Source organism: Bradyrhizobium sp. Leaf396 (assembly GCF_001424605.1).
GTDB lineage: Bacteria > Pseudomonadota > Alphaproteobacteria > Rhizobiales > Xanthobacteraceae > Bradyrhizobium > Bradyrhizobium japonicum_C.
The window spans coordinates 55500-170604 of the sequence record NZ_LMQJ01000012.1; the positions used below are offsets into that span (position 1 = coordinate 55500).

Genomic DNA, 115105 nt, shown 5'->3' on the forward strand with positions numbered 1-115105 from the left:
CGAGTCAATTCCGACCCGATCGTAATGGAAGAACTGCAAGCTCGCCATCGCGACGATCCCAAGTCCTTCATCCACTCGTGGGTCCCCTTCACAAGCGGCGGTCGGGCGGGCCGGAGTGCAAACGGCAGGGACCGGCATGACGCCTGCGCAGGCTATGAGAGGTCTTTCGATCTTGCGCACTCTTCCGGCCTGTCCTACCCAGTTCCCGAAAGTGCCTTTTGAGGGAGCCGACATGACCATCCGCAACGCCCGCACCGGGGGCCAGATCCTGATCGATCAGCTCGTCGCCCAAGGCGTCGAGCGAGTCACCTGTGTGCCGGGCGAGAGCTATCTGGCGGCCCTCGATGCGCTGCACGACAGCCCGATCGACGTGGTGATCTGCCGCGCCGAGGGCGGAGCGGCGATGATGGCGGAGGCTTATGGCAAGCTCACCGGGCGGCCCGGCGTCTGCTTCGTCACCCGCGGCCCCGGTGCCACCAATGCCAGCCATGGCGTCCACATCGCGATGCAGGACTCGACGCCGATGATCCTGTTCGTCGGTCAGGTCGATACCGGCATGCGCGAGCGCGAGGCGTTCCAGGAGCTCAACTACAAGGCCGTGTTCGGCACCATGGCGAAATGGGCGGTCGAGATCGATCGCCCCGACCGCATTCCGGAGCTGGTGGCGCGCGCTTTCCGCGTCGCCATGCAGGGCCGCCCCGGTCCCGTCGTGATTGCGCTGCCGGAGAACATGCTGACCGAGACGGCGGCGGTGGCGGACGCCATGAGGGTCGAGCCCGCAATGAGCTGGCCGGCGCCTGCCGATATCGAGAAGCTCAGCACCATGCTCGCGGGCGCCAAGGCCCCGCTGGTCGTTCTCGGCGGCTCGCGCTGGACCGACGAGGCGACCAAGGGCATCGCGCGGTTTGCCGAGCGCTTCGACCTGCCGGTCGCGACCTCGTTCCGCCGGGCCTCGCTGATCGACGCCGACCATTCGCACTATGCCGGCGATCTCGGCATCGGACCGAGCCCGGGCCTCAAGGCGCGCATCGAGGGCGCCGACGTCATCCTTCTCATCGGCGGCCGCATGTCGGAGATGCCGTCCTCGTCTTACACGCTGCTCGACATTCCGACGCCGCGCCAAAAGCTGATCCATGTGCATCCGGGCTCCGAGGAGCTCGGCCGCGTCTATCAGCCCGCGCTTGCGATCCAGGCGACGCCGGCCGCCTTCGCGGCCGCCGTCGAGACGCTGAAGCCTTCGGGCGCGGTGGCGTGGAAGGGCGAGGCCGCCAAGGCGCACGCCGATTATCTCGCCTGGACCGAGAAGGCGCGCGAGCTGCCGGGCACGTTCCAGTACGGCCAGGTGATGACCTGGTTGCGCGACCGCCTGCCGAAGGATGCGATCGTCTGCAACGGCGCCGGCAATTATGCAGGCTGGATTCATCGCCACCATCGCTTCCACAGCTTTGCCGCGCAGCTGGCGCCAACCTCGGGCTCGATGGGCTATGGCGTGCCGGCGGGTGTGCTGGCAAAACGGCAATATCCGGACCGCGTCGTCGTCGCCTTTGCGGGCGATGGCTGCTTCCTGATGAACGGCCAGGAATTCGCGACGGCCGTGCAATATGACGCGCCGCTGATCGTCGTCATCATCGACAATTCGCAATACGGCACCATCCGCATGCATCAGGAGCGCGACTATCCCGGCCGCGTGGTCGGGACCCAGCTCAAGAACCCGGACTTTGCGATGTATGCGAAAGCGTTCGGCGGTCATGGCGAGCGCGTCGAGCGCACGGAAGAATTCGCGCCGGCCTTCGAGCGTGCGCTTGCCTCGGGCAAGCCGTCGATCCTCCATTGCATCATCGACCCGCGCGCGATCTCGGTCGGCAAGGATTTCACGCCTGCGGTGAAGGCTTAAAGCCATGCCGGCCGGCCGCCACGTCGCCATCATCGGAGCCGGTGCGATCGGCGTGATCAGCGCGATCGAGGCCCTGAGGGAGGGGCATCGCGTCACGCTGATCGATCCGGGCGAGCCCGGCGGCGAGCAGGCGGCGAGCTACGGCAATGCCGGCTGGCTGTCGTCGCATTCGGTCATACCGCCGGCCGAGCCGGGCATCTGGAAGAAGGTGCCGGGATATCTGATGGATCCGCTCGGGCCGCTCGCGATCCGCTGGTCCTACTTGCCGAAGGCGTTGCCCTGGCTGGTCAAGTATCTGCTGTCCGGCTGGACCGAGTCACGTGTGGAGAAGACGGCCTTCGCGTTGCGTGACCTCCTGAAGGACGCGCCGCTGCTGCACCGGAAGCTCGCGGAAGAGGCCGGCGTGCCTGAATTGATCGAGCGCAACGGCGTGATGCATGTGTTCACCTCGCGCGGGAACTTCGATAACGATCTCGGCTGGCGGCTGCGCAAGAAGGTCGGCGTCGAATGGCTCGAGCTCAGCGCCGACGAGATGCGGCAGCGTGAGCCGGATCTGCATCCGCGCTACACGTTTGGCGTGGTGGTGGAGGAGGCCGGGCGCTGCCGCGATCCCGGAGCCTATGTTGCCGCGCTCGCCAATCACGCGCTCGCCAGCGGCGCGGTGCACGTGCGGGACAAGGCGACCGGGCTAAGACTCTCCGGGAACAAGCTCGTCGCCGTCGTCACCGAGAACGGCGAAATCCCTTGCGATGCTGCGGTGGTCGCCGCCGGCGCACGGTCGAAGCAGCTCACCGCCTCGATCGGCGATCCGCTGCCGCTGGAAACCGAACGCGGCTATCACGTCATGATCGAGAATCCGGAATCCGGCCCGCGCAGTTCGATGATGGCATCCGACGCCAAGATGGTGGTGAACTGGACCAACAAGGGCCTGCGTGCCGCCGGCACCGTCGAGATCGCCGGCCTCGAAGCCGCGCCGAACTGGAAGCGTGCCGAGATCCTGCGCAACCACCTGCTCGGCATGTTCCCGAAACTGCCGAAAGACATTCCGGCCTCGCGCATCAAGACCTGGTTCGGCCATCGCCCGAGCATGCCGGACGGACGTCCCTGCATCGGTTATGCGCGGGCCTCCCGCGACGTCGTCTATGCTTTCGGCCACGGCCATGTCGGCCTGGTCGGCTCGGCCCGCACCGGGCGTCTGGTCGCCCAGCTCGTGAGCGGCAAGGCGCCGGAGATTCCGCTCGGCCCCTTCGCCCCCGAGCGATTCCTCTGAGAGGCCAGCCATGAGCACCGCAGCCAATCCGTCTTCCCGCATCGCCCGTGGCGGCAAGTCCATCTACGGCGCGCCGCTCGGCATTCTGATGCTGGAGGCGCGCTTTCCCCGCATTCCCGGCGACATGGGCAACGGCACGACCTGGCCGTTTCCTGTGCTGTATCGCGTGGTGAGCGGGGCCTCGCCGGAGAAGGTCGTGCTGAAGGGCGCAGCCGGCCTGCTGCCCGACTTCATCGACGCGGCCAAGGATCTGGTGCGGCTCGGGGCCGAAGCCATCACCACCAATTGCGGCTTCCTCTCGCTGTTTCAGAAGGAGATCGCGGCGGCCGTCGGCGTTCCCGTCGCGACCTCGTCGCTGATGCAGGTGCCGTGGGTGCAGGCGACCTTGCCGCCGGGCAAACGCGTCGGTCTCGTCACGGTGTCTGGCTCGACGCTCTCGCCCGCACATCTCGAAGGCGCCGGCGTGCCGCTCGACACACCGCTGGTTGGCACGGAGAAGGGCAAGGAGTTTTTCCGCGTCCTGATCAAGGCCGAGAAGGACGACATGGACGTGGCGCAAGCCGAGCGCGACGTGGTCGAGGCCGGCAAGGAGCTCGTCGCAAGGAATCCGGATGTCGGCGCCATCGTGCTCGAGTGCACCAACATGCCGCCTTATGCCGCCGCGCTTCAGGCCGAGGTCGGATTGCCCGTCTACGACATCTATTCCATGATCATCTGGTTTCACGCCGGACTGCGCCCACGAATCTTTGCGTGAATCCGTCCCCTGAGATCGTCACAAGTCCTGGAGCGAGCCCATGAAACTATCCGGCAAGGTCGCGGCTATCACCGGCGCGGCGCGCGGCATCGGCAAGGCCTGCGCGATGAGGTTTTTGGAGGACGGCGTCAAGGTCGTGATCTCGGATATCGATGCCGAGGGCCTCGCTGCGACGGCCACCGAACTCGGACGACCGGATGCCTTGCGCACCGTCGTCGGCAATGTCGCCAAGCGCGCTGATGTGGACCAGCTGGTCGCGACTGCGGTGAAGGAGTTCGGTCGGCTCGACATCATGGTCAACAATGCCGGCGTCGCCCGCAACCAGGGCATTCTCGACATCACCGAGCAGGATTTCGACGAGATCATCGGCATCAATCTGAAAGGTGCGTTCTTCGGCGTGCAGGCGGCCGCCAGGCAGATGATTGCGCAGGGTGGCGGTGGGGTCATCATCAACATGTCCTCTGTGAACGCGCTGCTGGCGATCCCGGCGCTGGCGACCTATGCGATGTCGAAGGGAGGCATGAAGCAGCTGACCTCGGTCGCCGCCGTTGCGCTGGCCCCGCACAACATTCGTGTGGTGGCGGTCGGCCCCGGTACGATCCTGACCGACATGGTGGCCTCGTCAATCTACACCTCGGAGGAGGCGCGCAAGACCGTGATGTCACGCACGCCGGCCGGCCGCGGCGGCGAGCCGAGCGAGGTGGCTTCGGTCGTGGCGTTCCTGGCCAGTGACGATGCGTCGTATATCACCGGACAGACGATCTATCCGGATGGCGGCAGATTGATCCTGAACTACACGGTGCCGGTGAAGGACAAGTAGGGCGTTGTCGCCCCACTCTCGGTGTCATCGCCCGGCTTGACCGGGCGATCCGGTACTCCGAGGCGGTCGTGGTTGAAACGATGGGCCGCGGCGTACTGGATTCCCCGCTTTCGCGGGGAATGACAGTCGTCGTGAGGCGGGCAGTTTGCCCCTCACTCCGCCGCAACCGTCATCCCATGGCCGAGCCGCTTCGAGATGCCGCCGGCACAGTCGCGCAAGGCGAGCGCGATCGGGCTGTCCCAGCGGGCATCGAAGGTGCCTTCCGGTCCCATCGCGGTGATGACCAATGCGACATGGCCGGAATGATCGAACACCGGCGCCGAGAATGCGTTGACGCCGGGCAGGGGATCGCCGAGCGCGCGGGCGAGGCCGTGCTTGCGGACCTCCGCGAGCATCTCGGTGAGCTTGGCGCCCTTCACGGCGCGCTTCGGATTGTAGCCGACGCCATGGCGGTCGAGCCCGCTTTCGAGCGCGGCGCTGATCGTCTTCTCCGGCAGGAACGCCGCAAAGGCGCGGCCCGTCGCGGTCTCCAGCAGTGCCATCACCGAGCCGACGCGCATCACGATGTGCACCGGTTGGGCCGGCTCTTCGAGCTGCACCACGGTCGGACCGTGCGTGCCCCAGACCGCGAGCGAGACCGCGTGACCGATCTGGCTGGCCAGGCCCGCGATCTTGGGACGCGCGATGCGCACGCCGGAGAGGCGGCGCAGGCTGATGAGGCCGAGCTCCAGCGCCAGCGCGCCGATCTCGTAGCGGCCGGTGGTCTCGTCCTGCTCGATCAGGCCGATCCGGGAGAAGCTGGCGAGATAGGGATGCGCCTTGGCCGGCGTCATGCCGGCCTCGCGGGCGAGATCGCGCAGCATCATCGGCTCGCCGCTCCTTGCGAGGGCGCGAAGCAATTCTCCGCCGACCTCGATCGACTGGATGCCGCGGCTTTCCCTCTTCATGCGCCTCCTGGCGTGGCTTACGCCGCGTTGCGCTTGGCAGCGCTGTCGGCAAGATGTCTGCCGGCAATGTAGCCGAACGTCAGCGCCGGCCCAAGCGTGATGCCGGCGCCCGGATAATTGCCGCCCATGATGCTCGCCATGTCGTTGCCTGCGGCATAGAGGCCGGGAATCACGCGGCCCTCGGCATCGAGCGCCCGCGCGTTCTCGTCGGTGACGATGCCGGCATAGGTGCCGAGATCGCCGATCACCATCTTGATGGCGTAAAACGGTCCGTTCTCGATCGGCGCGACGCAGGGATTCGGCCCGTGCAGCGCATCGCCCTGGTAGCGGTTATAGGCCTTCGAGCCCTTGCCGAAGGCGGCATCGTGTCCGAGCGGGGCGGCGGCATTGAATTGCCTGACGGTCTCGGTGAAGGCCTTGGCATCGATGCCGGCCTTCGCCGCCAGCGCCTCGAGCGTATCGCCGCGCATGAGATAGCCCGTCTTCAGGTGATGGCCCAGCGGCATCGGGAAAGGCGGCACGCAGCCGAGGCCGTATTTGCGCAGCGTCTTGTGATCGCAGACCAGGTAGGCCGCGATCTCCTCGCCGGGCTTTGCCGCCTTGATCATGGCCTGGACGAAGTCGTGATAGGAATTGCCCTCATTGGCAAAGCGCCGGCCGTCGCGCATCACCGCGATCACGCCGGGCTTGGCGCGATCGATGAAATGCGGCATCACGCCTTTCGATCCGTCCTTGCGCGTGGTCAGCGACACCGGGACCCACGCTGCAGCGTTGGGCAGGCGATCCTCGATGCGACCGCCGGCGCGCTCGGCCAGACGCAGTCCGTCGCCGGTATTGCCGGTCGGTCCCGGGGAATAGTGCTCATTGCCGGTGGGCGCATGCGGAAACATCTTCTTGCGCCGCTCGACATCATGCGGAAAGCCGCCGCAGGCGAGCACGACGCCCTGGCGCGCGCGGACGCGCACGTCGCGTCCCTCACGTGAAACGATCGCGCCGGTCACCGCGCCGTTCTCGACCGTCAGCTCGTGCACCGGCGCGGACAGCCACATCGGGATCTTGAGGTCGAGCGCGGATTTCGCCAGCCGTCCGGCGAGCGCGTTGCCGTTGGTCAGCGTCATGCCGCGGCCGTAGCGCAGCACGTCCATGAGATGCCGCGACAGGCGCTTGGCGACATAAGCGGCCGAGGTCAGCGACTTCGTCACCCGCATGAAGTGGATGATCTCCTTGCCGGAGCCCAGCATCATGCCGAACACGGTGAGCTCGGGCAGCGGCATGCCGAGCGTCTTGACGAGGTCGCCGAGCTCGCGACCGTCAAACGGGCGCGTCACCATGGAGCGGCCGCCCTGCGCGCCGCCGGGTGCCTCGGCGTGATAATCCGGAAACACCAGCGGCATGTCGAAGCGCAGCGCGGTCTTGGTGGTGAAGAAATCCACCGCCTCGGGGCCGGCGCTCAGGAAGGCATCGACGCGTGCGGCGTCATAATTGTTGCCGGCCTCGTGCCGCAGATAAGTGCGGGCCTGCTCCGGCGTTTCCTCGATGCCGTACGCCTTCGCCAGCGAGGTACCGGGAATCCAGAGCCAACCACCGGAGCGGGCGGTGGTGCCGCCGAAGCGCGGCTCCTTCTCCACGATCAAGACGTCGAGCCCACGATGGCGCGCGGTGATCGCGGCCGACATGCCGGAGCAACCCGATCCGGCAACGAGCACATCGCACTCGTAAGTTTCAGCGCCGCTATGCTCGTTGCCGGTCATGTCTCACCTCATTTCTTCAGGAGCGGGCATTTGGATTCGGAGACCGGGCGGAAGGCGTCCTCGCCCTTCACGGTCTTGACGATCTCCAGATAGTCCCACGGCTCCTTGGACTGCTCGGGCTTCTTCACCTTGGCGAGATACATGTCGCGGATGACGCGGCCGTCCTCGCGCAGTTTGCCGCCATGGACGAAGATATCCTCGATCGGCAGCTCGCGCATCTTGGCCATCACCTTGGCGGAATCGTCGGTGCCGGCCGCCTTGATCGCCTTCAGGTAATGCAGCACCGAGCCGTAGACGCCGGTCTGGATCATGGTCGGCATCACCTTGGTCCGTTCGTAGAATTTCTTCGACCAGGCGCGGGTCGCCTCGTCCATGGCCCAGTAGGACGCCGTAGTCATGTAGGTGCCCTGCGCCGCCTTGAGGCCGATCGCGTGCACGTCGGTGTCGAACATCAGGAGGCCGACCAGCTTCTGGCCGCCCTGGACGAGGCCGAACTCGCCGGACTGCTTGATGGCGTTGTCGGTGTCCTGGCCGGCATTGGCGAAAGCGACCACGTCGGATTTCGAGCTCTGCGCCTGGAGTGCGAAGGAGGAGAAGTCCGCCGTGTTGGTCGGATGCTTGACGCCGCCGAGCACCTTGCCGCCCATCTCGTTGATGAAGCGGGTTGCATCCTTCTCGAGCTGCTGGCCGAAGGCGTAGTCCGCCGTGATGAAGTACCAGGACTTGCCGCCTTCCTTGATCACGGCGGAGGCCGTCACTTTCGACAGCGCGTAGGTGTCGTAGGTGAAGTGCACGGTGTTCGGGCTGCACAGCTCGTCGGTCAGCGAGCTCGCACCGGGGCCGGAGAGCAGGGCGACCTTGCCCCGCTCACGCACCATGTTGTGCACGGCGATCGCAATGCCGGAGTTGGGGATATCGACCACGGCGTCGACTTTGCCGTTGTCGAACCAGCCGCGCACGATCTGCACGCCGACGTCGGTCTTCATCTGGTGGTCGGCGCTGATGATCTCGATCGGCTTGCCGAGTACGGTCGGCCCGAATTCCTCCACTGCCATCTTGGCGGCCTCGACCGAGCCCGGCCCGCTATTGTCGCGACCCCAGCTCGACAGGTCCGTCAGCACGCCGATCCGGACCACGTCGTCGGAGACTTGCGCGGTGGCCGCCGTGGTCATGGCACTCGAAGTCATGGCCGCGATCATGGCACAGGCGAGACGCCCCATCATGGTTGTTTCCTCTCTTTTTGGCCGCTTCGGCGCGGCTGGCTTGCTGTGGAGGTAAATTAGATAATAGCGAATGAGTTTGTCAATTGCGAATAATGGCAGTCGCGAGGGTTCCGCCTTCGACGCGACCACGTCGTGGCGATGGACACGCAGCCGCCTCAACCCCGTCATTGCGAGGAGCCCTTGCGACGAAGCAATCCAGATCGTTTTCGCGGCTGAAGTCTGGATTGCTTCGCTGCGCTCGCAATGACGATCGTGGAGGCAGCGCGCAAAGTCCCGCGCCGTTATCCTGTGAGAGACAACGCCTCCACATTGCGGCCGTCATAACGATTAGCCATGATGCTCCACGGAATCTGTGGGCAGGGCATGACAGCAGCAATTGGGTTCTCCGCTGCGGCGGAGAAATCGAAGACGGCGCATGTGGTGTGGGCGAGCGCGCTCGGCACCGCGATCGAATGGTACGATTTCCTGATCTACGGCACGGCGGCGGCGCTGGTCTTCAACAGGCTGTTCTTCCCGAGCTTCGATCCCTTCGTCGGCACGCTCGTGGCATTCTCGACCTATGCGGTCGGCTTCGTGGCGCGGCCGATCGGCGGGGCCATCATCGGGCATTACGGCGACCGGCTCGGCCGCAAGACCATGCTGGTCGCGACCATGATCGCAATGGGCCTCGGCACCTTCCTGATCGGCTGCCTGCCGACCTATGATCAGATCGGCATCTGGGCGCCGATCCTGCTCGTCTGCCTGCGCTTCGTTCAGGGCATCGGGCTCGGCGGCGAATGGAGCGGCGCGGTGGTGATGGTGATCGAGCATGCCGGCCGCCGACGCGGCTTCTACGGCAGCCTGGTGCAGATCGGCTTTCCCGTCGGCGTTGCCGCCTCCACCGGCATCTTCGCGCTGATGACGAAGCTGCCCGAGGCGGACTTCCTCAGCTGGGGCTGGCGCGTGCCGTTCCTGATCAGCATCCTGCTCGTCGGCGTCGGCTTCATCGTGCGGCTCAAGCTCGCGGAGACGCCGCACTTCAAGGAAGTGGTCGAGCGCAAGGAGGTGCTGGCGCAGCCGGTACTCGAGGTGCTGCGCCGCGACTGGCGCAGCTTTCTGCTGGCCGTCGGCATCACGGTGTCGGAGGTCGGACTCGCCTATCTCCTCACCGTCTTCACCGTGGTCTACGCCACGACGAAGCTCGGCCTGCCCCGGCAGGTGATCCTAGATGCCGTGGTCTATGCCGCCGTCGTGGAATTCGCGACGCTGCCGCTTGCCGGCTGGCTGTCCGATATCTTCGGCCGCAAGGCGCTGTATCTGGCCGGCGGCGTGTTCTCGGTGGCGCTGGCCTTCCCGCTGTTCTGGTTCCTCGACACCGGGGAGCCGGCGCTGATCACGCTCGCGCTCGTCGTCACGATGACCCTGACCCATGCGCTGCTGTTCGGGCCGAAGGCCGCCTTCATGCCGGAACTGTTCCGCACAAAGGTGCGCTACAGCGGCGCCTCGCTCGGCGCCAACGTCGCAGCAGCGCTCAGCGGCGGCTTCTCGCCGCTGATTGCGGCCGGGCTGCTCGCCTGGGCCGGCTCCTATTGGGCGGTGTCCGTCTACATCATCGCCCTGTCGGTCGTCACGATCATCGCAACGCTGCTGGCGCCGGAGACGGCACGGGACGCGCTGAGATCCTGAGGGTCAGCGCGGCCAGCGGGCTGCCCGGCGGCCCAAAAAAATTTTTGGGCGGCCCCTTGAAACCGGTTTCCGGTTTTCTAAGTCGTTTTTCGCCGCGAGAGCGGTGTGCCGGATGCCATGAGGGTTCGGCACGGGCGCCGGGCTGGTCTTTTCGGACCCGTCTGAATTCCCGCCTTGCGCTCCTTCGTATCCATCTTGCTCTTAGGAGGACTTGGTTATGAGGACCAGTTTTGATTTCGCCCCCCTGTGGCGCTCCACCATCGGCTTCGATCACCTGGCCGACCTCGTCGACAGCACGCTGCGCCAGGCGACCGAGGACAATTATCCCCCCTACAACATCGAGCGCTCCGGCGAAGACCATTACCGGATCAGCCTTGCCGTGGCGGGGTTCGGCGTCAACGATATCACCGTGACGGCGGAGCAGAATGCGCTCACCATCGAGGGCCGGAAGCCCGAGACCGCCGCGCGCGAATACCTGTACCAGGGCATCGCCGCGCGTCCGTTCCGGCGCGTGTTCAACCTTGCCGACTACGTCCAGGTCAAGCAGGCCTCGTTCCAGGACGGGCTGCTGATCATCGACCTCGTCCGCGAGGTTCCGGAAGCCATGAAGCCGCGCCGGATTCCGATTGCGGGCGGCGCTTCTGCGGCATCGCAGATCGAGCAGAAGAAGGCAGCCTAACGCTCGATCGATCGAATGGCGGAACGCGGCGCGCGGAGGCGCGGGCCGCGCTCCCGGTGCATGAAGGAGACAACCATGGCTTTTCGTGATCTCATTCCCTGGTCGAGGAACCAGGAGCTCGCGCCGGCGCGCGACAATTTCGATCCGTTCCTGACGCTTCACCGCGAGATGAACCGTCTGTTCGACGACGTCTTCCGCGGCTTCGGCGGGACCGGCCTGTCGCCGCTGATGGAGGGCCGGTTCGGCTGGCCGAAGGTCGAGCTCAGCGAGACCGACAAGACGCTGACCGTCTCGGCCGAGCTTCCAGGCCTCACCGAGAAGGACGTCCAGGTCGAGATGGCCAGCGGCGTCCTGACCATCCGCGGCGAGAAGAAGGCGGAGCGCAACGGCGAAGGCAGGTACTTCACCGAGCGCTATTACGGTGCCTTCGAGCGGCAGATCCCGCTGGAGGGCGTCGAGGAGGACAAGGCCGAGGCGTCGTTCAAGAATGGCGTCCTGACCGTGTCGCTGCCGAAATCGGAGAAGGCGCGCGAGGGCGTCAAGCGCATCGCGATCAACACGCATTAATGTCAAGCGGGACGGGGGCGATTGGCGCCGCCGTCCCGCCGTCAACAACCCCGTCCCTTTGGAAAGGAGCTTGAGGGAGGCACGACCGATGACCAACGTGAATACCAATCCCGGCACTCTCAACCCGCTGTTTCATCCCGCCGCCCATTACGACTCGCCGGCCGAGGTCCTCAATGCGAAGGATCTCTCTGCGCCGGAGAAGCGGATCATCCTGTCGTCATGGGCGTCCGACATGTACGCCGTCGAATCCTGTCCTGCCTTGCGAGAAATTCCCGGTATGAGCCACGCGGTTCGACTGGTCGATATTCTGGCCGCCCTGCGCAAGCTGGACGGCGACAACGACAACGACGACCCGCCGCGCGGCGGCGGCGTGCCGATGCGGCTGCGGCGGCCTTGGGCCGCCGCAGAGAGGCGGGCTGCATGATGGTCACGCCGACCGTTCTCGGCCTCGTGCTGCTCGGCCAGGCCTCGGCGGCCTGGGCCGTTCCGTTCCTGGCCCTGCAGGGCTGGGTCGTCGCACCGCGCGGCGAGGGCTGAAGCCAGGACGATCTCGCATATCCACACAACACAAAGCGGCAGGGTGACGATGATGAATGCTGTGCGTCTGCTGTTCCTGGCCTTGCTGGTGCTGACGCTCACGGCGTCGCAGCCTGCCGCCGGCCAGATTCCGGAGATGAAGACCGGCGGCCCGGTGCCGACGCTGGCGCCTCTGGTGCGCCACGTGACGCCGGCCGTCGTCAACATCTCCGTGCATGGCCGCGTGCGCGAGGACAATCCGCTCTATCGCGATCCGCTGTTCCGCGAATTCTTCGACGTTCCCCGACAGATCGAGAAGGAGGTCAATGCGACCGGCTCAGGGGTCATCGTCGATGCCCAGCGCGGCTACGTGCTGACCAACAATCACGTCGTCGAAGGCACCTCCGCGGTCCAGATCACGACCAAGGACGGCCGGCAGTTTTCAGCCAAGGTGATCGGCCGCGATCCGCCCACCGACGTCGCGGTGCTCCAGGTCCAGAACCCGGTCGGGCTCAAGGCGCTTCCCTTCGGCGACAGCGACGGACTCGAGGTCGGCGACTTCGTGCTTGCGATTGGCAACCCCTTCGGCCTCGGCCAGACCGTGACATCGGGGCTCGTCAGCGCGCTGGGCCGCACCGGCCTCGGCAAGCAGGGCTATGAGGATTTCATTCAGACCGACGCCGCGATCAATCCCGGCAATTCCGGCGGCGCACTGGTGAGCCTGCGCGGCGAACTCGTCGGCATCAACTCGGCAATCATCTCGCCTGCCGGCGGCAACGTCGGCATCGGCTTTGCCATTCCGGTCAACATGGCGCGCAAGGTGATGGAGCAGATCATCGCCAATGGGCGCGTCGAGCGCGGCCGCATCGGCATCTCGCTGAAGGACCTGCATCCGTCGGTCAACAAGGGATTGAATCAAGGCGCCGTCATTGCCGAGATTGCTGCGGGTTCGCCCGCGGAGAAGGCCGGCTTGCGCAAGGGCGATGTCGTCACCGGAGCCGACGACCGCCCGATCCGCACCGCCGCCCAGCTCCGTAACACGATCGGCCTTGCGCGGGTCGGGGAGGATGTGAAGCTCACCCTGTTGCGCAACGGCGCCCCATTCACCGCCAGTGTGAGAGTCGCGCCCGCGGTCCAACCGAGCAGCGCGCTCGCAGGCCCCAATCGCCTCCTCCGCTGAATCGATGCTCTGCGGAGGGACCGCAGGCGCGAGCGGCTGGCTCGTCCCTGCGATCGTCATGGCCGCTTGACTCAGGCCGCGCGGTGATCGAGCTCCCACTGCAGGCTCCGGATCAGCCGACGCTCACGCTCGATGCGCTGAAGATAGAGTTCGCGCTCATGTTCGGTCTTCGCGCTTGCAAGCAGGAGCTCGTAATGGCCGATCACCTTCTCGCTGCCTCGAATGAGCAGGTCTCGCCGGCTGTTCATTGTGCCACCCTCATCGCGTCGGCCTGCGCTGCGGAGGCGTGGAAGCCGACAGGGAAGGTCGTGGCGGCCAAGGCATCGAGCGCCGAGCGTTCTTCTGCGAGACGTCTTTCGATGAAATGGCGCTCCAGCTCGGTCAGCCTGGTCTTCAGCAGCCGCCGGTAGCGGTGGATGTTGTTGCGGTGGGCGCGGATGCGGGCCAGATTCTCATCGAGCATCATCGTCTCTCCAGACGGTCGCGTTGAGTCCTTTGATTTTCGAGGATGAGAAAGTCTCTTCTCGGTGGAAAAAATAGGCAGCGGGTCATCAGTGTCAAGACGTTCAGAGTGACGCTTGTCCTCGTCGCTGGCTGCTGAAGATCGATGATCAGCCAGACCGAAGTGTCCAGCGAACGGCTGGGTTCCGCCGGCGATTGCCATTGGTCGGCCGGCAAGCGAACCTCATGCGGCCATATTTGAGCAGGAGTGATTTCCCATGAGGGAGGCGCTCCGATGACCAAAGCTCTGATCACTGCCGTTGCAATGCTGGCCTGCGTGCCCGCGAGCGCGCTTGCGCAGGAGCGCGCCGGCGATGCGGCGCTCGGCGCCGTATCCGGTGCGGTCGTGCTGGGCCCCGTCGGTGCGGTCGCCGGGGCCTTGATTGGCTACACGGCCGGACCTTCGATCGCCCGCTCCTGGGGGATCAGAGGTTCGCACTCGGCAAGGCATCGGCAGCCGCCGCGCCGTGCGGTCGTGAGGGGCGGTGCACCCCGCACGCGCGAGGCGATGGCCGCCAATGGCCAGATGAGAGCTGCCGGCAATCCGGCGGCGCCGGTTCAGGCCGCGCCTAGCGTGTCGGCGCAACCGTCGGCACCGCCTGTTCAGGCATTCGACTGACGCCGCAGGCATTGAGCCGCCGCGCAGCCGATCGGCTCGGCGGGGCTCGTGTCTTCTTATCTACGGCTGGCCGAGGATCTTCTTCGCGGCCCGAAGGTGCGGCTTGTCGATCATCTGGCCGTCGAGCCGCAGCGTGCCGGAATTGGGATTGCTCGCGAAGGCCGCGATCACCTTCTCCGCCCAGGTGCGCTCCGCGTCGGTCGGCTCGAACGCCGCGTTGACGATGTCGACATGCTTGGGATGGATCAGCGCCTTGGCCGAAAAGCCGTCGCGCCGTGCGGCGTGCGTTTCCTGCTCGAGGCCCGCGAGGTTGTCGATGTCGGTGTACACAGTGTCGATCGGGGCGACCTCGGCCGCGGCCGCGGCCATCAGGCAGAGATCACGCGCCAGGCGATAGGGGCTGTGGAAGACGCCGCCGGAGGCTTTCTCGGTGGCGCCGAGCGAGGCCGAAAGATCCTCAGCGCCCCACATCAGCCCGGCGAGGCGAGGGGAGCAGCCCTTGTAGCTGCCGAGCCCGAAGATCGAGCCGGCGGTTTCGGTCGCGACGCAGACGATGCGGGTCGCGCCGACCTCGGTGCCGGAGGCGGACTCCAGGGCCTCGAGCCAGGTCGCGACCCGCCGCACGTCGTCGCCACCTTGCGATTTCGGCAGCACGATGCCGTCAGGCCTGCCCGGCATCACCGCGGCGAGATCGGCCAGCGTCATGCCGGTGTCGAGCGCATTGACGCGAACATAGAGTTGGTGCGGGCCGCGATTGCCTTTCAGCATGGCAAGCGTCAGCGAACGCGCCTCCGGCTTCTTCTCGGTGACGACGGAGTCCTCGAGATCGATGATCAGCGCGTCGGCCTTGCCTTCGCTCGCCTTCTCGAACTTGCGCGGGGAATCGCCCGGAACGAACAGCATCGAACGCATCAAACCGGCCTCTTGTGCATCATCGCCATGCGGCGGCATTTGCCGACGATCTCGTCGCTTTGATTGTACGCGTGGTGCTCGAACTCGACGATGCCGGCCATTGGCCGCGACCTGGATTCCCGCACCGACAGCACCTTCGTCGTAGCCCGCAACGTGTCGCCATGGAAGACCGGCTTCGGAAACGTGACGTCGGTCATGCCGAGATTGGCGACGGTGGTGCCCAGGGTCGTATCATAGACCGTCATGCCGATCATGATGCCGAGGGTGTAAAGGCTGTTGAAAATGCGCTGGCCGAACTCGGTCTTCTCGGCGAAATGCGCGTCGATGTGCAGCGGTTGCGGGTTGAGCGTCAGCAGGCTGAACATGGTGTTGTCCATCTCCGTGACGGTCCGGGTCAGCGGATGCCTGAACTCCTGGCCCACGGAAAAGTCCTCGAAATAAAGCCCGGCCATCGCGGTTTCCTCCCTGCGAAATAAAGGCGCGCTCTTGCCGTCGCGCCGCATGACCCTATGCATGGTAGACACACTTCCCAGGGAAATTCACGTATCTGTGCGCAGTTTTTCGAGCTAAGAACGCGGGCGAAGCAAGGCTGGGCGCAGCAAGCGGCACGCCCTGGTGTGGGGAACGCGAAGAGACGGGAGATAGCGCGGTCGCGGCTCCCGAGGAGGAGATCAAGGCCATGGATTTCGCGCTCACCGATCAGCAGGAAGCCATTCGCGACGCCATCGCCAAGATCTGCGAAGGCTTTCCCGATGCCTACTGGCTGAAGAAGGATCACGACGGCGGTTTCCCGCACGACTTCCACAAGGCGCTGGCTGACGCCGGCTGGCTCGGCATCTGCGTGCCGGAGGAATATGGCGGCTCGGGTCTCGGCATTACGGAAGCCGCGATCATGATGCGCACCATCGCGGAGTCCGGTGCCGGCATGTCCGGCGCCTCCGCGGTGCACATCAACGTGTTCGGGCTCAATCCGGTGGTCCTGTTCGGCACCGAGGAGCAGCGCAGGCGCATGCTGCCGCCGATGGTCGAGGGCCGCGAAAAGGCGTGCTTTGCGGTCACCGAGCCCAACACCGGCCTGAACACCACGCAGCTCAAGACGCGCGCGGTCGCCAAGAACGACCGCTACATCGTCAACGGCCAGAAGGTCTGGATCTCGACGGCGCAGGTCGCGCACAAGATCCTGCTGCTGGCGCGCACCACGCCGCTGGAAGAGGTGCGCTCGCCGACCCACGGCCTCAGCCTGTTCTACACCGATTTCGACCGCAACAGGATCAAGGTCCACGAGATCGAGAAGATGGGCCGCAAGATCGTCGATTCCAACGAGCTGTTCTTCGAGGATTTCGAGATCCCGATGGAGGATCGGATCGGCGAGGAGGGCAAGGGCTTCGAGTACATCCTCGAAGGCATGAACCCCGAGCGCATCCTGATCGCCGCGGAGGCGGTCGGTCTCGGCAAGCTCGCGCTGTCGCGCGCGACCGAATACGCGAAGACTCGCGTCGTGTTCAATCGTCCGATCGGCAAGAACCAGGGCATCCAGCATCCGCTAGCGGTCAACTGGGTCGAGCTGGAGGCCGCCTGGCTGATGGTGATGTCGGCGGCCTGGCAATACGACAAGGGCATGCCGTGCGGCGCTGCCGCCAATGCCGCGAAATATCTGGCTGGCGAAGCCGGCTTCTCCGCCTGCGAGCAGGCGGTGATGACCCATGGCGGATTCGGCTACGCCAAGGAGTTTCACGTCGAGCGCTATTTGCGCGAAGTCATGATCCCGCGCATCGCGCCGGTCAGCCCGCAGCTCGCGCTCAGCTTCATCGCGGAAAAGGTGCTGGGGCTCGCCAAGTCGTACTGAACGAGTCTTGTGGCGCAATCCGAATGTGGCGCCTATTCGGCGGCGATCCGCTCTATCGCCATGGCACGGAGCCTGGCGCGCTGGATCTTGACTCCGTTGGCGCTGTCCGTGACAGGAAAGGCGTCCACGACATAGATGCGTGCCGGGACCTTGTAGCCGGCGAGCCGCTCGCGCAGGTGCGCGACCAGCATCTCCTGCATTGGCGGCTCCTTCGCCGGGATCACGAACGCAACGCAGCGCGCCTGCCCTTTGAGATCGACTGCGACGATCTGGGCGTCGGCGACCCCGGCACAGGATTTGAGTTCGTCCTCGATTTCGCCGGGCGCGACGAGGAAGCCGCCGAGCCGCATCGCATCACCGGCGCGCGTCTCGTAGACGAACGAGCCATCGCCGCGCAGGTGGCCGATATCGCCGGTGCGGAAGAACCCGTCGGCGGTGATCGCCTCGCGCGTTGCTTCGGGGTTGTTGAAATAGCCGAGGAAGCGTGACGGCGCGCTGATTTCGATTTCGCCGGAGACGCCGCTGGCCGCAAGCTCGCCGGTGTCCGTGTCGCGCACGCGCACCTTCGCATCCGGCGACATCGGCCAGCCGCCACCCTCGATGCGATCCGCGAACGCATCGCTAGCGCGGGCGATGGAGAACAGCGCCTGTACCTCGCTCGAACCGTACAGGCCGTGAAGCGGCAAGCCGCGGGCTTCAGCTTCTGCCGCCAGTTCGCGCCAGCCGGGCTGGAACGCGGCAAAACCGCAGAGCTCGAGATATGGAAAGGGGCGTGGCGCATCGGTGTGCGCAAGGATGCGCCGAAACATCTCGTCGGAGCCGAAGGAATGCGTGATCCTGTGCTCGCGGAGAATCGCCAGGGCCGGCGCCGCCTCGAAGGCGTCGAGCGCGTGGACGGTCGCACCGGCTGCGACGAAGCCGAGCAGGCTCGTCATGCCGAATGTGCCGCAGAACGGCAGCATGGCCAGCAGCGAATGGCGCTGCGGATTGAGCTGGAGTGCGCGGGCGACGGAGACGGCGTGGGTCGCCAGCGTGCGCTGCGAATGCGCGACGAGCTTCGGCCCCTTGGTCGTGCCCGACGTCGTGTAGAGCAGCACGGGCAGGTCGATGTCGTCCTGAGCCGGCGGGGCTGGTGGATAAGGCCGGTCAAAGGCATCGAAACACACGAAGGGCCAATGCGCCGGGATCGCATCCGCACCAACCACAGCCAGCTTTTGCAGCGCCGGCACCTCGTTCTTGGCGATGCCGGCGAGAATGGCGGCAAAGTCGATCGAGCGGAAATTGGCCTCGACCACCATCAGCCTGGCGCCGGACAGCTTGAGCAGATGCGCGACCTCCGCGCTGCGGTAGCGCGTATTGACGGCCGCGACGATGGCCCCGAGCCGTGCCGCGGCGAACAGCAGCGCCAGCCATTCGGCCCGGTTAACCAGCCAGACCGCCACGACGTCGCCCTTGCCGATGCCTTGCGCCGCAAGCCAGGCGGCGGTCTGTTCGACCTTGGCCGAGAACTCCGCGCGCGAGACGGCTGTAGCATCGAATACGAAGGCAGGATCGGCGGCGGTCTCGATCCGAATCAGCGATTGCAGTGAAAAGTCGTTGGCGCTCATGCCACCGAACTAACCCGACCGCGCAAACCTGTCTACTTGGTGCCGAACATCCGGTCACCGGCATCGCCCAGGCCCGGCACGATGTAGCCGTGGTCGTTGAGCCGTTCGTCGATCGCGGCGGTCCAGATCGGCACGTCGGGATGCTCGCTCTGGAATTGGGCGATGCCTTCAGGGGCGGCGAGCAGGCAGACGAAGCGGATGTCGCGGGCGCCGCGCGCCTTGAGCAGGGACGCGCCGGCGCAGGCCGAGTTGCCGGTCGCCAGCATCGGGTCCATCAGGATGACGGTGCGGTCGGACAGGTCCTGCGGGGCCTTGAAGTAATATTCCACGGCCTGCAACGTCTCGGGGTCGCGGTAGAGCCCGATATGGGCGACGCGCGCCGACGGCATCAAGGCGAGCATGCCATCGAGGAAGCCGACGCCCGCGCGCAGGATCGGCGCCAGCGTGAGTTTCTTGCCGGCGATCTTGGGTGCCTGCATCGGCGCGATCGGCGTCTCGATGTCCACCAGCTCCAGCGGCAGGTCGCGCGTCACCTCGTAGCCGAGCAGCATCCCGATCTCGTTCAGGATCTCGCGAAAGCTCTTGGTCGAGCGGTCCTTCTCCCGCATCAGGGAGAGCTTGTGCTGGACCAGGGGATGGTTGACGACGTTGACGCTGCCAGTGCTCATGAAAGCGATCTACACGGTTCCGTGAAACTGCGCCAGATCGCTCCACCTGCCTTTATGAGATTCCTATAACTTCGCCCCAGCGATCTTCTCGAAAACCTATGCCAGTGGTGGCACCTCAGCAGGGTCAAGAGCGCCGGCTGGTGTCGTGGAAGTACACCCTTGATCCGTGCGCTCACCGGAATCCCGGGAAAGCGGTCGCCCCGACAATGAGGGCGCAACGAGGAGTATCGCCATGATGGACTTTCTGATGCTGGTGCTCGCCGTCACCTTCTTCGCCCTCGCGATCGGCTACACCTACGCCTGCGAACGGTTGTGACGGAGCGGGACCATGATCTTCGATTATGCGCTCGCCGGCGCCGTTTCGTTCGGCCTCCTGATCTATCTCACCTACGCGTTGCTGCGGCCCGAGCGGTTCTGAGGCCGTGCTGCTGATCGTCGAATTGCTGCTGGCCGACGCCGCGCTCGTCGCGGGCCTGCTTGCGCTGCTCCTGCCGCTCTTGCGCCGCCGGACCCGAAGCCTGAAGGGTTAATGCCATGACTGTCATCGGTTGGCTCCAGATCATTCTTTACTGTGCGATTGTCGTCGCGCTGACCAAGCCGCTCGGCTGGTACATGACGCGAGTGTTCAACGGCGAGCACACGTTCCTGTCGCCCGCCCTGCGCCCGATCGAGGTGGGCATCTATTGGATCGCCGGGGTCGACGAGAAGCGGGAGCAGCACTGGCTGACCTACACGGTCGCCATGCTGTTGTTCCATGTCGGCGGCTTCCTCATCATCTACGGCCTGATGCGGCTCCAGGCCATGTTGCCCTTCAATCCGGCCGGGCAGTCCGCGGTCGCCGAAGATCTCTCGTTCAACACCGCGGTCTCCTTCATCACCAACACCAACTGGCAGAACTACGGCGGCGAGAGCACGCTTTCCTATCTGACCCAGATGCTCGGCCTGACACATCAGAACTTCCTGTCGGCGGCAACCGGGACTGTTCTGGCGATTGCGCTGATCCGCGGCTTCTCGCGTGCGTCGATGCGCACCGTGGGCAATTTCTGGGTCGATGTGACCCGCTGCACGCTCTATGTTCTGCTGCCCATCTGCGTCGTGCTCACGCTCTTCCTGGTCTGGCAGGGCATGCCGCAGACGCTTGGGCCTTACGTCGAGGCTACCACCCTCGAAGGCGCCAAGCAGACCATCGCGGTCGGCCCGGTCGCCTCGCAGGTCGCCATCAAGATGTTCGGCACCAACGGCGGCGGATTCTTCAACGCGAACGCGTCGCACCCCTTCGAAAACCCGACCGCGCTGTCCAACTTCGTGCAGATGCTGTCGATCTTCGTGCTCGGCGCCGCGCTGACCAACGTATTCGGCCGGATGGTCGGCAACCAGCGCCAGGGCTGGGCGATCCTGGCGGTGATGGGCGTGCTGTTCGTTGCCGGCGTCGCCGCCTGCTATTGGGCGGAGGCCAACGGCACCTCGACCCTGCATGCCCTGGGCCTGACCGGTGGAAACATGGAAGGCAAGGAGGTTCGCTTCGGCATCGTCGCGTCCTCGCTGTTCGCGGTGATCACCACGGCCGCGTCCTGCGGTGCCGTCAACGCCATGCATGACAGCTTCACGGCGCTCGGGGGCATGATCCCGCTGATCAACATGCAGCTCGGAGAGATCATCGTCGGCGGCGTCGGCGCCGGCATGTACGGCATGCTGCTGTTCGTCATCCTCGCCATCTTCGTCGCGGGCCTGATGGTCGGACGCACCCCGGAATATGTCGGCAAGAAAATCGAGGCGCGCGAGGTCAAGATGGCGATGCTCGCCATTCTCGTCCTGCCCTTGATGATTCTCGGTTGGACCGCCATCGGCGTGGTCTATCCGGCGGCAGTCGCCTCCATGGCGAACGCCGGACCGCACGGCTTCACCGAAGTGCTGTACGCCTTCAGCTCGGGGACGGGCAACAACGGCTCGGCCTTCGCGGGCCTCACCGGCAACACCTTCTTCTACAATCTCACGCTCGCCAGCGCGATGTTCGTCGGCCGCTTCTTCATGATCGTTCCGGCCATGGCGATCGCAGGTTCGCTCGCGGCCAAGAAGTCGATCCCGCCCTCGATGGGCACGTTCCCGACCACCGGCGGCCTGTTCATCGGCCTCGTGACCGGCCTCATCCTGATCATGGGCGGCCTGACCTTCTTCCCGGCGCTCGCGCTCGGTCCCATCGTCGAGCATCTTGCGATGACCGCGGGCAACGTCTTCTGATGTCTGGAGTGACCTCCATGAATATGGCAAAATTGCAAAAGCGCGCGCCGATGTCGGCAATGCTCGATCCCGGGATCGTGATGCCCGCGGTCAAGGCGTCCTTCACCAAGCTCGATCCGCGCTGGATGGTGAAGAACCCGGTCATGTTCGTGGTCGAGGTCGTGGCCGCGCTCACCACGGTGATCTTCCTGCGCGATGTCGCTACGGGCGGCGCGGGCCTCGGCTTCACCTTCCAGATCATCCTGTGGCTCTGGTTCACGGTGCTGTTCGCCAATTTCGCCGAAGCGGTGGCGGAAGGCCGCGGCAAGGCGCAGGCCGAGACGCTGCGCAAGACCCGCACCGAGAGCCAGGCCAAGCTCCTGAGCGGTGCAGGCCGAGACTACGAGCTGGTTTCAGGCACCAGTCTGAAGGTCGGCGACGTGGTGCTGGTCGAGGCCGGCGATACAATCCCTTCCGACGGCGAAGTGATCGAGGGTGTCGCCTCCGTCAACGAGGCCGCCATTACCGGTGAGTCCGCGCCCGTGATCCGCGAGTCCGGCGGCGACCGTTCGGCGGTGACAGGCGGCACCCAGGTGCTGTCCGACTGGATCCGAGTGCGCATTACCGCCGCGCAGGGCTCGACCTTCATCGACCGCATGATCAAACTGGTCGAGGGGGCAGAACGCCAGAAGACGCCGAACGAGATCGCGCTCAACATCCTGCTGGCCGGCCTCACCATCGTCTTCGTGTTCGCGACGGTGACGATCCCGAGCTATGCCGCCTATGCGGGCGGCTCGATCTCGGTCATCGTGCTGGTGGCGCTGTTCGTGACGCTGATACCGACCACCATCGGCGCGCTGTTGTCCGCGATCGGCATCGCCGGCATGGACCGCCTGGTGCGCTTCAACGTGCTGGCGATGTCCGGCCGCGCGGTCGAAGCCGCCGGCGATGTCGACACGCTGCTGCTCGACAAGACCGGCACCATCACGCTCGGCAACCGGCAGGCCACAGCGTTCCGTCCCGTCCGTGGCGTCACCGAGCAGGAGCTGGCGGACGCCGCCCAGCTCGCTTCGCTCGCCGACGAGACGCCGGAAGGCCGCTCCATCGTCGTACTGGCCAAGGAGAAATACGGCATCCGCGGCCGCGACATGACCGAGCTGGGCGCGAACTTCGTGCCGTTCACGGCGCAGACCCGCATGAGCGGCGTCGACGCTGCCGGCTCATCAGTGCGCAAGGGCGCCATCGATGCCATCCTCAACTATGTCGGCGGCGGCGCCCCGACCGCGGTCGCGTCGGGCAACACGGCGCGGGTGGTGCAGCCTGCCGCGCTCTCCGAGCTCGGCCGCGAGATCCAGGCCATTGCCGATGACGTGTCGAAGTCCGGCGGCACGCCGCTGGCGGTCGCCAGGGACGGCAGGCTGCTCGGGATCGTCCAGCTCAAGGACATCGTCAAGGGAGGTATTCGCGAGCGTTTCGCGGAGCTGCGCCGCATGGGCATCCGCACCATCATGATCACCGGCGACAATCCGATGACGGCTGCCGCCATCGCCGCGGAAGCCGGCGTCGACGATTTTCTGGCGCAGGCGACTCCCGAGGACAAGCTCAGGCTGATCCGCGACGAGCAGGCCAAGGGCAAGCTGGTCGCCATGTGCGGCGACGGTACCAATGACGCGCCGGCGCTCGCCCAGGCCGACGTCGGTGTCGCCATGAATACCGGCACGCAAGCCGCCCGCGAGGCCGGCAACATGGTCGACCTCGACTCCAACCCGACCAAGCTGATCGAGGTGGTCGAGATCGGCAAGCAGCTCCTGATGACCCGGGGTGCGCTGACGACGTTCTCGATCGCCAACGACGTCGCGAAGTATTTTGCGATCATCCCGGCGATGTTCCTGGCGTTCTACCCGCAGCTGAACGTGCTCAACGTCATGAACCTGTCGAGCCCGCGGAGTGCCATCCTGTCGGCGATCATCTTCAATGCGCTCGTTATCGTCGCGCTGATCCCGCTCGCCCTGAAAGGCGTTGCCTATCGTGCGGTCGGAGCCGGTGCGCTGCTCCGCCGTAACCTCTTGATCTATGGGCTTGGCGGCATCGTCATTCCCTTCATCGGCATCAAGGCGATCGACGTTGTCGTGACCGCCTTGCACTTGGCTTGAGTCCGTTGTCTCGAACGAAGCGAAACCGCATCTCTCGGTCGTCATTCCGGGGCGATGCGTAGCATCGAACCCGGAATCTCGAGATTCCGGGTCTGGTCCTTCGGACCATCCCGGAATGACCGGGGTACGAGAATTGGAGACCCAACATGTTCAGAGAAATCCGCCCCGCCATCGCCCTGTTGCTGGCGCTCACCGCCATCACGGGCCTTGCCTATCCGCTCGCGATGACCGCCATCGCCGGCACGTTGTTTCCCGTACAGGCGCAGGGCAGCCTGATCGAGAAGGACGGCAAGGTGATCGGCTCCGCCCTGATCGGGCAGGAGTTCAGGGACGGAAAATACTTCCATGGCCGCCCCTCGGCGACGCTGGCGCCGGACCCCAATGACTCGGCAAAGACGGTGCCGGCGCCCTACAACGCCGGCAGTTCGGGCGGCTCGAACCTCGGCCCGACCAGCAAGGCGCTGGCCGACCGGCTGAAGCAGGATGTGGACAAGCTCAGGGGCGAGAATCCGAACGCGGCCGTGCCGGTCGACCTGGTGACGACCTCGGCCAGCGGCCTCGACCCGGACATCTCGCCGGAGGCGGCGCAATTCCAGGTGCCGCGCGTGGCGAAGGCGCGGAATCTGCCTGAGGATCAGGTCAAGCAGCTCGTTGCCGCCAATACCCAAGGCCGTCTGCTCGGCCTTCTCGGTGAACCCAGGGTCAACGTTCTGGCGCTGAACCTCGCGCTCGATCGCATGGCCCCGAAGTAGCCGTCTAGGCTCGCGGCGCGCGCATGAATATATTCGCATGATGGTCCGAGAGCGCCGCGATCCCGAACAACGTCCGTCGCCCGAGGCGCTGCTGGAAGCCGCGCGCCGGGAGGAGGGCGCGAGCGGCAAGCTGAAGATCTTCGTCGGCGCCGCCCCTGGCGTCGGCAAGACTTACGAGATGCTGCAGAGCGCCCATGCCAAGCGAAGGGCCGGCGTCGACGTGGTGATCGGATTTGTCGAGACCCACGGCCGCGCCGAGACCGAGGCGCTGGTGCGCGGCCTGGAAGCGGTGCCGCGCAAGCGGCTGGATTACCGCGGCCAGATCGTCGAGGAGATGGACCTCGACGCCGTGATCGCGCGGCGGCCGCAGATCGCCCTGGTCGACGAGCTCGCCCACACCAACGCGCCCCTTTGCCGCCATCCCAAGCGCTATCTCGATGTCGAGGAACTGCTGTCGCACGGCATCGACGTCTACACCGCCGTCAACATCCAGCACATCGAGAGCCTGAACGACGTCGTTGCCCAGATCACCCACGTCCGGGTCCGCGAGACGGTACCCGACTCCGTGTTCGACCGCGCCGATGCGATCGAGCTGATCGACCTGACTCCCGACGACCTGATCCAGCGGTTGAGGGAGGGCAAGGTCTATGTGCCCAAGCAGGCCGAGCGGGCGCTGGAGCATTATTTCTCGCCGGGCAATCTCACCGCGCTCCGCGAGCTCGCACTGCGGCGCACCGCCGAACGGGTCGATGAGCAGCTTCTCAACCACATGCAGGCGAATGCAATTGCCGGGCCCTGGGCCGCGGGCGAGCGCATCCTCGTCTGCGTCAGCGAGGATGCACGCGCGGCCGGCCTCGTGCGCTACACGAAGCGGCTGGCGGACCGGCTGCATGCGCCGTTCACCGCGGTGTCGATCGAGACGCGGCGATCCCTGCAATTGTCCGACGAGGAGCGCGACCGGCTGGCCGATACGCTGCGCCTCGCGGAATCGCTCGGTGGCGAAGCGCTGACGATTCCCGCGGTCGGGCGCCGCATCGCCGACGACGTCGTCAGTTTCGCGCAAGGCAACAACGTCACCCAGATCGTGATCGGCAAGTCGAGCCGCTCGCGCTGGTTCGAGATGACTCGCGGCTCCGTGGTGCACGATTTGGTGCGCCGTGCCGGCAACATCACGGTCCATGTCATCGCGGGCGACGAACTGCCGGGCGAAGCGCCGCCCAAGACGGAGGTGCAGACCGCTGCACGATCGGAGCCCTTCGATCCGCTGCCTTACCTGAAGGCGCTCGGCATCGTGCTGATCGGTCTCGGCGCAGCGAAACTGCTCCAGCCGCGCTTCGGCATCGAGAACGTCGACCTCGTGCTGCTGACGGCTGTGGTCACGGTTGCGGTCCGCTACGGGCTGTGGCCTTCGCTGCTTGCGACGGTCGCCGCCTCGCTGTCCTACAATTTCTTTTTCCTGCCGCCGCTCTACACCTTCACGATCACCGACCCGACCAATGTCGCCGCCTTCCTGCTGTTCCTGGGCGTGGCGATAATCGTCTCCAACGTCGCCGCGCGCGTGCGCATCCAGGCCGATACCGCGATCGGCCGGATCCGGATGACCGAGCAGCTCCATGCCTTCAGCCGCAAGCTCGCCGGCACGGCCACGCTCGACGACGTGCTGTGGGCAACCGCCTACCAGATCGCGTTGATGCTGAAGGTCCGCGTGGTCCTGCTGCTGCCGGACGAAGGCCTGCTCACGGTGAAATCAGGCTATCCGCCCGAAGACGAGCTCGATCAGGCCGATCTCGCCGCGGCCAACTGGGCCTGGAGCAACGATCGCCCCGCCGGTCGGGGCTCGGACACGCTGCCGGGCGCAAGACGGCTGTTCCTGCCGATGCGCACCGGGCGCGGCCCGATCGGGGTGACCGGCATCGACGACGACCGCAGCGGCCCGCTGCTGACGCCGGACCAGCGCCGGCTGCTCGATGCGCTGGTCGATCAGGGCGCTCTCGCGATCGAGCGCGTGCTGCTGGTCGAGGACATGGATCGCGTCAAGCGCACCGTGGAATCCGAGCGGCTGCGGTCGGCACTGTTGACCTCGATCTCGCACGACCTGAAGACGCCGCTCGCCTCGGTGCTGGGCGCGGCCTCCACCATGCGCGATCTCGCCGGCGCGCTCTCCGACACCGAGAAGCGCGACCTGCTCGCCACCGTGATCGACGAATCCGAGCGGCTCAACCGTTTCATCGCCAATCTGCTGGACATGACCAAGCTCGAATCCGGCGCAATCGTGCCCAACGCGGCGCTGCACGATCTCAGCGAGATCGTCGGCAGTGCGCTGCGGCGCGCCAGCAAGATTCTCAACCGCCACAAGGTCGAGCTGGCGCTGGCCGCCGATCTGCCGATGCTCCAGCTCGATGCCGTGCTGTTCGAGCAGGTGCTGTTCAATCTGCTCGACAATGCCGCCAAATATTCGCCGCCCGAGACCACGATTTCGATCCGCGGCCGGCGCGACCGCGCCCATGTCGTGCTCGAGATCGCCGACGAGGGAGCCGGCATTCCGCCTGACGAACTCGAGAACGTGTTCGACAAGTTCTACCGCGTGCAGAAGGGCGATCACGTCCGCCCCGGCACCGGGCTCGGACTCGCCATCTCCCGCGGCTTCGTCGAGGCGATGGGCGGGACGATCTCCGCGGCCAATCGCAGCGGGAGGAGCGGCGCGGTCCTCACCATTCGCCTGCCCGTTCCAGCAGAAAGCCACGCATTGGATACCGCCGCATGAGCGCTGCTCCGATCAAGGTCCTGGTCATCGACGACGAGCCGCCGATCCGCAAATTGCTGCGGATGGGGCTGACGACGCAAGGATACGAGATCCTCGAGGCGTCGAACGGCAAGGCCGCGCTGGAGAAGCTGGCCGAAGAGCCGGCACTGATCATCCTCGATCTCGGCCTGCCCGACGTTCAGGGACATGAGCTGCTTCGCACCATCCGCACCCGCAACGAAGGCGTACCGATCGTGGTGCTGTCGAGCCGCGGCGACGAAGCCGGGAAGGTCCAGGCGCTCGATCTCGGCGCAGACGACTATCTCACCAAGCCGTTCGGCATGGAGGAGCTGCTGGCGCGCCTGCGCGCTGCGCTGCGCCATCAACTTCAGGTCAAGGGCGAGCGCCCGGTGTTTCGCGCCGGCGATCTGTCGGTCGATCTCGTCCGCCGTATCGTCAAGGTCGGGGATCGCGACGTGAAGCTCTCGCCGAAGGAATACGACCTGTTGCGCGTGCTGGTGCAGCATGCCGGCAAGGTGCTCACCCACCGCTTCCTGCTCAGGGAGCTCTGGGACGAGCTGACGGACGCGCAGTACTTGCGCGTCTATGTCCGCCAGCTGCGCCAGAAGATCGAGGCCGATCCGGAGAGGCCGCAATACGTGCTGACCGAGACGGGGATCGGGTACCGGCTGAAGGCGGGGGATTGAGTCCCGCTGTCATTCCGCGGCGTGGCGCGCGTCAGCGCGAGCCCGGAATCCATTTCTCCGCCCGTCGCGCTCGGCATGGATTCCGGGCTCGACGCTTCGCATCGCCCCGGAATGACGGCGAGCCTGCTGGTCTAACCCGCCTTGCGATGCCGCGCCGTAGACCGGTGCGCCTTCTTCGCAGTTTTCCGGCGCCCGGTCGCCCGGCGTGCATGCGACTTCGCCGCCTTCTTCCCTCCGCCGCGTCCTTTCAGGCTCTGCTTCAGCGCGTCCATCAGGTTGATGACATTGCTCGGTCGCTCCTCGGGCTCCGGCAGCTCGATCGTCTTGCCGCTGGCCTTGCGCTTCACCAGTGCCTTCAGCGCATTCTCGTACTCGTCCTTGAATTTGCTGGGGTCGAAATGCGCCGCCTTGGATTGCAGGATGTGACCGGCCAGTTCGACCATGTCCTTGGTTATCTTCGGGCTCTTGATGTCATCGAAGAACTGGTCCTCGTCGCGCAGCTCGTAAGGGAAGCGCAGCGTGGTGCCGAGCAGGCCCTTGCCGCGCGGCTCGATCGCCATGACGTGCTCGCGGTTGGTCAACACGATCTTCGCAAGCGCCACGCGATCCTGGTCTTTCATGGCGTCGCGGATGACGGCGAAGGCATCGACCGCGGCCTTGCCGTCGGGAGCGATGTAGTAGGGATGGTTGAGGAAGCGCTGATCGACCTCCTCGCTCGGCACAAAGCTCTCGATGTCGATGGTGTGATTGCTCTCGATCTGGACCGCCTCGAGTTCTTCCGGCTCGATCTCGACATACTTGCCCTTGCGGAGCTCGTAGCCGCGGCCCTTCTGGTCGCTCTCGACGATGTCGCCGGTCTCGGAATCGATCATCTGCTGCTTGAGCCGGTTGCCCGTCTCGCGGTTGATCAGGTGAAACCGCGTCTTCTCCGCCGCCGTGGTCGCGGGATAGAGCACGACGGGGCAGCTGACCAGCGACAGCTTCAACGTTCCCTTCCAATAGGCGCGCGGGGCCATTCCATTCTCCAGCGTTTTCAAGGCGTTTTGGAACCCCAACCGTCCCACAGGGTTTTGGTTCCGGGCGGGAGTCTGGCCGTGATAGGCTTGAACCCCGAAAGAGAAGCGGGACAGGTCGTGCTGCAGAAACTCTCCACTTACCGGCAGAAACGTGATTTCGAGAAGACGCCCGAGCCGTCGGGCAAGACCGCGGTGGCGCCCTCGAAGCAGCGGCGCTTCGTGATCCAGAAGCACGATGCGACCCGGCTGCACTACGATCTCAGGCTCGAGTTCGACGGGGTCTTCAAGTCCTGGGCCGTGACGAAGGGGCCATCGCTCGATCCGCACGACAAGCGCCTTGCAGTCGAGGTCGAGGATCATCCGCTCGATTATGGCGATTTCGAAGGCACGATTCCGGAAGGGCAATATGGCGGCGGCACGGTGATGCTGTGGGATCGCGGCACCTGGGAAGCGGACGATCCCGAAGCCGGCTTCAAGAAGGGCGATCTGAAGTTCACCTTGCACGGCGAGAAGCTGCATGGAAGCTGGGTGCTGGTGCGCATGCGCAACCGGGGCGGCGAGAAGCGCACCAACTGGCTCCTGATCAAGCATCGCGACGGATACGCCCGCGAAGGCGCCGACAACGACATTCTCGAACAGGACAAGTCGGTCGCCTCCGGCCGCGCCATGGAGCAGATTGCGGAGGGGAGGGGCCGCGCGCCGAAGCCGTTCATGCTGGCGAAGGGCACTAAGGGCAAGGCCGACGCGGTCTGGCAGTCCAACCGTGCCGAGGAGACGAAAGGGCGCACGGTGAAGCCGGCGCCGCGCACCGCGTTGAAACGCGGCAAGACGGCCAAGACGAGCGCCACGACCGCGACCAAGGCCAAAAAGGTCTCTGCGATGCCGGACTTCGTTGCGCCGCAGCTCTGCACGCTGGTCGAGCGGCCGCCGGCCGACGAGGGCTGGTGCCATGAGATCAAGTTCGACGGATACCGGGTGCAGCTTCGGGTCGAGGACGGCGAGGCGACCCTGAAGACACGCAAGGGCCTCGACTGGACCGCCAAGTTCGGCTCCATTGCCAAGGAAGCATCCACGCTGCCGGACCTGATGATCGACGGCGAGATCGTCGCGCTTGATCATAACGGCGCGCCGAACTTCTCCTCGCTTCAGGCTGCGCTGTCCGATGGCAAGACCGACGAGCTGATCTTCTTTGCGTTCGACCTCCTGTTCGCCGAGGGCGAGGATTACCGTCGTCTTCCGCTCGGCGAACGCAAGGTGCGGCTCAAGGAGCTGCTTGAGTCACGCAAGCGGAAATTGGGCCAGATCCGCTATGTCGAGCATTTCGAGAGCGGAGGCGATGCCGTGCTGCGATCGGCCTGCAAGCTCGAGCTCGAAGGCGTGGTGTCCAAGAAGCTGAACGCGCCGTATCGCTCGGGCCGCACCGAGAGCTGGGTCAAGTCGAAATGTCGCGCCGGCCACGAGGTGGTGATCGGCGGCTACAAGACCACCAACGGCAAATTCCGCTCGCTGATGGCGGGCGTTCAGCGCGGCGATCATCTCGCCTTCGTCGGCATGGTCGGCACCGGCTTCGGTGCGGACAAGGTCAAGCGCATCATGCCTGCCCTGAAGGCGATGGAAGCCAAGGAAAGCCCGTTCGGCGGCAAGAATGCGCCGAAGAAGACGCGCGAGGTGCACTGGCTGAAGCCGGAGCTGGTCGCGGAGATCGAATTCGCCGGCTTCACCGCCGACGGCAATATTCGCCAGGCCGCGTTCAAGGGACTGCGGCAGGACAAGCCGGCCGAGGAGGTCGAGGCCGAGACGCCTGTCGATACCGAGTTGGCCGAGCCCCGGGCCAAGAAGCCGGCGCGCGCGAGAACAGGCCGGCAGCCGAAGCAGGCCGCCCCGAATGCCGAGGTCATGGGCGTCATCATCTCGAAGCCGGACAAGCCGCTCTGGCCAGATGATGGTGACGGCACTCCCGTCACCAAGCTGGATCTTGCCCGCTATCTCGAAGCCGTCGGCGAATGGATGATCGTGCACCTCAAGGGCCGGCCGTGCTCGCTGATCCGAGCGCCTGATGGCATCAAGGGCGAATGCTTCTTCCAACGCCACGCCATGCAGGGCACGTCGAACCTTCTCGAACTCGCGCGAGTCTCCGGCGATCGCAAACCATACTTGCAGATCGACCGAATCGAAGGGCTTGCCGCCGTGGCGCAGATCGGCGGGGTCGAGCTGCATCCTTGGAATTGCGCACCTTACGCCTACGATACGCCCGGCCGGCTGGTGTTCGATCTCGATCCGGCACCGGACGTCGAGTTCGCCGACGTCGTCGAGGCCGCCAAGGAGATGCGGCAGCGATTAAGCGATATCGGCATGGACAGCTTCTGCAAGACCACAGGCGGCAAGGGCCTCCACGTCGTGGTGCCTCTGCGTTACGGCGCACGCGACAAGGTGAGTTGGAAAGAGGCCAAGGCGTTTGCACAAGGCGTCTGCCAGTGGATGGCCGACGACGATCCGGAACGCTATCTGCTCAACATGTCGAAGAAGCTGCGCAAGGGAAAGATCTTCCTGGATTACCTGCGCAACGATCGCATGTCGACGGCGGTGGCCCCGCTGTCGCCGCGTGCGCGCGCGGGGGCGACGGTCTCGATGCCGGTCACCTGGGCGCAAGTGAAGAGCGATCTCGACCCTAAGCGCTATACGCTGCGCACAGTGCCTGGTCTGCTGGCGCGATCGAAGGCATGGGAAGGTTATGACGACGCGGCGACGTCGATCAAGGCGGCGATCAAGAAGCTGGCCGGCAAGGTGAAATAGGAGCTTCCAAAAAAGTCATTCCGGGCTGCGCGGAGCGCAGGCCCGGAATCCGGAGCTTGTGAGACGAAAAGCCGGGTTCGCGCTTGCGCGCGCCCGGATTGCCGTCTCTGACTAGATCCGTCCCATCAGGATCAGGATCAGGAGGATGACGATGACGAGCCCGAGGCCGCCGCCGCCGTAATAACCGGTGCCGTAGAACGGCCCGCCGCCGATGCCGCTGAAGCCGCCGAGCAGGGCGATGATCAGAATGATCAGAATGATCGTGCCGATAGACATGCAAATCTCCTCCAGCCCTTGGTAAAAAGGGTCGTTGCAACCTGTCCCGTTATGCGGGGGCAACTTGCCGCAGATTGTATAGTTCCGCCGTTGAAACACGGCCGGATCATCAACTTGCATGGAACCTTTGCTGGTCAACCCGACATGACTATGTGAAGGCAGCTACGAGAGGCGGGGTCATGTCAGCACCACTTATCGTCTCCATTCCGCATCGTCTCGGCCGCGAGGAGGCTGCGCGCCGGCTCAAGACCGGGCTCGGCCGCGCCGCTGCGAGCATTCCTGTGATGCAGGTCGAGGAGGAGCGCTGGAGCGGCGACAGCATGAATTTCCGCATCCGTGCGCTGGGCCAGATCGCGAGCGGGCAGGTCGACGTCGGCGACGATCAGGTCCGGGTCGAGGTGGTGCTGCCCTGGCTGTTGCAGCGCTTCGCCGAGATGGCGCAGGCCACGATCAAGAAGCGCGGCCAGTTGCTGCTCACCAAGGACGGGGGCAAGTAACCTCAGGGGTGCGCGCGCTGCCGTGTCGGCTTCGCTGCACTCGTGCTGCGCGCCTCGATCACGGCCACGGGAAGATCGCGAAGGGCTGGGGCGAGCGGCAGCTCGTTGCCTGCGAGACCTGGCGCGGCATAGCCGCTGATATCGAGAGTCGCATCGAGACCTTCGAGTGAAGGCCACTCCCGGCCTCCTTGCGTGAACGGCGCAAAATGACGCCCGACCACGACGATGGCTGCCGCACGTCCATGGCCGCGGGCGAAGGCAATGACGTGGTTGGCGTGCGCGCCGCGCACTTCGAGCGGCCGATAGCTTCCCCCGACGAAGATATCGGGAAGGCGGTTGCGCAGCGCGAGAAGATGGCGCGTCCAGGCCAGCTTCAGCCGGCCGTCCGGCGAGCTCTTGCTTAGCGCGTTCCAGTCCGGAGCTTCCAATGATTTCAGTGCCGCATGGCGGGCGGCGAAGTCGACCGGGCGGCGGTTGTCGGGATCGACCAGCGACAGGTCCCAGAATTCGGTACCCTGATAGAAGTCGGGCACGCCCGGCAGAGTCGCCTTGAGCGTGAGCTGGCTAAGCGAGTTCAGCGTGCCAAGCAGTGCGACCCGGCGGGCCAGCCTCTGCAATGCTTCGAGGAATTCTGCGGACTGGGCAGGATCGAGGATCTTGCCGATGAAGTCGCGGATGCCGTTCTCATAAGCTTCATGCGGGTTGAGCCAGCTCGTCTCCTCCTTGCCCTCGCGCGCGGCCTTCAGCGCATAGGCCTGGATGCGCTCGACGAAGGCGGCATCGACTTCCTCCCCGAGCGGCAAGGCGCCGAGCAGGGTTTGATAGAGCATGTATTCGAACGTCGCCGAGGGCGCGCGGAAATTGCCGTACGTTGTGAGATGCGCCGCGTTCAGCACCTTCCAGCGCGCCACCGCGCTGGTCCATTCGCCCGGAATCTCGCTGAGCGCCGCGATGCGCGTGCGGGCATCCTCGCCGCGCTTGGTGTCGTGGGTGGCGGTCGCCGTCATGCCTAGCGGCCATTCCTTGGCGCGGGCTTGCATGGCCTGGTGGAAGGCGGGAATGGTGAGGCCTGTGCTCGCAGGATCGCCGCCGACCTCGTTCAGCGCGAGCAGCCGGTGAAACTGATAGAACGCGGTGTCCTCCAGCGACTTCGCCATCATCGGCCCGGTGAATTGCTGCACCTTCAGTGCGAAGCGGCGCACGCGCGGGGCACTGTGCGGGGGACGGCCGGGCTTCAGCAGGTCCATGGTGAGGGCATCGCGCAGGAAATCGAAGATGCCTTCGTCGGCGGCAAACCACTCTCGGCGGGCGCGCTCGATGGTGTCTTCGATCAGCTTGCGGTCGGGGGCAGTCGGGCCGCTGTGTGTCAGGTAGGTGCGATAGACCGGGAAATGCAGCACATAGAGCTCGAGCGCCTGACGCAGGCTGTCGGCTGAAAAGTCCCGTGTCGAATAATGTCCGTTGGCAATGCGTGCGAGCAGGCCCGTCAGCACGGTGAACTCGCTGGCAAGCAGCGTCTCCAGCACCCGCCGCTTCGCCTCCTTGACGTAAGGTGCAAGCTGCGGCGGCCGGTTGCTGATCTGCCGCCAGGTCTCGTCCAGCGCTTCCAGTCCTTTCGGATCGATCAGCACGTGGGTGACGACGTTCATCCACTCATAGCCGGTGGTGCCCTGGACCCCGGCGAACTGTGGCAGGCGCTCGTGCTCGCACAGGATTTTCTCGATCACGGTATAGAAGGGCTTTGTGTTGCCTTGAGCATCGCGCACGAGCCGGCGCAGCCGCTGGCAATATTGCGCGGGATCACGCAGGCCGTCGATGTGGTCGAGCCGGATGCCGTGCAGCTTGCCCTCTGCAACGAGCTGCTTCACCAGCCGGTGGGTGGCAGCGAACGTACCGGGATCCTCGACGCGTAGGCCTGCGAGTCCGTTGACATCGAAGAAGCGGCGATAATTGATGTCGCTTGAGGCAAGCCGCCAGTGCCCGAGCTTGTAGTGCTGGCGCTCGAGCAGGTGATGCAGCGCGAGCGTCTGGGCCGTGCGGTCCTTGCCGGCCCCGTAGGCGGCAAGGCCTCGCGCGATGATATCGGCGGCGCCCGCGATCTCCTTGAGCTCGGCCTTGAAGGCGGGAGCTTCCTTGCGATTGGGCCGGCGCAATCCGGTGTAGCGCGCAGCGAGCGCGAGCAGGCGCTCGCCCGGCTGCGTTTCCGCCGCGTCCGCCTCCTTGACGATCATCCGCAACACCTCGCCATAGCGCTCGGGAGCGATGGGCAGGCGATGCTCGAAATACCAGGCGGAGAAGCTTCCTTCCTCCGGGGCGTAGCGCAGCTCGATGTCGCCGCGCTCCAGCGCTTCGCCATAGGACGAGCCGAGGATGGGCAGCAGCACGCCGCCTCGTGCGCGGTAGGCCAGTTGATCCCAGTCGATGTCGAAGGAGACGGCGTGCGGCGAGGCCTGGCCCCATTCCAGCACGTCGAGCCACCAGGGATTGTCGGCAAAATGCACGCCGACATGGTTGGGCACGAAATCGATGATAAGCCCGAGATCATGTGCCTTGAGCGTCTCGCTCAGGCGCGCGAAGCCAGCATCGCCGCCGAGCTCGGGATTCAACTGGCCATGATCGACCGTGTCATAGCCGTGGGTCGATCCCTTGCGGGCCTTCATCACCGGCGAGGCATAGAGATGCGTGATCCCCAGCGCCTTGAGATAGGGCACGACCGCGGCAGCCTTGTCAAAGTCGAAATCCGCGGTGAGCTGAAGCCGGTAGGTCGCGAGAGGAACGGCGGAAGGCATCATCAAGCTCCGAGCTGCCAGACCACCGACCAGGGCGGAAGCCGGTCGCCGGTCGCGCCGCCCCAGAGCGGCGTACCAGCACTATCGCTGGAATGCGCGATGTCCTTGTTCGAGAGATTCGCAGTCAAGCGCAGAGCCGCGCCGTCGCCCATCAGCCAATGCGCCGTGAGCAAGCCGTTGTCCGCCGCCTCTGCGCCGCCGAAGCTTGCGCCGTTCAGCCGCGGCATGATCGCCTTGCGACGCAGTGCGAGCAGCTCCCGCACCAGGGCGAGCCGCGCGTTTTGCTCCGGCGTGTGGCCGGTCCAGTCGAGCACGGCCGATTGCAGCGTGGCCGGGTCGAGCGGATCAGGCACGTCGTCGCCGTACTTGTCGTAAGCCCAGGCATATTCCTGCCTGCGGCCCCTGCGCACGGCATCCGCCAATCCGCCCTGGAAATCGCAGAAGAACGGGAAGGGCACCTTGGAGCCCCATTCCTCCCCCTGAAACAGCATCGGCACCATCGGTGCGAGCAGCGTTACCGCGAGCGCGGCCTCGATCTGTTGTGGCGGTGCCAGGCTCTCCAGCCGCTCGCCAAGCGGACGGTTGCCGATCTGGTCGTGGTTCTGCAGGAAGTTGACGAAGGTCGCCGGGGGCAGCGTGCCGCTCGGCTCGCCGCGCGGCTTCTTGCCCCAGAATTCCGAAATCTCGCCCTGGTAGACGAAGCCGGAGGCGAGTGCGCGCGCGAGGTCCATGCGTGGCGTCTGGTAGTCGCCATAATAGCCGGCATGCTCGCCCGTAAGCATGACGTGCCAGACGTGATGATAGTCGTCGTTCCACTGTCCACGGTACTTGCCGTTCGGCGGCTCCTGCGCGGCATCGAGCAGGCTCGCGCGGTTGTCGCCGTTCTCCAGCACGAGATGGATGTGGCGCCCGGTCGCCTTGGCGAGCTCGCCGGCGGCGACGCTGAGGTCCTGCAGCATGGACTGCTCGCCGGGGATTGCCAGGATGTGATTGGCGGCATCCAACCTCAGGCCGTCGAAGCGGTAGTCGGTGAGCCAGGACAATGCGTTCTCGACGGCAAAGGCGCGCGCCTGCGGCACGCGATAGTCGATCGCGCTGCCCCACGGCGTGTGCGCCTCGGTGAAGAAGGCAGGCGCATAGCGGCCGAGGTAATTCCCCTCAGGTCCAAAATGATTGTAGACCACGTCGAGAAACACCATCAGCCCGCGCAAATGCGCTTCGTCGATCAGCGTCTTCAGGTCTTCGGGCCGGCCATAGGCGCTGTCGGGCGCATACCACAGCACGCCGTCATAGCCCCAGCCACGGCGTCCTGCGAAATCCGCCAGCGGCATCAATTCCAGCGCCGTAATGCCTGTCGCTGCGAGATGATCGAGCTTGTCCATCATCGCGCGATAGGTGCCTTCCTGGGTGAAGGTGCCGACGTGGGTCTCGATCAGCACCGTCTCTTCCCAGGGACGGCCGCGCCATTCCCGCGCCCGCCATGCGAAGACATCGTGATCTATCACCTCGCTCGGGCCGAACACGTCCTCCGGCTGGAAGGCCGAAGCGGGATCGGGCACATCGATCTCGTCGTCGATCCTGAACTGGTAGCGACTGCCGGCGGCGAGCCCGGCGATGTCGGCGACGTACCAGCCATCCTGCCGGCGCTGCATCGCATGCCTTCGCTCGAGCAGGAGGTCGACACGGCGCGCTCCGGGCGCCCACAGCCGGAACGACACGCCTTCTTTCGTCGGCCTCGCCCCGAAGGATGGCCTCATGGTGCACCCGCGAAGGCGAGCACGGAGCGCGGCGGCGCCTTGCTGTCGCTCCCGGGCAGGAAGTCGATCGTGTTCAGCTTGGCAGCGGTCGTGTTGAGAATCTGCTGCCAGCTCCTGTACTCGGTCATTTTGGGCAGTTTGAATGCGATCTCTTCCGGGGCGGCGTTCAAAACGATAAAGATCGCGGCACTGCCCGGTTCCATCGGACCCATCACATAGGACAGGAACCGCCCTTCCGGGAAATTCCAGTCGCTCTCGGTCATCTCGTCCCCGGCGGGCGTCAACCACAGCGCACCGTAGGAGACGCCGTCCTTGGGCCGGCCATCGAGCCAGCGATGGCTGCGCAGCTGCGAGAACCGCCGGCGGATGTCGGCGAGATGGGCGACGAAATCGACCATGTCGTCGCCATCCTTGCCGAGATTGTCCCAGCCGACCCAGCCGACTTCGTTGTCCTGGCAATAGGCGTTGTTGTTGCCGGACTGCGAATTGCCGACTTCGTCGCCGGCGAGGATCAGCGGAACGCCCTGCGCCAGCATCAGGCAGGCCAGCACGTTCTTGCGCAGCTGGCGGCGCAGGCTGATGATGTTCGGATCGTCGGTCGGGCCCTCGACACCGCAATTGTTGCTGTGGTTGTCGTTGGAGCCGTCGCGATTGTCCTCGCCATTGGCCTCGTTGTGCTTCTCGTTGTAGCTGAAGAGGTCGGCGAGCGTGAAGCCGTCGTGCACCGTGATGTGGTTGATACTGGCGCGCGGCCGCCGTCCGTCGTGGTTGAACAGATCTGACGACGCCGTCATGCGGCTGGAGATATCGCCGATCAGGCTGCCTTCGCCGCTCCAGTAGCGACGCATGGCGCTGCGATAGCGGTCGTTCCATTCCGACCATTGCGATGGGAAGGCGCCGACCTGGTAGCCGCCCAAGCCAAGGTCCCACGGCTCGGCGACGAGCTTGACGGTCGCCAGGACCGGGTCCTGCCGGATCGCGGTCAGGAACGAGCTGCCGCGGTCATAACCGTTCGGCCCACGCGCGAGCGTGGTGGCGAGGTCGAAACGGAAGCCGTCGACATGGCAGACTTCGACCCAGTAGCGCAAGGAATCCATTACCATCTGCAGCACGCGCGGATGAGTGAGGTTCACCGACGAGCCGCAGCCGGTGAAGTCGTCGTAGTAGCGCGGGTTCTCGCGGCTCAGCCAGTAATAGGAGGCATTGTCGATGCCGCGATAGCACAGCGTTGGGCCGAGGTGATTGCCCTCAGCGGTGTGGTTGTAGACCACGTCGAGCATCACCTCGATGCCGGCATCGTGCAGCCGCGCCACCGTGGTGCGGAAGGAATCGAGCGCGTTGTCCTGGGCGTAGCGCGGTTCCGGCGCGAAGAAGGACAGCGTGTTGTAGCCCCAATAATTGGCGAGCTTCTTCTCCACGAGGATGCGGTCGTCGACGAAGCTGTGGACCGGCAGCAGTTCGACCGTGGTAACGCCGAGCCTCTTCAGGTGCTCGATCATCGCCGGCGAGGACAGGCCGCCATAGGTCCCGCGCAAGTTTGGCGGCACGTCGTCCCGCTTCTGCGTCAGGCCCTTGACGTGGGCCTCGTAGATGACGGTGTCTTCCCAGGGAATGTTGGGACGGATCTCGCGCCGGCCCCAGTTGAAGGTCTCGTCGACGACGACGGCCTTCGGCATGCCGCGCGCATTGTCGCGCCGGTCGAAAGACAGGTCCTCGCGCGGGCTTCCGGTGCGGTAGGCGAAGTGCGCATCGCTCCAGACCAGGCGCCCGGCTAGGCGCTTGGCATAGGGGTCGAGCAGCAGCTTGTTGGCGTTGAAACGATGGCCGTGCTCGGGTTCGTAGGGGCCGTGCACGCGATAGCCATAGAGCTGGCCGGGCGAGACATCGTTGAGATAGCCGTGCCAGACGTCCTCGGTCTTCTCCGGCAATTCGATGCGCTCGAGTTCGCGGCGGCCTTGTGAGTCGAACAGGCAGAGCTCGACCTTCTGCGCGTTCGCGGAGAACAGCGCGAAATTGGTGCCGCGTCCGTCCCAGCTTGCGCCGAGGCGTGCGGGCGATCCAGCGGTCAGGCGCATCACTCAGCCTTCCGGAACGAGGAAGATCGCAGCGAGCGGCGGGATGGTGAGGCGAAGCTCACCGCCTTCGGCGTGAACCTCGCCGATATTCCCGACGTTGCTGCCGCCATAATGGGCAGAATCCGAGTTGAGCACTTCCTTCCATTTTCCGCCGAAGGGCACGCGCACGCGATAATTCTGGTAGACGTTCGGCGAGAAGTTGAGGATCACGAGGCAGCGCGCGTGCTCGTCGAATCCCTTGCGCAGCCAGGCGAACACGTTGCGGCTGGCGTCGTCCGTGATCAGCCATTCGAACCCGGCCTGGTCGCAATCCATCTGGTGCAGCGCGGGTACAGCGCGATACAGCCGGTTGAGATCGCGGATCAACGCCTGGATGCCCGCATGGTACTTGTATTCCAGCAGGTGCCAATCGAGCGACTGGTCGTGATTCCACTCCCGGCTCTGCGCAATTTCCGCGCCCATGAACAGCAGCTTCTTGCCGGGATGACCGAACATGAAGCTGTAATAGGCGCGCAAATTCGCGAAGCGCTGCCACTCGTCGCCGGGCATGCGGCCGAGGATCGAGCGCTTGCCGTGCACGACCTCGTCATGCGACAGCGGCAGGATGAAGTTTTCCGAGAACGCGTAGTGCAGGCCGAAGAGGATCTCGCCGTGGTGGTGCTTGCGGTAGATCGGGTCCTTGCTGATGTAGCTCAGCGTGTCGTGCATCCACCCCATGTTCCACTTGTAGCCGAACCCGAGCCCGCCGAATTCGACCGGGCGCGAGACCTGCGGCCAGGCGGTTGACTCTTCAGCTGCGGTCGTTGCCTGCGGGAAGCGTGCGAACACTTCCGTGTTGAAGCGCCGCAGGAAGTTGATGGCCTCGATGTTCTCCCGGCCGCCATACTGGTTGGGAACCCATGCGCCCGGGGGGCGGCTGTAGTCGAGATAGAGCATGGACGCCACCGCATCGACGCGCAGGCCGTCGATCGCATAGCGCTCCAGCCAGAACAGGGCGTTCGACACCAGGAAGTTCGTCACCTCGGTGCGCCCGTAATTGTAGATCAGCGTGCCCCAGTCGAGGTGGCGGCCCTGGAGCGGGTTGGCATGCTCATAAAGCGAGGTGCCGTCGAAATGGCCGAGCCCGTGCGGATCGTCCGGGAAATGGCCCGGCACCCAGTCGAGCAGCACGCCGATGCCTTCGCGATGGCAGGCGTCGACCAGCGCCGCGAAGTCGTCGGGCGTGCCGAAGCGGCTGGTCGGCGCATAGAGTCCGGTCGGCTGGTAGCCCCACGAGCCGTCGAATGGATGCTCGCTGACGGGCAGGAATTCGAGATGAGTGAAGCCCATGTCGCGGGCGTAGGCCGGCAGTTGCTCGGCCAGCTCGCGGTAGGTCAGCCATTCATTGTCGTTCGTGCGTCGCCAAGAGCCGAGATGGACCTCGTAGATCGACATCGGCGCCGACAATGAATTGATCCCGTCAGGCGCCGGGCGCGGCCGAGGCAGGTGCGCTTCGTCGAACACGATGGAAGCCGTCTTCGGCCGTACCTCGCTCGCAAAGGCCATCGGATCGGATTTCAACGGCAGCAGGTGGCCGTGCGGGCCGATGATCTCGAACTTGTAGTGATCGCCCGTCTTCGCATGCGGGATGAACAACTCCCAATAACCGTTGCCGCGCACCCGCATCGGATGACGCCGCCCGTCCCAGAAGTTGAAATCGCCAACCACCGACACGCGCCGCGCATTCGGCGCCAGCACGACGAACCCGATGCCGTCGACGCCCTCGAGCCGCATCGGATGGGCGCCGAGCTTGTCATAGATGCGCTGATGGGTACCTTCGCCGAGCAGGTAGAGGTCGAAGTCGGTCAGGATCGGGGGAAAACGGTAGGCATCCTCGAACTCGACGACGTTGTCGCCGAACCTTGCGCGGAGTTGGTAGTGCTTGGAGCCGTTTGGCAGGGCGCCGATGAACAGCCCGGAATCGTGGACACGGTCCAGCGGTGCAACCTCGCCATGTTCGCCGACCGCTTCGACATTGGTGGCCTCGGGCAGAAATGCGCGCACCACGCTCCTGCCGTCCTCCGGGTGCAGCCCGAGATAGTGGAAGGGATCGGAGTGGCGGCCCTCGATGATCGCATAGGCCTCGGCAGGCAGTTTAGGCATGGGCTTCGCTCTCGGCACTGGATAAAATGCGAAGCAGTCCGGTCAGCGGCGCATGGAGCCCCTCAGGCCGATGGGACAGCTCGTACTCGACTTCGTCGAACGCTTGATCAAGCAGGAAGAATCGTAACAGGGCATCCGCGGATTGCCGGTCTTCCGGCCATACTCTTCGATCGGTCATGGCTTCGCGATAGGCGGACAGGAAGGTCGCGGTGGCGCGCCCGCGCCATTCATCGAGCGCAGCCGCGAGCCGGTCCTGCTCGTCGGAGGCGCCGGTGAGCGCGCGGCTCAGTGCTGCGTTCACGGAAAGGTCAATCGAGTGGATCATGCCGGCGACGTCGCGCGCGGCGGGCAGCTTGCGCCGCTTGCTCGCCAGCGGTCGGCGCGGATCGCCGTCGAAATCGATGATGAAGATATCGTCCTTCACGATCAAAGTCTGCCCGAGCCGGAAGTCGCCATGATGACGGATGTTCAACCCGGCGATGTCGGATGGCAAGAGTGCATTCAGGCCGTCGAATAGGCCCGCGCGTGCCGCGATGAGCCGGTCGATCAGGGGGCGGTCCATCTCCCGAAGCCCGTCGCGGCTGTCGGCCAGCCGCTCGAGAACCCGCTCGGCACGCGCCCTCAGGTCGGACACCCAGGCCTTGATCTGGGCGGAGCCAATCGGCTCCGGGGCAAGATCATCTGCATCTGCCGCTGCCAGAGCGACGTGCAACTCGGCGAGCCTCCGGCCAATCTGCGCGACGAAATGCAGATAGGGAGCCTGCTCCTGCGTCTCGCGGAGCGTCTCGCCCGCCGGCATTACCCGTTGCTCGTCGATATAGCGATCGAGGTAGCCCGTGCTCACGGTCCAACCGTCGCCCTGGTTCTCGACATAAGCATGCAGCACGCCGAGTGCGCTGCGCTGGTTGCCTTCGACAAGCTCGACGCTGCCGAGCAGCGCCGGCGTGTTGGCGAAGCGCGCGACCTCGGTGAGATAGTGTCCGATCTCGATCTCCGGGCTGATGCCGCTTTCGAGCCGGCGGTAGATCTTGGCGACATACTGGTTGTCGACCAGCGCAGTGCTGTTGGACTGCTCGATCGCGCGGACCCGTTCCGGCTCCTTGATCGTGTAATCGGCGAAGCGGCTGGTCGGCTTGAACTCCAGCCGCAGGTTGTTCTCTTCCACCACCAGATTCTGCGACAGGTTGCGCAGTAACAGGCCGATGAAGATCTGGTCGGTCGCGACGTCGAGCAGCGTGCCTTCGCGCGCGCCCTGGCGCACGGCGGCCAGCGCCCTCGGATTGAAACGTTCGCGGTCGAAGCGTACCCACTCGATCTGCAGCGGCAGCACGTAGCGGGTGGCCGCGTCCGCCTGCCCGCTCTCGAAGAACGCGATCCACGGCCGGTTATCGCCGATGTCGCAGAACGGCACCGCCGAGGTCAGCGCGGTCTTGATGTGCTTGGGGTTGTGCTCGGGATACCACCTCGTTCGCGACAAGAATCCCGGCAGCACGTCGCGCTCGAACACGCCGCGCTCGCGGGCGAGAGAAACCCAGTTCGAGTTCACCGGCACCACGAGCGTCTCGAACTCCGGCACCGCGCGCGGCGTCACCGGCTCGGACTTGTCGCGCTCCTGAAGCTGGAACCAATAGAACCCGTAAGGCCCCAGGGTGATCATGTACGGCAGTTCGCCGATCGCTGGGAAGCGGGTGCGGCCCAGCATCTCCTGCGGAATGCGGTCCTTCCACGGCGACAGATCGAGCTCGGTCGCCTGCGCGGCTCGCGACAGATTGGCGACGCAGAGGATCACCTCGTCGCGGTATTGCCGGACGTAGGCGAGCACGGCGCGATTGACGGGACGGATGAACGTCATGGTGCCGCGGCCGAAGGCCAGCGTCGACTTCCGCACCGAGATCAGCCGCTTGGTGGCGCTGAGCAGGGACGACAGGCTGCGCGACTGCGCCTCCACGTTCACGGCCTCATAGCCGTAGACGGGGTCCATGATCAGCGGCGCGTACAGGCGGGCCGGATCGCAGCGCGAGAAGCCGCCGTTGCGGTCGGGGCTCCACTGCATCGGGGTGCGCACGCCGTTGCGGTCGCCGAGATAGATGTTGTCGCCCATGCCGATCTCGTCGCCGTAATAGATGATCGGCGTGCCGGGGAACGACAGCAGCAGCGAGTTCATCAGCTCGATCTTGCGGCGGTCGTTGTCCATCAGCGGCGCGAGGCGCCGGCGAATGCCGACATTGATGCGGGCGCGTGGATCGTTGGCGTAGGTGGTCCAGAGATAGTCGCGCTCGACGTCGGTGACCATCTCCAGCGTCAGCTCGTCGTGGTTGCGCAGGAACAGCGCCCATTGGCAGCTTGCCGGAATGTCCGGCGTCTGGCGCAGGATATCGGTGATGGGGAAGCGGTCCTCCTGCGCGATCGCCATGTAGATGCGGGGCATCAGCGGGAAGTGATAGGCCATGTGGCACTCGTCGCCGCGGCCGAAATATTCCTGCACGTCCTCCGGCCACTGATTGGCCTCGGCCAGCAGCAGCTTGCCCCTCGAATACGCGTCGAGCTCCTGGCGCAGCCGCTTGATGATCGCATGCGTCTCGGGCAGGTTCTCGTTCGAGGTGCCCTCGCGCTCGCACAGATAGGGAATGGCGTCGAGCCGGAAGCCGTCGACGCCGGCATCCAGCCAGCGCTTCATCACCTGGATGATGGCGCTGACCACGCGCGGATTGTCGAAATTGAGGTCCGGCTGGTGCGAGAAGAAGCGGTGCCAGTAGAATGCCCCGGCCTCGGGATCCCAGGTCCAGTTCGACTTCTCCGTGTCGGTGAAGATGATGCGCGTGCCCTGGTACTTCTGGTCGGTGTCGCTCCAGACGTACCAGTTGCGCGCGCTGGAGCCCGGATGGCTGCGCCGCGCGCGCTTGAACCATTTGTGCTGGTCCGAAGTGTGGTTGACGACGAGCTCGGTGATGACGCGCAAGCCGCGCTTCTGCGCTTCCTGGATGAAGCGCTTGAAGTCCTTCATCGTCCCGAAATCGGGATTGACCGAGCCGTAGTCGGCGATGTCGTAACCGTCGTCGCGGCCCGGCGACGGGTAGAACGGCAGCAGCCACAGCGCGGTGACGCCGAGCTCCTGGAGATAGGGCAGCTTCTCGGTCAACCCGGCAAAATCGCCGATGCCGTCATTGTTGCTGTCGGCGAAGGCCTTGACGTGAAGCTGGTAGATGATGGCGTCCTTGTACCAGAGCTCGTCCACGATCTCGGCAGCTTCAACCTTCTTGGTGTCGACGGAAGACAGAACATTCATGGCGTGAACCCTTACGCCAGGCAGCGGAACAGAAGGGCCGGATCGCGATCGGGATCGATTCGCAACCTGATCCCACCCCATTCGCTGCGGGACTGTTCGCCGGTGAGGAGGTTTTCGAGTGCCGTCACATGGTGACTCTGTCCGCCGGCGTCAACCATGACGTCGCCGAGGGGCAGCCAGCATTCTCGCACGTCGCGCGACAGCGCGACCACGATGACGACGGTGTTGCCGGGCCCGGCTGCCTCCTTGACGAAGGCGATGGTCTCGCCGTCCTCGATGCCAAGAAAGCGCAGATTGGCCGTCTGCTGCAGCGCTGGGTTCTCGTGGCGGACGCGATTGAGAGCGGCAATGTAGGGCTTGATGTTACCCGGCCTGTCCCAGTCGCGCTGCCTGATCTGGTACTTCTCGGAGTCCAGATATTCTTCGCGGCCGGGAATCGCCTCATGCTCCAGCAGCTCGAACCCGCTGTAGATGCCGTAATTGCCGGAAAGCGTCGCCGCAAGCGTGATGCGCGACTTGAAAGCCCAGCTCTCGCCGCCCTGCAGATGATAAGGCAACAGGTCAGGCGTGTTCACGAACATGTGCGGCCGGTAGAAATCGCGTTCCGGATGGCGCGTCAGCTCGCCGAGATATTGCTCCAGCTCCCACTTCGAGGTGCGCCAGGGGAAATAGGTGAAGGACTGCGCAAAGCCGATCTTGGCGAGGCCCTTCATCAGCTTCGGTCGTGCATAGGTCTTGGAGAACAGGATCACCTCGGGGTGGCGGCGGCGAATGTCGCGGATCAGCCATTCCCAGAACGCAAGCGGCGCAGTGTCGTGATTGTCGATGGCGAAGATCGTCACGCCATGGTCGATCCAGAACAGCATGGCATCGCGAAAGGCATTCCAAAGGCCTGCCCTGTCGACGGAGCCGAAATCGGGGATGACGATGTCGGAATAGGGGCCGTCCGCCGCCCGTATCGAGCGGTCCGGCCGCCATTTGAACCATTCCGGATGCTGCGTCAGCCAGGGATGGTCCGGCGAGCACTGCACGGCGAAATCCAGCGCGAGCTCGAGGTCATATTCGAGGCAGGTCGCCACCAGCGCGCGGAAATCCTCGATCGTGCCGAGCTCGGGATGCAGCGCATCGTGGCCGCCCGCGGCCGAACCGATCGCGTAGGGTGATCCGGGATCCCCGTCACTCGCCACCGGCGCGTTGTCGCGGCCTTTGCGGCGAGTGTGGCCAATGGGGTGGATCGGCGTGAAGTAGAGCACGTCAAAGCCCATGGCGGCGATGTCGGGCACGCGCGCGATGCAGTCGCGCAGCGTGCCGTGCCGGCCCGGCGATGCACTCTGGCTCCGCGGCATCATCTGATACCAGGCGCCGAAGCGCGCCTTGTCGCGGTCGATCGTCAGCGGGAAGGATGGTGAACGCGTCAGGTCGGGCCGCGACTGGCTCTCGGCCATGGCCTGGCCCAGCTCGGTCGTGAGCAGGGGGGTGACGTCCCCGCTTTGAAGATAATCCTCACACCGCCTGATGATGATTGCGGCGGCATCCTGCCGTGCGCCGTGCGCCTTGGTCAGCAGGCCGGCGCCCTCGATCGCATCGAGGCTGATGTCGGCCCCGGTGCGCTGCTTGCGCGCCACCGCGCGCGACCAGGTGGCGAACTCATCGGTCCAGGCTTCGATCGCGTAGATATATTGGCCGGGCTCAACGGGCGTGAATGCGCCGGACCAGCGGTCATTGCCGTGATGGGTCATCGGCTCGCTCCGCCATTCGCGGTCCTGCTCTTTCCGCCAGATCAGCGCAGCGGCGATCACCGCGTCACCGCCGCGATAGATGTCGGCCCAGACCTCGACCGGCTCGCCTGCGATCCGCTTCGCGGCGAAGCGGCCGCCGTCGATCGAGGGATAGACGTCCTCGATGAGGAAAGTGCCGCCGGCCGCAGCACTCTCGACAGTTTGAATTGTCTTGTTCACGGTGATGCCATTGACAAGAAAGCAGGAGCCCGTTTCCCTTGTCGGGAATCCACGCTTGGTACCATGATAGAAAGCCGCTTGTGTGTCATTGGTTCCGTTGGGAACGGCAAGCGCAGTCTGCGAGTTACCCCTGACTAACCTCTTCCGCGAGTTCGTTAAAATCAATACCCTTGGCCGAACAATGGCCTGCAAGCTGCGTGCCGAATGGATCTTTTAGCTCAAGCCCGGCTCAAGGGCGTTCAGTCCGAATTCATCGACGCCCTCGGCAAGCTGCGGGTGACCGCGCCCGAGGCGCTCAAGTCCATCCTCGACGCCCTGCCGGAGAAGCGGGTCTATCGCTTTGTCAGCGGTCCGGTCGTGGTCCGTGCGCTGGGACATCCACGCACGGAATTGGCGGCCATCGGTGCGCCGCCGCTGCAATGGAAACTCCTTGGCAACGGCAATGTGATCGCGACAGGCGAGACGCGCGAGCCCGTCATCGCCTGGCCCGCCGCCCTGCCGCTCGGATATCACCGCTTGACGCTGACCGATGCCGATGGCGTGACGGAAGAGGTGCCGATGATCGTGGCGCCCGAACGCTGCTTCGGTGGCGATTTCGACCGCGGCTGGCTGCTCGCCGTACAGCTCTACAGCGTCCGTTCGGACCGCAATTGGGGCATCGGGGATTTCACCGATCTTGCGGACCTGGTCAGGCTCGCCAAGCAGCTCGGGGCCGACGGCGTGGGGCTCAATCCGCTGCATGTCCTGTTCGACGACCGCCCGGCTGATTGCAGCCCCTATTCGCCGAACAGCCGGCTCTTCCTCAATCCTCTCTACATCGACGTCGAGGCTATTCCCGAATTCTCCGCCGAGCTCGTGCCCGACGCAGCCGTGACCGCGGCTCGTCTGCGCGAAGGTGACCGCGTCCCTTACACCGCCATGGCAAACTTGAAATGGCTGGGTCTGCGCGGTGCCTTTGAGCGTTTCGTGACAAGCGCGAGCGACGCGCGTCGCAAGGAGTTCGACGCCTTCCGCGCCGCCCGGGCACCGCTCCTGTCCCGCTTCGCCTGCTTCGAGGTTCTGCGACATCGCTTCGCCGTGCCCTGGTGGGAATGGCCGTCGGAGTGGCAACGGCCGGATGAAGCGAAATGTGCCGAGCTGCGCAAGGGGCCCGACAAGCGGGAGGTCGAGTTCGTCGAATTCGTGCAATGGACGGCTGACAGCCAGCTGCATGCAGCCAAGGAGCTGGCCGGTCAGCTCGGCATGCGGGTCGGGCTCTATCTCGATGTTGCGGTCGGCGTGCAATCCAACGGCTTCGATGCCTGGAACGAGCAGACGGCGATTTCCCGCCAGCTCGCCGTCGGTGCGCCGCCCGACGTGCTCAACACGATCGGCCAGGACTGGGGCCTTGCCGGCTTCAATGCCGGCGGCCTCGAAGCGCAGTCCTTCGTGCCGTTCGCCGACATGCTCGCGGCCTCGATGCGCCATGCCGGGGCCATCCGGCTCGACCACGTGCTCGGCCTGAAGCGGCTTTATCTCGTGCCACGCGGCTTCAAACCCGACAACGGTGCCTACGTCGAGATGCCGTTCGAGGCACTGCTGGCAGTGGTGACGCGCGAGAGCGCGGCCCATAGGTGCATCGTGATCGGCGAGGACCTCGGCACCGTGCCGGAAGGCTTCCGCGAGACGATGCAGGATTTCGGTATCTGGTCCTATCTCGTCATGATGTTCGAGCGCGACGATGCCGGCCATTTCCGCAACGTCGATCACTACCGGCCCAATGCGCTGGTCACGCTGAACACGCATGATCTGTCGACCTATGCCGGCTGGCGTTCGTTCGGCGATCTCAAGATGAAGCGTTCGCTCGGGCTCGATCCCGGCGAGAACGATCAGGCGCGCTGGGATGCGCTCGGCAGGCTGGACGAGATCCTGCGCCAGAACGGCATCAGGGCGAACGATCTCTATTCGGTGCTCGCCTTCCTGTCGCGCACGCCCTCGCGGCTGCTCGCAGTATCGCTGGAAGATCTCCTGGGTGTGGTCGATCAGCCAAACATTCCCGGCACGATCGACGAGCATCCGAACTGGCGCCAGCGTCTTCCGGTCGCGCTGGACAAGATCGCGTCCAAAGTCGATCTGGCAGCTTTGAAGGCCGCGACACGGGAACGGTCGTTGCCCGGCGGAAATTGAACAGGTTGGACGGCTTTGTCTCAGAGGATCGAGGACTATGCGCTGATCGGCGATTGCGAGACCGCGGCGCTGGTCGGGCGCAACGGCTCGATCGATTGGCTCTGCTGGCCTGCATTCGATTCCGATGCCTGCTTTGCCGCCATCCTGGGCACGCATGAGAACGGGCGCTGGCTGATCGCGCCGAGCGAGGGTGCGACCGCCATCTCGCGGCGCTACATCGGCAACACCCTGATTCTCGAAACGCGTTTCGAGACGATTGGCGGCACCGTCGCCCTGATCGACTTCATGCCGCTGCGCGGCAAGGCGTCCGACATCGTGCGGCTGGTTCGCGGCGTCGACGGCACGGTGAAGATGCGGATGGAGCTCGTCATCCGGTTCGGATTTGGCGCCAACATTCCCTGGGTGCGGCGTATTGACCACTCCCTGATGGCGATTGCCGGCCAGGACCTGATCGTGTTGCGAACACCCGTCGAGACCCGCGGCGAGAATCTGACGACCGTTGCCGAATTCGAGGTGAAGGCCGGCGAGACGGTGCCCTTCGTGCTGGCCTACGGTCCCTCGCACCTCGATCCGCCGGCGCCGATCGATCCGGAAATCGCTCTCCAGGAGACCGAGAGATTCTGGCAGGATTGGTGCGGCCATTGCACCCGCGACGGCGATTATCAAGAGCTCGTGTTGCGTTCGCTGATCACGCTGAAGGCCCTGACCTTCGCGCCGACCGGCGGCATCGTCGCGGCACCCACCACTTCCTTGCCGGAGAAGCTTGGCGGCAGCAGGAACTGGGACTACCGCTTCTGCTGGCTGCGCGACGCCACCTTCACGCTGCTGGCGCTGATGAACTCTGGCTACACCGAGGAGGCCCTGGCCTGGCACAATTGGCTACTGCGTGCGGCCGCCGGTTCGCCGGCGAAGATGCAGATCATGTACGGCATCTGGGGCCAGCGCCGGCTGCTCGAATGGGAGGCGGGCTGGCTCGGCGGCTACGAGGGCGCGCGGCCCGTGCGGGTCGGCAATGCCGCGCATGCGCAGCTCCAGCTCGACGTCTACGGCGAATTGATCGACGCCTTCCACCAGTCGCGCATGGCCAAGCTCGAGCTCGACGATGAGACTTGGGCGCTGGAATGCGCCGTGCTCAATCATTTGGCCGAGGTTTGGGACCGGCCCGATCACGGGATCTGGGAGCGGCGCGGCCAGCCCAGGCACTACGTCTTCTCCAAGGTGATGACCTGGGTCGCCTTCGACCGCGGCATCAAGAGCGCAGAGACGTTCGGCTTCAAGGCGCCGCTCCTGCACTGGCGCACCTTGCGCGATGCGATTCATCGCGACGTCTGCAACAGGGGCTTCGACGCGGAGGAGAACGCCTTCGTCGAATCCTACGGCTCGAAACTGCTTGATGCCAGCGTGCTGCTGCTGCCCGAGGTCGGGTTCCTGCCGCCTTCGGATCCGCGCATTCGCGGCACCATTGCCGCCGTGGAGAAATGCCTGATGCGCGGCGGCTTCGTGCTGCGGCACGATCCGCGCGAGCTGCCAGCGGACCAGCCGCCGCTCGAAGGTGCGTTTCTGGCCTGTAGCCTGTGGCTCGCCGATGCCTATGTGCTGTCAGGCGATCTCGACAAGGCGCAGGAATTGTTTGACCGAGTGGTCGGCATTGCGAATGACGTCGGCTTGCTGGCAGAGGAATATGATTCAGACGCCCGACGTCAGACCGGCAACTTCCCGCAGGCGCTGACCCACATCGCCCTGATCAACACCGCACATAATCTGTCGGCGGCAAGGCAAGGCAGCGAGAAACCGGCGGTGCAGCGGTCGAAGTGACTATGACAGAAATAAAAGCTATCGACCGCACTCACTCGCAATGACGCCAGGGTTGACGCTCCAGCTAACCCACCCCATTCCGCATCAGGATCATCTCCATCGCCTCGGCAAAACCGTCCTGCTCATTGGTCGCGGTGACGTGCGTCGCCTCGTCCTTCACGTTTTCGGCGGCGTTGCCCATTGCGATCGAGACACCGCTGACGCGGAACATGGCCAGGTCGTTCTGCATGTCGCCGATGGTGGCGACCGCGTCGGTCGAAACGCCGAGGCGCTTGGCCATGGCCTGCACGAAGGTGCCCTTGTTGAAGCCGGGCGGGGTGATGTCGAGATAATAGGTTTGCGAACGTACCGCGGTCGCCGCGCTGCCGAGGGCTTCCTGCATGACCTTCTCGCACGCCTCGAGGCGGGGGGCGTCGGCGCTGGCGCCGACGATCTTGCAGGCGCCGGCAAGGTACGGCGACAGGTCAGTCACGATGGTCGGATCGGAGCGGATCGTGTGCCGCTCGTGCGCGACGTACTTTCCGTCCGGATTGTCGATCAGCCATTTGTCGGTGGTGAAGAGCCAGACGTCGGCGCCGAACTCGCGGAGGATCTGCAGGGCCCGCTCGGCCGCAGCCGCGGGAATCAGGTGCTGCTCGACCGGCCTCATCTCGGGATCGATGATCGAGGAGCCGTTGAACGGACCGACCGGCAGCCAGAGTGCCAGCGGCTCGATCAAGAAGCGCATGCCGATCGCGGGCCGGCTGGAGGTGATGGTGAAGCCGATGCCGGCCTGGTGCAGCCGCTGCACGGCGTTCTTCGCACGCTCCGTCAGCGTCTTGTCCTTGGTCAGCAGCGTGCCGTCGACATCGGACACCACGAGTGAGATTTGCGTCATGGCCAGACCTTGGAAATCATCAGGTTTGTTGCCTCAGCGTCCTACGCCGCCCAGTTTCAGCTGCCGCACGATGCCGTCCACGATCGCTTCGACGGTCTCGTCGATCGAAACGGTGATGACGTGCTCGCTCGCCTCGGGCGGCTCCAGCGTGTCGAACTGGCTCGTCAGCAGCCCTGGCGGCATGAAGTGGCCCTTGCGGTGCGCCAGGCGCTCTGCGATCAGCTCCTTGGTGCCCTTCAGGAAGACGAAGCGCACGTCGTCGCGCCCGCGCAGCAGCACGTCGCGATAGGCGTGCTTCAGCGCCGAGCAGGCGATGATGACGTGCTCGCCCCGTCTGCAGACAAGCGCGATCTCGTCGGCGATGGCATTGAGCCAGGGCCAGCGGTCCTCGTCCGTGAGCGGATGGCCCGCCCGCATCTTCTCGACGTTGCTGGCGGGATGGAAGCTGTCGCCGTCCTCGAAACGCCAGCCGAGACGTTGGCCGAGCGCCTCCGCGATCGTGCTCTTGCCCGAGCCCGACACGCCCATCACGATCAATGCACAGGGTGCTTCAGCGCGGCCCACGAATTTCCTCCGGAAGCGCGGCCCTGTCCACCATCCAGACGGTCTCGCCATTCGAGCGCGCGCGCAAGGCGGGCAGGTTCTCGCCGTTGAAGAGGCGCGTCAAGATCGGTCGCTTGTCGGGCCCGGCAATCTCGAACAGCATCTCGCGGCACGAGGCCAAAGTGGGCAGGGTGAGCGAGACGCGCGGCACGAACGGCGCGACATTGGCCTTGGGCACGCCGACGGCCCAGCGCTCGGTCTCTTCGATTTCGGGAAAGCCCGGGAAAAGCGAGGCGGTGTGGCCGTCCGGTCCAGCACCCATCAGAACGAGATCGAACAGCGGGCGCGCCCGATCGAGCCGGTCCGAGCCGTAGAAGGCCTGTAGCTCGCGTGCATAGGCTTCGGCGCCGGCCTCGGGATTCTCGCCCGTGGTTGGAATCGGATGGATATGTTCGGGCGGCGCGTTGCCGTCGAGAAACGCCGCGCGCGCGATTGCCATGTTGTTGAGGGGATCGCTTTCGGGCACGAAGCGCTCGTCGCCGATGAACCAGTGTGCACGCTGCCACGGAATCCTGCCGCGCCAGCCGTCGCTGCCGAGCAATTCGTAGAGCCTCTTCGGGCTGGAGCCCCCGGTGAGACAGATCGCGATACGCCCGGGATTGGCCGCGATCCGCGCCAGCAGCCGTTCGGCCGCGGCGCGGGCCAAGGCTTCGGCGCCGGTTTCGACGATCAGCTTCGGCTGGTCGGCCGCGATCACGAGTATTTCCGCCAGCTTCGGCCGTCGCGCCGGAGCAACTCGTCCGCGCATTTCGGGCCGTCGCTGCCGGCCTCATAAGTCTCGATGCCGTTGGTGCCTGCATTCTTCCAGGCGTCGAGGAACGGCTGCACGGCTTGCCAGCCGGCCTCGACGCCGTCGGCGCGTTGGAACAGGATATTGTCGCCGATCATGCAGTCGTAGATCAGCGTCTCGTACCCGGTTGAGGGATCGGCGCGGAAATAGTCGCCGTAGCGGAATTTCATCTCGACGCCGTCGATGGTGACGCTCGGCCCGGGGATCTTGGCGTTGAATTGAAGCTCGATGGTCTCGGTGGGCGCAATGCCGATGGTGAGGAAGTTCTGCGACAGGCGGTCGACCGCCGTCCCCGAGAACATCGAGAGCGGCGCCTGCTTGAACTTGATCGCGACCTCGGTGCGCTTGTGCGCCAGCGCCTTGCCGGTGCGCAGGTAGAACGGCACGCCGGCCCAGCGCCAGTTGTCGATCATCAGTTTCAGGGCGACGTAGGTTTCGGTGGTGCTGTCCGGTCTGATGTCCGCGGTTTTGCGATAGTCCGGAATCTCCTCGTCGCCGACACGGCCGGCCAGATACTGTGCGCGTACCGAGTTCCTCAGTGCTTCCTCTTCACTGGGCCGCTGGATCGCGGTGAGAATGTCGGACTTCTCGGAGCGCACGGAATGCGCGTCGAATCGCGTCGGCGGCTCCATCGCCACCAGCGACATCAGCTGGAACAGATGGTTCGGCACCATGTCGCGCAGCGCGCCGGTTGCATCATAGAAGCCGCCGCGATGGCCGACGCCCAGCTTCTCCTCGACCGTGATCTGGACATGGTCGATGTGGTTGCGATTCCAGATCGGCTCGAACATGCCGTTGGCAAAGCGCAGCACCAGGATGTTCTGCACCGTCTCCTTGCCGAGATAGTGGTCGATCCGGTAGATCTGGTGCTCCTCCATGATCTTCAGGAGTTCGGCGTTCAGTGCGCGCGCCGAGGCGAGGTCGGTGCCGAACGGCTTTTCGATCACGAGCCTTCGCCAGGCGCCGTTCTCCTTCATCAGGCCGGTGCGGCCGAGCTCCCGCGCCGTCGGTGCGAACGCGGCGGGCGGGGTGGCCAGGTAGAACAGGCGATTGCCGCCGGTGCCTTCCGAACATTCCAGCGTGTCGAGATGCCTGCTCAGGCGGTCGAACGAGGATGGGTCCTTGGCGTCGGCCTCCACGAAGGTGACGCACTGCAGCAGCTGTTTGGCGACGTCATCGTCCACGGGACGCGTTGCGAATTCGCGCAGGCCCTTCATCAGGCTCTGGCGCAGCTCGTCGTCCGACTGGCTCTTCCGGGCGGCGCCGACGACGCAGAACTTTTCCGGCAACAGGTTCTCTGCGGCGAGATTATAGAGTGACGGCATCACCAGCCGGTGGGTGAGGTCGCCGGTCACGCCAAAGATGACGAAGGCGCAATTGTCGGGCTTGCGCTTGGGCTGCGGGTCTTTTGTCACGAACTGTCGGCCTTCGCTTGGTTGTCGTTTACTTTGGCTTCGCCGCGCCCGGCTGCTTCGGCTCCTTGTGGCCGCCGAACCCTGCACGCATCGCGGAGAGAATTTTTTCAGCGAAGGTGTGTTCCTTCCGGGAACGAAAACGTGCGTAGAGCGCCGCGGTCAGGACTTCGGCCGGCACCGCCTCGTCGATCGCGGCATTCACGGTCCAGCGACCCTCGCCGGAATCCTCGACGAACCCGGAATACTCCGACAGCTGCGGGCTGTCGGCGAGCGCAGTCGAGGTGAGGTCGAGCAGCCAGGACGGGATCACGCTTCCGCGCCGCCACACCTCGGCGATGTCGGCGAGATCGAAATCGTAGCGGTGGTCTGGCGGCAGAGCTGCGATGTTCGCGTTCTTGAGAATGTCGAAGCCTTCGGCATAGGCCTGCATCAGGCCGTACTCGATGCCGTTGTGGATCATCTTGACGAAGTGACCGGCCCCGACGGGCCCGGCATGGATGTAGCCTTGTTCGATACGGGGATCGCGCCCCTCGCGCCCCGGCGTGCGCGGAATGTCGCCCGCGCCCGGAGCGAGTGCGGCGAAGATCGGATCGAGCCGGTCGACCACCTGCTTCTCGCCGCCGATCATCATGCAATAGCCACGGTCGAGGCCCCAGACGCCGCCGGAGGTGCCGACGTCGACATAGTGGATGCCGCGGGCCTTCAATGCCTTGCCGCGACGGACGTCGTCCTGCCAGAAGGTGTTGCCGCCGTCGATGATGACGTCGTCCGCCTGCATCACGCCCGCGATCGTCTCGATCGTGGTTTCGGTGATGTGCCCTGCAGGCAGCATCACCCAGGCGGCGCGCGGCCGCTCCATCTTCGAGACGAACTCTTCGAGCGTTGCCGAGCCGACCGCGCCGTCAGCGGCAAGGCCTGCGACGGCATTGGCGTCCTTGTCGTAGACCACGGTCGAGTGGCCGTGGCGCATCAGGCGGCGAACGATGTTGCCGCCCATTCGGCCGAGGCCGATCATGCCGAGTTGCATCTGCTATATCCCTTAATTCAGCGCGTCGTTGAGCGCCGCATTGAGCGTCGCGAGACCTTTCTTGAGCCCGCCCTTCAGGTGTACGCGCAGCGCGCGTCGGCCCCGCTCCGTGAGGACGTCGAAATCGCCGCGCGCCTGTGCCGCCTTGATGATTCCGAAGCTCGCCTTCTGGCCCGGCACCGGCAGGTCCTGGGCATCGTCCGCCGTGATCTGGAGAAAGACGCCGCTGTCGGGGCCCCCCTTGTAGGCCTGCCCTGTGGAGTGCAGAAAGCGCGGCCCGAACTCGGCACAGGTCGCAACGTGACGCTTCTCGCGCACCTCGAGGCGCATGGCCTGGAGCGCCTCGACCGTCGCCTTGTCGCGCGCGATGTAGCCGAGCAGGGCGACATAGTCGCCGTCGCCCGAACGCGACAGATGCGCCCTCAGCCAGGAGGTGAGATCGCCGTCGGCGCCGGCGGCCCGCAGCGCCGTGGCGTTGGCCTCGTCCGTGTAGAGATCTGCCTCCCTGGTGCTGATCACCGGCTGTTCTTCCGGCAGCGCCCCGGTCTTCTCGAAGGCGGTGGTGAGCTCGCGCGTCTTGATCTTGGCCGCCTCCACGTCCGGCTGGTCGAACGGGTTGATGCCGAGGATCGAGCCGGCGACCGCCGTCGCCATCTCGAAGCGGAAGAACTCCTGGCCGAGATGCTCGATCGACTTCATGACGATGCGCACCACGGGATGACCGGCCGCCTCGATCGCGGCAAGCTTGGAATCGTGGGCGGCGTCCGCTTCGCCTTCGACGCGGATGTCGATGAAGAAGCGGTCGTTGCCGTAAACCGAGGGATCGCCCAGCGGCTCGCCATCGATCGGGATCAGGCCCTTGCCCTCCTTGCCGGTCGATTCCGCGATGAGCTGCTCGGCCCAGGCGCCGAAATCGGCCATCTTCTTCGAGGCCAGGATCGTCACCTTGTCGCGGCCGTCGAGCCCGGCCAACCCCATGGCAAGGCCAAGCTGCACGCCCGGGTTCTCGCTCGGCGGAACATCCGGCCCGCAGGAGCGGACCATCGCCAGCGCGTGCTTGACGAAGGTCTTCACGTCGATGCCGGCGGTCGCTGCCGGCACGAGGCCGAACGGCGAAAGCACGGAGTAGCGCCCGCCGATCGATGGCTCGCCATGGAAGATGCGGGCGTAGTGCAGCTGCTTCGCCGCCTTCTCAAGCGACGAGCCGGGATCGGTCACCGCGATGAAGCGATGGCCGGTCTTCACCTTCGGCCCGACCGCCTGCGCGACGCGCTCGTGGAAATAGTCCTTCATCGCATTCGGCTCGGTGGTGCCGCCGGACTTGCTGGAGACGATGAACACGGTGTTGGCGATGTCGATCTTCGCCTCCATCGCGCGCACCTGCGCCGGGTCGGTGGAGTCAAGCACATGCAGCTTCGGGAAGCCCGGCTTCTTGCCGAAGGTCTCGGCCAGCACCTCGGGCCCGAGACTCGATCCGCCCATGCCGAGCACCACGGCATCGGAGAACTTCTGCCCCTTCACGCGGCCGGCATAGTCCTCGTAATCGGCAATGTCGGCCTTGGCCGGGCTGTCGAGCCAGCCCAGCCATTTGTCCTCGTCTGCGCCGGTCCAGACCGACTTGTCACGCTGCCACAGCCGGCGGATCTTGGCTGACGCCCGCCATTTCTCGGTGCTCTCAGCCAGGGCTTTGCCGAGGCCGTCCCCGAGCGAGATCTCCTGGCGATCGAGCGCCGGCCCGAGCACGACGGCGCGCTTGTGGGCGACCGCCCCGTAGAGCTTGTCGGCGGCATCCGCAAACAGCTTGACGCCGTCCTTGACCAGCTCTTCGGTGATCGTATCGAGCGAGATGCCCGAGCGCTCCAGCTCCTCGAGCACGCGCCTTGCGTCCTCGACATTCTCTTCCAGGCTGTCGCGCGGCTTGCCATGGTCGCGGAACGCATCCAGCGTTGCCGGCGGCACGGTGTTGATGGTGTCGGGGCCGATCAGCTCCTCGACATAGAGCACATCGCTGTAGTCCTTGTTCTTGGTGCCGGTGGAGGCCCAAAGCATGCGCTGCGGCCTGGCGCCTTTGGCGGCAAGCTTCTCCCAGCGAGGACCCGAGAACAGGCGCTTGTAGTCCTGGTAGGCCAGCTTGGCGTTGGCGATCGCGATCTTGCCCTTCAGCGCGGCGAGCCGTTCCTTCTCGGATGGATCGTTGGCGCGGGCGATCTTCTCGTCGAGCTGCTTGTCGACGACCGAATCGATGCGGCTGACGAAGAAGCTTGCCACGCTGGCGACATGCGAAGGATCGCCGCCGCCGGCAACGTATTTCTCGAGTCCGGCAATGTAGGCCTCAGCCACCCGGAGATAGACCGCCTTCGAGAACAACAGTGTAATGTTGATGCTGATGCCTTCGCCGATCAGCTGCTCGATCGCCGGCAGGCCCTCCGGCGTCGCCGGGACCTTCACCATCAGGTTCTTGCGATTGACGTCTTTCCAGAGCCGCCGTGCTTCGGTGACCGTGCCGGCGGTGTCCATGGCAAGATAGGGCGAGACTTCCAGGCTGACATAACCATCGCCGCCCTTGAGACGGTCGTAGACCGGACGGAGCACGTCGGCGGCATTCTGGATGTCCTCGACCGCGACGGCCTCGAACAGGTCGGCAACCGTCCGGTCGCCGCGCTTCAGCGCCTTGCCGATCGGCGCGTCATACTCGTCGGAGCTGCCGATCGCCTTCTCGAAGATCGACGGATTGGAGGTGACGCCTTTGACGCCGTCGGTCTCGATCAGCCGCTTCAGGTCGCCCTTGGCGATGAAGCCGCGGGCAAGGAAGTCCAGCCAGACGGCTTGGCCGTGCTTTTCCAGTTCTTTGACGGGATTCATGATGCTTCTTTATCTCCAAGCCTGCGGCGAGGGGTTTCCGCGCCGGTCCTGACGCGCTATCCTCTAACTTACATGCTCCCGGGAGGGAACCAATCAAGGGTGTGGGAGTCATACCCTCCAGTGTAACTCCGTCGCGATCATGGCGATCCAGGCGGCAGTGGCTGTGTTGCGTAAGGGTCGTTGTCCGCGAGGACGCGGCCGAAGTCCCTTGCGTAGCGCCGGCCGCCTCGCCTCGTCAGCCAGCGGTTGCGTGGAGTGCCAGCGACGGATTTGGATTCGCCGTCGCAGAATGGCTCGGTCGCGAATGGCCGTGCTGGGGGAGAGCATGCAGGCCCACAAGGAAGGTTTGGCGTTCGCCGTCGCCAACAGCCCGCAAGCGGCTGGGTCGGCGGCCGGCATCGACGCCTCCCGCGACCTCGAAATCCCGCGTTGCGTGATGCAGTTGCGGCTGCTGGTCGCGGCAGGGTTCGCGATGACACTGCTCAGTGCAAGCCTTGCCTTCGACTGGTGGGATGGCTTCGGCGACTATGACAAGAGCGTCGGCTATGCCGGCGTCGTGCTGTTCGGCCTCGTGACGGCGTGCCTGATCTGGATGCTTCCCGCCGAACGAGGGGCTGTGGTGGTCGTCACTCCCTACGGCATCCGCGATCTTCGCATTGGCAATGAATTTCTGCTGTGGGAGTCGATCGAGGAGATTTCGGCCGAAGAGTGCCGCGGCCACAAGGCGATCGCGCTGACGCCCACGCCGGCGTTGCGGCACCAGCTGCGCGCCATCCCAACCCTGGCCAGCTATGCGCAGAACGGCCGCATTGTCATCCGCCCGGAGGGCCTGGCGACCGATTTTGAGACATTGCTGCGCGCTTGCCGCGACTGCCACGCTTCCAGCAGCGCGCGCACTGCATTGCAGCAGGATGATGAACGCGGCGGGCAAGGCTTCGCCGTACAAGTGTCATAACATCGCCGCTCCGGCATCGCTATGCTGCATTGCCGGATGAAGACATTCCCCGGTAAGGCCCGGATGTTGCGACCAAGTGACATTTTCTGGAAATGAGCCAATATAGACATAGATTCGCACAAATTACAGGCATGTGCCTGTTCGTAACTCATGGAGTGCCTACGTTGTGCGTTGCGTCGTGTTGGCGCCCGGGTGTCCAATGATCGTCATGTGCTCACGCTGATTCGAAACGGCCTGAGGAACGGTCCGGTAACTGCTTTCGTTTCAGCTTGTAGCGGAACTCACGCGGAGAGGGATCATGTACAACGATTCTCTATTCAACGCTTTCGCTCGGTCGTTCGAGGCGAGAAGCCAGCACGACATGTCGATGGCGGAATATCTGGAATCGTGTCGAAGCGATCCCATGAAATACGCGAACGCGGCCGAACGACTGCTAGCGGCGATCGGTGAGCCTCAGACGATTGACACGGCCAAGGACCCACGCCTTGGCCGTATTTTTTTGAACCGCACGATCCGCACCTATCCGGCCTTCGCCGGCTTCTACGGCATGGAAGAAACCATCGAGCGCATCGTCGGTTTCTTCCGCCACGCCGCGCAAGGCCTGGAGGAGCGCAAGCAGATTCTTTATCTGCTCGGCCCGGTCGGCGGCGGCAAATCCTCGCTCGCCGAGCGGCTGAAGTCGCTGATGGAAGTGCATCCGATCTACGTGCTCAAGGCCGGCGACGAACTCTCGCCCGTGTTCGAGAGCCCGCTCAGCCTGTTCGATCCCGATCAGCTCGGCCCGATGCTGGAGGAGAAGTACGGCATTCCGCGCCGCCGTCTCACCGGCTTGATGAGCCCGTGGTGCTACAAGCGGCTCGAGGCCTTCGGCGGCGACATCTCCCAGTTCCGCGTTGCAAAGATCCAGCCGTCGCGGCTGCGTCAGGTCGCAATCGCCAAGACCGAGCCCGGTGACGAGAACAACCAGGACATCTCGTCGCTGGTGGGCAAGGTCGACATCCGCAAGCTCGAGACTTACGCCCAGAACGATCCCGACGCCTACAGCTATTCCGGCGGCCTCAACCGCGCCAACCAGGGCGTGCTCGAGTTCGTCGAAATGTTCAAGGCGCCGATCAAGATGCTGCATCCGCTGCTGACGGCGACGCAGGAAGGCAACTACATCGGCACCGAGAACATCGGCGCGATTCCCTTTACCGGCGTGATCCTGGCGCACTCCAACGAAGCGGAGTGGGCGAGCTTCAAGGCCAACAAGAACAACGAAGCTTTCATCGACCGCATCTGCGTCATCAAGGTGCCTTACTGCCTCAGGGTCACCGAGGAGCAGAAGATCTACGAGAAGCTGATTCAGGGCTCCGAGCTCGCGGCGGCTCCGTGCGCGCCGTCGACGCTGGAGACGCTGGCGCGGTTCTCGGTGATGTCGCGCCTGCGCAAGCACGAGAACTCCACCCTGTTCGCCAAGATGCGGGTCTACGACGGCGAGAGCCTGAAGGAATCCGATCCGAAGGCGCGCAGCGTCCAGGAATATCGGGACGCCGCCGGCGTCGACGAGGGCATGGACGGCGTTTCGACCCGCTTTGCCTTCAAGATCCTGGCTGCGACCTTCAACCACGATCCGCAGGAGGTCGCGGCCGACGCCGTGCACCTGATGTACGCGCTGGAGCAGGCGATCCGCCGCGAGCAGCTGCCGGAGGAGACCGAGAAACGCTATCTCGAATTCATCAAGGCCGAGCTGGCGCCGCGCTATGCCGAGTTCATCGGCAACGAGATCCAGAAGGCCTATCTGGAATCCTACTCGGACTACGGTCAGAACCTGTTCGATCGCTACGTCGACTATGCCGACGCCTGGATCGAGGACCAGGACTTCAAGGATCCCGACACCGGCCAGCTGCTCGATCGCGAGCTTTTGAACCAGGAGCTGACCAAAATCGAGAAGCCGGCGGGCATTGCCAACCCCAAGGACTTCCGCAACGAGGTCGTCAAATTCTCGTTACGGTCGCGCGCCCAGAACGGCGGCAAGAATCCGACCTGGACCTCCTACGAGAAGATTCGCGATGTGATCGAAAAGCGGATATTCTCCCAGGTGGAGGACCTGCTTCCGGTCATCTCCTTCGGGTCGAAGAAGGACGGCGAGACGGAGAAGAAGCATGGCGAGTTCGTCGCACGCATGGTGGAGCGCGGCTACACCGAGCGCCAGGTTCGCCGGCTCGTCGAATGGTACATGCGCGTGAAGCAGGCCGGCTGAGACGGATGGGAGGCGAATGGTAAAGTGCCCATTCACATCATTGACAGGCGCCTGAATCCGGGCGGCAAGAGTCTTGAGAACCGCCAGCGGTTCTTGCGTCGGGCCAAGTCCCTGGTGCAGGGCGCCGTCAAGAAGACCTCGCAGGAACGCGACATCAAGGATGTCCTGGAGGGTGGTGAGGTCACGATCCCGCTCGACGGCATGCATGAGCCGCGCTTTCGCCGTGAGGGCGGAACGCGGGACATGGTCCTGCCCGGCAACAAGAAGTTCATCGAAGGCGACTATCTCCAGCGTTCGGGACAGGGCAGCGCCAAGAGTTCCGGCCCAGGCGAGGGCGACAGCGAGGACGCCTTTCGTTTCGTGCTGAGTCGTGACGAGTTCGTCGATCTCTTCCTCGACGATCTCGAGCTGCCCGATCTCGCCAAGCGCAAGATCGCGCAGACCGAGAGCGAGGGCATCCAGCGTGCCGGCTACACGACCTCAGGCTCGCCCGCCAACATCTCGGTGAGCCGGACGGTGAAGCTAGCGCTTGCCCGCCGCATCGCGCTCAAGCGTCCCCGCAAGGAGGAGATCGAGGAGCTGGAAGCCGCGATCGCCGCTTGCGAGGACGAGGACGAGCGCACCGAGCTGGTGGCTCAGCTCGAAAGACTCAAGGCGAAGTCCAGGCGCATTCCCTTCATCGATCCGCTCGACATCCGCTACCGTCGTTTCGAGACGGTGCCGAGGCCCGTCGCACAGGCCGTGATGTTCTGTCTGATGGACGTGTCCGGCTCGATGTCCGAGCACATGAAGGACCTGGCGAAACGCTTCTACATGCTGCTCTACGTGTTCCTGAAGCGGCGCTACAAGCATGTCGAGATCGTCTTCATCCGCCATACCGACCGCGCGGAGGAGGTGGACGAGCAGACCTTCTTCTACGGTCCGGCCTCGGGCGGCACGCTGGTCTCCAGCGCGCTGCAGGCGATGCACGAGATCGTGCGCGAGCGCTTCAATCCGTCGGACTGGAATATCTACGCCGCGCAGGCTTCGGACGGCGACAATTCCTATTCCGACGGCGAGCTCACCGGCATGCTGCTGACCGACAAGATCCTGCCGGTCTGCCAGTTCTTCGCCTATCTCGAGGTCGGAGAATCCGGCGGCAGCGCCTTCGATCTCTCCGATTCCTCGCTGTGGTCGCTTTACGAGCGCCTGCGCAACAGCGGCGCACCGCTCTCGATGCGCAAGGTCTCCGAACGCAGCGAGATCTTTCCGGTGTTCCACGATCTGTTCCAGCGCCGCGAAACTGCTCAGGAGAAAGCCGCTCCATGACGGAACGTTTGTTCGAAGGCGCCGATTGGGACTTCCACACCTTGCAGCGCATCACGGATGCCTGCGAGGAGGTGGCGTTGAAGGATCTCGGGCTCGACGTCTATCCGAACCAGATCGAGGTCATCACGGCCGAGCAGATGCTGGACGCATACTCGTCGGTCGGCATGCCCTTGTTCTACAAGCACTGGTCGTTCGGCAAGCATTTCGCGTTTCACGAGGCGTCCTACCGCAAGGGCCTGATGGGGCTCGCCTATGAGATCGTGATCAATTCCTCGCCCTGCATCTCCTACCTCATGGAGGAGAACACGGCGACGATGCAGACGCTGGTGATCGCGCATGCCGCCTTCGGCCACAATCATTTCTTCAAGAACAATTATCTGTTCAAGCAGTGGACGGATGCCGACGGCATCCTGGATTATCTCGACTTCGCCAAGAACTACGTCATGCAGTGCGAGGAGCGCTACGGCCGCATCGAGGTCGAGCGCACGCTCGATGCCGCGCATGCGCTGATGTCGCACGGCATCGACCGTTATCCCGGCAAGAAGAAGCTCGATCTGCGGGCCGAGGAGAAGCGGGCAGGGCGCCGCCGCCAGCACGAGGAGGAGGTCTTCAACGATCTCTGGCGCACGGTGCCCAAGGGCGCGGCCAAGAGCCGGTCCACCCTGAGCATCGAACGCCGCCGCAAGCTGCTCGGCCTGCCGCAGGAGAATCTGCTCTATTTCCTGGAGAAGAGCGCGCCGCGGCTGGCGCCCTGGCAGCGCGAGCTGCTCCGCATCGTCCGCCACATCGCGCAATATTTCTACCCGCAGAGCCAGACCAAGGTGATGAACGAGGGGACGGCGACCTACGTCCACTATCGCATCATGACCAAGCTGCACGAGCAGGGCCGCATCACCGACGGCAACTTCCTCGAATTCCTGGGATCGCACACCAACGTGGTGTTCCAGCCCGAATTCGACGATCCCCGCTTCTCCGGCTTCAACCCCTACGCACTGGGCTTTGCCGTGATGCAGGACATCGAGCGCATCGTCACCAATCCCGAGGACGAGGACCGCGAGTGGTTCCCCGACATCGCCGGCAAGAACGACGTCATGGGCGTGCTGCGCGACGTCTGGGCCAATTACCGCGACGAGAGCTTCATCGGGCAGTTCCTGAGCCCGAAGCTGATGCGGCATTTCCGCATGTTCCATCTGCATGACGATCCCGAGGAGCGCGCCGGAATCCGCGTCGATGCCATCCACGACGAGCGCGGTTTCCGCCGGGTGCGGCGCGAACTGGCGCGGCAGCACGATGTCGGCTACATCGATGCCAATATCGAGGTGGTCGACGTCGATCTCTCCGGCGACCGCCGGCTGATCCTGCATCACCACGTCATCAAGGGCGCGCAGCTCAACGAAACGGACGCCAAGCGGGTGCTCCAGCATCTCGCCGATCTCTGGACCTACGACGTCGCGCTGATCGAGGTCGATGCCAACGACAAGGTCCTGCGCGAATACGTCGTCAGCCCGCGCCCGATCCCGGCCGCGGTGGCTTGAGGCCGCTGACCTTGAACAATACGGTGAGATGCACGTCCGCGCGCCCTCTCCCCTTGCGGGAGGGGGCAGCGATGTCGGTTAGCACAAGCTCGCTCGGGTGAGGGGTACGTCTCCGCGCATTCTCGTGTCGAGAGAGACCTCTCATCCGGCGCTTCGCACCACCTTCTCCCGCAAGGGGAGTCCCACAAGGGGAGAAGCAGGGAGTGTGCGGCCGCTTGGCGGCTGTTCTAGACAGCTCGCTTCTTCCCCGGCTTCTTCTTCGATCCATTCAAGTCCACCGCCGCGCGGATCAGCGCCTTCAGCGCCTCCTCGTTGATCTTCCCGCCCTCGCGAATGTCGATCGCGCGCCGCACATTGCCGTCGAGGCTGGCATTGAACAGACCAGCCGGATCCTCCAGCGCCGCGCCCTTGGCAAAGGTCAGCTTCACCACGTCCTTGTAAGTCTCGCCGGTGCAGATGATGCCGTCGTGCTCCCAGACGGGAACGCCGCGCCATTTCCACTCCTCGATGATGTCGGGATCAGCCTGCTTGATCAGGCCGCGGACCCGCCCCAGCATCTCGCCGCGCCAGTCGCCGAGCTCCTTGATCCTGCCGTCGATCAGCTTGGAGGGGGAGGCCTGCTTCGTGTCCTTCGTGCGTGCCTTCTTCAACGTCACAGCCATTTTCATTCTCGCCTCGTTCACGCGTTGCTGCGGCGAAGATAGGGCAGCGCGAACAGATAGAGCCCGGTCGCGAGCAAGGGAATGAGTGGAACGAGCGCCAGGAAGCCAATCCATGCGGCTTGGACCTGCATGGTCATCGCCACGATGTTGGCGATGACCGCGATGGTGAAAGCCATCGACAGCCAGCGATGAATCTGCCGGATCCACATCTGCGTGCTCATTGGGTCGTCCCTTGGAAAAATTGATTGGAAGTGCGCCGGCTGTGCTAGCCCGCCCGCGCCAGCACGTCGTCCAACCTGGCGAAAAACTGCTTCCAGCCGGCATGCGCGCCGCCAAAAGCCTGCTTCTGCGTCGGTCTGAAGCCCGACTGCTCGACGCGCAGATGCGTGCCAGCGCTGGTCGGCGTCAGCGTGAAGGTCACGACGCTCTTCAGGTCGAACGCCGCGTCCTCATGCGAGAAATTCCAGGTGTAAGCCAGCGTCTTCTGCGGCTCGATGGTGAGCACCTCGCAATCCAGCACGCCGCCCCATTCGCCGCGCAGATTGAAGCGGTGGCCGACGACCGGCTTGAAGTCGTTCTTCATCAGCCATTCCTCGATCAAATGCGGCTGCGTCAGCGCACGCCAGAGCCGCTCCACCGGCGCCGCAAATTCGCGCTCGACGATGACGGAGCGCGTCTCAGGTTCGTTCATTGGTCCATCCTCTTCAGGAGATCGTCGAGCGCGTCGAGCCTCTTCTGCCAGAACCCAGCCATCTGGCTGGTCCAGTCGATCAGCGGGTTGAGCGCACCCGGCCGCGCGCTGTAATGGGTCTGGCGTCCTTCGTGGCGGTCGCGCACGAGCCCGGCCTGCTTCAAGGCGCCGAGATGCTTCGACACCGCCGGCTGCGAGACGCCTGATCGCATCGTCAGCGCCCCGACCGTCTGCTCGCCCTCGCGGCACAGCCGCTCGAAGATCGCCCGCCGCGTAGGATCGGCGAGGGTCCTGAACAGGAGGTCGGGGTCGGCGGCCATGTGGAATCCATAACCAAGGAGTTATGGATTAATTCATAACCGTGGAGTTATGGATGAGTCAAGTACGACGGGAGGCTGCGGCGACGCCATACTCCCCTGTCATTGCGAGCCAACGGTTCGCGCGAAGTGCGGCCCGATGACAGGCTCCGCGAAGCAATCCAGAATCTTTCCGCGGAGGCTGTCTGGATTTCTTCGTCGCAAGGGCTCCTCGCAATGACGCGGAAAGGGCTGCGCCAGCCATCGCCGTGCCGGCCTACGGCCGCAGATACAGATATCCTTGCGACTGCAACTCGGCCAACCGGACCACGCCGCCGCTCTCCGCGTTGACGAAGCCCGGCAGGAGATCCGCCAGTGTGACGTTCTGCGCCTTCATCGTGTTGCCGCAGGCGGCGAGCTCGATGCCGCCCTTGGAGAACTCGCCGACGCGCTTGCTGACGTCGGGGTTGGCCTGCATGGCGTGAAAGGCCTTCAGCGCCGGGCCGTGGATCACCAGCGCGATCGTCACATGCTCGGGGCCGCCGACGCCGTCGATATGGTTCTGGATGTTGCCGAGCACGAAATTGACCTTCTCGGCGTCGCTGAGATGATATGCCACCTTCAGCTTGCTCGGTGCAGCCTGGGCCGCGGCCTTCGCGCTGGATGCTCCGAACGCCGCACCCAGAGCTGACACGGCGCTCCACAAAATGTTCCGGCGGTTCATGGCGGTCTCCTCCGACTAAGCCCTGATGTGCCACAGGCATATCACTTGTGGCGCAGCGCTGCGAGCTCCTTGCGGTCGGTCACGAGTGAGGCGCACTCGCTGTTGTCGGTGCGATCGAGACGAAAGATCTTGTCGTCGGCACCGGCCGTCAGCGAATGCTCGGCATCGTCGTCCGGCTTGTTGTTCTGCCAGACCCGCACCCGCTCCAGCCGGACGATCGCGGACTTGTCGTCCTTGGACAGCGCGACGCCGATGCCGCCGCCGTCGCAGTCGACACCGCAGCCCAGGCGCACCTCGCCCCCGCTCGCAGTGAACACGACGTGATTACAGGAGCCGCTGGAGTCGAAATCGCCGCTCCGATGACGGTACCGGAACCCGAGGCGGAAGGAGCTGTGCAGCTCCTTGTCCTCTGCGTCGACCTCCGCCGAGATCAGCAGCTTCATCGCGGCGACCCTCTGCTTGGGGTGCCGCGCCAGGTGGTCGGCATCGTAGCGGCGGACGAAGCAAGCATAGGCCTTGTTGCCGGGCGGGCCGGCATACATCCGCACATTGAAGGTCTCGGCTTCAGCCTTTGTGGTCTCCCGAATTTCAGTCTCATCGGCGTGAGCGACGCCGGTCAAAGCAGCGAAAGCAAGAACAGCAACGAGGGAGAGCTTCATGACGGGCTCGGGGTGACAATCTACTGCAGCACAACAGGACTGCTGTCGTTTAGACGCCGGCACGCTGCACCGCGTTCAACCTTTGCACGTCACTCGTGCGAGCCGGTGCAGGGAAGCGGCCACGGTCGTTGGCGTCCTTAGTCAACTCCACGATCAAGAAGGTTCAAAAGGATGTCGCGCCTTGTCTCCTTGGAACCGACGCCGACGGTCGCAGCGACATTGTCTCGGCTCGTCGATGTGATAGCCTTCACAGACGGCTGCCTGTGGCAGCCGTAAGCTGGGGCTGCCTTGCAAGTTTGTGGAGTCCCCCGCATGGGCGAAATTCGCAACTTCAGATCCGAAAACCAGGATGAGCCGCCGCCGCACAGCGGAGTGCCTCGTCGACTCGCCGCCATCATCGTCGGTGACATCGCCTCCTACAGCCGGCTGATGCAGGCTGACGAGGAGGGCACGCATATTCGCGTCAAGCGTATCGAGCGAGATCTCATCCAGCCCAGCATCATCGAACATCACGGAAGTTTGGTGAAGACGACTGGCGACGGCTTCATCGCCATCTTCGACAGTCCTGTGGAGGCCGTTCGATGCAGCATCGTCATCCAGCAAAATCTCGTCGGCCGCAACGCGTCGGTTCCCAAGCATTCCCGGCTCGAGTACCGGATTGGCGTCAATCTCGGCGATGTGATCGTGGAGCCAGACGACATCTATGGTGACGGCGTCAACATCGCCACGCGTATCGAGGGCATCGCGGAACCGGGACAGGTCTACATCTCCGGCGCCATCTATGAGCAGATCAAGCACAAGATCGTGTGCGGCTATGAGTCGCTCGGCGACCGCAAGGTCAAGAACATCACTGATCCGGTGCGCGTCTATCGCGTGCTACCGGACGCGGACGCCGTCGGCAAAACAAGAAGCCGCCGCGAGACTGCGCTGATCTTCTTGCTTGCCATCACAATGCTGACGATGGCCACCGGCGTGCTCTGGTACTTGCTGGCGCAGCCCAGCAGGATGGGCGAGCAGGCTGCCGCGCCGCCCACCGCTCCGGTCGCGTCACCGATTGCTCAAGCCTCGCCGAGCGAAGCGGCCACGCAGATGTCGCAAGCGTCTCCGTCACTGGCCTCGTCGCCTCCGCCGCCGGTCCCGACTCCCAGCCCATCGGCAACGCCGCTTCGCGAGCCCGAGATGATCGCCATTCGCGGCGGCAGCTTCGCGATGGGAAGCAACGATGATCCGACCGAGCGCCCTGTCCACCAGGTCACGATCAAGCCGTTCTCGATCGGAAAATATCCGGTGACGGTGCAGGAGTGGAATGAATGCGCCGCCGCCAAGGCGTGCGGATTCACGGCCAGCGGCAAGGACGATGCCCCGGTCAGCAATGTGAGCTGGATCGACGCGAAGCAATATGTTGACTGGCTGGCGCAGGCAACGAAGAAGCCCTACCGGCTGCCGAGTGAAGCCGAATGGGAATATGCGGCACGCGGCGGGACACAGACGAAGTATTGGTGGGGTGACAAGCTCCAGCCGGGCATGGCCGGCTGCAAGGATTGCGGTGAACTTGCGGCCGAGCAGCCGGCCAAGGTCGGCAGTTTCAAGCCCAATCCGTTCGGGCTTTACGACATGGGCGGCGGCATCGATCAGTGGGTCGCAGACTGCTGGCACCGGACCTATCAGGGCGCGCCCAGCGACGGCTCGGCTTGGACCAGCGCGGACTGCAGCGCTCATGTCCTGCGGTCGGGCTCCTGGAAGAACGATTCGGGATATGTGCGGCCGTCGAACCGCGGTGGATACGACGCGGGTGTTCGTTACCCCACGCACGGCTTCCGCATCGCGCTCAGTCCGTAAGACTGGAGTCAATCTGATGAAAGTCACTTCCTGTATCGCGCTGGCAGCGGCAATTGCCTTGCTCCCAGGCACGGCCTGCTCGCAAGGCAAATCCGCGCCCAAGGACGCCAAGCTCTATTTCATCACGCCGTATGACGGCCAGAAGGTCCGTGGTGGATTTTGGGTCCGGTTCGGCCTGCGCAACATGGGCGTGACGCATGCCGGCGACGATTACCACAATGCGGGTCATCATCATCTGTTGATCGATGTGAAAGACCCCATCGATGTCAAGGAGCCGATTCCGCAGGACAAGTCCCATCTGCATTTCGGGGCAGGACAGACCGAAACGTTTCTCGAGCTTTCTCCGGGCACGCACACCCTGCAACTGGTGCTTGGTGATGCCAAGCACTATCCGTTCGAACCACCCGTCGTGTCGGACAAGATCAAGATACGCGTCAGGCCGGCGGTATCGGCGCGGAGCCGATGATCACCGCAGGCTGGCGTTGATCTTGTCCAGCACCGCCGAGCCCGGGCACAGCGAGTCCGCCTCCAGGCTGTTGAGCGGCGTCTCGACCGTGTTGAGATGCTCGTGCATGTCTTCCGCGTCGGGGTCGACATAGAGCAGGCCAGTGACGATCTGGCCCTTGGCGGCGTGCTTCTGCAGGAAGGTCATGGCCCCGAGCCGATCATGCGGATCGTAGTCCGCGTCGATCTTGCGCAGCGCAATCTTGCTGCCGTCATGCTGCTCGACCACCTGCACCGTGCCCGGCGCATAGTCCACCGCGATCGGATCGCGGCCGACCAGCACGTCGAGCCGGTTCACGGCGTCATTGTGCTCGCGGACATAGTCGAAGCTCTTGGTCGAGCCGGCATGGTTGTTGAAGGCGATGCAGGGGCTGATGACGTCGATGAAGGAAGCGCCCTTGTGCCGGATCGCGGCCGCGATCAGCGGCACCAGCTGGGTCTTGTCGCCGGAGAAGGAGCGCGCGACGAAGGTGGCGCCGAGTTGCAGCGCGATGGCGACGAGGTCGATGGCGTTATCGGTGTTGGTCACGCCCTTCTTGCTCTTGGAGCCGCGGTCGGCGGTCGCGGAGAACTGGCCCTTGGTCAAGCCATAGACGCCGTTGTTCTCGACGATATAGGTCATGTTCACGCCGCGCCTGATCGAGTGCGCAAACTGGCCGAAGCCGATCGAGGCGGAATCGCCGTCGCCGGAAACGCCGAGATAGATCAGGTCGCGGTTGGCGAGGTTGGCGCCGGTCAGCACGCTGGGCATGCGGCCATGCACGGAGTTGAAGCCGTGCGAATTGCCGAGGAAGTAATCCGGCGTCTTCGACGAGCAACCGATGCCGGAGATCTTCGCCACCCGATGCGGCTCTATCGAGAGTTCGTAGCAGGCCTCGATGATCGAGGCCGTGATCGAATCGTGGCCGCAGCCCGCGCACAACGTCGAGATCTTGCCCTCGTAGTCGCGGTGGGTGTAGCCGAGCGCGTTCTTCTTGAGGCCCGGATGATGGAATTTCGGCTTTGCAATGTAGGTCATGCGAGCACCTGAAATGTCCGCTGCTTCATGGCCGGCCTTGACCCGGCCGTCCACGTCTTTGCGGCGACGACGAAGCGCGTGGATGCCGGGGCATAGGCGAGCGGAAGCGACGCCGTTCTTCGAACGGCTATGCCCGGGCATGACGAAAGAGAGAGCAGGATGTTGGTCATGACACGGCCTTGCGGAGCGGGGTCACCTTGAGGTGATCCTGATGGTCGCCAATGGCCTTGGCGATGAAGCGGGCGGTGATCGGCGTGCCATCGTAGTGCACGATCGGCACGAGGCGGACGGGGTCTATGCCGTTCTCGTTGACGATGAGCTGGCGCAGCTGGCTGTCGCGGTTCTGCTCGACCACATAGACGAAGTCGTGCTCGGCGAGGAAGCTCGCCACGCTCGAATGGAACGGGAATGCGCGGATGCGCAGGCGGTCGAGTTGATGCCCGCGCGCTTCGAGCAATCCGATCGCCTCGTCCATCGCCGGCGAGGTCGAGCCGAAATAGATCACGCCGTACTTGGTCGGCCGCTCCGCATTGGCCTGCAGCGGTCTTGGCACCAGGTCCTGCGCAGTCTCGAACTTGCGCACGAGGCGCTGCATGTTGTCGGCGTAGACCGAACCTTCCTCGGAATAGCGTGCATAGCGATCGCGTGACGTGCCGCGGGTGAAGTAGGAGCCCTTGGTCGGATGCGTGCCGGGATAGGTGCGGTAGGGGATGCCGTCGCCATCGACGTCGAGATAGCGGCCGAAGTCCCGGCCCTCATCCAGCATTTCCGCGGTCATCACCTTGCCGCGGTCATACTGCTTGGAATCGTCCCATTTCAGCGGACGGCAGAGCCGGTGGTTCATGCCGATGTCGAGGTCGAGCATCAGGAAGATCGTGGTCTGGAGCCGCTCGGCGAGGTCGAACGCGGCCGCCGCGAACTCGAAAGCTTCGGCGGGATCTTCCGGGAACAGCAGCACATGCTTGGTGTCGCCGTGCGAAGCATAGGCGCAGGCGATGATGTCGCATTGCTGGGTGCGGGTCGGCATGCCCGTCGAGGGGCCGGCACGCTGGATGTTCATGATCACGGCCGGGATCTCGGCGAAGTATGAAAGGCCGATGAACTCGGTCATCAGCGAGATGCCGGGGCCGGAGGTCGCCGTAAAGGCGCGGGCGCCGTTCCAGGACGCGCCGATCACGATGCCGATCGAGGCAAGCTCGTCCTCGCCCTGCACGATCGCGTATTTCGCCTTCCCCGTCTCCGGATCGTGCCGGTATTTCTTGCAGTGGGCGGTGAAGGCCTCGGCCACCGATGAGGACGGCGTGATCGGGTACCACGCGCACACGGTGGCGCCGCCATAGACGGCGCCGAGCGCGGCGGCGCTGTTGCCTTCGATGAAGATACGGTCGCCGACCTTGTCGGATTTCTTCACCCGCAGCCCGATCGGGCATTTCAGGTTCGAGAGCGCCCAGTCGCGGCCGAGATGCAGCGCGTGGACGTTGGAGGAGAGCAGTTTCTCCTTACCCTTGTACTGCTCGCCGATCAGCTGCTCGATCAGCTTGGGATCCATGTCGAGCAGCGCACTGAGCGCGCCGAGATAGATGATGTTCTTGAACAGCTGGCGCTGGCGCGGATCGGTATAGGTCGAGTTGGTGATGGCGGTCAGCGGCACGCCGATCACATTGATGTCGTCGCGGAACTTGGTCGACGGCATCGGCTTGGTGGAATCGTAGAACAGGTAGCCGCCCGGCTCGATGCCGGCGACGTCCTTGTCCCAGGTCTGCGGATTCATCGCCACCATCATGTCGACGCCGCCGCGGGCGCCGAGATGGCCGTCTTCCGTCACCCGCACCTCGTACCAGGTCGGCAGGCCCTGGATGTTGGAGGGGAAGATGTTGCGCGGGGACACCGGCACGCCATGGCGCAGGATCGCGCGCGCGAACATCTCGTTGGCGCTGGCCGAACCCGAGCCGTTGACGTTGGCGAAGCGGACGACGAAGTCGTTTACGCTGCTGATCGGCTTTTTGTCGGACATGTCGAACCTGCGTGGGTCATCTCGATGAAATATTTCTGCATGTCCCAGGCGCCGGTGGGACAACGCTCGGCGCATAGCCCGCAATGCAGGCAGACGTCCTCGTCCTTGACCATCACGCGCCCGGTCTTGAGGTCGCTGGACACGTAGAGATCCTGATCGGGATGCAGCGAAGGCGCCTTCAGGCGCTGGCGCAGATCGCTCTCCTCGCCGTTGGCCGTAAAGGTGATGCAATCCATCGGACAGATGTCGGCGCAGGCGTCGCATTCGATGCAGAGCGAGGTCGAGAAAACGGTCTGCACGTCGCAGTTCAGGCAGCGATGCGCCTCGCCGAGAGCCAGCTTGACGTCATAGCCGAGCTCGACCTCGGCGCGGATGTCCTTCAGCGCGACAACCTTGTCGCGGTGCGGCACCTTGTAGCGCTTGTCGACGGAGATGTCGTTGTCATAGCTCCATTCGTGGATGCCCATCTTCTGCGACGAGATTTGCACGTCGGGGAGCGGGCGCTCGTCGATGGCCTCGCCGGAGAGCATCTTGTGGATCGACAGCGCGGCGTCATGGCCGTGCGCAACCGCCCAGATGATGTTCTTCGGGCCGAACGCAGCGTCGCCGCCAAAGAAGACTCTGGGATTGGTGGAAGCGAAGGTCTTCGGGTCGACCTTGGGCATGTGCCATTTGTCGAACTCGATGCCGCAATCCTGCTCGATCCAGGGGAAGGCGTTCTCCTGGCCGACCGCGACCAGCACGTCGTCGCAGGCGATGGTCTGATCGGGCTCGCCTGAAGGAACGAGATTGCGCCGCCCCTTGGCGTCGTATTCGGCCTTCACCTTCTGGAAGGTGACGCCGGTGAGCTTGCCGCCTTCGTGCACGAAGGCGACCGGAACCATGAAGTTGAGGATCGGGATGTCCTCGTGGATCGCGTCCTCCTTCTCCCAAGGCGAGGCCTTCATCTCCTCGAACCCGGAGCGCACGATCACCTTGACCTCTTCGCCGCCAAGCCGGCGCGCGGTGCGGCAGCAATCCATTGCGGTGTTGCCGCCGCCGAGCACGATCACGCGCTTGCCGATCTTGTCGGTGTGGCCGAACGAGACCGAGGCCAGCCACTCGATGCCGATATGGATGTTGCTCGCTGCCTCTTTCCGCCCGGGAATGTCGAGCTCGCGGCCGCGCGGCGCGCCGGAACCGACGAAGATCGCGTCGTACTTTTCCGCGAGCAGCGCCTTCATGCTCTCGATGCGATGGCCGCCCTTGAAGTCGACGCCGAGACCCAGGATATAGCCGGTCTCCTCGTCGATAACGGAATTCGGCAGGCGGAATTTCGGGATCTGCGTCCGCATCATGCCGCCGGCTTCCGGATCGGCATCGAACACGGTGCAGTGATAGCCGAGGGGGGCGAGATCGCGCGCCACCGTCAGCGAGGCCGGGCCGCCTCCCACCAGCGCGACGCGCTTGCCGTTCTTGGGTGCCGGGCGCGGCAGGCGTTGCCTGATGTCGTCCTTGAAGTCCGCGGCGACGCGCTTGAGGCGGCAGATCGCCACCGGGGTCTCCTCGACGCGTCCGCGACGACACGCGGGCTCGCAGGGGCGGTCGCAGGTGCGTCCCAGGATTCCGGGAAACACGTTCGATTTCCAATTGATCATGTAGGCGTCGCTGTAGCGGCCTTGGGCGATCAGTCGGATGTATTCGGGGACGGGGGTGTGCGCAGGACAGGCCCATTGGCAGTCGACCACTTTGTGAAAGTAGTCGGGGGCCGCAATATCGGTCGGTTTCATTCCTACCCTGTCCGCGCAGGCTCAAAGACCCCGCGGCCTTTTTTGTTTGAGCTTGGCGGGCGCTTAACGCGTCTCGATCTGGTTTCTGAATGACGTCATCGGGTTAGCTTATTAGAACCGTTCCGAAGTACAACGGCAAATTTGCGTAGCTTCCCTCTTTCATGGGAGCTACGCGCGCACAGCATTAACGCCCGCATGCGATGCGCGTGCGCTGCAGCATCACACTGCGCTCCATCCGCTCATTGCGAGGAGCCCTTGCGACGAAGCAATCCAGAATGTCACCGCGGCCGCAGTCTGGACTGCTCGCCGAGCCTGTCATCAGGCCGCGCGGCAATATGTCAGCCGTGCGCGATATCGCTCTTCGCGAGATCCCACATCAGGCAGTACGTGCCGACGGAGACGGGAGGCGGGAAGGGGGCCGCCGCAGGACCGGTGAAGCGCTCGGCGATGACGGCGGAGACCGCGCCGACATGCGTGCCGTCGATCAGCACGAACCAGTCGCGTGCGCCTTCGTTACGCGTCGCCGGGATTCCCGCTGTCGCACCCGACAGTTCGGGCTCGCTTTCCAGCAGATGCATCGAGATGATGCCGTCATGCGCTTCGGGCCTCAGCTTGTCTTGCAGCGCGTCCCGCCACGCTCCGGCATTGTCAGGCGTCGGCCGCAGCCGCACCAGGCCGAGCACAGCCCCGCGCCCGGTGCCCTTGCTGATGGTGATGCGGGCGACAACGCGCAGCATGTCCCTGAAACGCGCCATGGTCTGCCGCGACCAGTCGGTCGGGTTCGCCAGCCGCGCCCGGTAGGCGGGGCTGTCGAGCACGTCGAGCGTCGCGGTCGAGTACAACGACAGATATTTGGGATTGGCGGCATGCGCGACATAGCGCCGCGCCTCCAGGAATCCGTCGATCGCGACACGCTCTTCCAGATGCTCGCGATCGTACCAGCGGTTGAAATCGGCTTCGTCTGAAACGTCGATGTTCATCGACGTCAGCAGCATGCCCTTTCCGGCGAGCGGCATTCTTCTTGTCCTCTCATCGCCCGATCTTCGACGCGAGGTCCGCGATCGACTTCATGACGGCGTCCCTCACGCCGGCATCATAGAGCGAATGTCCGGCTGCTTCCACGAGGCGAAGCTCGGAACCGGGCCATACTTTCGTCAATGCCTGCGATGTCTCGGGCGGGCACAACAAGTCATAGCGACCCTGGACAATGATGCCGGGAATGCCGGCGAGCCGTCCCGCATTGCGCAACAGCTGGTCCTCGGTCATGAAGCTGTCGTTGACGAAATAATGCGCCTCCATGAACGGCGTCGCCGGCAGCGTGCGCCAGACACTGAGCGATGCAAGGTCCAGCCGGGTCCTGGCGGGCTTGTGCTCTGACAGCGTGCGCTCGGTGTCGTGCCAGGCGCGCGCGGCAGGTCCGTGCACGGCCGGATCGGCATCGAGGATGCGGCGCCAATAGGCGCCGACCGGTCGATCGCGTTCTTCCCCAGGCAGCACACCGAGAAAGTCCTCGTGCAGCGCGGGATAGAACTGCGCCAGGCGCGAGGTGAAGGCCGTCTCCACCTCGGCCCGCGTGCCGAGAAAGGTCGCGCGCAGCGCGATGCCGGAGACGCGCTCGGGATGTGCTTCTGCGTAGGCCAGCGCCAGCGTCGCGCCCCAGGAGCCGCCGACCACCATCCAGCGGTCGAAATCGAACTTCTCGCGGATCTTCTCCATATCGGCGATCAGATGCGCCGTGGTGTTGTGCTCGCGCGACCCCTTTGGCCTGCTGCGGCCGCAGCCGCGCTGGTCGAACAAGACGGCGCAGAACCGGTCCGGATCGAACAGCCGGCGATGGTCCGGCTGGCAGCCGGAGCCGGGCCCGCCATGCAGATAGACCGCAGGGATTCCGTCGGCACGGCCGACGCTCTCGACATGCAGCTCATGGCCGTCGCCGACGTCGAGCATGTCGGAGGTCAGCGGCGCAAAGGGATCGGCACGTTTGACGGAAGTGGCCGCGTCGGCGTCAGGTCCCATTCTCGGATTCCAGGGTGCCGCCGGCGAAGTTGCGGTAGATGAAGCGGCTCGTCTCGCCCTCGGCCTCGGCCTCCGCCTGCTTGAAGATGGTCTCGTGCAGCGGCGACAGAGCGCAGGCGGGATCGGTGTTGGCGGCATCGCCGGTCAGCGCGAAGGCCTGGCAGCGGCAGCCGCCGAAATCGATCTCGCGGAACTCGCAACTCTTGCACGGCTCCTTCATCCAGCCGGTGCCGCGATAGCGGTTGAAGGCCTCCGAGTTCTGCCAGATCCAGGCGATCGAATGGTTGGAGCGCACGGATTCGAATTCGAGCCCGGTGATGCTCTCGGCGGCGTGACAGGGCAGCACCTTGCCGGCGGGCGAGATGTTGAAGAACTGCCGGCCCCAGCCGCCCATGCACTTCTTCGGCCGCAGCGCGTAATAGTCGGGCACGACGTAGTCGATCGTCAGCCGGCCCTTCAGCCGCTCGCGCGCCTCCTCGACGATTTCAGTGCATTCGTCCAGCTGCGCCACGGTCGGCATCAGGGCGGCGCGGTTCTTCAGCGCCCAGCCGTAATATTGCACGTTGGCGACCTCGAGCCGGTCGGCGTCGAGATCCAGCGACATCTGGATCATGTCGGGGAGCTGGTGCAGGTTCTGCCGGTGCATCACCGCGTTCACGGTGAGCGGCAGATCGAGCTCGCGAGTCCACCTTGCGACCTCGAGCTTCTTGCGGTGCCCGCCCTTGTAGCCGCCGACGCGATCAGCGAGGCCTTCCTCGATGCCCTGGAAAGAGATCTGCACATGGCAGAGCCCGGCGTCGGCGAGATCGCTGAGCTTCTCGCGCGTCAACAGCACCGCCGAGGTGATGAGGTTGGTGTAGAGGCCGACGTCACTCGCATGCTTGACCAGCTCGACGAGGTCCTTGCGCGCGGTCGGCTCGCCGCCGGAGAAATGCACCTGCAGCACGCCGATCTCGGCGAGCTCGCTCAGCACCTTCTTCCATTCCTCGGTGGTCAGCTCCTTCGCCGAGCGGTCGAGCTCGACCGGGTTGGAGCAATAGGGACATTGCAGCGGGCAGCGATGGGTGATCTCGAGCAGCACCGCGAGCGGAATGCCGAAGCTCTCCGCTGTCGAGCGCTGCTTCTCCAGCACCGCGAGGCTGTCGCTGGGCGGGATGGTCACGTCGCTCATGACGTCTTCTCCCTGATCTCGGTGAGAAAGCCCTTGTCGGCGAGATCCTGCAGCATGGCAATGACATCAGCGAGGATCGCCTCGCGTGGCGCGGCGTATTTCGCCGCGAGTTGATCGGCGACGTCGCCGACATTGCGCTCGCCGTTGCAGAGCTGCAGAACCTCGACTGCGATCTCGTCGGGGGCCAGCACCCGTTCCGGCGCCAGGATCACCCAGACTTTCCGCGTCTCGTCATATTTCAGCTTGGCATGCCGCGGCAGCACGGGGCGGCTCGCCTCGCTGACGCTGATGTGACGCGGCCCGGCCATTGCTCTTGTCCTCAACTCGCTTTGGGCACGAACGCGCCCGGCGGAATGTGGCCCTCGACATAGGCATGCTGGAGCGCATCGAGCTGCACCCACAAGACGTTGGTCTTGAAGATCAGCGCGTTGCACACAAGCGCGCGTTGCTCCGGCGTCGTGGCATGCGTCTTGACGTAGTCGAGCGCGAAATTGGCATCGCGCGGGGCCTGCGTCAGGCGCCGCTTGAAATAGCTCATGATGTCGGGATTGACGAAGTCGTAATGCTCCAGCATGCCCGCGATGCGCTCTTCATGCAGGTTGGGCGCGAACAGCTCGGTGAGCGAGGAGGCGATCGCCTCCAGCGGGCTCTTCTCGCGGCAGTAATGGACATAGGCCTCTACTGCGAACCGAGTCGCGGGCAAGATGCCTTCGGTCGATTCCACGTAAGCCGTATCGAGCCCGAGCCCTTCGGTCAGCTTGATCCAGCGCTCGATGCCGCCTTCGCTGCCGACGTCGCCGTCATGGTCCTCGATGCGGTGGCGCCATTCCAGGCGCTTGGCGCGGTCGCGGAAGCGCGAGATCACCACCGCGTCCTTGATCGGGATGGTGCTCTGGTAATAGTAGCGGTTCAGCGCCCAGGCCTGCACCTGGCCCTTGTTCAGCTTGCCGCCGTGCAGGAGCTTATGGAACGGATGCAGGCTGTGATAGCGCGTCGCGCCGATATGCCGCAGCGCCGCCTCCAGCTCCTCGGCCGAGCCGAGCCTGATGTCCTTGCCGATCGAGAGCGCGGTCATTCCAGTCAGTGATGCGGCAATCACAGCACGATCTCCGTTCCGTCGGCGGGTATCTGCCAGCCCGCCTCTTCAGTGGCTTTCCGCTCGGGTGACGCGGGCAGCAGCGCCGGGTTCGAGTTGTTGATATGCAGAAATATCTTCCGGTCGATAGCAAGGTCGGCAAGCCGCGCGATGGCGCCGCCCTCGCCGGACATGGCGACGTGGCCCATGCTCTTTCCGGTCTTGTGGCCGAGGCCGGCCCGGATCATCTCGTCGTCGCGCCAGACCGTGCCGTCGAAGAACACCAGCGCGGCGCCGTCGATCTCGGCCTTGAGCGCGTCGGTCACCTCGGCGCAGGCCGCAATGAAGTAGAAGCACTTGCCGGTCGCCTTGTCGGTGATCTTGAGCCCCAGCGTATCGCCATCGCCGTTCTCGCCGCCCGGATGCGTCTTGCCTTCCAGATACCAGGCCGACTTGCCCGGCACCGCGAAGGCCATCACCTCCAGCCCCGAGCGTGCGCCATCGGTGAGGCGCGGCTCGAAGGGCTCGCGGATAGAGATCGGCTGTCGCCGCACGTGCTTCTCGTTCAGCACGTTGAAGATGCTGTTGCTGGCAAGGATCGCCAGCGCTTTCTCATGCGCATAGATGGTGAAGGGCGAGCTCTCGCGCATCGAGAGCAGGCCCGCCACCGCATCCACTTCGCTGTTGGTCAGGATCACGCCTGCAATCGGCGTGTGACGCAGCGCGCCCGCCCTGGGGTGCAGCTGCGGCGTTGCATTCAATTGCTGACGGAGATCGGGCGAGGCGTTGATCAGGAACCAGTGCTCGCCGTCGCCGCTGAAGGCGACCGAGGCTTGCGTACGGTGCAGCTCATGCCCGCCGCTGCGGGCCGCACGGCAGCCGTCGCAACCGCAATTCCACTGGGGAACTCCGCCGCCGGCTGCAGCGCCCAGGACGACGACGCGAAGCATGATCCGTCTCCTGGAGGGAACATGCGCGGTGGATCTCAGGCCGACGCAAATGCCGACACAGATTGTGTCTTTCGGAAACGCGTCGTGACTGAAAGATCCACCGGCGCAGAACGCGAAATCGCAAACCGCTTACTTGCGGGTTGCGCTCACATACATGTTGATTTCCATGCCACAGGGCACTTCGACGATCTTCGGGGCTTTCCATGCCATTTCGGCTCTCCATCTTTGCGAATTCGGACGTGTCCGCCCACGGGTTAAAGTAATGCGGGCTGAGAAGTTCGCCAGTGAAATTTTCCCGGACGTCGCTAGTCCATCTGCTGAATTGCTGCACTGCAAGAGAGCGTATTGCGGCCGTAAAGGTAAGCGACGACATTCCTAAAACCCAGATGGGTCGTGATCCCTGTCGGGATAAACGAGTTGTGAGTATAGAACGGCTTTCAATCGGCGACAGGCGACCCCATTGGACCAGGCATGCCCAGATATTTCTTCAACACCCGTATCGGCGACGAACTGATCGTGGATCCTGAAGGCGAGGACCTGCGCAACCCCGATCGCGCCTGGGAGGTCGCCCGCCAGATGATCCTGGAGGTGGTGAAGTCGGAGGGCACCCAGCGGGCCCTGCTCGAGGCGGTGATCGAGGTGACGGACGCTGAAGGCGAGATCGTGCTCGAGTTTCCCTTCACCGAGGCCCTGCTGGACCTGCCGGACCAGTCAGCGACGAGGCATTAGCTGCGGCCGAGGGCCGGGTTAGGGGGCGCGCAGCTCCCTCCATCGTCATTGCGAGGAGCCCTTGCGACGAAGCAATCCAGACCGCCTCCGCGGCGGCAGTTTCGATTGCTTCGCGGAGCCTGTCATCGGGCCGCGCTTCGAAGCAACGACGGAGGTACCCCCGCGAAATCCGCATGACTTTGCCGTGTTCCCGGCGCTAAAAGGACGCCGATCACACGGAGCAAGCCATGCAAGATCTCTGGCGCCTGTCAGCCGCCGACCTCGCCGCCCTCGTCAAATCCAAAAAGGTGTCCGCCAGGGAGGCCGCGCAGGCTGGCCTTGCCCGGCTCGATGCCGTCAATCCCAAACTCAATGCGGTGATCGATCACCGGCCGGAGGACGTGCTCAAGCAGGCCGATGGCGTCGATGCCGCCATCGCGCGGGGCGAGGACCCCGGTGTGCTTGCCGGCGTGCCCGTCACCATAAAGGCCAATGTCGATCAGGAAGGCTTCGCCACCACCAACGGCCTCAAACTGCAGCGCGACGTGATCGCGCGCGAGGACAATCCGGTGGTCGCCAACTTCCGCAAAGCCGGCGCCATTCTCCTCGGCCGCACCAATTGCCCGGCCTTCTCCTACCGCTGGTTCACCACCAATCTGATCCACGGCGACACCAAGAACCCCAGGGATGCCTCGCTGACGCCGGGCGGTTCCTCCGGCGGCGCCGGCTCCGCGGTCGCGGCCGGCATCGGCCACATTGCCCACGGCACCGACATCGCGGGTTCGATCCGCTATCCCGCCTATGCCTGCGGCGTGCACGGCCTGCGTCCCACGCTCGGCCGCATCCCTGCTTTCAATCCCGCGCTGCCGGAGCGCCCGATCGGCCCGCAGATCATGGCGGTGTCGGGCCCGCTGGCGCGCACGGTCAACGATTTGCGCATCTCGCTTGATGCGATGTCGGCCCGCGACATCCGCGATCCCTGGTTCGTGCCGGTGCCGCTGCAGGGCCCCGCTCGGGACAAGCGCGCCGCGCTCTGTCTCAATCCGGGCGGCCTTGCCACCACGCCGGAGGTGAAGGCCGCGGTGAGCGATGCCGGCAAGCGGCTCGAGCGGGCGGGCTGGACCGTCGACGTCATCGAGGACACGCCGCCGATGCGCGAGGCGGTCGAATGGCAGATCAAGCTCTGGCTCGGCGACGGCTACGAGGCGCAACTCGAGGCGGCCGAGCGCGAGGGCGATCCCGGCGCGCTGGCCTGTCTGCGCGGCAACCGCAGCAGGGTCACGCCGATGGATCAGGCAAATTACGCCAAGGCGCTGACGCGGCGAGCCACGCTGACCCGCGAATGGATGTTGTTCTTCGAGAAGTACGCCGTGCTGCTGACGCCGGTCTCGGGCGAATTGCCGTTCCCCGATCATCTTGACCGCAAGGACGACGAATCCTTCAAGCGGGTCTGGGAAGCGCAGCTGCCGCAGATCGCAATTCCCTTCATGGGTCTGCCCGGCCTCGTGGTCTCCACGGGCCTCGTCGGCAAGGCACCGGTCGGCGTGCACATCGTCTCCGGACGTTATCGCGAAGACCTTTGCCTGCTTGCCGGCGAAGCGATCGAGGCCGGCGGCGTGCCGCCGTCGCCGATCGATCCCGTGGACTAGCGATGACGGCCATCTACGACTTCAAGGCCAACTCGCTTGCCGGCGAGGAGATCGCCCTGCGCCGGTTCGAGGGACAGGTGCTCTTGATCGTCAACACGGCGAGCAAATGCGGCTTCACGCCGCAATATCGCGGCCTTGAGGATCTTCATCGCGATCTCTCCCCGCGCGGCTTCTCGGTGCTCGGCTTTCCCTGCAACCAGTTCGGCGCGCAGGAACCGGGACCGGCGAGCGAGATCCAGGAGTTCTGTTCGACCCACTACGAGGTCACCTTTCCCCTCTTCGAGAAGATCGACGTCAACGGGCCGAAGGCGCATCCTCTGTACGAATACCTCAAACGCCAGCAATCAGGGCTTCTCGGCGCCTCCATCAAATGGAATTTCACCAAATTCCTGGTGGACCGTGCCGGGAAGGTGGTCGCGCGCTACGCGCCGACCGCACGGCCCGAAGGATTGCGGCAGCAAATCGAAACACTGTTGTGAGCGAGACAATCATGAGCGACGAATTTCCCGACCGCCTGTCGGTCGATCCGAACAGCCCCTACTACAACGCCGACATTCTGGCGCGCGACGTTGGCATCCGCTTCAAGGGCATCGAGAAGACCAATGTCGAGGAATACTGCATCAGCGAAGGGTGGGTCCGCGTCACCGCTGGGAACGCCAAGGACCGGCACGGCAATCCGCTGACCATCAAGGTGCACGGCCCGGTCGAGCCGTACTTCCGGGACAAGAAGTAGTTCCTGAGCGCGCACGGGCTCTCTCCGCGTCATTGCGAGGAGCGCTTGCGACGAAGCGATCCAGACTGTCTCCGAGGATGCATTCCTGGATTGCTTTGCTCCGTTCGCAATGACGAACACAACCGCCGAAAGCTCATCCCATGTCCGTCCGCATCGTCGACGTCCGCGAGATCACCAAGCCGATCTCCTCGCCGATCCGCAACGCCTATATCGATTTCAGCAAGATGACGACAAGCCTCGTTGCCGTCGTCACCGACGTCGTGCGCGACGGCAGGCGCGTCGTCGGCTACGGCTTCAATTCCAACGGCCGCTACGGACAGGGCGGCCTGATCCGCGAGCGCTTTGCTTCGCGCATTCTCGAAGCCGATCCGAAGTCGTTGCTCGATGAAGCCGGCGGCAACCTCGACCCCGACAAGGTCTGGGCCGCGATGATGACCAACGAGAAGCCGGGCGGTCACGGCGAGCGCTCGGTCGCCGTCGGCACGATCGACATGGCCGTGTGGGATGCAGTGGCGAAGATCGCGGGCAAGCCGCTGTTCCGCCTGCTCGCCGAACGTCACGGCGTGACCGCCGATCCGCGCGTCTTCGTCTACGCGGCCGGCGGCTACTACTATCCCGGCAAGGGCCTGTCGATGCTGCGCGGCGAGATGCGCGGCTATCTCGACCGTGGCTATAACGTCGTGAAGATGAAGATCGGCGGCGCGCCGATCGAGGAAGACCGCAAGCGGATCGAGGCCGTGCTGGAAGAGATCGGCAAGGACGCGCAGCTCGCCGTCGATGCCAACGGCCGCTTCGACCTGGAGACGGCGATCGCCTACGCCAAGATGCTGCGGGACTATCCGCTGTTCTGGTACGAGGAGGCCGGCGATCCCCTCGACTACGCGCTGCAGGCCGCGCTCGCCGAATTCTATCCGCGCCCGATGGCGACAGGCGAGAACCTGTTCAGCCACCAGGACGCCCGCAATCTGATCCGCTACGGCGGCATGCGCCCCGATCGCGACTGGCTGCAATTCGACTGCGCGCTGTCCTATGGCCTGTGCGAATACCTGCGCACGCTGGAAGTGCTGAAGACTCACGGCTGGTCCCCCAGCCGCTGCATTCCCCACGGCGGCCACCAGATGTCGCTCAACATCGCTGCCGGCCTCGGGCTCGGGGGCAACGAAAGCTATCCCGACCTGTTTCAGCCCTATGGCGGCTTCCCCGACGGCGTCCGCGTCGAGAACGGCCACATCACCATGCCCGACCTTCCAGGCATCGGCTTCGAAGGCAAGTCCGATCTCTACAAGGAGATGAAGGCGCTGGCGGAGTAGCCCGCCTGCTGCCACACCCTCCGTCATTGGCGAGCGTAGCTAAGCAATCCAGAATCTTTCGTCGGCGACGGCCTGGATTGCTTCGTCGCGCTCCTTGCAATGATGGGAGAGAGCAGAGCGCTGCTACGACAACCGCATATCCAGCAGCCTTCGTCCTTCGCTCTTCAGCAGCTTCTTTACCGCGCTCGATGCCACGACCTCGCCGTCATTGGCATAGGCCTCGTGGTTCTTCTCGATATCGTCGAGACGGTAGAGATAGTTGACCATGACGCCGGCGGATTCGCGCACGCCCTTCGGCGAGAGGTCCCCCAGCCAGTTGATGCGCTCCAGCCGCGCGCCGTTTCCGAGGTGGAAGCGGGCGACGGAATCGATCAGCTTGCCCTTCGACGTGCGCGCCTTGAGGAAATAGTGCGCAGCCAGCGGCTCTATCACGCTGCGGAGCAGGGCCGTTGTCTCGGGGCTTTCGAACCATCTGGGATCCTCCAGACGCTTCAGCACCTCGCGGTCCTCGTCCGACAGCGGCAAATCCTTGTCCTGCTTGATCCATGCCATGAAGCCGGGCACAGGCGACAGCGTCACGAAAGTGTCGAGCTTCGGCAATTCGCGGCGCAGCTCTTCCACCACCTGCTTGATCAGGAAGCTGCCGAAGGAGATGCCGCCGAGGCCGCGCTGGGTGTTGGAGATCGAATAGAACACGGCGGTGCGCGCGCGTTCGATCGGCAGATGCTGGCGGTCCACCGCGAGCAGGGGCTGGATCGCGCCGGGGATGGTTTCGGTCAGCGCCACCTCGACGAAGATCAGGGGCTCGTCGACCATCGCGGGGTGGAAGAAGGCGTAGCAGCGGCGGTCGACCGGATCGATGCGGCGGCGCAGGTCGTCCCAGTCGCTGATCTCGTGCACGGCTTCGTAACGGATGATCTTTTCGAGGATGTTGGCCGGGGTCGACCAGTCGATCCTGCGCAGCACGAGAAACCCCCTGTTGAACCACGAAGAGAGAAGATGCGAGACGTCGCGATCGAGCGCGGCGAGATCGGTGTGCCCGTTCATCATGCCGAGCAGATCGGCGCGCATGTTGACGAGATCGCCGGTGCCACCCGGGGCGCGATTCAGGCGGCGGATCAGTTCCTGCCGCCGCGGCTCGGAGGCGAAGTGCAGTGCGCTCGCGTCCTCGTCGCTCGGCTTGGCGCGCCATGTCTCGATTGCCTTGGACAGGCGCTCCCGATCGGGACCGAAATCGCGAACCAATCCCTCGAAGAAGGCGCGGCGCCCCGCCGCATCCAGCTCCCGGTAGATGTCCAGCACCTCGCGCGCCATCGCGGTGCCGGAAGCTTCGCCCCGGCCGGACAGCAGCGCATCGCAGAGCTCGAGCAGTCCGTCGGCATCTCGTCTGGTGTCGGCGGAATCACCGCGGCGAAGCAGCGTGCGGCCGCGCTCGGAGATGGTGGCAAGCAGATCGGAGAAGAAGGCGTTGGCCATCTGGGCTTTCGTGTCAGGTTTGTGCAATGCGGGAGTTTACACAAGATTTGGGTGGAAGCCGATCACAATCAAGCGTCATTTTGATGATGTGGTACGTCTCGTCAGCCTCTTCGTCATGGCCGGGCCATCCATCCTAGTTGGAAAGTTTTTGCAAAGGGATGGACACGCGGGTCAAGCACGCATGTGACGAGCTAACCCTTTCCCGCAAACTCCGTCGGCGTCCGTCCCGTCACCTGGCGGAACGCGGCGGAGAACGCCGGCACGCTGGCATAGCCGAGCGACGTGGCGAGCTGCTTCACCGAGACGGTCGCATCCGTCGACAGCCGCTGGATCGCAGCCGCGATGCGGGCGCGCTGGCACCAGCTCTTGAAGCTCAGCTGCGTCTCGCTCGAGAACAGCCGGGACAACGTCCGCGCTGAGGTTCCGACCTCCCGCGCCAGCGTGTCGATGTCGTGCAGGCCGGTGGGATCGTCGAGCACGATCATCGCGGCGCGGCGGCAGCGCGGCTCATGCGGCAGCGGAACGAAGGTCGCGGAATCCTCGGCCTGGTGCAATTCCAGCATCACGAGCCGGACTAGCAGCTCGGTGCGCTCCTCGGTGTTGCGCGTGTCGAACAGCGCCAGGATCGCCTGATTGAGCAGCGGCGAGACCCGCACCACGAATTCCCTGGTCAGGCCGTCATAGCGACGCTCGCGCTTCAGCCAGGACAAGTCGAAGTAAAGCGTGCGCATCTCGATGTCGGCGAGCAGGTCGATGGCGTGCTCGAGCCCGGCGGGTACCCAGACGGCGCGGTCCGGCGGCACCAGCCAGCGCCCCCCGGGCGTCGTGACCTGCATGGTGCCTTTCGCAGCATAGATCAGCTGCGCTTCGCGGTGCAGGTGCGGCTTGATCCGCATGCCCTTGGGATAGTCGCGAGCGACCAGGTGCACGCCCGCGGTCGAGCGATGGTTGCCCCGGACTTCCCTGAGGATTGGCGTTTCCAAGACAGTCATTGGCAGCATTCCGTCATGGGGAGGACATATAACTCATTTCGGAGCAGGAGAGGATTCGCAATGAACAGCCCCGGTCGGGTCATCAGTTTCGTCAACGCAGGCCATTTCATCGACCATTATGCGATGCTGATCTTTGCCGCCGCCGTCATCATCATGGGGCCGGCGCTCGGCATGGCCTATTCGGAACTCCTGCCCTACGCCACGCCGGGCTTCGTCGCCTTTGGTGCCGGCTCGCTGCTGACCGGCTGGCTCGGCGACCGCTGGAGCCGGCGCCACATGATGCTGATCTTCTTCGTCGGCATCGGCGCCTCCATGGTTGCGGTCGGCTTCGTGCAAACGCCGGTGCAGCTCGGCGCGGCGCTGCTCGCGATCGGCATCTTCGCCTCGATCTATCACCCCGTCGGCACCGCCATGATCGTGTCCTATGCCGATAGGCTCGGCCGCGAGATGGGCATCAATGGCGTCTGGGGCAATCTCGGCGTCGCCTCGTCGGCCTTGGTCACCGGCGTGATCGGCCAATACCTCGGCTGGCGCTTCGCCTTCATCGTTCCCGGGGCCGTCACGATCCTCACCGGCATCGCTTTCGCGATGAGCGTCGTGCATGAGGACCGCAAGGGTTCGAAGCAGGCCGCCGCGCAGGCGCGCGTCGCCAAGCGGGACATGTGGCGCGTGATCCTGGCGCTGCTGATCGTCGTGATCGCGATCTCGACGACCTTCAACGCCGTCACCGTGGCGCTGCCGAAACTGTTTGCGGAGCGGCTTGCGGACCTGACCAAGAGCCCGGCGCTGCTCGGGGTCATCGCGGCTTGCGTCTACGTGTTCGGCGCGATGACGCAGTACACGATCGGCCGGCTGCTCGACCGCTATTCGTTGAAGACGGTGGCGCTGCCGCTGTCATTCATGCTGGCGCCGTTCCTGTATCTGGCCGCGAGCCTGAACAATCTGCCGCTGATCCTGGTCTCGATCGGCATCGTGATGGGTGCCTTCGGGCAGGTCACGGTGAACGACGCCATGGTCGGCAAGTACACCACCGAGGAGTGGCGCTCGCGCGCCTACGCCGTGCGCTACTTCGTCGGCTTCACCGCGGCCGGTGCCTCGGTCGGCCTGGTTGCCTGGCTCTACGAGCAGGGCGGCTTCGTCACCATGCTGCACGCCTTTGCCGCGTTGTGCCTGCTCGCAATCGCCGCCGCCTTGATCCTGCCGCGCGAGATCAGGACGCCGCAGACGGCGTGAGGGCGATGCTCCCTCCGCGCGTCATCCCGGGGCGTCGCGCAGCGACGAGCCCGGGTCCATTTGTCCGCACGCTCTGCTGCCCCAGGACTTCCGCGTTCGCGCCTGTCGGGGCGCCGGCATGCCTCCGAGACGCGGCACCCGTTCTCCACCGTCGTCGCGAGGAGCGTAGCGACGGAGCAATCCAGAATCGTTCGGCGGAGAGACTCTGGATTGCTTCGCTGCGCTCAATGACGGGAGGACGTGGGGTGGGGGCCTGGAAGATGGCAGCCCATCCACGCCACCGATGATGCCATCCTGCCAGTGTTTTGCCCGACGGAGCAAGTTTCTTCGGCGGAGCCGAAATCTCGAGCGCTTTCAACGCGTCTCTACTGTGCATGGGGTTGTTTTCGCAGTTTCGTCTTTGCCGTCTCGATCCTGACGCGTGCGGCAGGAACTCCCTGCGCGTCCCGCGGGTTCTGTCCCTGCCGTCCCGACGGTTCGGGGCGGTTGAAGGGGAAACCACACCTGCATGCAGAGCCTGCTCAGACCGATCGTCATTGTCCCTGCAGCGCTCGTCTTCACCACCATGGCGGCTTTTGCCGAGACCGGGAAAGCGGACGGCCCGTCCGAATTCCTGCTGGTGGCGCAGATCGTCCTGCTGATCGCGGTCGGCCGCGGCCTCGGCGAGATCATGATGCGTATCGGCCAGCCCTCCGTCATCGGCGAGCTGCTCGCCGGCATCATCCTCGGGCCGTCGCTGTTCGGCTGGATCTGGCCGGAGGCCCAGCACGCGATCTTCCCCAAGTCGCCCGAGCAGAAGGCGATGATCGACGGCATCGCCCAGTTCGGCATTCTCCTGCTTCTGCTGCTGACCGGCATGGAGACCGACCTCAAGCTGGTCCGGAAGGTCGGCAGGGCCGCGATCGCGATCTCGGTCGCCGGCATCATCGTGCCCTTCGCCTGCGGCTTTGCGCTCGGCGAGTTCCTGCCGGATGCGTTGCTGCCCGATCCGCAGCAGCGCCTTGTCGCGTCGCTGTTCATGGGCACGGCGCTGTCGATCTCCTCGGTGAAGATCGTCGCGGTGGTCGTACGCGAGATGAACTTCATGCGCCGCAATGTCGGCCAGATCATCGTCTCGACCGCCGTGATCGATGACACGATCGGCTGGATCATCATCGCCATCATCTTCAGCCTGGCATCCCACGGCACGCTCGATATCGCCTCGGTCGCCAAGGCCGTGCTGGGGACGCTTGCCTTCCTCGCGGTCAGCTTCACCATCGGCCGCCGCCTGGTGTTTCAGCTGATCCGCTGGGCCAACGACAATCTCGTCAGCGCGGCGCCGGTCATCACCGTGATCCTGCTGCTGATGAGCGTCATGGCCATGATCACGCACCTGATCGGCGTCCACACCGTGCTGGGAGCCTTCGTCGCCGGCATCCTGGTCGGAGAGTCCCCGATCCTGACGCGGCAGATCGACGAGCGGCTGCGCGGGCTGATCTCGAGCTTCTTCATGCCGGTGTTCTTTGGCCTGGCAGGGCTCAGCGCCGACCTCTCGGTGTTGCGCGATCCCAATCTGCTGATGCTCACCGGCCTGCTGGTCGTGATCGCGAGCGTCGGCAAGTTCGGCGGGGCGTTCGTCGGCGGCACCCTCGGCGGGTTGAATGCGCGGGAGTCGCTGGCGCTGGCGAGCGGGATGAACGCGCGCGGCTCGACCGAGGTGATCATCGCCACCATCGGCCTCTCCATCGGCGTGCTCAGCCAGAACCTGTTCACGATGATCGTGACCATGGCGATCGTCACCACGATGGCGATGCCGCCGATGCTGCGCGCGGCGCTGGCCAGGCTGCCGATGAGCAAGGAGGAGAAGGAGCGGCTGGAGCGCGAGGAATTCGAGAAGCGCGGCTTCGTCGCAAATCTCGAGCGCCCCCTGCTGGCGGTGGACGAAAGCGTCAACGCCAGCTTTGCCGCCCACATCGCGGGCCTGATCGCCGGCAAGCGCAACCTGCCGCTCACCGTGCTGCATATCGGCCAGCACGCCAAGGAGCAGGAGAAGGGTAGGGACGAGGAAGAAAGCCACGAAGCCGTGGTGAAGAAGGCCGCAGAAGTCGTGTCCGCTCGCGGCGACGGCGAGGCCGGCAACGTCGATGTCGTCAGCCGGGCGAGGCAGGCGGGGCTCGGCGAGACGATCGCCGACGAAGCGCGCAAGGGCTTCGATCTCCTGGTCGTCGGCATCGACACGGTCGTGACGACGAAGGATCGTTTCGACCGGAGGATCGACGATATCGCGGCGAAGTTCGAAGGGCCGCTCGCGATCGTGGCCGCGAAGGGCAAGCACCTGAAGCAGCCGATGCCCGACGCGCTCAACATCCTCGTTCCGGTTTCGGGCAGCAGTGTCTCCAAGCGCGGTGCCGAGATCGCGGTGGCGCTGGCACAGGCGGGATCAGGTTCGCTCCGGGTGATCTATGTCGCAACGACGCGGGACAAGGGCGCACAGCGCGGGGTTTCCGGCGGCCTGAGCCAGGAGACGGGAATCCTCAAGGACGCGAGCGATCTCGCCGCCCGCTACGACGTCGACATCACCACCACGCTGCGGGTGAACCGGGCGCCGGAGGCGGCGATCCTGCGCGAGATCGACACAACCGACGTCGATCTCGTCGTGATGGGCGTCGACCGCATCCAGGCCGATCACCTCTCCCTCGGCGGCGTTGCCGACGCCGTGCTAAGGCAGTCGAAGGTCTCGGTGCTGCTGGTGTCGAGCGGTGAGGCGCGCCGGACTCCGGCGGAGAAGGGTTAGACGGTGGTGCCGTCGCTCTCCGCAGTGATGATTGTGGTTGACCGCCGTTGTCTATTTCGCCGGCACCGCCTGCACCTTGCGCTTCTTCGACGCCCGCCAGTTCTCGAAGCGCTGCACCACCACGAAGAAGGCCGGAACGAACAGCACTGCGAGGCAGGTCGAGGCAAGCATGCCGGAGAACACGGTAATGCCGATCGACTTGCGCGCGCTTGCGCCTGCGCCGGTCGCCAGCACCAGCGGCACCACGCCGAGGATGAAGGCGAACGAGGTCATCAGAATCGGCCGGAAGCGGGCGCGCGCGGCTTCGATGGCGGACTCCAGGATCGGTCTGCCGTCGCGGCCGTGCAGCTCGAGCCCGACCTCGACGATCAGGATCGCGTTCTTGGCCGACAGCGCGATCAGCAGGATGAGGCCGATCTGGCAATAGAGGTTGTTGTCGATCTTGAGGGCGCTGAGAACCAGCATCGGCCCGAGCAGCGACAGCGGCACGGCGAGGATCACGGAGATCGGCGCATACCAGCTCTCATATTGCCCGGCGAGCACGAGATAGACCAGCAGCATGGCGAGCCCGAACACCCAGTAGATCTGGTTCGAGACCGCCTTCTCCTGATACGACATCGCGGTCCATTCGTAGCCGGTGCCGGGCGGCAGCGTCTTGTCCGCGATCTCCTCCATCAGCTTCAGCGACTGACCGGAGGAATAGCCCTGTGCGGGCAGGCCGATCACGGTCGACGACGGATAGAGATTGTAGAGGCTGATCAGCGATGGTCCGGTGGCGGGCGTGATCTTGGCGACCGTGCCGATCGGAATCATGTCGCCGTTCGAGTTGCGCACCATCATGTTGGCGATGTCGCGCTCGGTGACGCGGAACGCCGGGTCGGCCTGGGTATAGACCTGAAATACGCGGCCGAACTTGTTGAACTGGTTGACGTAGGAGGAGCCGAGATAGGTCGACAATGCCGAGAACACCTGATCCGTCGTCACGTGCAGGGTCTGGGTCTTGACGCGGTCGATCTCGACATTGAATTGCGGCACCGAGGAGCGGAACGAGGACTGCACCCGTTGAAGCGCGCTCTGGCTTTGGGCATTGCTGACCATCGCCCCGGTGATCGCCTGCAGCTTGGCGAAGTCGCTGTTGCCGTCGCGCAGCTCGACCTGCATCGAGAACCCGGCGGCATTGCCGATGCCCTGGATCGGCGGCGGGGGCAGAACGATGGTCCGCGCCTCCATGATGGCCGCGAGCTTGTCGTTCAGCCCGAACACCAACGAGCGCAGATCCTCGCCGGGGCCTTTGCGCGCGTCCCAGTCCTTCAGGATGATGTAGGCGACGCCGGCATTGGCAAGGCTGGCGCTGTTGTCGAGCGCGGAGATGCCGGCAATCGTGATGACCTGCTGGACGCCGGGTGTGTCCTTGATCAGCTCGCTCGCTCTGTCGAGCACGGCTTGCGTCCGCTCCAGCGCGGCGCCGTCGGGCAATTGCACGGCGGCGATCAGATAGCCCTGGTCCTCGATCGGCAGGAAGCCTGTCGGCACCCGCGACAGGCCGTAGCCGCTCGCTCCGATGATCAGCAGCGCGAACGCGACCGAGATGGTGGCGTGTTTGACGAGAAAGGTGATCAGCCTCGTGTAGGCGCGCTCGACGCGATTATAGATCGCGTTGAAGCCGCGATAGAAGAAGTTGCGCTGCTCGGGCGGGACGGCCGGCCGGAGCCAGAGCGCGCATTGCGTCGGCTTCAAGGTCGCCGCGTTGATGGCGGAGAGAAGCGCTGTCGCGGCGATCACCAGCGCGAATTGCGAATAGATGCGTCCCGTGAGTCCTGCAAGGAACGAGGCCGGCAGGAACACCGAGATCAGCACCAGCGTGATGCCGACGATCGGCGCGAACAGCTGGTCCATCGCCCTGATCGCGGCGTCGTGGCCGTTCATGCCCTGCTCGATGTTGTGCGCTGCGCCTTCGACCACGACGATGGCGTCGTCGACCACGATGCCGATCGCGAGCACGATCGCGAACAGCGTCGACATGTTGATGGTGAAGCCGAGCGCCGCCATCGCGGCAAAGGCGCCAATGATGGTCACCGGCACGGTGGTCGCCGGCACGAGCATCGCGCGCCAGTCCTGCAAGAATATCAGGATCACGACCAGCACGAGCAGGCCCGCCTCGATCAGCGTCGTGTAGACCTCGTGCACCGAGGCCTCGACGAATTTGGTGGTGTCGAACGGCGTGTCGTACTTGATGCCCTCGGGGAAGCGTTTGGCAAGTTCGGCCATCTTCTTCTCGACGGCATTCTCGACCTGGAGCGCGTTGGCACCGGGTGACTGGAACACGCCGATGCCGACGGCCGGCTGCTTGTTGAGCGAGAAGATCTGGTTGTACGTCTGCGCGCCCAGTTCGACCCAGCCGACGTCGCGCACCCGCGTGACGTCGCCGCTGCTGCCCGATTTGACGATGATGTTCTCGAACTGACTGGTGTCGTCGAGCCGTCCGTTGACATTGAGCGTGTACTGGAACGCCTGTCCTGGCGGGGTCGGCGGCGCGCCGACCTGGCCGGCCGAGACCTGCTGGCTCTGCTGCTGGATTGCCTGGATGACATCCTGCGGCACGAGGCCGCGCACTTGCAGCTTGTTCGGATCGAGCCAGACTCGCATCGAATATTGGCCGGCGCCGAACACGGTGACGTTGCCGACGCCGGGAAGGCGAGAGAGCTCGTCGCGGATGTTGATGGTGGCGTAATTGCTCAGGTAAAGGCTGTCGTACCTGGAATCCGGCGAGGTCAGCGTCACGAACAGGAGGATCGAGGTCGATCGCTTCTGCACGGTGACGCCCTGGTTCTGCACCGCCTGCGGCAGCTGGGACAATGCGCTTGAGACGCGGTTCTGCACCAGCACCTGCGCGAAGTTGAGGTCGGTGCCGATCTTGAATGTCACGGTAAGCGTGTAGGTGCCGTCCGCAGCGCTGTAGGACTGCATGTACAGCATGTCTTCGACGCCGTTGACCTGCTGCTCAATCGGCAACGCCACGGTGTCGATCACGGTCTTGGCGCTGGCGCCGGGATAGCGCGTGGTGACCTGCACGGTCGGCGGCACCACGTCGGGATATTGCGCGATGGCAAGGTTGAACAGAGCGACACCGCCGATCAGGATCATCAGCAGCGCGATGACGTTCGAGAGGACGGGCCGCTCGATGAAGAACTTCGAGATCATGGCTGGCGCTCCTACTTGGCAGACGCCTGCGGCTGCTCGATCTTGGTCACCTGCGGGTCGATCTTCTGGCCCGGGATGACGCGCAAGAGCCCTGCGACCACCACGCGGTCGTCCGGCTTCAGACCGTTTTCGATCACGCGCAGGCCGTTGTCGACGGGGCCGATCTGCACCTTGCGCTGCTCGACGATATTGTCGCCGTTGACCACCAGCAGATAGCGGCCGCCCTGGTCGCTGCCGAGCGCGGTGTCGGGAACCAGGAGGGCGCTCTTCTCCTGCTCGAACGGCACGCGGACCCGGACGAAATAGCCGGGCAGCAGCACCCGCTTCTGGTTCGGAACGAGGCCGCGGACCGCCAGCGTGCCGGTCGATTGATTGAGCGTCGGCGAGACGTAGTCGAGATGCCCCTGGTACGGGTAGCCGGTGTCGGTCTGGAGGCCGATCTGGATAGGAAACTCCTTGAGGTTGGCGGGTGTCATCCCGCGGCGTGCCGCTTCGGCGCGAATGCGCAGGACGTCCTGCTCGTTAACGGTGAAGTTTACGTAGATCGGATCCATCGCCACGATGGTGGCGAGCTGGGTCGGCGACGAAACGCCGACGAGCTCTCCGATCGAGACCATGTGCGCGCTGACGATGCCGTCGAACGGCGCCGTCACCTTGGTGTAGCCGTAGTTCACCTCGGCGAGTTTCGTATTGGCCTGGGCCTGTTGCAGATTGGCCTGGGCGTTGTCGCGGTTGGATGTCGAGGTGTCGAGCGTGGCCTGCGAGACGGCCTGCCGCTGCACCAGCTCCGCCTGCCGCTTGTAGTCGGCTTCCGCCTGACGGAGCGAGGCCTGCGCGCCGGCCTCGGCCGCCTGCGCCTGCTCGAGCTTGAGCTTGTAGGTCTCCGGCTCGATCGTGAACAGCTGCGTGCCCTGCTTCACGAACGTGCCGTCCTGGTAGTCGATCGATTGCAGGAAGCCCTGCACGCGCGCGACGAGATCGACGCTTTTGACCGGAGCGGTGTTTCCGGTGGACTCGATATAGCGCGTGACCGGGCGCTGCACCGGCGTCGCCACGTCGACCTTCGGCGGTGGCGGTGCCACGAAGGTGTTCTTGTCCTCGCAACCGGCGAGCGCAATCACGGCAATTGCCGCTGCCAAGCCTCGTGCCAAGGCTCGCCCGGCATGTCTCCGCACTCTATTGCATCGTGCGAGAGATGCGGGATTCGCGCGCGTCATTCGGTAGCCCCCGATTGCTGTCTGTCGGTGCGGCAGGCTAGCAACAAATGGGCGGCCTTGGAACACCATAGCCATGGCAGTCACAGGCCTTGCACTGCAAACGGTCGTGTGGCCTTTGACAGATTTGTCGTGACCAACGCTTTTCACCGGGCTCACGATCGGCCTGACCGCACCGATAATTATCGGATCGCTTTGCGCATTATGAGGTTACATTCCGGCCCCAGCCCGGCTGGTGCGCATGCCACGCGGCGAGCACATCCTTCTCTTCGTCCGCGGTGAGCCCGACGACCGGGCCGCCGCCGGCGAGGAGCCAGTGAAGCGTGTCGCGCGCGGTGGCGGCCACCGGTCGCGAGGTCAATCCGGCCGCGCGAGCCGGGGAGGTGTCGCGTGTCAGGAATCCGGCATAGTCCGGCAATGGCAGCCACATCGGCAGCGATCGCGGACCTGCCCAGCGCCGCACATCATGCGCTTCCAGAAAGGCACGGTCGATCCAGGTGAACGTGCAGGACGTGTTCAGCGCGGATGCGCATTCGCTCAGGAATTCGCCGCGCGTGCGAGTTGGCCCAATTCCGTCATAGATGCCGGTGAGGTGAATCTCGGCCGCATCGACGATCCATTGCGCGAGATCACGCACGTCGATGAACTGGACGGCATCCTCGGGCGATCCCGGCGCCAGCACCTCGCCGCCCTGCGCAAGACGCGCCGGCCAGTACGCGAAACGTCCTGTCGGGTCCTCCGGTCCGGCGATCAGGCCGGCGCGGCAGATGAAGGCGTCGCCACCGACCGCTTGCTCACAGGCAACCTTGGCGGCGCCATAGATGGCGTCGGTGCTGTGCTCGATCTCCGCCCCAACCGGCTCGCGCAGCGGCGCCGTGTCGGCGCGTTGCCCCGGGATCCGGTTGTCCGCATAGACACTGATCGTCGACACAAAGGTCCAATGCACGTCCGGTCGCTTCAGCGTGGCGACCGCGCGACGGACCTGGCCGGGCCGGCGCGAGACATCCACCACGGCGTCGAAGGTCTCAGCCGCGAGCGGGGCGAGACCGTCGGCGGCGTCGCGGTCGATCCGCACGAAGCGCGCGCCCGCGGCAATCGGCCCCGCAAGGCCGCGAGCTGCACAGGTCACGTCATGACCGGCAGCGCAGGCATGCGCGGCGATTGCCCGGCCGAGAAACTGGCTGCCGCCGAGAATGAGGAAGCGCATGGAGGGGCCCGTGCCGCCGATGAGATGAGGAGATTACAACGTCCGGTATCGGTTGCAACCGATCCATCAACGCGCCCTGATCTCCGCGTAACTCGTCATCGCGCGCTCGAACTTCCTGTTGAACAGCCACATCGCAGCGAAGATCTCGCGGTAGCTTGCCGAGCTGCGCGCCCGGTCGGCCTGTCCGAAGGCGAAGATGCTGTTGTTGCGCAGATACTTCATGACCGTTGGACTTGACACCCTGTAGTTCAGGAGATCGCCCGATCTCAGCGCGGACCGCGTCGGGGTCGGCACGATCTGGATCAACTGGAACAGCTTCATCTGGTCGATCGGGTCGGGCAGCGTCTTCACGATTCCGGGTATCTCACGGAACAGGTCAGCGTGCGCGTTCATCAGGCCATTGCGCACGTTGGTCCAGTGGTTGAAGCGGTGATCGGTGCCGCGGGCCCGGGCCTCTTCCTTGTCGTCTCGCGCACTCAGCGCCGGATCCAACGCGGCGACGTCCGACTTGATCTTCTCCCATTTCCTGCGGCCGTTGCGGTCTTCGGAGGGGCCGGTCTGGAAGCTGCCCATATAGGTGTTCGAGCGCGCATTGCGGACGTTCTGCTTGCCGTTGGTCTCGGCAAAGAACAATCCGAGACTGATGCGACCGGCCGTCTCGGCATGTTCAGGCGCGAGCCCCTTTGCGCGCGCGATCGCAACGGCGAGATCGACGACGTCCTTGACCGGCGTCGGCGAGTTTTGCGCGCCCGGAGGCGGCGCTTCCATGATGTCGAACAGCTTGCCGTACTCGTCGACCAGCGGCTCGATATCGGCATCGAAATAGGCCGGCGGAATCTCGAACTTGTTGGGCCGGCCGATGCGCGACGGCATGACGTCGGTGAGATCCTTGTAGGTGCTGATGACGGCGACACGGGCGAGATATAGCGCCTGTCCCGGCAGATTCGGCAGCGGCTCCTTCGCCTCGATCTGACGCCGCCGCTCCGAGAGGATGGCTTTGAAATCGCCTAGCGCGCGGTCATAGGCGGTGAGTGCCTCGGATTGCCTGGCTGTGAGCGCGGGCTGTTGTCCGTTCGCGGGCGCTGAGATGAAGAAGGCAATAGCCGCAAGGGCTGCAAGACGTCTGGATCCCATGGCCGGTTCCCTGTCGATTCGAGGCCAGCGAGATCGTAAGCACTGGATAAGAGGGCTGGCGAGATGCAAATCCCGCTCAGCCGCAATTCTTACGCGGCGCGATAGTCCGGCGCGGAAGCCAGGAACTTGGCATAGACATCCGCGTCCGGCGGCAGGAAGCGCCCAGCGAGTCCTTTACGCTTCTGGGTCTTCGTGCCGATGTCGGCCATCAGCTCGTCGAAATGGCGATAGTGATAGGGCGCGACGCACAGGCCGCCATAGACGCCGGCGGCCGGCCGCTCGACGCGCCTGAAATGCAGCATCATCTCGATGTTGTCGCGCATCGCTTGTGCCGTCGGCTGGTTGGCGAGCTGGCCGTCGGCGTAGCGCACCAGCCAGTTGGCGGCGAGGTCGGCGCAGAGCACGGTGCAGAATGACGAGTTGAAGCCGACGAAGCCCATGTCAGGCAGGTCAGGACTGGCGATCAGGCGATAGAGCCGGTACTGCCCGTCACCATCGACGAGTTTCTGTCTGTAAGCTTCGGGCAGGAAGGGCACGCCGAGCTTGTAACCGATCGCGAGCACCGCGATGTCTGCACCGACGCGCTCGCCGCCGCTCATCACGATGCTGTCGCCGTCATAACGATCGAAGGTGCCGAACACCGCCTTGATGCGGCCGTCGGCGACCATCGGATAGAAGCCCGGCGTTGCGATCGGCACCGAGCAGTTGACGCCGTCCTCGATCCGCTCGTTCGGCACCATCTTGCATTGCTTCAGCTTGAGCTGGGCCTTCAACAGACTCTCCAGGCCGCGCCAGTTCGCCCAGACCAGCGGCGCAGCGATGCGATGGGCAAGTCGTGACGTCGCGCTGATGCCCCATCCCGGAAACATCTCCTCCTGCGCGCGGATGTAGAGGATGCGTTTGAAGTTCACGAGGCCGCCGATGAAATAAGGGATGCGCCAGACCGGTTCGCGCATCACGATCGTGACCTCGCGCGCGCCCGATTTCACCGCGTTCACCGCGATGTCGGTTGCGGACTTGGATCCGCCGAGCACGACGACGCGTCGCCCTTTCGCCAGCGCCGGATCGCTGTATTTCGACGAGTGCAGAATCTGGCCTCCCTGCGCCAGGAAGGCGTCCTCGCCAGGGCAATGTAGCTCGCGCGGCTCGTTGAACTGCCCGGTGCAGACCGCGACGAAATCGAAGTCTTCGTTCGTGGTCGCGCCGTCCCTGTTTCTCAGCGCGAGCGTCCAGCCCGGCCTGCCGTCGGCGCGGCGAGCCATGCCGGCAACCTGTGTGTCGAGCCGCAGCATGCGGTCGAGACCGAAGCTCTTCGCGTAGTCGGCGAGGTAGGCATGGACCTGCGGCCCGGTCGGCCATTCCGGATAGGCGTCCGGCATGGCGCGATCGGTGTAGCGGTAGAGCTCCTTCGGGCTCTGCGTCTGCACGTCAGGATATGAGCGCGCCGGCTCCCAGACGCCGCCGAGATCGCTGCTGCGCTCGACGATGATGACGCGGTGGCCGTGGGTGGAGAACGCTTTTGCGGCGGCAAGGCCGGAGACGCCGGCGCCGATCACGCAGACATGCTTGAGGCTGACCATGGGTTGGCTCGCAATCGATGTGTTTCGCGCGCATGCGGCCACGTTCGGCCGCAGGGCGCGGCCGGCCGAGCTGCAAGCGGATGAAAGTGGACGGGGAAGCCGGCCGCCTAGTCGTTGGCCTCGGGCGGCAGGAAGTCGACCTCGTGCAGCGCGGAGATGCGCACGACCTCTGCGGGATCGGTCAGGTTGTGCAGCTGATTGAACAGCGCCTCCAGCTTTTGCATCGGCGAGACCCAGAACAGTGCCCGGCACGGCTTGTCGGACTTGTTGAAATAGCCGTGCGGGATTCCGCGGGGCATGCGCACGAGATCGCCCGCATGGGCCTTGACCCATTGACCATCGAGCTTGAGATCGAGGGTGCCTTCCTGCACCAGGATAAACTCGTCCTGGGTCGGATGGATGTGCACCGGCACGAACTGGCCGGGATCGCTGTTGGTCTCGAACGCAAAGGTGGAGTCGGTGACGGCCTTCGGGAAATAGACTTGGCCCAGGATGTTCCAGCTTTTGCCGCCGTAGCCCGTGCCGTTTGCAGTAATGCCCTTTTCGAGTGCAGTCATGCTCACCTCCTCATGGATACCGGCAAGGACGGAGCTTCGCCAGCGGTGAGCCGTCTGTCTATCCGATAAACGAATCCCGGCACGGCTGTTGCCATGCAGCACGGAATTTCAGGGGCGCGACCCTTTCCGCATCCGCGAAACTATTATAGGCTTAAAGCAATTCGAGACGCGAAGCGTGGCCGATCATGTCCGCAGCCGTGCTGGAAATGAGCGCAAGGGCGCCCGCAGCCGAGCGGCTCGCGGCCTTCGCCCGCGTCACCACGGATGACGTTGACGAGGCCGCGGAGCAGATCGGGCGCATCTTCTGCCCGCACGATCTCAAGCCGGAGCGGGCGCGAGCGGCCGGCTTCTCCGCCCGGCACAATTGTGCGGCCTTCGACGGCTTCTCCATCAACTACGTGGCCTATGGCGGATCGGTGAGCATCGATCCGGGCTGCCTCGAGCGCTTCTTCCTGGTGCAGATTCCGCTGGCGGGCAGCGCCCGTATTCGTTCAGGCGTCGGCGAGTTCGATGTCGTGCCGGACCGCGCCGCGTCGCTGTTGTCGCCGACCATCCCGACCCGGATGATGTGGAGCGATTGCGCGCAGGCGATCCTGCTGCTCGACCGCCGCATGGTCGAGCAACGCGCCGCGGCGCTGTCGGGCAGAACGGCCGGCACGGTCGAATTCGATCCGGTGATCGACCTGGACGCGCCGTCCGGGCGGGGCTTGCAGGCCAGCCTTGCCGGGCTGATGAATCTCGCCGAGCGTTTTGGTCCTTCCGGCCGGCTTTCGCCGGTTGCCATGGCCGACTGGCGGGAGCTGCTGCTGGATCATCTCCTCAACGGGCAGCGGCATGGCTTGTCTGATGCGATCAGGACGTTCTCAGGGCAGGCAGAGCGCCTGCCGCGTGCGCTCCGTGCCGCGCGCGACCATCTGGCGGATCATGCCGGCGAGCCGCTCGATCTCGGTGAGCTCGCTTGCGTGTCCGGCATTGGCATCCGCGCGCTCCAGCTCGGCTTCCGCCGTCACTTCGGCGTCTCGATTTCGGAGATGCTGCTCGACATGCGCCTCGCGAGCCTGCACGCGCGCCTCGCGCAGGCCGCACCCGATGCCTCCATCACCGACATCGCCTTCGATCTCGGCTTCACCCATCTCGGCCGCATGGCCGGCGCCTACCGCGAAAAATTCGGCGAGACGCCGTCGGCGACACTGCGGCGGAGGATGAGCTAGCTTACCGACCCAGGCCAGTTCCGCGACTGCACCACGCTGCTCACGAATTAACGTGTACGAAATCGCGCAGCAGCGGATAAATCTCGTTGTTCCAGCGCTTGCCGGAGAACACGCCGTAATGGCCGACGCCGGCCTGCATGTGGTGGACGCGCCGATAGGCGCGCACGCCCGTGCAGAGGTCCTGCGCGGCCAGCGTCTGCCCGATCGAGCAGATGTCGTCCTTTTCGCCTTCGACCGTCATCAGGCCCATGCGGTTGACCGCCTTTGTGTTCACGGGGCGGCCGCGATGCATCAGTTTGCCCTGCGGCAGGAGGTGCTCCTGGAACACGTCGCGCACGGTCTCGATGTAGAACTCCGCCGGAAGATCCATCACCGCGAAATATTCGTCGTAGAAAGTCTTGATCGTCGCGGCCTTCTCCGTCTCGCCCTTGGCGATGTGGTTGGCGAGATCGAGATGCTGCTTGATGTGGCGCTCCAGATTCATCGAGACGAAGGCGGTGAGCTGAACGAAGCCGGGGTAGACCTTGCGGAGCGCGCCGCGGCACTGCACCGGCACGTAGTTGATCAGATTGCGCTCGAACCACTCGATCGGCCGGCTCTTGGCGAATTCGTTGACCCTGGTCGGCTGGATCCGCGTGTCGATCGGCCCGGCCATCAGCGTCAGCGTCGCCGGCCGCGCGGGATGATTGTCCTCGCACATGATCGCGGCGGCCGCGAGAGCCGACACCGACGGCTGGCAGATCGCAACCATATGCGGGCGGGGGCCGAGCTGCCCGAGGAAATCGATCAGGTGCTCGGTGTAGTCGTCGAGCCCGAAGCGGCCTTCGCTGCGCGGAATGTCGCGCGGATTGTGCCAGTCGGTGATGTAGACGTCGTGGTCCTGGAGCAGCGTCTTCACGGTGCCGCGTAGCAGCGTCGCGAAGTGGCCGGACATCGGCGCCACCAGCAGCATGCGCGGCTGCTCGCCCACGCCCTCCTTTCTGAAGTGCAGCAGTGAACCGAACGGAGTTGCGTAGGCGATCTCCTCGGTGACGGCGGCCTCGCGGTTGCCCACCATGACGCTGTCGATGCCGTAGGCGGGACGGTCATAAGTGAGGGTGGAGCGCGAGATCAGCTCCAACGCCGCCGACAGCCGGCCGATGACCTGATCGGACGCGCCCTGCGGCACCAGGTTGAGGAATTTGAGCGCAGACGAAGCCCCCGCCCGCCACGGCGCCGTCAGGTCCATGTGGTTCTGAAAGGCCTGATAATACATCGACATCATACTGAAATGCCCATCCGTCCCCTGCTGCCATGCAATAAGGACGCCAGACGACAGTCGCGGCCTCCCAAACTGGCACGTCGCTTGCTGCTTATGCCGCGGCAAGCGCGGGCCGCGGGCAACCGGGCCGATGTCGGGACGAGGGAAGGGGCCATATGGCGAAGGCGACACTGACCATCAGCAGCAAGAATTACTCGTCCTGGTCGCTGCGTGGCTGGCTGCTGACGAAATTCTCCGGGCTGGATTTCGAGGAGATCGTCACCGCACCGGATGATGCGTCAGCGCGCGCCGAGATCCTGCTGCTGTCGTCGTCCATCCTGGTGCCGTGCCTGCGGCACGAGGGCGCCGTGGTCTGGGATACGCTGGCGATTGCCGAATATCTCAACGAGGTGATGCCGGACGCCGGGCTGTTGCCGGCCGACCGCATTCAGCGCTCGCATTGCCGCTCGATCTCGGGCGAAATCCATTCCGGCTTCACCACGCTCCGAGCCTCGCTGCCGGTCAACCTGAAGGGACACTTTCCCGGCTTCAAGATCTGGTCCCGGGCACAGGCCGACATCGACCGGGTCTGGTTCATCTGGCGCGACTGCCTGGAGAAATCCGGCGGCCCCTTCCTGTTCGGTGCGCAGCGCACCATGGCGGATGCCATGTACGCCCCGGTGGTGACGCGCTTCGTGACCTATGACGTCAAGCTCGCGCCGCCGCTGCAGGCCTATGCCGACACCATCATGGCGATGCCGGAGATGCAGGAATGGGTCGCGGCGGCGAGGGAGGAGCCGGCCGAGATCGAGGAACTCGAGGTCGAATATTAGGCAGGTGCTGCGCAGCCCTGCCTGTTTCGGCAGCCGAAGTCCTCCCGAGGCAGCCCGGATAGCTCCACCCTTGCGACGATTAACCTTTGGAGCCGGGGCCAGGCTTGGGCGATCCCCCGCGCCGCAGAGATGTTGTGCGTGCCTGCGGAGCCGTCGCGACATCTAGCCGTGAACAGGCGCGTACACGGCGCTTCCGCTGATTCGGACGCGATTCGTTCGGCCCGCGTTCCGGAGGTTAAGCCGGAGCGCGGCGCCGTCGCATTTTGAAACAGAAACTGCCTTCAGGCGGCCCCGCGCTGCTTCACGCGCGGCAGGCGCCAGCCGATCACGGTTGCTTCGACCGCAATGCCGGCCTCATGGTTCTGCCAGCGTCCCTCGACATAACGGCAGGCGAACGGCAGCTGATACGTTCCGCTGTGATCCTCGCATAGCACTTCGAGTGGCAGGCCTGGCGGTGGTTCTCCGGCGCCATCGAATTCCGCCAAACGTCTATCGCGCGTTGCCATTCCAATATTCTCCCCTAAACAAAGCCGCGGATAGAGCGCCCACTTCTTTCCGCGCGCGGATCATCGTTCCCCGTCCGAGGGAACAAGCGCAAGCTCACCGCGAGAATGCGGTACGAGTGTGGTAGCGTCGCGTGGCCGTGCACAAACAGTGCACATTGCCGTGAACGATTGGATGAGGAACCTTCATGCTGCTTCGAGGACCCGGCATTTGTTTCGCAATGTTGCTGCTCGTCACGCAGGTAGCCCTGCCTGTGCACGCGCAGGACGTGCCTGGCATCGAGATCTGCACGGTCGAGAAGACCATGGAGCGGCGTACCAGCTGTCTTCAGAGCAACGTAGATTTCCTGCAGAAGACCATCACCAAGCTCAATCTCGATCACCAGCAGAAGCTGGATGCTGCGGGTCGCCAGATCGATGCGCTGAAGACGAGCCTCGCCGGCATGCAGAAGACGCTCGCCGATCTTCAGGCCGCGCAGGCGAAGTTCGCCGACGATCTGAAGAAGAAGCAGGACGCGGCGCCCGCGAAGGACGGGAAGTAAGCGGCGATCACGTCACGCGATAGCACTCCATCACGCCACGATCCGGCTCATAGCCGAGCCCCGGGCCTGTCGGCACGGCGACATGTCCGGTGGCATCGCTGTCCGCTCGGCCGCCCCAAAGGCAAGCTTCGCGCTTGAGATAAAATATCTCGACCAGACCATCGTCACGTGTCGCGAGCAGGTGCAGCGTGGCCAGCAGGCCCGGACCGAAATACGGCGAATGCGGGACGATCTTGATGCCGCGCCGATCGGCCAGCGCGGCGACCTTCAGGAATTCGCTGATGCCGCCGACCTTGATCACCGAGGGCTGGGCGTGGCTCACCGCGCCCGCTTCCATCATCTGGCGGAATTGATATTCGGTGCAGGCGTTCTCGCCGGCAGCAATGCCGAGGCCACCCTGGTCGCGCACCTCGGCAAGCGTGGCAAAGTCTTCCGGCGGCCAGACCGGCTCCTCCAGAAACATCGGTTGCGCATCCCGGCATGTCTTCGCGAACGCGATCGCCTGCTCGCCGGTGAGTGGACAGTTCATGTCGACCATCAGCGGAATCTCTGGCCCGATCGCTTCGCGCGCGGCAAACACCGCCGGCGCCGTCGTCTCGTGCAGCTTGATCGCGCCATAGCCGAGCGCGAGCGCCTTCCTGCATTCACTGGCGATGTTGTCGGGCGAGCCGATCCGTAACAGGCTCGCGTAGGCCGGGATCGCCGTGCGCCTGATCTCGCCGAGCAGGCGATGCAGGGGAACGCCCTCGATCTTCGCAGCCAGGTCCCACAATGCGATATCGAGCCCGGAGATCGCGAACATGGTGATGCCGTAGCGGCCGAACAAATGCAGATTGCGCTGGATCTGCTCCATCGCGGCGGGAATGCCGGCCGCGTCGGGCACCTTCAGTCCGTGGGCCTGCGGCGCGATCATCTCCTCGACGGCGCTGCGCGTGGTGCGCGGGCAGACATAGGCGAAGGCATCGCCCCAGCCGGTCAATCCGGAATCGGTCGTGACCTCCACGAGCACCATATCGAGCGCGGAAATGGCCGAAGCGCCCTGGCGGAAGCTCGCGACACCGGCGTCATAGGGAATGCGGATATGGTGCGCCCGCACATCGGTGATTTCCATGATCCGGTTCCTCTTTCTCGTGAGCGGTTTCTAGGAGTGTAGCCACGAACGCCGGGGCGTTGCCAGTGGCTATTCCGGGACTATCCTCATGCAAAGGATAGCAATGCCGATCAAGCAGATCGGTACCGACGGTCGCATCATTGCCGCGCTTCGAACGAGGACGATCACCGTGAACCCAGCCCAGCGAGCGCTCTGGTATATCGAGAGCCATCTGGCCGAGCCGATGACGCTCGACCAGATCGCTGCGATATCGGGCGTGTCACGGTTCCACATCGTGCGTGCGTTTGCCGCAGCCACGGGATTTCCCGTGATGCGATACGTGCGCGCGCGACGGCTGACGGAAGCGGCGCGCAGCCTGGCAAGGGGCGCACCCGACATCCTGTCATTGGCGCTGGAGGCGGATTACGGCTCGCACGAAGCCTTCACCCGCGCGTTCCGCGACCAGTTCGGCACCACGCCCGAAGCGGTCCGGGCCACGACTTGCGTCAGCCATCTCAGGCTACAGGAGCCGATCCTCATGGACTCCACCATGCTCGACCATCTTGCCCCGCCGCGTTTCGAAACCGCAAAGACCTTCCTGGTCGCCGGACCCGTCGCGCGCATCTCCTGCGACAACGGCGCCATGATCCCCGGCCTGTGGCATCGCTTTCAGCAGGAGGTCGCCGACATTCCGGCGAGCGTCGGCCAAGGAAAAAATCAAGCCGCCTATGGCGTCTGCTGCAATGGCGACGATGCCGGCAATTTCGACTACATCGCGGGTGTCGAGGTCGCCGATTTCTCCGATCTGCCGCGCCGCTACGGGCGTATCCGCATCCCCGAGCAGCGCTATGCCGTGTTCACCCACGAGGACCACGTCGCCTCGATCCGGCGCACGGCGAACACGATCTGGAATCAATGGCTGCCCGCCTCGGGCTTGAAAGCCGCGGATGCGCCGAACTTCGAGCGCTACGACGAGACATTCGATCCCTCAACCGGCCATGGCGGCTTCGAGATCTGGCTGCCGGTGCGAGAGTAGCGCGCAACGCTGGCATACCGCCTCGCTTGCTTGGCAAGCCCCGGCGACTTTGTCATAACCGCAGGCAAATCTTGCCTGCGGGGCCCGTGCCGGACATCCCGTGCAAGCCATAACAAGCAGCCGGGAGGGTCCCACATGTCCAACATCCGCGTTCTCGCCACCGACCTCGAATTTCCGGAAGGGCCGGTCGTGATGCCGGACGGTTCGGTGGTATTGGTGGAGATCCGGGGCCAGCGCCTGACCCGTGTTTATCCAGATGGCCGCAAGGAGATCGTCGCCAAGATTCCGGGCGGCCCGAACGGCGCTGCCCTCGGGCCCGACGGCAAGATGTACATCTGCAACAATGGCGGCTTCTCCTGGATACCGACCCGCAACATGATCATGCCGGGTCCGCAGCCCGACGATTATCTCGGCGGCTCGATCCAGCGCGTCGACCTGCAAACGGGCAAGGTCGAGACCGTCGTGACGAAATGCGGCGCGCACGATCTGCGCGGGCCGAACGATCTGGTCTTCGACAAGCAGGGCGGCCTCTGGTTCTCCGATCTCGGCAAGCGCCGCGCACGCGAGATGGACGTCGGCGGCATGTATTATCTGAAGCCCGGCATGAGCGAGCTTGTCGAGATCGTGCATGGCATATTGCCGGCGAACGGCATTGGCCTGTCGCCGGACGAGAACACTGTCTACATCGCGGAGACGCCGACCGGGCGGCTCTGGGCCTATGAGCTCTCGGCCCCGGGCACGCTGAAGCCGCGCGATGTGATCTATCGCGGCGAGCGGGGCAAGCCGATCTGCGGCCTCGGCGGCTACCAGATGTTCGATTCGCTCGCGGTAGAAGCCGGCGGCAACGTCTGCGTCGCCACGCTCGTCTCCGGCTGCATCTCGGTGATCGCGCCCGACGGCACGCTGGTCGAGCAGGTCCCGACCGGCGACCGCGTGACCACCAACATCGCCTTCGGCGGCCCCGAGCTGAAGACCGCCTACATCACGCTGTCGGGCAAGGGTGAGTTGATCGCCATGGACTGGCCGCGCGGCGGTTTGCCGTTGAATTTCTTGAATAAGTGAGCCAAGCCGTCATTGCGAGGAGCGAAGCGACGAAGCAATCCAGACTGCTTCTGCGGTAAGACTCTGGATTGCTTCGCTTCGCTCGCAATGACGAAGGAGAGACTTTCAATGCCCTGGCCCGATCCCGTAACCCTGCGCGGACAGCACGCCCGGCTCGAGCCGCTGACGCATGATCACCGCCAGGGACTGATCGAGGCCGTCAAGGACGGCGAGCTGTCGAAGCTCTGGTACACCGCAGTCCCAACGCCGGAAGGCATGGCGAAGGAGATCGACCGCCGCCTGGCCTTGCAGGCCGCGGGCTCGATGCTGCCCTTCACCGTGTTCGATTCGACCGGCAGGATCGTCGGCATGACGACCTACATGAACATCGATGCAGCCAATCGCCGCGTCGAGATCGGCTCCACCTGGTATGGCAAGAGCGCGCAGCGCGGTCCGCTCAACACGCAGTGCAAGCTGCTCCTGCTGCGACACGCCTTCGAGACGCTGAACTGCATCGCAGTCGAGTTCCGCACCCATTTCTTCAACCACCAGAGCCGCCGCGCCATCGAGCGCCTGGGCGCCAAGCAGGACGGCATCCTTCGCAGCCATCAGGTCGCGCCGAACGGCACCTTGCGCGACACCGTGGTCTACAGCATCACCGCCGCCGAATGGCCGACGGTGCAGGCGCATCTGGAATTCCAGCTCAACGACAAGCCGCGCTAGTCATGATGTGCACCAATCTTGCCGCGAGCTCGATCACCTCTCCCATAGGGAGAGGTCGCGCCAGAGGTGTTGGCACGTGCGGCTGCAATTTACCTGATCTCACGACACGATAGGGGCGCCCGAGGCACCATGGACAGATTTGATTATGTGATCGTCGGCGCGGGCTCCGCCGGTTGCGTGCTCACCAGCCGGCTGAGCGAGGATCCCAACACCAGCGTCTGCGTGCTCGAGGCTGGCCCGAGGGATTGGCATCCCTACATCCATCTGCCGGCGGGCTTCATCAAGACCTTCCACATGAAGAGCATCAACTGGGCCTATCAGCAAGAGCCTGGGCCCTGGACCGGTGGCCGCAGCATCTATGCGCCGCGCGGCAAGACGCTGGGCGGCTCGTCCTCGATCAACGGCCACATCTACAATCGCGGCCAGCGCATGGACTTCGACACCTGGGCGCAGATGGGCAATCGCGGCTGGGGCTATGCCGACGTGCTGCCCTACTTCCGGCGGCTGGAGAAGCGCATCGGCGAGGGCGAGGACACTTATCGCGGCCGCGAGGGCGGCCTCACCGTCACCACGATGGACTGGCGCGATCCGCTCTGCGAGGCCTTCATGGAGGGCGCGGTCTCGCTCGGCATTCCCCGCAATCCCGATTACAACGGCAAGACGCAGGAAGGCGTTTCCTACTGCCAGCGCACCATCAACAACGGCCTGCGCGTCTCCGCGGCCACCGCGTTCCTCAAGCCGGCGATGAAGCGGCCGAACGTGCACGTGCACACGCATGCCCACGCGACCGAGATCATCTTCGAGGGCAAGCGCGCCGTCGGCGTGCGCTACATGAAGGGCGGACGCGGGGGGCACCCCGTCGAGGTGCGGGCCAACAAGGAGGTGATCCTCTCCGGCGGCAGCTATAATTCGCCGCAGCTCTTGCAGCTCTCCGGGATCGGCTCACCCGATCTGCTGCAGCAGCACGGCATCGCGGTGCGTCACTCGTTGCCGGTCGGCGAAGGCCTTCAGGATCATTATGCGCCGCGCACGGTCGCGCGCGTCAAGAACATCAAGACCATCAACGAGCTCCGCCGTGGCGTCTCGCTGTGGATCGAAGCCATGAAATGGGCGACCGCGCGGCGCGGCCTGCTCTCGCTGTCACCGACCATGGTCTATTGCTTCTGGCATTCCGGGGAGAGCGCGGAGAGCTCCGACCTCCAGCTTACCTTCACGCCAGCGAGCTACAAGGAGGGCGTGCAGGGCCAGCTCGAGGACGAGCCGGGCATGACCGTCGCGTCCTGGCAGCAGCGCCCCGAGAGCCGCGGCTATGTCCGCATCCGCTCCAGCGATCCGTTCGCGCCGCCGATCATCCAGACCAATTATCTCGACGCCGAGCTCGACCGCCGCGTCGTCGTCGGCGGCATGAAGCTCGCCCGCCGGCTTCTGAAGAGCGCGCCGCTGTCGCCCTATTACGCCTACGAGGATTTCCCCGGCCCCAACGTCAACACCGACGACGAATTTTTGCAGGCGGCCACCCAGCGCGGCACCACCACCTTCCATCCCGGCTGCACCTGCCGCATGGGCCCTGCGGATTCCACCTGGGCGGTCGTCGACGACCAGCTCCGCGTCCACGGGTTGGAGGGCCTGCGCGTGATCGATGCGTCCGTGATGCCGCGCATGATCTCGGCAAACCTCAATGCCTCGACGATGATGATCGCGGACCGCGCCTCGGACTTGATCCGCGGCAAGCAGCCGATGGAAGCCGCGCGCATTCCGGACGCGGCGATGGCATGAGAGCTTGATAAGGTAGGTTACGATATCGAGCGCTAGGAAAAATCTGGCCACACCAAGAGAGATCTGCTTGCGGTCAGCGACATCCTGAGCTGACAAAGGCGGATTTCGCCAAGGCCTGGCCGTTCTCTGAAGTCTTTCCTGATCTCAGCGCATCCAAGCGTTGGCGAGTGCGGCAATCGCGTCAGTGGCGCGATCCCGGCGACTTTCGCGCGGGTGGAGGAGACCGGAACGAACTTGGCTCGCGGGAGAACGCGGCATAAGCCGTCCGATCGTCGCAGTGAGGCGGGCACGTGCGACACTCTCACTGTCACCGCCCGGCTGACCGGGCGGTCCAGTACTCCGAGACAGGAGTGATTCAATCGACACGCCGCGCGGCGTACTGGATCCCCCGCTTTCGCGGGGAAAGACGTCGGTGGTTGGGGCAGCGGCGGAGCGCTCTCGCAGGTCCGCTTGCTTCCTACACTTCCCGGCGACTCAGAAACGCCAGTCGCTCGAACAGATGCACGTCCTGCTCGTTCTTGAGCAGCGCGCCGTGCAGCGGCGGGATCAGCTTGCGCGGGTCGCGCTCGCGCAGCTGTTCGGCGCTCATGTCTTCGTTGAGCAGCAGCTTGAGCCAGTCGAGCAGCTCCGAGGTCGACGGCTTCTTCTTCAGGCCGGGCACCTCGCGCACCTCGAAGAAGATGCGCAGCGCTTCCTCGACGAGGCGCTTCTTGATGCCGGGGAAATGGACGTCGACGATGCGGCCCATCGTGTCGGCGTCGGGGAACTTGATGTAATGGAAGAAGCAGCGGCGGAGAAATGCGTCCGGCAGCTCCTTCTCGTTATTGGAGGTGATCATCATGATCGGGCGCTGCTTCGCCTTGATCGTCTCGCCGGTCTCGTAGACATGGAATTCCATGCGGTCGAGCTCGAGCAGGAGGTCGTTCGGGAATTCGATGTCGGCCTTGTCGATCTCGTCGATCAGCAGCACCGGGCGCTGCTCGGCGGTGAAGGCTTCCCAGAGCTTGCCGCGCTTGATGTAGTTCTTGATGTCGGACACGCGGGCATCGCCGAGCTGGCTGTCGCGCAGGCGCGACACCGCGTCGTATTCGTAGAGGCCCTGCTGCGCCTTGGTGGTGGACTTGATGTGCCAGGTGAGCAGCGGCGCGTTCAGCGCTTTGGCCACTTCCTCCGCCAGCACCGTCTTGCCGGTGCCGGGCTCGCCCTTCACCAGGAGCGGGCGCTCGAGCACGATCGAGGCATTGACGGCGACCTTGAGGTCGTCGGTCGCAACATAGTCCTTGGTGCCGGTAAATTTCATCGCACGTCCTTGTTGGTCGTCGTCCCAGGGCAATGCCTTGGTCACGACAAGCGAACGGCCGCGCATGGCGGCCGTTCCTGGTTCGGTCAGGCTTTCAGACCCGTTTTATCAGCGAAAGGATGACGAGCACAATCACCGCACCGATCGTGGCGTCCACGATGGCGCCGATCGTGCCCGTTGCCAGCTGGATGTGGAGCTGGGGCAGCACCCAGCTTGCAACCAGGGCGCCAATGATGCCGACGACGATGTTGCCGACCAGCCCAAATCCCGCCCCGTGGACAATCTTGCCGGCAAGCCAGCCGGCGATCGCGCCAATGATGAGCGCTGCGACAATTCCCATTGCAAATGTCCCCAAACAACCCCGTATGGCCGCCAATTCTAGAGCAAAATGCCTCTCGGTCCAGTACGGAGCAGGGGCCTCCGCCCTTGACGTCAGCCACCCGACGGGCAATCTGTCACCCATGTTCCTGCAATTCTTCACCTCTCTGCGCGACGCGCAGGTCCCCGTGACGCTGCGCGAATACCTCACGCTGATGGAGGCGCTCGACGCTGATCTCGCCGACTACACGGTCGAGAACTTCTATTATCTGTCGCGCGCCTCGCTCGTGAAGGACGAGCGTAACCTCGACAAGTTCGACCGTGTCTTCGGCACGGTGTTCAAGGGCTTGGAAAATCTGCTCGATGCCATGGAGAAGGCGGAGATACCCGAGGAGTGGCTGAAGAAGCTCGCCGAGAAGTATCTCACCGAAGAAGAGAAGAAGCAGATCGAGGCCATGGGCTGGGACAAGCTCATGGAGACCTTGAAGAAGCGCCTCGAGGAGCAGAAGGGGCGCCACCAGGGCGGCTCGAAATGGATCGGCACCGCCGGCACCTCGCCGTTCGGCGCCCACGGCTACAATCCCGAGGGCGTCCGCATCGGCCAGGAGAAGAACCGCAACAACCGCGCCGTGAAGGTTTGGGACAAGCGCGAGTTCAAGGATCTCGACGGCAATGTCGAGCTCGGCATCCGCAACATCAAGGTGGCGCTGCGCCGCCTGCGCAAGTTCGCCCGCACCGGCGCGCCCGACGAGCTCGATCTCGACACCACCATTCGCGAGACCGCCAACCATGGCTATCTCGACGTGCACATGCGCCCCGAGCGGCGCAATGCGGTGAAGCTGCTGGTGTTCTTCGACATCGGCGGCTCGATGGACGCGCATATCGAGCAGGTCGAGGAGCTGTTCTCGGCGGCGAAGAGCGAGTTCAAGCACATGGAGTATTTCTACTTCCACAACTGCCTCTATGAAGGCGTGTGGAAGCAGAACAAGCGCCGCTTCACCGACCGCACGCCGACTTGGGACGTGCTGCACAAATACCCGCACGACTACAAGGTCGTGTTCGTCGGCGACGCCTCGATGTCGCCTTACGAGATCATGGTGCCCGGCGGCTCGGTCGAGCACGTCAACGAGGAGCCGGGCTCGGTCTGGCTCGATCGCATCATCCGCACCTATCCGCATACGGTGTGGCTGAACCCGGTGCAGCAGAAGCACTGGGACTATTCGGAATCGACCACCATCATCAAGCGCATCTTTGCCAACCGGATGTATCCGATCACGATCGAAGGGCTGGAAGCCGCGATGAAGGAATTGACGCACTAGCTCCCGCCGTCATTCCGGGGCGCGGCGAAGTCGCGAACCCGGAATCCACCGGGCCGCAGCGCATTCAGAGAAATGGATTCCGGGTCGCGCTGCGCGCGCCCCGTAATGCCAACAAGAGGGAGACCTATATGCCCCAGACCATCACCCGCGGCATCAAGGCGTTGATCGACGAGGCCAATGCCGAGATCGAGACGCTCTCGGCCAAGGACGCCATCGAGATATCCAAGAACGGCGACGTCGTCATCGTCGACATCCGCGATCCCCGCGAGATCGAGCGCGACGGCCGCATCCCGGGCGCGTTCGCGTGCACCCGCGGCATGCTCGAATTCTGGATCGATCCACAGAGTCCCTACGCCAAGCCGATCTTCCAGGAGGACAAGAAGTTCGTCTTCCACTGCGCCGGCGGCCTGCGCTCCGCGCTCGCAGCCAAGACCGCGCAGGACATGGGCCTCAAGCCTGTTGCCCACATCGCCGGCGGCTATGCGGCCTGGCGCGATGCCGGAGGGCCGACGGAGAAGTGGGAGCCGAAGAAGAAGGGGTGAGGTGAACACCCTCACCACGTGCTCCGTCATGCCCGGGCTTGACCGGGCATCCACGTCTTCGCCGCAAGAAAGAGCGAGGATGGCCGGGACAAGCCGGCCATGACGACTGAGACCATTGCCGGAGGACTCCAATGATCGCCCCCACCGACCCCCTCGTCTCCACCGAATGGCTCGCCGCCCACATCAACGATGGCAACGTCAAGATCCTCGACGCCAGCTTCAAGTTGCCGGGGGTCTTGCCGCTGCCGAAGGACGACTATCTCGCCGCGCATCTGCCGGGCGCGGTATTCTTCGACGTCGACGCGGTGTCGGATCATTCCAACCCGCTGCCGCACATGTTTCCGAGCGCCGAGCAGTTCGGCCGCGACGTCGGCAATCTCGGCATCTCCAACGCGGACACGGTCGTGCTCTACGACGCCGGCGGCTGGGTCGCGGCGCCCCGCGCGTGGTGGATGTTCCTGTCCTACGGCCACAGCAATGTGCGCATTCTCAATGGCGGATTGAAGAAGTGGCGCGCCGAGGGCCGCCCGGTCGAAAGCGGCGACGTGAAGCCGAAGCCGGCAACGTTCGAGGCGAGCTATGATTCAAAGCGCGTGCGCAGCATGCAGCAGCTGATCGCCAACGTGGAAAGCCGCGCCGAGCAGGTGATCGACGCGCGCGCCGCCGACCGCTTCGAGGGCCGCGCGCCTGAGCCGCGGCCGGGCATCCGCTCCGGCCACATCCCGGGCGCCCGCAACGTGCCCTACAATCTGCTGTTCGATACCGCGACCGGCACCATGAAGCCCCTCGATGATCTCCGCGCGGCGTTCGCGGGCGCCGGCGTCAAGCTCGATGCACCGATCGTGACGAGCTGCGGCTCCGGCGTTTCGGCCGGCGTGCTGACGCTCGCGCTCTATCGCCTCGGCATCACCGACACCGCGCTCTATGACGGCTCCTGGTCGGAATGGGGCCAGGCCGACGGCCCGCCGATCGCGACCGGCCCGGCGTGAGGTCGGTGGCGGTACGCCTCTCGCCCTAAGGCGAAGAAGCGCGTTAACGCGAGCGCGCCGTTGTTGTCGTCGCGAAGGCCGGCTGCGGCTGACCGAACGGATCGAGCTGTTGCTGCAATTGCTGAGGCGGCGGACGTCGTACCACGCGAGGCCGCTTCTTCACCTTGGCCTTGGATTTGATCGCTTTGCTGTCAGGCTTGGCATCAACCTTGGCTTTCGCTGCTGTGTCCTTCACGGACGTCGCCGTCGGATCGTTCAGCGCCGATAGCTTCGTTGAAGTGTCCTCGAGCGCCGAGGAGGGGAGGGCGGCGCCCACCTGGGCAGGCGCCGACTCGGATGTGGCTGAGGCTGGCGCGGCCTGGGGGATCGAGGCCGTGGTGTCGTCTGGTGTGAGCGTATCGCGCGGTGTCGCCTCTGCGACCTCCGCGGCCGCTTCGGGCTCGACGGGCCGGATCGCAGCGACTTCGGTCGGCGTTGCAGTCATTTCGGGCTGCGGGTCCGGTTCGGGCGTCAGCGCGGCGACCTGCTCGGCCTCCTGGGCCGGCAGTCCGATCGTCGGTATCTGGTCGCGCAGCGACGGCTCCGGCGCGGCGGCTACGGGCTCGTCCGGCTCCGCTCGCAACACCGCGAGCACGGGCTGGGCCGGCTCGGGCGCCTGCGCAAACACCTGTTCCTGCGGACCGTTTCGCCAGGAAGGGTTGCTGACATACTGCTGATGGGTCGCCCGCAGCAGCGCGGCGGCCCCTAGGCCGAACACCAGGATGGAGGTTGACAGCAGGATCGCGGCAAACAGGAAGCGAAAGCCGGGAAGCATCGAGCGATTGCGAATTTCCGCCCCGGCGGCGACGTGGCCGGGACCCAAGAGCCATCTGAACGCGGTGACGGTACTGCTTGCCGCGTTCGCCGCATGGAATCGGAGCTCAAAAAGGTGGCGAATCAGGCGGATTCGACCATATCGCAACGTTTGCGCATCGTTCCGTGAAAAACGCCGCCGACCATCGCTTCAATGGACGGCACGACACGATTTCAGCCCCGTGATGCAACGGGGCAACGGTAGTCTAGCGGATCACAAATCGGCAAATCCGGCGCAAATAAGCCTGATATGTCTTGAATGTGCCGCTATCTTCCGTCATCTGGCCGTTAACGGTCCGATCGGGCTTGGGGACTATACAAGAGCGATGATGATCAAACATTTTCTGACGATATGCGCTGCCGCAACAGTCGCTGCGGCGGGAACCTCGCTCGCTCAGGCTCAGAGCTATCCGGTTCAGCAGGTGCCGGGCTATGGAGCTCCGGCGGAATACCGCCCCGG

General features: G+C 64.7%; 99 protein-coding genes (1 of these 99 running past the window's edge). 46 read left to right on the forward strand and 53 right to left on the reverse strand.

Features of this window, described 5'->3' with window-relative positions; all coding sequences use genetic code 11:
• Positions 1-232 precede the first annotated feature (232 nt).
• Genes ASG57_RS13365 through ASG57_RS13380 form a run of 4 tightly spaced genes read left to right on the forward strand, consistent with a single transcriptional unit; the run spans position 233 to position 4738 of the window.
• Complete coding sequence (locus tag ASG57_RS13365) at positions 233-1894, forward strand: thiamine pyrophosphate-binding protein (RefSeq protein ID WP_057196501.1); 1662 nt, start codon at positions 233-235, stop codon at positions 1892-1894.
• 4 nt (positions 1895-1898) lie between these two features.
• Complete coding sequence (locus tag ASG57_RS13370) at positions 1899-3164, forward strand: NAD(P)/FAD-dependent oxidoreductase (protein ID WP_057196502.1); 1266 nt, start codon at positions 1899-1901, stop codon at positions 3162-3164.
• Positions 3165-3174: 10 nt separating this feature from the next.
• On the forward strand, positions 3175-3918 hold the full coding sequence (locus ASG57_RS13375) for an aspartate/glutamate racemase family protein (RefSeq protein ID WP_024339375.1): 744 nt from the start codon (positions 3175-3177) through the stop codon (positions 3916-3918).
• 40 nt (positions 3919-3958) lie between these two features.
• Positions 3959-4738 carry an SDR family NAD(P)-dependent oxidoreductase gene (locus ASG57_RS13380; protein ID WP_024339376.1) on the forward strand — a complete coding sequence of 260 codons (780 nt, stop codon included), beginning with the start codon at positions 3959-3961 and terminating at the stop codon, positions 4736-4738.
• Positions 4739-4890: 152 nt separating this feature from the next.
• Here the strand turns inward: ASG57_RS13380 and ASG57_RS13385 are convergent, their stop codons facing one another.
• Genes ASG57_RS13385 through ASG57_RS13395 form a run of 3 tightly spaced genes read right to left on the reverse strand, consistent with a single transcriptional unit; the run spans position 4891 to position 8659 of the window.
• A complete protein-coding gene (locus ASG57_RS13385) occupies positions 4891-5685 on the reverse strand; it encodes an IclR family transcriptional regulator (RefSeq protein ID WP_024339377.1) in 795 nt (264 codons plus the stop codon).
• Positions 5686-5702: 17 nt separating this feature from the next.
• Positions 5703-7436: an FAD-dependent oxidoreductase gene (locus ASG57_RS13390; protein ID WP_024339378.1), complete on the reverse strand. Its 1734-nt coding sequence runs from the start codon at positions 7434-7436 to the stop codon at positions 5703-5705.
• A gap of 8 nt (positions 7437-7444) precedes the next feature.
• Entirely contained in the window at positions 7445-8659 is a 1215-nt protein-coding gene (locus ASG57_RS13395) for an ABC transporter substrate-binding protein (protein ID WP_024339379.1), read from the reverse strand.
• Positions 8660-9022: 363 nt separating this feature from the next.
• Here ASG57_RS13395 and ASG57_RS13400 point away from each other — a divergent pair, with 363 nt between their 5' ends.
• The 5 genes from ASG57_RS13400 (at position 9023) to ASG57_RS13420 (ending at position 13266) form a co-directional block, all read left to right on the forward strand.
• Positions 9023-10324 carry an MFS transporter gene (locus ASG57_RS13400; protein WP_024339380.1) on the forward strand — a complete coding sequence of 434 codons (1302 nt, stop codon included), beginning with the start codon at positions 9023-9025 and terminating at the stop codon, positions 10322-10324.
• Between the two features lie 217 nt (positions 10325-10541).
• Positions 10542-11003: an Hsp20 family protein gene (locus ASG57_RS13405; RefSeq protein WP_024339381.1), complete on the forward strand. Its 462-nt coding sequence runs from the start codon at positions 10542-10544 to the stop codon at positions 11001-11003.
• Positions 11004-11078: 75 nt separating this feature from the next.
• Positions 11079-11570, forward strand: coding sequence for an Hsp20/alpha crystallin family protein (locus ASG57_RS13410; RefSeq protein ID WP_063996995.1), 492 nt, complete (start codon positions 11079-11081; stop codon positions 11568-11570).
• Between the two features lie 88 nt (positions 11571-11658).
• The gene (locus ASG57_RS13415) at positions 11659-11994 is read left to right on the forward strand and encodes a hypothetical protein (protein WP_024339383.1); all 336 of its coding nucleotides are present in this window, start codon (positions 11659-11661) and stop codon (positions 11992-11994) included.
• Positions 11995-12159: 165 nt separating this feature from the next.
• Positions 12160-13266 (forward strand): trypsin-like peptidase domain-containing protein, encoded by a 1107-nt coding sequence (locus ASG57_RS13420; protein WP_082528958.1) that lies wholly within the window; start codon positions 12160-12162, stop codon positions 13264-13266.
• 71 nt (positions 13267-13337) lie between these two features.
• On the opposite strand, the gene ASG57_RS38680 is transcribed toward ASG57_RS13420, so the two are convergent.
• Positions 13338-13514, reverse strand: a complete 177-nt coding sequence (locus ASG57_RS38680; RefSeq protein ID WP_200948557.1) for a hypothetical protein — start codon at positions 13512-13514, stop codon at positions 13338-13340.
• A complete protein-coding gene (locus tag ASG57_RS13425; RefSeq protein ID WP_029674075.1) occupies positions 13511-13732 on the reverse strand; it encodes a hypothetical protein in 222 nt (73 codons plus the stop codon). Before ASG57_RS13425 ends, ASG57_RS38680 begins: the two co-directional genes overlap by 4 nt.
• A gap of 270 nt (positions 13733-14002) precedes the next feature.
• Between ASG57_RS13425 and ASG57_RS13430 the strand changes: the two genes are divergently transcribed.
• Positions 14003-14386 carry a hypothetical protein gene (locus ASG57_RS13430; protein ID WP_024339385.1) on the forward strand — a complete coding sequence of 128 codons (384 nt, stop codon included), beginning with the start codon at positions 14003-14005 and terminating at the stop codon, positions 14384-14386.
• Positions 14387-14446: 60 nt separating this feature from the next.
• Here ASG57_RS13430 and ASG57_RS13435 read toward each other — a convergent pair whose 3' ends face one another.
• On the reverse strand, positions 14447-15298 hold the full coding sequence (locus ASG57_RS13435) for an HpcH/HpaI aldolase/citrate lyase family protein (protein WP_057196504.1): 852 nt from the start codon (positions 15296-15298) through the stop codon (positions 14447-14449).
• Complete coding sequence (locus ASG57_RS13440) at positions 15298-15801, reverse strand: MaoC family dehydratase (protein ID WP_349509762.1); 504 nt, start codon at positions 15799-15801, stop codon at positions 15298-15300. The genes ASG57_RS13435 and ASG57_RS13440 overlap by 1 nt, the downstream gene beginning before the upstream one ends.
• 176 nt (positions 15802-15977) lie before the next feature.
• On the opposite strand from ASG57_RS13440, the gene ASG57_RS13445 reads away from it, so the two are divergent.
• Positions 15978-17144: an acyl-CoA dehydrogenase family protein gene (locus ASG57_RS13445; protein ID WP_057196505.1), complete on the forward strand. Its 1167-nt coding sequence runs from the start codon at positions 15978-15980 to the stop codon at positions 17142-17144.
• A 32-nt stretch (positions 17145-17176) separates the two neighbouring features.
• On the opposite strand, the gene ASG57_RS13450 is transcribed toward ASG57_RS13445, so the two are convergent.
• Both ASG57_RS13450 and upp read right to left on the reverse strand, forming a co-directional pair.
• Complete coding sequence (locus ASG57_RS13450; RefSeq protein ID WP_057196506.1) at positions 17177-18751, reverse strand: AMP-binding protein; 1575 nt, start codon at positions 18749-18751, stop codon at positions 17177-17179.
• A 32-nt stretch (positions 18752-18783) separates the two neighbouring features.
• The gene (upp, locus tag ASG57_RS13455) at positions 18784-19419 is read right to left on the reverse strand and encodes a uracil phosphoribosyltransferase (RefSeq protein WP_057196507.1); all 636 of its coding nucleotides are present in this window, start codon (positions 19417-19419) and stop codon (positions 18784-18786) included.
• Positions 19420-19585: 166 nt separating this feature from the next.
• Here upp and ASG57_RS37755 point away from each other — a divergent pair, with 166 nt between their 5' ends.
• From ASG57_RS37755 to ASG57_RS13485, 7 genes are all read left to right on the forward strand, one after another.
• On the forward strand, positions 19586-19735 hold the full coding sequence (locus ASG57_RS37755; protein WP_156402670.1) for a hypothetical protein: 150 nt from the start codon (positions 19586-19588) through the stop codon (positions 19733-19735).
• A 12-nt stretch (positions 19736-19747) separates the two neighbouring features.
• The gene (locus ASG57_RS13460; RefSeq protein WP_035698142.1) at positions 19748-19837 is read left to right on the forward strand and encodes a K(+)-transporting ATPase subunit F; all 90 of its coding nucleotides are present in this window, start codon (positions 19748-19750) and stop codon (positions 19835-19837) included.
• A 116-nt stretch (positions 19838-19953) separates the two neighbouring features.
• Positions 19954-21657 (forward strand): potassium-transporting ATPase subunit KdpA, encoded by a 1704-nt coding sequence (gene kdpA / locus ASG57_RS13465; protein WP_057196508.1) that lies wholly within the window; start codon positions 19954-19956, stop codon positions 21655-21657.
• Positions 21658-21674: 17 nt separating this feature from the next.
• Entirely contained in the window at positions 21675-23789 is a 2115-nt protein-coding gene (gene kdpB, locus ASG57_RS13470; protein WP_057196662.1) for a potassium-transporting ATPase subunit KdpB, read from the forward strand.
• Between the two features lie 146 nt (positions 23790-23935).
• Positions 23936-24541, forward strand: coding sequence for a K(+)-transporting ATPase subunit C (locus ASG57_RS13475; RefSeq protein WP_057196509.1), 606 nt, complete (start codon positions 23936-23938; stop codon positions 24539-24541).
• Positions 24542-24581: 40 nt separating this feature from the next.
• Complete coding sequence (locus ASG57_RS13480; RefSeq protein WP_057196663.1) at positions 24582-27305, forward strand: DUF4118 domain-containing protein; 2724 nt, start codon at positions 24582-24584, stop codon at positions 27303-27305.
• Positions 27302-27991 carry a response regulator gene (locus ASG57_RS13485; RefSeq protein ID WP_024339395.1) on the forward strand — a complete coding sequence of 230 codons (690 nt, stop codon included), beginning with the start codon at positions 27302-27304 and terminating at the stop codon, positions 27989-27991. Before ASG57_RS13480 ends, ASG57_RS13485 begins: the two co-directional genes overlap by 4 nt.
• A gap of 131 nt (positions 27992-28122) precedes the next feature.
• Here the strand turns inward: ASG57_RS13485 and ku are convergent, their stop codons facing one another.
• The gene (gene ku / locus ASG57_RS13490; RefSeq protein ID WP_024339396.1) at positions 28123-29007 is read right to left on the reverse strand and encodes a non-homologous end joining protein Ku; all 885 of its coding nucleotides are present in this window, start codon (positions 29005-29007) and stop codon (positions 28123-28125) included.
• 117 nt (positions 29008-29124) lie between these two features.
• Here ku and ligD point away from each other — a divergent pair, with 117 nt between their 5' ends.
• Positions 29125-31800, forward strand: coding sequence for a DNA ligase D (gene ligD / locus ASG57_RS13495; RefSeq protein ID WP_057196664.1), 2676 nt, complete (start codon positions 29125-29127; stop codon positions 31798-31800).
• Between the two features lie 111 nt (positions 31801-31911).
• Here the strand turns inward: ligD and ASG57_RS36655 are convergent, their stop codons facing one another.
• Positions 31912-32076, reverse strand: a complete 165-nt coding sequence (locus tag ASG57_RS36655; RefSeq protein ID WP_009798696.1) for a DUF3309 family protein — start codon at positions 32074-32076, stop codon at positions 31912-31914.
• Positions 32077-32255: 179 nt separating this feature from the next.
• Between ASG57_RS36655 and ASG57_RS13500 the strand changes: the two genes are divergently transcribed.
• A complete protein-coding gene (locus ASG57_RS13500) occupies positions 32256-32573 on the forward strand; it encodes a polyhydroxyalkanoic acid system family protein (protein WP_024339398.1) in 318 nt (105 codons plus the stop codon).
• Positions 32574-32575: 2 nt separating this feature from the next.
• Here ASG57_RS13500 and treY read toward each other — a convergent pair whose 3' ends face one another.
• Genes treY through ASG57_RS13530 form a run of 6 tightly spaced genes read right to left on the reverse strand, consistent with a single transcriptional unit; the run spans position 32576 to position 46580 of the window.
• Entirely contained in the window at positions 32576-35362 is a 2787-nt protein-coding gene (gene treY / locus ASG57_RS13505; RefSeq protein WP_057196665.1) for a malto-oligosyltrehalose synthase, read from the reverse strand.
• Positions 35363-35364: 2 nt separating this feature from the next.
• On the reverse strand, positions 35365-37119 hold the full coding sequence (gene treZ / locus ASG57_RS13510) for a malto-oligosyltrehalose trehalohydrolase (RefSeq protein WP_057196510.1): 1755 nt from the start codon (positions 37117-37119) through the stop codon (positions 35365-35367).
• Positions 37116-39194: a glycogen debranching protein GlgX gene (gene glgX / locus ASG57_RS13515; protein WP_024339401.1), complete on the reverse strand. Its 2079-nt coding sequence runs from the start codon at positions 39192-39194 to the stop codon at positions 37116-37118. Before glgX ends, treZ begins: the two co-directional genes overlap by 4 nt.
• A 3-nt stretch (positions 39195-39197) precedes the next feature.
• Complete coding sequence (gene glgB / locus ASG57_RS13520; protein ID WP_057196511.1) at positions 39198-41336, reverse strand: 1,4-alpha-glucan branching protein GlgB; 2139 nt, start codon at positions 41334-41336, stop codon at positions 39198-39200.
• Complete coding sequence (gene treS / locus ASG57_RS13525; RefSeq protein ID WP_024339403.1) at positions 41329-44622, reverse strand: maltose alpha-D-glucosyltransferase; 3294 nt, start codon at positions 44620-44622, stop codon at positions 41329-41331. Before treS ends, glgB begins: the two co-directional genes overlap by 8 nt.
• Before the next feature lie 11 nt (positions 44623-44633).
• Complete coding sequence (locus ASG57_RS13530; RefSeq protein WP_057196512.1) at positions 44634-46580, reverse strand: maltotransferase domain-containing protein; 1947 nt, start codon at positions 46578-46580, stop codon at positions 44634-44636.
• Between the two features lie 204 nt (positions 46581-46784).
• Here ASG57_RS13530 and malQ point away from each other — a divergent pair, with 204 nt between their 5' ends.
• Complete coding sequence (gene malQ / locus ASG57_RS13535) at positions 46785-48746, forward strand: 4-alpha-glucanotransferase (RefSeq protein ID WP_057196513.1); 1962 nt, start codon at positions 46785-46787, stop codon at positions 48744-48746.
• A gap of 15 nt (positions 48747-48761) precedes the next feature.
• Positions 48762-50561 carry a glycoside hydrolase family 15 protein gene (locus ASG57_RS13540; protein WP_024339406.1) on the forward strand — a complete coding sequence of 600 codons (1800 nt, stop codon included), beginning with the start codon at positions 48762-48764 and terminating at the stop codon, positions 50559-50561.
• A gap of 64 nt (positions 50562-50625) precedes the next feature.
• Here ASG57_RS13540 and ASG57_RS13545 read toward each other — a convergent pair whose 3' ends face one another.
• From ASG57_RS13545 to ASG57_RS13570, 6 genes are read right to left on the reverse strand one after another with little or no spacing between them, the layout of a single operon-like run.
• A complete protein-coding gene (locus ASG57_RS13545) occupies positions 50626-51438 on the reverse strand; it encodes a Cof-type HAD-IIB family hydrolase (RefSeq protein ID WP_024339407.1) in 813 nt (270 codons plus the stop codon).
• A 33-nt stretch (positions 51439-51471) separates the two neighbouring features.
• Entirely contained in the window at positions 51472-52002 is a 531-nt protein-coding gene (locus tag ASG57_RS13550; RefSeq protein ID WP_024339408.1) for a gluconokinase, read from the reverse strand.
• The gene (pgl, locus tag ASG57_RS13555; protein ID WP_057196514.1) at positions 51989-52738 is read right to left on the reverse strand and encodes a 6-phosphogluconolactonase; all 750 of its coding nucleotides are present in this window, start codon (positions 52736-52738) and stop codon (positions 51989-51991) included. The genes ASG57_RS13550 and pgl overlap by 14 nt, the downstream gene beginning before the upstream one ends.
• Positions 52735-54246 (reverse strand): glucose-6-phosphate dehydrogenase, encoded by a 1512-nt coding sequence (gene zwf / locus ASG57_RS13560; protein ID WP_024339410.1) that lies wholly within the window; start codon positions 54244-54246, stop codon positions 52735-52737. The genes pgl and zwf overlap by 4 nt, the downstream gene beginning before the upstream one ends.
• 28 nt (positions 54247-54274) lie before the next feature.
• Positions 54275-55273, reverse strand: a complete 999-nt coding sequence (gnd, locus tag ASG57_RS13565; RefSeq protein ID WP_057196515.1) for a phosphogluconate dehydrogenase (NAD(+)-dependent, decarboxylating) — start codon at positions 55271-55273, stop codon at positions 54275-54277.
• Between the two features lie 12 nt (positions 55274-55285).
• Positions 55286-58135, reverse strand: coding sequence for a bifunctional transaldolase/phosoglucose isomerase (locus ASG57_RS13570; RefSeq protein ID WP_057196516.1), 2850 nt, complete (start codon positions 58133-58135; stop codon positions 55286-55288).
• Positions 58136-58439: 304 nt separating this feature from the next.
• On the opposite strand from ASG57_RS13570, the gene ASG57_RS13575 reads away from it, so the two are divergent.
• From ASG57_RS13575 to ASG57_RS13590, 4 genes are all read left to right on the forward strand, one after another.
• The gene (locus tag ASG57_RS13575) at positions 58440-59090 is read left to right on the forward strand and encodes an STM3941 family protein (protein WP_057196517.1); all 651 of its coding nucleotides are present in this window, start codon (positions 58440-58442) and stop codon (positions 59088-59090) included.
• A gap of 298 nt (positions 59091-59388) precedes the next feature.
• Positions 59389-61332: a PrkA family serine protein kinase gene (locus tag ASG57_RS13580; protein ID WP_024339414.1), complete on the forward strand. Its 1944-nt coding sequence runs from the start codon at positions 59389-59391 to the stop codon at positions 61330-61332.
• A 30-nt stretch (positions 61333-61362) separates the two neighbouring features.
• Complete coding sequence (locus ASG57_RS13585) at positions 61363-62640, forward strand: YeaH/YhbH family protein (RefSeq protein ID WP_024339415.1); 1278 nt, start codon at positions 61363-61365, stop codon at positions 62638-62640.
• Positions 62637-64175 carry a SpoVR family protein gene (locus ASG57_RS13590; protein ID WP_057196518.1) on the forward strand — a complete coding sequence of 513 codons (1539 nt, stop codon included), beginning with the start codon at positions 62637-62639 and terminating at the stop codon, positions 64173-64175. Before ASG57_RS13585 ends, ASG57_RS13590 begins: the two co-directional genes overlap by 4 nt.
• A gap of 227 nt (positions 64176-64402) precedes the next feature.
• On the opposite strand, the gene ASG57_RS13595 is transcribed toward ASG57_RS13590, so the two are convergent.
• The 6 genes from ASG57_RS13595 to ASG57_RS13620 form a co-directional block, all read right to left on the reverse strand.
• On the reverse strand, positions 64403-64843 hold the full coding sequence (locus tag ASG57_RS13595) for a DUF1801 domain-containing protein (protein WP_057196519.1): 441 nt from the start codon (positions 64841-64843) through the stop codon (positions 64403-64405).
• Positions 64844-64854: 11 nt separating this feature from the next.
• Positions 64855-65058, reverse strand: coding sequence for a hypothetical protein (locus ASG57_RS13600; RefSeq protein ID WP_024339418.1), 204 nt, complete (start codon positions 65056-65058; stop codon positions 64855-64857).
• Between the two features lie 44 nt (positions 65059-65102).
• Positions 65103-65528, reverse strand: a complete 426-nt coding sequence (locus ASG57_RS13605) for an SRPBCC family protein (protein WP_024339419.1) — start codon at positions 65526-65528, stop codon at positions 65103-65105.
• Complete coding sequence (locus ASG57_RS13610) at positions 65525-65848, reverse strand: ArsR/SmtB family transcription factor (protein ID WP_057196520.1); 324 nt, start codon at positions 65846-65848, stop codon at positions 65525-65527. Before ASG57_RS13610 ends, ASG57_RS13605 begins: the two co-directional genes overlap by 4 nt.
• Positions 65849-66101: 253 nt before the next feature.
• Positions 66102-66548, reverse strand: coding sequence for a DsrE family protein (locus ASG57_RS13615; RefSeq protein WP_024339421.1), 447 nt, complete (start codon positions 66546-66548; stop codon positions 66102-66104).
• Positions 66549-66589: 41 nt separating this feature from the next.
• Positions 66590-67207 (reverse strand): hypothetical protein, encoded by a 618-nt coding sequence (locus ASG57_RS13620; RefSeq protein WP_057196521.1) that lies wholly within the window; start codon positions 67205-67207, stop codon positions 66590-66592.
• Positions 67208-67519: 312 nt separating this feature from the next.
• Between ASG57_RS13620 and ASG57_RS13625 the strand changes: the two genes are divergently transcribed.
• Positions 67520-69046 (forward strand): SUMF1/EgtB/PvdO family nonheme iron enzyme, encoded by a 1527-nt coding sequence (locus ASG57_RS13625; RefSeq protein WP_057196522.1) that lies wholly within the window; start codon positions 67520-67522, stop codon positions 69044-69046.
• Between the two features lie 16 nt (positions 69047-69062).
• Entirely contained in the window at positions 69063-69512 is a 450-nt protein-coding gene (locus ASG57_RS13630) for a DUF4399 domain-containing protein (protein ID WP_057196523.1), read from the forward strand.
• Here ASG57_RS13630 and ASG57_RS13635 read toward each other — a convergent pair whose 3' ends face one another.
• From ASG57_RS13635 to pqqA, 10 genes are all read right to left on the reverse strand, one after another.
• Positions 69513-70568, reverse strand: coding sequence for a 2-oxoacid:ferredoxin oxidoreductase subunit beta (locus ASG57_RS13635; RefSeq protein ID WP_024339425.1), 1056 nt, complete (start codon positions 70566-70568; stop codon positions 69513-69515).
• A 166-nt stretch (positions 70569-70734) separates the two neighbouring features.
• Entirely contained in the window at positions 70735-72582 is a 1848-nt protein-coding gene (locus tag ASG57_RS13640) for a 2-oxoacid:acceptor oxidoreductase subunit alpha (RefSeq protein WP_024339426.1), read from the reverse strand.
• Positions 72552-74351: an FAD-dependent oxidoreductase gene (locus tag ASG57_RS13645; RefSeq protein ID WP_024339427.1), complete on the reverse strand. Its 1800-nt coding sequence runs from the start codon at positions 74349-74351 to the stop codon at positions 72552-72554. The genes ASG57_RS13640 and ASG57_RS13645 overlap by 31 nt, the downstream gene beginning before the upstream one ends.
• A 338-nt stretch (positions 74352-74689) precedes the next feature.
• Complete coding sequence (locus ASG57_RS13650; protein WP_057196524.1) at positions 74690-75367, reverse strand: DUF4286 family protein; 678 nt, start codon at positions 75365-75367, stop codon at positions 74690-74692.
• 13 nt (positions 75368-75380) lie between these two features.
• The gene (gene pip, locus ASG57_RS13655) at positions 75381-76367 is read right to left on the reverse strand and encodes a prolyl aminopeptidase (RefSeq protein ID WP_057196525.1); all 987 of its coding nucleotides are present in this window, start codon (positions 76365-76367) and stop codon (positions 75381-75383) included.
• A complete protein-coding gene (gene pqqE / locus ASG57_RS13660) occupies positions 76357-77538 on the reverse strand; it encodes a pyrroloquinoline quinone biosynthesis protein PqqE (protein ID WP_057196526.1) in 1182 nt (393 codons plus the stop codon). Before pqqE ends, pip begins: the two co-directional genes overlap by 11 nt.
• On the reverse strand, positions 77535-77846 hold the full coding sequence (pqqD, locus tag ASG57_RS13665; RefSeq protein WP_024339431.1) for a pyrroloquinoline quinone biosynthesis peptide chaperone PqqD: 312 nt from the start codon (positions 77844-77846) through the stop codon (positions 77535-77537). The genes pqqE and pqqD overlap by 4 nt, the downstream gene beginning before the upstream one ends.
• Positions 77847-77857: 11 nt before the next feature.
• Positions 77858-78613, reverse strand: a complete 756-nt coding sequence (gene pqqC, locus ASG57_RS13670; protein WP_057196527.1) for a pyrroloquinoline-quinone synthase PqqC — start codon at positions 78611-78613, stop codon at positions 77858-77860.
• A 20-nt stretch (positions 78614-78633) separates the two neighbouring features.
• Entirely contained in the window at positions 78634-79563 is a 930-nt protein-coding gene (gene pqqB, locus ASG57_RS13675) for a pyrroloquinoline quinone biosynthesis protein PqqB (protein ID WP_057196528.1), read from the reverse strand.
• 129 nt (positions 79564-79692) lie between these two features.
• On the reverse strand, positions 79693-79773 hold the full coding sequence (pqqA, locus tag ASG57_RS13680) for a pyrroloquinoline quinone precursor peptide PqqA (RefSeq protein ID WP_007595659.1): 81 nt from the start codon (positions 79771-79773) through the stop codon (positions 79693-79695).
• Between the two features lie 261 nt (positions 79774-80034).
• Between pqqA and ASG57_RS13685 the strand changes: the two genes are divergently transcribed.
• The 5 genes from ASG57_RS13685 (at position 80035) to tarD (ending at position 83963) form a co-directional block, all read left to right on the forward strand.
• The gene (locus ASG57_RS13685; RefSeq protein ID WP_024339434.1) at positions 80035-80292 is read left to right on the forward strand and encodes a DUF6894 family protein; all 258 of its coding nucleotides are present in this window, start codon (positions 80035-80037) and stop codon (positions 80290-80292) included.
• Between the two features lie 227 nt (positions 80293-80519).
• The gene (locus ASG57_RS13690; protein WP_024339435.1) at positions 80520-81920 is read left to right on the forward strand and encodes an amidase family protein; all 1401 of its coding nucleotides are present in this window, start codon (positions 80520-80522) and stop codon (positions 81918-81920) included.
• Between the two features lie 2 nt (positions 81921-81922).
• On the forward strand, positions 81923-82399 hold the full coding sequence (locus tag ASG57_RS13695; protein WP_024339436.1) for a glutathione peroxidase: 477 nt from the start codon (positions 81923-81925) through the stop codon (positions 82397-82399).
• A gap of 11 nt (positions 82400-82410) precedes the next feature.
• Positions 82411-82653, forward strand: coding sequence for a DUF3297 family protein (locus tag ASG57_RS13700; RefSeq protein WP_029674077.1), 243 nt, complete (start codon positions 82411-82413; stop codon positions 82651-82653).
• A gap of 140 nt (positions 82654-82793) precedes the next feature.
• Positions 82794-83963, forward strand: coding sequence for a D(-)-tartrate dehydratase (gene tarD / locus ASG57_RS13705; protein WP_024339437.1), 1170 nt, complete (start codon positions 82794-82796; stop codon positions 83961-83963).
• A 123-nt stretch (positions 83964-84086) separates the two neighbouring features.
• Here tarD and ASG57_RS13710 read toward each other — a convergent pair whose 3' ends face one another.
• Positions 84087-85439 carry a malonyl-CoA decarboxylase gene (locus tag ASG57_RS13710; protein ID WP_057196529.1) on the reverse strand — a complete coding sequence of 451 codons (1353 nt, stop codon included), beginning with the start codon at positions 85437-85439 and terminating at the stop codon, positions 84087-84089.
• Between the two features lie 191 nt (positions 85440-85630).
• Positions 85631-86431 (reverse strand): AraC family transcriptional regulator, encoded by an 801-nt coding sequence (locus tag ASG57_RS13715; protein WP_057196666.1) that lies wholly within the window; start codon positions 86429-86431, stop codon positions 85631-85633.
• Between the two features lie 60 nt (positions 86432-86491).
• Here ASG57_RS13715 and ASG57_RS13720 point away from each other — a divergent pair, with 60 nt between their 5' ends.
• The gene (locus tag ASG57_RS13720) at positions 86492-87664 is read left to right on the forward strand and encodes an MFS transporter (RefSeq protein ID WP_057196530.1); all 1173 of its coding nucleotides are present in this window, start codon (positions 86492-86494) and stop codon (positions 87662-87664) included.
• Positions 87665-88172: 508 nt separating this feature from the next.
• Positions 88173-90437, forward strand: coding sequence for a cation:proton antiporter domain-containing protein (locus ASG57_RS13725; protein ID WP_057196531.1), 2265 nt, complete (start codon positions 88173-88175; stop codon positions 90435-90437).
• A 51-nt stretch (positions 90438-90488) separates the two neighbouring features.
• Here the strand turns inward: ASG57_RS13725 and ASG57_RS13730 are convergent, their stop codons facing one another.
• The 6 genes from ASG57_RS13730 to ASG57_RS13755 all read right to left on the reverse strand — a co-directional run bounded on the left by ASG57_RS13730 (position 90489) and on the right by ASG57_RS13755 (position 99330).
• The gene (locus tag ASG57_RS13730) at positions 90489-93638 is read right to left on the reverse strand and encodes an efflux RND transporter permease subunit (RefSeq protein WP_057196532.1); all 3150 of its coding nucleotides are present in this window, start codon (positions 93636-93638) and stop codon (positions 90489-90491) included.
• An 11-nt stretch (positions 93639-93649) separates the two neighbouring features.
• Positions 93650-94855 carry an efflux RND transporter periplasmic adaptor subunit gene (locus ASG57_RS13735; RefSeq protein ID WP_057196533.1) on the reverse strand — a complete coding sequence of 402 codons (1206 nt, stop codon included), beginning with the start codon at positions 94853-94855 and terminating at the stop codon, positions 93650-93652.
• Positions 94856-95054: 199 nt separating this feature from the next.
• Positions 95055-96059 (reverse strand): NAD-dependent epimerase/dehydratase family protein, encoded by a 1005-nt coding sequence (locus tag ASG57_RS13740; protein ID WP_057196534.1) that lies wholly within the window; start codon positions 96057-96059, stop codon positions 95055-95057.
• A gap of 66 nt (positions 96060-96125) precedes the next feature.
• The gene (locus ASG57_RS13745) at positions 96126-97193 is read right to left on the reverse strand and encodes a hypothetical protein (protein WP_057196535.1); all 1068 of its coding nucleotides are present in this window, start codon (positions 97191-97193) and stop codon (positions 96126-96128) included.
• A gap of 89 nt (positions 97194-97282) precedes the next feature.
• Positions 97283-98773, reverse strand: coding sequence for a flavin-containing monooxygenase (locus ASG57_RS13750; RefSeq protein WP_057196536.1), 1491 nt, complete (start codon positions 98771-98773; stop codon positions 97283-97285).
• Positions 98774-98880: 107 nt separating this feature from the next.
• The gene (locus tag ASG57_RS13755; RefSeq protein ID WP_024339447.1) at positions 98881-99330 is read right to left on the reverse strand and encodes a cupin domain-containing protein; all 450 of its coding nucleotides are present in this window, start codon (positions 99328-99330) and stop codon (positions 98881-98883) included.
• A 185-nt stretch (positions 99331-99515) separates the two neighbouring features.
• On the opposite strand from ASG57_RS13755, the gene ASG57_RS38685 reads away from it, so the two are divergent.
• Entirely contained in the window at positions 99516-100541 is a 1026-nt protein-coding gene (locus ASG57_RS38685) for an AraC family transcriptional regulator (RefSeq protein WP_057196537.1), read from the forward strand.
• 40 nt (positions 100542-100581) lie between these two features.
• Here ASG57_RS38685 and ASG57_RS13765 read toward each other — a convergent pair whose 3' ends face one another.
• The gene (locus ASG57_RS13765; protein WP_156402675.1) at positions 100582-101805 is read right to left on the reverse strand and encodes a polyhydroxyalkanoate depolymerase; all 1224 of its coding nucleotides are present in this window, start codon (positions 101803-101805) and stop codon (positions 100582-100584) included.
• 152 nt (positions 101806-101957) lie between these two features.
• Here ASG57_RS13765 and ASG57_RS13770 point away from each other — a divergent pair, with 152 nt between their 5' ends.
• Entirely contained in the window at positions 101958-102614 is a 657-nt protein-coding gene (locus ASG57_RS13770) for a glutathione S-transferase family protein (RefSeq protein WP_057196538.1), read from the forward strand.
• A 281-nt stretch (positions 102615-102895) separates the two neighbouring features.
• Here the strand turns inward: ASG57_RS13770 and ASG57_RS13775 are convergent, their stop codons facing one another.
• The gene (locus ASG57_RS13775) at positions 102896-103120 is read right to left on the reverse strand and encodes a hypothetical protein (protein ID WP_024339451.1); all 225 of its coding nucleotides are present in this window, start codon (positions 103118-103120) and stop codon (positions 102896-102898) included.
• A gap of 185 nt (positions 103121-103305) precedes the next feature.
• Here ASG57_RS13775 and ASG57_RS13780 point away from each other — a divergent pair, with 185 nt between their 5' ends.
• A complete protein-coding gene (locus tag ASG57_RS13780) occupies positions 103306-103659 on the forward strand; it encodes a hypothetical protein (RefSeq protein WP_057196539.1) in 354 nt (117 codons plus the stop codon).
• A 7-nt stretch (positions 103660-103666) separates the two neighbouring features.
• On the opposite strand, the gene ASG57_RS13785 is transcribed toward ASG57_RS13780, so the two are convergent.
• Complete coding sequence (locus ASG57_RS13785; protein WP_057196540.1) at positions 103667-104770, reverse strand: mandelate racemase/muconate lactonizing enzyme family protein; 1104 nt, start codon at positions 104768-104770, stop codon at positions 103667-103669.
• 169 nt (positions 104771-104939) lie between these two features.
• On the opposite strand from ASG57_RS13785, the gene ASG57_RS13790 reads away from it, so the two are divergent.
• From ASG57_RS13790 to ASG57_RS13805, 4 genes are all read left to right on the forward strand, one after another.
• The gene (locus tag ASG57_RS13790) at positions 104940-105785 is read left to right on the forward strand and encodes an AraC family transcriptional regulator (protein WP_057196668.1); all 846 of its coding nucleotides are present in this window, start codon (positions 104940-104942) and stop codon (positions 105783-105785) included.
• Between the two features lie 135 nt (positions 105786-105920).
• Positions 105921-106847: an SMP-30/gluconolactonase/LRE family protein gene (locus ASG57_RS13795; protein ID WP_057196541.1), complete on the forward strand. Its 927-nt coding sequence runs from the start codon at positions 105921-105923 to the stop codon at positions 106845-106847.
• A gap of 108 nt (positions 106848-106955) precedes the next feature.
• Positions 106956-107549 carry a GNAT family N-acetyltransferase gene (locus ASG57_RS13800; RefSeq protein ID WP_024339456.1) on the forward strand — a complete coding sequence of 198 codons (594 nt, stop codon included), beginning with the start codon at positions 106956-106958 and terminating at the stop codon, positions 107547-107549.
• 129 nt (positions 107550-107678) lie between these two features.
• Complete coding sequence (locus ASG57_RS13805) at positions 107679-109325, forward strand: GMC family oxidoreductase (protein WP_057196542.1); 1647 nt, start codon at positions 107679-107681, stop codon at positions 109323-109325.
• A gap of 457 nt (positions 109326-109782) precedes the next feature.
• Here the strand turns inward: ASG57_RS13805 and ASG57_RS13810 are convergent, their stop codons facing one another.
• Complete coding sequence (locus tag ASG57_RS13810) at positions 109783-110625, reverse strand: AAA family ATPase (RefSeq protein WP_024339458.1); 843 nt, start codon at positions 110623-110625, stop codon at positions 109783-109785.
• Between the two features lie 94 nt (positions 110626-110719).
• Complete coding sequence (locus ASG57_RS13815) at positions 110720-110965, reverse strand: GlsB/YeaQ/YmgE family stress response membrane protein (protein ID WP_024339459.1); 246 nt, start codon at positions 110963-110965, stop codon at positions 110720-110722.
• A gap of 121 nt (positions 110966-111086) precedes the next feature.
• Between ASG57_RS13815 and ASG57_RS13820 the strand changes: the two genes are divergently transcribed.
• The 3 genes from ASG57_RS13820 to sseA all read left to right on the forward strand — a co-directional run bounded on the left by ASG57_RS13820 (position 111087) and on the right by sseA (position 113793).
• Positions 111087-112262, forward strand: a complete 1176-nt coding sequence (locus tag ASG57_RS13820; RefSeq protein ID WP_024339460.1) for a vWA domain-containing protein — start codon at positions 111087-111089, stop codon at positions 112260-112262.
• 128 nt (positions 112263-112390) lie between these two features.
• Positions 112391-112804: a rhodanese-like domain-containing protein gene (locus ASG57_RS13825; protein ID WP_024339461.1), complete on the forward strand. Its 414-nt coding sequence runs from the start codon at positions 112391-112393 to the stop codon at positions 112802-112804.
• A gap of 131 nt (positions 112805-112935) precedes the next feature.
• Entirely contained in the window at positions 112936-113793 is an 858-nt protein-coding gene (sseA, locus tag ASG57_RS13830; RefSeq protein ID WP_057196543.1) for a 3-mercaptopyruvate sulfurtransferase, read from the forward strand.
• A gap of 43 nt (positions 113794-113836) precedes the next feature.
• Here the strand turns inward: sseA and ASG57_RS13835 are convergent, their stop codons facing one another.
• Complete coding sequence (locus ASG57_RS13835) at positions 113837-114607, reverse strand: hypothetical protein (RefSeq protein ID WP_024339463.1); 771 nt, start codon at positions 114605-114607, stop codon at positions 113837-113839.
• Positions 114608-114974: 367 nt separating this feature from the next.
• On the opposite strand from ASG57_RS13835, the gene ASG57_RS13840 reads away from it, so the two are divergent.
• Positions 114975-115105, forward strand: the 5' portion of a protein-coding gene (locus tag ASG57_RS13840; RefSeq protein ID WP_035698168.1) for a L,D-transpeptidase. It continues 1084 nt past the right edge of the window; only the first 131 of its 1215 coding nucleotides appear in the window; it begins with the start codon at positions 114975-114977; its stop codon lies off the right edge, out of view.

Coding starts and splice junctions, on each gene's coding strand:
- ASG57_RS13700 (WP_029674077.1), top strand. CDS start 82,411: ATGAGCGACGAATTTCCCGACCGCCTGTCGGTCGATCCGAACAGCCCC.
- ASG57_RS13780 (WP_057196539.1), top strand. CDS start 103,306: ATGCTGCTTCGAGGACCCGGCATTTGTTTCGCAATGTTGCTGCTCGTC.
- ASG57_RS13425 (WP_029674075.1), bottom strand. CDS start 13,732: ATGATGCTCGATGAGAATCTGGCCCGCATCCGCGCCCACCGCAACAAC.
- ASG57_RS13545 (WP_024339407.1), bottom strand. CDS start 51,438: ATGACGCAAATCTCACTCGTGGTGTCCGATGTCGACGGCACGCTGCTG.
- ASG57_RS13730 (WP_057196532.1), bottom strand. CDS start 93,638: ATGATCTCGAAGTTCTTCATCGAGCGGCCCGTCCTCTCGAACGTCATC.
- ASG57_RS13745 (WP_057196535.1), bottom strand. CDS start 97,193: ATGGGATCCAGACGTCTTGCAGCCCTTGCGGCTATTGCCTTCTTCATC.
- ASG57_RS13440 (WP_349509762.1), bottom strand. CDS start 15,801: ATGCGGCGCGACGGCAAGAGCGCGCCTTTATTTCGCAGGGAGGAAACC.
- ASG57_RS13475 (WP_057196509.1), top strand. CDS start 23,936: ATGTTCAGAGAAATCCGCCCCGCCATCGCCCTGTTGCTGGCGCTCACC.
- pqqE (WP_057196526.1), bottom strand. CDS start 77,538: ATGAGCGACGTGACCATCCCGCCCAGCGACAGCCTCGCGGTGCTGGAG.
- ASG57_RS38685 (WP_057196537.1), top strand. CDS start 99,516: ATGTCCGCAGCCGTGCTGGAAATGAGCGCAAGGGCGCCCGCAGCCGAG.
- ASG57_RS36655 (WP_009798696.1), bottom strand. CDS start 32,076: ATGTCTATCGGCACGATCATTCTGATCATTCTGATCATCGCCCTGCTC.
- ASG57_RS13450 (WP_057196506.1), bottom strand. CDS start 18,751: ATGAGCGCCAACGACTTTTCACTGCAATCGCTGATTCGGATCGAGACC.
- ASG57_RS13765 (WP_156402675.1), bottom strand. CDS start 101,805: ATGATGTCGATGTATTATCAGGCCTTTCAGAACCACATGGACCTGACG.
- ASG57_RS13365 (WP_057196501.1), top strand. CDS start 233: ATGACCATCCGCAACGCCCGCACCGGGGGCCAGATCCTGATCGATCAG.
- ASG57_RS13795 (WP_057196541.1), top strand. CDS start 105,921: ATGTCCAACATCCGCGTTCTCGCCACCGACCTCGAATTTCCGGAAGGG.
- ASG57_RS38680 (WP_200948557.1), bottom strand. CDS start 13,514: ATGAACAGCCGGCGAGACCTGCTCATTCGAGGCAGCGAGAAGGTGATC.
- ASG57_RS13785 (WP_057196540.1), bottom strand. CDS start 104,770: ATGGAAATCACCGATGTGCGGGCGCACCATATCCGCATTCCCTATGAC.
- kdpB (WP_057196662.1), top strand. CDS start 21,675: ATGAATATGGCAAAATTGCAAAAGCGCGCGCCGATGTCGGCAATGCTC.
- treS (WP_024339403.1), bottom strand. CDS start 44,622: ATGAATGTTCTGTCTTCCGTCGACACCAAGAAGGTTGAAGCTGCCGAG.
- ASG57_RS13430 (WP_024339385.1), top strand. CDS start 14,003: ATGACCAAAGCTCTGATCACTGCCGTTGCAATGCTGGCCTGCGTGCCC.
- ASG57_RS13375 (WP_024339375.1), top strand. CDS start 3,175: ATGAGCACCGCAGCCAATCCGTCTTCCCGCATCGCCCGTGGCGGCAAG.
- tarD (WP_024339437.1), top strand. CDS start 82,794: ATGTCCGTCCGCATCGTCGACGTCCGCGAGATCACCAAGCCGATCTCC.
- ASG57_RS13620 (WP_057196521.1), bottom strand. CDS start 67,207: ATGAAGCTCTCCCTCGTTGCTGTTCTTGCTTTCGCTGCTTTGACCGGC.
- ASG57_RS13445 (WP_057196505.1), top strand. CDS start 15,978: ATGGATTTCGCGCTCACCGATCAGCAGGAAGCCATTCGCGACGCCATC.
- ASG57_RS13735 (WP_057196533.1), bottom strand. CDS start 94,855: ATGACGCGCGCGAATCCCGCATCTCTCGCACGATGCAATAGAGTGCGG.
- sseA (WP_057196543.1), top strand. CDS start 112,936: ATGATCGCCCCCACCGACCCCCTCGTCTCCACCGAATGGCTCGCCGCC.
- ASG57_RS13370 (WP_057196502.1), top strand. CDS start 1,899: ATGCCGGCCGGCCGCCACGTCGCCATCATCGGAGCCGGTGCGATCGGC.
- ku (WP_024339396.1), bottom strand. CDS start 29,007: ATGGCCCCGCGCGCCTATTGGAAGGGAACGTTGAAGCTGTCGCTGGTC.
- ASG57_RS13485 (WP_024339395.1), top strand. CDS start 27,302: ATGAGCGCTGCTCCGATCAAGGTCCTGGTCATCGACGACGAGCCGCCG.
- ASG57_RS13460 (WP_035698142.1), top strand. CDS start 19,748: ATGATCTTCGATTATGCGCTCGCCGGCGCCGTTTCGTTCGGCCTCCTG.
- ASG57_RS13480 (WP_057196663.1), top strand. CDS start 24,582: ATGGTCCGAGAGCGCCGCGATCCCGAACAACGTCCGTCGCCCGAGGCG.
- ASG57_RS13630 (WP_057196523.1), top strand. CDS start 69,063: ATGAAAGTCACTTCCTGTATCGCGCTGGCAGCGGCAATTGCCTTGCTC.
- malQ (WP_057196513.1), top strand. CDS start 46,785: ATGGATCTTTTAGCTCAAGCCCGGCTCAAGGGCGTTCAGTCCGAATTC.
- treY (WP_057196665.1), bottom strand. CDS start 35,362: ATGCCTTCCGCCGTTCCTCTCGCGACCTACCGGCTTCAGCTCACCGCG.
- ASG57_RS13610 (WP_057196520.1), bottom strand. CDS start 65,848: ATGGCCGCCGACCCCGACCTCCTGTTCAGGACCCTCGCCGATCCTACG.
- pqqD (WP_024339431.1), bottom strand. CDS start 77,846: ATGGCCGGGCCGCGTCACATCAGCGTCAGCGAGGCGAGCCGCCCCGTG.
- pip (WP_057196525.1), bottom strand. CDS start 76,367: ATGGGACCTGACGCCGACGCGGCCACTTCCGTCAAACGTGCCGATCCC.
- ASG57_RS13815 (WP_024339459.1), bottom strand. CDS start 110,965: ATGGGAATTGTCGCAGCGCTCATCATTGGCGCGATCGCCGGCTGGCTT.
- ASG57_RS13420 (WP_082528958.1), top strand. CDS start 12,160: ATGAATGCTGTGCGTCTGCTGTTCCTGGCCTTGCTGGTGCTGACGCTC.
- pqqA (WP_007595659.1), bottom strand. CDS start 79,773: ATGGCATGGAAAGCCCCGAAGATCGTCGAAGTGCCCTGTGGCATGGAA.
- ASG57_RS13805 (WP_057196542.1), top strand. CDS start 107,679: ATGGACAGATTTGATTATGTGATCGTCGGCGCGGGCTCCGCCGGTTGC.
- ASG57_RS13720 (WP_057196530.1), top strand. CDS start 86,492: ATGAACAGCCCCGGTCGGGTCATCAGTTTCGTCAACGCAGGCCATTTC.
- ASG57_RS13810 (WP_024339458.1), bottom strand. CDS start 110,625: ATGAAATTTACCGGCACCAAGGACTATGTTGCGACCGACGACCTCAAG.
- ASG57_RS13770 (WP_057196538.1), top strand. CDS start 101,958: ATGGCGAAGGCGACACTGACCATCAGCAGCAAGAATTACTCGTCCTGG.
- ASG57_RS13800 (WP_024339456.1), top strand. CDS start 106,956: ATGCCCTGGCCCGATCCCGTAACCCTGCGCGGACAGCACGCCCGGCTC.
- pqqC (WP_057196527.1), bottom strand. CDS start 78,613: ATGACCGCGCTCTCGATCGGCAAGGACATCAGGCTCGGCTCGGCCGAG.
- ASG57_RS13395 (WP_024339379.1), bottom strand. CDS start 8,659: ATGATGGGGCGTCTCGCCTGTGCCATGATCGCGGCCATGACTTCGAGT.
- ASG57_RS13740 (WP_057196534.1), bottom strand. CDS start 96,059: ATGCGCTTCCTCATTCTCGGCGGCAGCCAGTTTCTCGGCCGGGCAATC.
- ASG57_RS13715 (WP_057196666.1), bottom strand. CDS start 86,431: ATGACTGTCTTGGAAACGCCAATCCTCAGGGAAGTCCGGGGCAACCAT.
- treZ (WP_057196510.1), bottom strand. CDS start 37,119: ATGAGGCCATCCTTCGGGGCGAGGCCGACGAAAGAAGGCGTGTCGTTC.
- pqqB (WP_057196528.1), bottom strand. CDS start 79,563: ATGCTTCGCGTCGTCGTCCTGGGCGCTGCAGCCGGCGGCGGAGTTCCC.
- ASG57_RS13575 (WP_057196517.1), top strand. CDS start 58,440: ATGGCCGTGCTGGGGGAGAGCATGCAGGCCCACAAGGAAGGTTTGGCG.
- ASG57_RS13600 (WP_024339418.1), bottom strand. CDS start 65,058: ATGAGCACGCAGATGTGGATCCGGCAGATTCATCGCTGGCTGTCGATG.
- ASG57_RS13640 (WP_024339426.1), bottom strand. CDS start 72,582: ATGTCCGACAAAAAGCCGATCAGCAGCGTAAACGACTTCGTCGTCCGC.
- ASG57_RS13580 (WP_024339414.1), top strand. CDS start 59,389: ATGTACAACGATTCTCTATTCAACGCTTTCGCTCGGTCGTTCGAGGCG.
- upp (WP_057196507.1), bottom strand. CDS start 19,419: ATGAGCACTGGCAGCGTCAACGTCGTCAACCATCCCCTGGTCCAGCAC.
- ASG57_RS13825 (WP_024339461.1), top strand. CDS start 112,391: ATGCCCCAGACCATCACCCGCGGCATCAAGGCGTTGATCGACGAGGCC.
- ASG57_RS13415 (WP_024339383.1), top strand. CDS start 11,659: ATGACCAACGTGAATACCAATCCCGGCACTCTCAACCCGCTGTTTCAT.
- ASG57_RS13690 (WP_024339435.1), top strand. CDS start 80,520: ATGCAAGATCTCTGGCGCCTGTCAGCCGCCGACCTCGCCGCCCTCGTC.
- ASG57_RS13685 (WP_024339434.1), top strand. CDS start 80,035: ATGCCCAGATATTTCTTCAACACCCGTATCGGCGACGAACTGATCGTG.
- ASG57_RS13750 (WP_057196536.1), bottom strand. CDS start 98,773: ATGGTCAGCCTCAAGCATGTCTGCGTGATCGGCGCCGGCGTCTCCGGC.
- ASG57_RS13435 (WP_057196504.1), bottom strand. CDS start 15,298: ATGCGTTCGATGCTGTTCGTTCCGGGCGATTCCCCGCGCAAGTTCGAG.
- ASG57_RS13755 (WP_024339447.1), bottom strand. CDS start 99,330: ATGACTGCACTCGAAAAGGGCATTACTGCAAACGGCACGGGCTACGGC.
- kdpA (WP_057196508.1), top strand. CDS start 19,954: ATGACTGTCATCGGTTGGCTCCAGATCATTCTTTACTGTGCGATTGTC.
- ASG57_RS13835 (WP_024339463.1), bottom strand. CDS start 114,607: ATGCTTCCCGGCTTTCGCTTCCTGTTTGCCGCGATCCTGCTGTCAACC.
- ASG57_RS13650 (WP_057196524.1), bottom strand. CDS start 75,367: ATGCCGCTCGCCGGAAAGGGCATGCTGCTGACGTCGATGAACATCGAC.
- glgX (WP_024339401.1), bottom strand. CDS start 39,194: ATGCGCCTGACCGCTGGATCGCCCGCACGCCTCGGCGCAAGCTGGGAC.
- gnd (WP_057196515.1), bottom strand. CDS start 55,273: ATGCAACTCGGCATGATCGGCCTCGGCCGAATGGGCGGCAACATCGTT.
- ASG57_RS13725 (WP_057196531.1), top strand. CDS start 88,173: ATGCAGAGCCTGCTCAGACCGATCGTCATTGTCCCTGCAGCGCTCGTC.
- ASG57_RS13695 (WP_024339436.1), top strand. CDS start 81,923: ATGACGGCCATCTACGACTTCAAGGCCAACTCGCTTGCCGGCGAGGAG.
- ASG57_RS13645 (WP_024339427.1), bottom strand. CDS start 74,351: ATGAAACCGACCGATATTGCGGCCCCCGACTACTTTCACAAAGTGGTC.
- ASG57_RS13400 (WP_024339380.1), top strand. CDS start 9,023: ATGACAGCAGCAATTGGGTTCTCCGCTGCGGCGGAGAAATCGAAGACG.
- ASG57_RS13570 (WP_057196516.1), bottom strand. CDS start 58,135: ATGAATCCCGTCAAAGAACTGGAAAAGCACGGCCAAGCCGTCTGGCTG.
- glgB (WP_057196511.1), bottom strand. CDS start 41,336: ATGCCTAAACTGCCTGCCGAGGCCTATGCGATCATCGAGGGCCGCCAC.
- ASG57_RS13410 (WP_063996995.1), top strand. CDS start 11,079: ATGGCTTTTCGTGATCTCATTCCCTGGTCGAGGAACCAGGAGCTCGCG.
- ASG57_RS13605 (WP_024339419.1), bottom strand. CDS start 65,528: ATGAACGAACCTGAGACGCGCTCCGTCATCGTCGAGCGCGAATTTGCG.
- ASG57_RS13625 (WP_057196522.1), top strand. CDS start 67,520: ATGGGCGAAATTCGCAACTTCAGATCCGAAAACCAGGATGAGCCGCCG.
- ASG57_RS13390 (WP_024339378.1), bottom strand. CDS start 7,436: ATGACCGGCAACGAGCATAGCGGCGCTGAAACTTACGAGTGCGATGTG.
- ASG57_RS13820 (WP_024339460.1), top strand. CDS start 111,087: ATGTTCCTGCAATTCTTCACCTCTCTGCGCGACGCGCAGGTCCCCGTG.
- ASG57_RS13775 (WP_024339451.1), bottom strand. CDS start 103,120: ATGGCAACGCGCGATAGACGTTTGGCGGAATTCGATGGCGCCGGAGAA.
- ASG57_RS13590 (WP_057196518.1), top strand. CDS start 62,637: ATGACGGAACGTTTGTTCGAAGGCGCCGATTGGGACTTCCACACCTTG.
- ASG57_RS13635 (WP_024339425.1), bottom strand. CDS start 70,568: ATGACCTACATTGCAAAGCCGAAATTCCATCATCCGGGCCTCAAGAAG.
- ASG57_RS13385 (WP_024339377.1), bottom strand. CDS start 5,685: ATGAAGAGGGAAAGCCGCGGCATCCAGTCGATCGAGGTCGGCGGAGAA.
- ASG57_RS13380 (WP_024339376.1), top strand. CDS start 3,959: ATGAAACTATCCGGCAAGGTCGCGGCTATCACCGGCGCGGCGCGCGGC.
- ASG57_RS13595 (WP_057196519.1), bottom strand. CDS start 64,843: ATGAAAATGGCTGTGACGTTGAAGAAGGCACGCACGAAGGACACGAAG.
- ASG57_RS13710 (WP_057196529.1), bottom strand. CDS start 85,439: ATGGCCAACGCCTTCTTCTCCGATCTGCTTGCCACCATCTCCGAGCGC.
- ASG57_RS13615 (WP_024339421.1), bottom strand. CDS start 66,548: ATGAACCGCCGGAACATTTTGTGGAGCGCCGTGTCAGCTCTGGGTGCG.
- ASG57_RS13405 (WP_024339381.1), top strand. CDS start 10,542: ATGAGGACCAGTTTTGATTTCGCCCCCCTGTGGCGCTCCACCATCGGC.
- ASG57_RS13500 (WP_024339398.1), top strand. CDS start 32,256: ATGTCAGCACCACTTATCGTCTCCATTCCGCATCGTCTCGGCCGCGAG.